This is a genomic window from Microbulbifer sp. A4B17, assembly GCF_003076275.1.
GTDB lineage: Bacteria > Pseudomonadota > Gammaproteobacteria > Pseudomonadales > Cellvibrionaceae > Microbulbifer.
Genome location: NZ_CP029064.1, coordinates 2190414 through 2305756 on the forward strand (window position 1 = coordinate 2190414; position 115343 = coordinate 2305756).

103 protein-coding genes and 1 riboswitch (2 of these 104 cut by a window edge) are annotated in these 115343 nt (G+C 47.8%); of the genes, 63 read left to right on the top strand and 40 right to left on the bottom strand.

The window, feature by feature from the left end; translation table 11 throughout:
- The 3 genes from BTJ40_RS09885 to BTJ40_RS09895 form a co-directional block, all read left to right on the top strand.
- A protein-coding gene (locus tag BTJ40_RS09885) for an efflux RND transporter periplasmic adaptor subunit (RefSeq protein WP_157953988.1) crosses the window boundary here: on the top strand, window positions 1-1114 show its 3' portion. Its footprint begins 254 nt before the window's first position; only the last 1114 of its 1368 coding nucleotides appear in the window; its start codon lies beyond the left edge, outside the window; its stop codon occupies window positions 1112-1114.
- Window positions 1111-4236 carry an efflux RND transporter permease subunit gene (locus BTJ40_RS09890; RefSeq protein WP_108732934.1) on the top strand — a complete coding sequence of 1042 codons (3126 nt, stop codon included), beginning with the start codon at window positions 1111-1113 and terminating at the stop codon, window positions 4234-4236. The genes BTJ40_RS09885 and BTJ40_RS09890 overlap by 4 nt, the downstream gene beginning before the upstream one ends.
- 293 nt (window positions 4237-4529) lie before the next feature.
- Window positions 4530-4976 (top strand): GNAT family N-acetyltransferase, encoded by a 447-nt coding sequence (locus BTJ40_RS09895; protein ID WP_108732935.1) that lies wholly within the window; start codon window positions 4530-4532, stop codon window positions 4974-4976.
- A 28-nt stretch (window positions 4977-5004) separates the two neighbouring features.
- Here the strand turns inward: BTJ40_RS09895 and BTJ40_RS09900 are convergent, their stop codons facing one another.
- Window positions 5005-5901, bottom strand: coding sequence for a LysR family transcriptional regulator (locus BTJ40_RS09900; RefSeq protein ID WP_192879399.1), 897 nt, complete (start codon window positions 5899-5901; stop codon window positions 5005-5007).
- Between the two features lie 117 nt (window positions 5902-6018).
- Here BTJ40_RS09900 and BTJ40_RS09905 point away from each other — a divergent pair, with 117 nt between their 5' ends.
- Window positions 6019-6960: a peptidyl-alpha-hydroxyglycine alpha-amidating lyase family protein gene (locus BTJ40_RS09905; RefSeq protein ID WP_108732937.1), complete on the top strand. Its 942-nt coding sequence runs from the start codon at window positions 6019-6021 to the stop codon at window positions 6958-6960.
- 31 nt (window positions 6961-6991) lie between these two features.
- Complete coding sequence (locus BTJ40_RS09910) at window positions 6992-7348, top strand: 5-carboxymethyl-2-hydroxymuconate Delta-isomerase (protein ID WP_108732938.1); 357 nt, start codon at window positions 6992-6994, stop codon at window positions 7346-7348.
- A 111-nt stretch (window positions 7349-7459) separates the two neighbouring features.
- On the opposite strand, the gene BTJ40_RS09915 is transcribed toward BTJ40_RS09910, so the two are convergent.
- Entirely contained in the window at window positions 7460-8224 is a 765-nt protein-coding gene (locus BTJ40_RS09915) for an SDR family NAD(P)-dependent oxidoreductase (protein WP_108732939.1), read from the bottom strand.
- 139 nt (window positions 8225-8363) lie between these two features.
- Here BTJ40_RS09915 and BTJ40_RS09920 point away from each other — a divergent pair, with 139 nt between their 5' ends.
- Window positions 8364-9284: a LysR family transcriptional regulator gene (locus tag BTJ40_RS09920; RefSeq protein ID WP_108732940.1), complete on the top strand. Its 921-nt coding sequence runs from the start codon at window positions 8364-8366 to the stop codon at window positions 9282-9284.
- A gap of 244 nt (window positions 9285-9528) precedes the next feature.
- Here the strand turns inward: BTJ40_RS09920 and BTJ40_RS09925 are convergent, their stop codons facing one another.
- Window positions 9529-10260 carry a hypothetical protein gene (locus BTJ40_RS09925; protein WP_157953989.1) on the bottom strand — a complete coding sequence of 244 codons (732 nt, stop codon included), beginning with the start codon at window positions 10258-10260 and terminating at the stop codon, window positions 9529-9531.
- 194 nt (window positions 10261-10454) lie between these two features.
- Between BTJ40_RS09925 and BTJ40_RS09930 the strand changes: the two genes are divergently transcribed.
- Window positions 10455-11075 (top strand): ion transporter, encoded by a 621-nt coding sequence (locus BTJ40_RS09930; RefSeq protein WP_369974286.1) that lies wholly within the window; start codon window positions 10455-10457, stop codon window positions 11073-11075.
- A 21-nt stretch (window positions 11076-11096) separates the two neighbouring features.
- Here BTJ40_RS09930 and BTJ40_RS09935 read toward each other — a convergent pair whose 3' ends face one another.
- The 3 genes from BTJ40_RS09935 to BTJ40_RS09945 all read right to left on the bottom strand — a co-directional run bounded on the left by BTJ40_RS09935 (window position 11097) and on the right by BTJ40_RS09945 (window position 13646).
- On the bottom strand, window positions 11097-11705 hold the full coding sequence (locus tag BTJ40_RS09935; RefSeq protein ID WP_108732943.1) for an OsmC family protein: 609 nt from the start codon (window positions 11703-11705) through the stop codon (window positions 11097-11099).
- A gap of 162 nt (window positions 11706-11867) precedes the next feature.
- A complete protein-coding gene (locus tag BTJ40_RS09940; protein WP_108732944.1) occupies window positions 11868-12389 on the bottom strand; it encodes a hypothetical protein in 522 nt (173 codons plus the stop codon).
- A gap of 183 nt (window positions 12390-12572) precedes the next feature.
- On the bottom strand, window positions 12573-13646 hold the full coding sequence (locus tag BTJ40_RS09945) for a 3-deoxy-7-phosphoheptulonate synthase (RefSeq protein ID WP_108732945.1): 1074 nt from the start codon (window positions 13644-13646) through the stop codon (window positions 12573-12575).
- A gap of 738 nt (window positions 13647-14384) precedes the next feature.
- Between BTJ40_RS09945 and BTJ40_RS09950 the strand changes: the two genes are divergently transcribed.
- Window positions 14385-14741 (top strand): VOC family protein, encoded by a 357-nt coding sequence (locus BTJ40_RS09950; protein ID WP_108732946.1) that lies wholly within the window; start codon window positions 14385-14387, stop codon window positions 14739-14741.
- A gap of 424 nt (window positions 14742-15165) precedes the next feature.
- Here the strand turns inward: BTJ40_RS09950 and BTJ40_RS09955 are convergent, their stop codons facing one another.
- The 3 genes from BTJ40_RS09955 to BTJ40_RS09965 form a co-directional block, all read right to left on the bottom strand.
- The gene (locus BTJ40_RS09955; protein ID WP_108732947.1) at window positions 15166-15897 is read right to left on the bottom strand and encodes a YoaK family protein; all 732 of its coding nucleotides are present in this window, start codon (window positions 15895-15897) and stop codon (window positions 15166-15168) included.
- A gap of 1084 nt (window positions 15898-16981) precedes the next feature.
- On the bottom strand, window positions 16982-17878 hold the full coding sequence (locus tag BTJ40_RS09960) for a fatty acid desaturase family protein (protein WP_108732948.1): 897 nt from the start codon (window positions 17876-17878) through the stop codon (window positions 16982-16984).
- 23 nt (window positions 17879-17901) lie between these two features.
- A complete protein-coding gene (locus tag BTJ40_RS09965) occupies window positions 17902-18705 on the bottom strand; it encodes a hypothetical protein (protein WP_108732949.1) in 804 nt (267 codons plus the stop codon).
- A 627-nt stretch (window positions 18706-19332) separates the two neighbouring features.
- Between BTJ40_RS09965 and BTJ40_RS09970 the strand changes: the two genes are divergently transcribed.
- Together BTJ40_RS09970 and BTJ40_RS09975 are read left to right on the top strand one after the other, a co-directional pair.
- Window positions 19333-21228, top strand: a complete 1896-nt coding sequence (locus tag BTJ40_RS09970) for an acyltransferase family protein (RefSeq protein WP_108732950.1) — start codon at window positions 19333-19335, stop codon at window positions 21226-21228.
- Window positions 21229-21283: 55 nt separating this feature from the next.
- The gene (locus tag BTJ40_RS09975) at window positions 21284-21871 is read left to right on the top strand and encodes a GNAT family N-acetyltransferase (RefSeq protein WP_108732951.1); all 588 of its coding nucleotides are present in this window, start codon (window positions 21284-21286) and stop codon (window positions 21869-21871) included.
- Window positions 21872-22459: 588 nt separating this feature from the next.
- Here the strand turns inward: BTJ40_RS09975 and BTJ40_RS09980 are convergent.
- From BTJ40_RS09980 to BTJ40_RS10005, 6 genes are all read right to left on the bottom strand, one after another.
- Complete coding sequence (locus tag BTJ40_RS09980) at window positions 22460-23431, bottom strand: class I SAM-dependent methyltransferase (protein WP_157953990.1); 972 nt, start codon at window positions 23429-23431, stop codon at window positions 22460-22462.
- A 797-nt stretch (window positions 23432-24228) separates the two neighbouring features.
- Complete coding sequence (locus tag BTJ40_RS09985) at window positions 24229-24690, bottom strand: PaaI family thioesterase (protein WP_108732953.1); 462 nt, start codon at window positions 24688-24690, stop codon at window positions 24229-24231.
- 24 nt (window positions 24691-24714) lie between these two features.
- A complete protein-coding gene (locus tag BTJ40_RS09990; protein ID WP_108732954.1) occupies window positions 24715-25644 on the bottom strand; it encodes a DMT family transporter in 930 nt (309 codons plus the stop codon).
- Between the two features lie 83 nt (window positions 25645-25727).
- On the bottom strand, window positions 25728-27830 hold the full coding sequence (locus BTJ40_RS09995) for a 3-hydroxyacyl-CoA dehydrogenase NAD-binding domain-containing protein (protein WP_108732955.1): 2103 nt from the start codon (window positions 27828-27830) through the stop codon (window positions 25728-25730).
- Window positions 27831-27892: 62 nt separating this feature from the next.
- On the bottom strand, window positions 27893-29095 hold the full coding sequence (locus BTJ40_RS10000) for a 3-oxoadipyl-CoA thiolase (RefSeq protein WP_108732956.1): 1203 nt from the start codon (window positions 29093-29095) through the stop codon (window positions 27893-27895).
- A gap of 55 nt (window positions 29096-29150) precedes the next feature.
- Entirely contained in the window at window positions 29151-31028 is a 1878-nt protein-coding gene (locus tag BTJ40_RS10005; RefSeq protein WP_157953991.1) for an acyl-CoA synthetase, read from the bottom strand.
- Window positions 31029-31496: 468 nt separating this feature from the next.
- Between BTJ40_RS10005 and BTJ40_RS10010 the strand changes: the two genes are divergently transcribed.
- From BTJ40_RS10010 to BTJ40_RS10020, 3 genes are all read left to right on the top strand, one after another.
- Window positions 31497-32696: an acyl-CoA dehydrogenase family protein gene (locus tag BTJ40_RS10010; protein ID WP_108732958.1), complete on the top strand. Its 1200-nt coding sequence runs from the start codon at window positions 31497-31499 to the stop codon at window positions 32694-32696.
- Between the two features lie 27 nt (window positions 32697-32723).
- Window positions 32724-33851: an acyl-CoA dehydrogenase family protein gene (locus BTJ40_RS10015; protein WP_108732959.1), complete on the top strand. Its 1128-nt coding sequence runs from the start codon at window positions 32724-32726 to the stop codon at window positions 33849-33851.
- 64 nt (window positions 33852-33915) lie between these two features.
- Complete coding sequence (locus tag BTJ40_RS10020; RefSeq protein ID WP_108732960.1) at window positions 33916-35346, top strand: coniferyl aldehyde dehydrogenase; 1431 nt, start codon at window positions 33916-33918, stop codon at window positions 35344-35346.
- 35 nt (window positions 35347-35381) lie between these two features.
- Here BTJ40_RS10020 and BTJ40_RS10025 read toward each other — a convergent pair whose 3' ends face one another.
- Window positions 35382-36182, bottom strand: coding sequence for an IclR family transcriptional regulator (locus BTJ40_RS10025; RefSeq protein ID WP_108732961.1), 801 nt, complete (start codon window positions 36180-36182; stop codon window positions 35382-35384).
- A gap of 372 nt (window positions 36183-36554) precedes the next feature.
- On the opposite strand from BTJ40_RS10025, the gene BTJ40_RS10030 reads away from it, so the two are divergent.
- Window positions 36555-37205, top strand: a complete 651-nt coding sequence (locus BTJ40_RS10030; protein WP_108732962.1) for a hypothetical protein — start codon at window positions 36555-36557, stop codon at window positions 37203-37205.
- Window positions 37206-37436: 231 nt separating this feature from the next.
- Here the strand turns inward: BTJ40_RS10030 and BTJ40_RS10035 are convergent, their stop codons facing one another.
- A complete protein-coding gene (locus BTJ40_RS10035; RefSeq protein WP_108735234.1) occupies window positions 37437-38393 on the bottom strand; it encodes a ribonuclease Z in 957 nt (318 codons plus the stop codon).
- A gap of 199 nt (window positions 38394-38592) precedes the next feature.
- On the opposite strand from BTJ40_RS10035, the gene BTJ40_RS10040 reads away from it, so the two are divergent.
- The gene (locus tag BTJ40_RS10040; protein WP_157953992.1) at window positions 38593-39438 is read left to right on the top strand and encodes an arylamine N-acetyltransferase; all 846 of its coding nucleotides are present in this window, start codon (window positions 38593-38595) and stop codon (window positions 39436-39438) included.
- Window positions 39435-40022, top strand: coding sequence for a flavodoxin family protein (locus tag BTJ40_RS10045; protein WP_108732964.1), 588 nt, complete (start codon window positions 39435-39437; stop codon window positions 40020-40022). Before BTJ40_RS10040 ends, BTJ40_RS10045 begins: the two co-directional genes overlap by 4 nt.
- Here the strand turns inward: BTJ40_RS10045 and BTJ40_RS10050 are convergent.
- Window positions 39984-41312 carry an MFS transporter gene (locus BTJ40_RS10050; RefSeq protein ID WP_108732965.1) on the bottom strand — a complete coding sequence of 443 codons (1329 nt, stop codon included), beginning with the start codon at window positions 41310-41312 and terminating at the stop codon, window positions 39984-39986. The genes BTJ40_RS10045 and BTJ40_RS10050 overlap by 39 nt on opposite strands.
- 458 nt (window positions 41313-41770) lie before the next feature.
- On the opposite strand from BTJ40_RS10050, the gene BTJ40_RS10055 reads away from it, so the two are divergent.
- Window positions 41771-42376, top strand: a complete 606-nt coding sequence (locus BTJ40_RS10055) for a TMEM175 family protein (RefSeq protein ID WP_108732966.1) — start codon at window positions 41771-41773, stop codon at window positions 42374-42376.
- A 49-nt stretch (window positions 42377-42425) separates the two neighbouring features.
- Here BTJ40_RS10055 and BTJ40_RS10060 read toward each other — a convergent pair whose 3' ends face one another.
- The 6 genes from BTJ40_RS10060 to BTJ40_RS10085 all read right to left on the bottom strand — a co-directional run bounded on the left by BTJ40_RS10060 (window position 42426) and on the right by BTJ40_RS10085 (window position 48013).
- Window positions 42426-42848 carry a GNAT family N-acetyltransferase gene (locus BTJ40_RS10060; RefSeq protein WP_108732967.1) on the bottom strand — a complete coding sequence of 141 codons (423 nt, stop codon included), beginning with the start codon at window positions 42846-42848 and terminating at the stop codon, window positions 42426-42428.
- 1 nt (window position 42849) lies between these two features.
- Complete coding sequence (locus BTJ40_RS10065) at window positions 42850-44004, bottom strand: cupin domain-containing protein (protein ID WP_108732968.1); 1155 nt, start codon at window positions 44002-44004, stop codon at window positions 42850-42852.
- A 129-nt stretch (window positions 44005-44133) separates the two neighbouring features.
- A complete protein-coding gene (purB, locus tag BTJ40_RS10070; protein WP_108732969.1) occupies window positions 44134-45507 on the bottom strand; it encodes an adenylosuccinate lyase in 1374 nt (457 codons plus the stop codon).
- Window positions 45508-45522: 15 nt separating this feature from the next.
- Window positions 45523-46161 carry a high frequency lysogenization protein HflD gene (gene hflD / locus BTJ40_RS10075; RefSeq protein ID WP_192879419.1) on the bottom strand — a complete coding sequence of 213 codons (639 nt, stop codon included), beginning with the start codon at window positions 46159-46161 and terminating at the stop codon, window positions 45523-45525.
- A gap of 6 nt (window positions 46162-46167) precedes the next feature.
- Complete coding sequence (gene mnmA, locus BTJ40_RS10080; RefSeq protein WP_108732971.1) at window positions 46168-47313, bottom strand: tRNA 2-thiouridine(34) synthase MnmA; 1146 nt, start codon at window positions 47311-47313, stop codon at window positions 46168-46170.
- 97 nt (window positions 47314-47410) lie between these two features.
- Window positions 47411-48013, bottom strand: coding sequence for a pseudouridine synthase (locus tag BTJ40_RS10085; protein ID WP_108732972.1), 603 nt, complete (start codon window positions 48011-48013; stop codon window positions 47411-47413).
- A 149-nt stretch (window positions 48014-48162) separates the two neighbouring features.
- Between BTJ40_RS10085 and icd the strand changes: the two genes are divergently transcribed.
- Window positions 48163-49413 (top strand): NADP-dependent isocitrate dehydrogenase, encoded by a 1251-nt coding sequence (gene icd / locus BTJ40_RS10090; protein ID WP_020415259.1) that lies wholly within the window; start codon window positions 48163-48165, stop codon window positions 49411-49413.
- A gap of 104 nt (window positions 49414-49517) precedes the next feature.
- Here icd and cspD read toward each other — a convergent pair whose 3' ends face one another.
- Window positions 49518-49817 (bottom strand): cold shock domain-containing protein CspD, encoded by a 300-nt coding sequence (gene cspD / locus BTJ40_RS10095; protein ID WP_108732973.1) that lies wholly within the window; start codon window positions 49815-49817, stop codon window positions 49518-49520.
- A gap of 265 nt (window positions 49818-50082) precedes the next feature.
- Between cspD and clpS the strand changes: the two genes are divergently transcribed.
- Both clpS and clpA read left to right on the top strand, forming a co-directional pair.
- Entirely contained in the window at window positions 50083-50463 is a 381-nt protein-coding gene (clpS, locus tag BTJ40_RS10100) for an ATP-dependent Clp protease adapter ClpS (protein ID WP_108732974.1), read from the top strand.
- 134 nt (window positions 50464-50597) lie between these two features.
- Window positions 50598-52877, top strand: coding sequence for an ATP-dependent Clp protease ATP-binding subunit ClpA (gene clpA, locus BTJ40_RS10105; protein ID WP_108732975.1), 2280 nt, complete (start codon window positions 50598-50600; stop codon window positions 52875-52877).
- 96 nt (window positions 52878-52973) lie between these two features.
- On the opposite strand, the gene infA is transcribed toward clpA, so the two are convergent.
- The 4 genes from infA to trxB form a co-directional block, all read right to left on the bottom strand.
- Window positions 52974-53192 carry a translation initiation factor IF-1 gene (infA, locus tag BTJ40_RS10110; protein WP_010130378.1) on the bottom strand — a complete coding sequence of 73 codons (219 nt, stop codon included), beginning with the start codon at window positions 53190-53192 and terminating at the stop codon, window positions 52974-52976.
- Window positions 53193-53317: 125 nt separating this feature from the next.
- Window positions 53318-54037: an arginyltransferase gene (locus BTJ40_RS10115; protein ID WP_108732976.1), complete on the bottom strand. Its 720-nt coding sequence runs from the start codon at window positions 54035-54037 to the stop codon at window positions 53318-53320.
- Window positions 54030-54722 carry a leucyl/phenylalanyl-tRNA--protein transferase gene (gene aat / locus BTJ40_RS10120; protein ID WP_108735235.1) on the bottom strand — a complete coding sequence of 231 codons (693 nt, stop codon included), beginning with the start codon at window positions 54720-54722 and terminating at the stop codon, window positions 54030-54032. Before aat ends, BTJ40_RS10115 begins: the two co-directional genes overlap by 8 nt.
- Window positions 54723-54811: 89 nt before the next feature.
- Window positions 54812-55759: a thioredoxin-disulfide reductase gene (gene trxB, locus BTJ40_RS10125; protein WP_108732977.1), complete on the bottom strand. Its 948-nt coding sequence runs from the start codon at window positions 55757-55759 to the stop codon at window positions 54812-54814.
- Between the two features lie 405 nt (window positions 55760-56164).
- On the opposite strand from trxB, the gene BTJ40_RS10130 reads away from it, so the two are divergent.
- The 8 genes from BTJ40_RS10130 to BTJ40_RS10165 all read left to right on the top strand — a co-directional run bounded on the left by BTJ40_RS10130 (window position 56165) and on the right by BTJ40_RS10165 (window position 65380).
- Window positions 56165-57220 carry a methyltransferase domain-containing protein gene (locus BTJ40_RS10130; protein WP_108732978.1) on the top strand — a complete coding sequence of 352 codons (1056 nt, stop codon included), beginning with the start codon at window positions 56165-56167 and terminating at the stop codon, window positions 57218-57220.
- 236 nt (window positions 57221-57456) lie between these two features.
- Window positions 57457-59799: a DNA translocase FtsK gene (locus BTJ40_RS10135; protein ID WP_108732979.1), complete on the top strand. Its 2343-nt coding sequence runs from the start codon at window positions 57457-57459 to the stop codon at window positions 59797-59799.
- Between the two features lie 93 nt (window positions 59800-59892).
- Window positions 59893-60504, top strand: a complete 612-nt coding sequence (gene lolA / locus BTJ40_RS10140; RefSeq protein WP_108732980.1) for an outer membrane lipoprotein chaperone LolA — start codon at window positions 59893-59895, stop codon at window positions 60502-60504.
- Window positions 60497-61840 (top strand): replication-associated recombination protein A, encoded by a 1344-nt coding sequence (locus BTJ40_RS10145; protein ID WP_108732981.1) that lies wholly within the window; start codon window positions 60497-60499, stop codon window positions 61838-61840. Before lolA ends, BTJ40_RS10145 begins: the two co-directional genes overlap by 8 nt.
- Before the next feature lie 19 nt (window positions 61841-61859).
- Window positions 61860-62234 (top strand): fluoride efflux transporter CrcB, encoded by a 375-nt coding sequence (gene crcB / locus BTJ40_RS10150; RefSeq protein ID WP_108732982.1) that lies wholly within the window; start codon window positions 61860-61862, stop codon window positions 62232-62234.
- Between the two features lie 47 nt (window positions 62235-62281).
- The gene (gene serS / locus BTJ40_RS10155; RefSeq protein ID WP_108732983.1) at window positions 62282-63565 is read left to right on the top strand and encodes a serine--tRNA ligase; all 1284 of its coding nucleotides are present in this window, start codon (window positions 62282-62284) and stop codon (window positions 63563-63565) included.
- A 92-nt stretch (window positions 63566-63657) separates the two neighbouring features.
- Window positions 63658-65043, top strand: a complete 1386-nt coding sequence (gene cysG / locus BTJ40_RS10160; protein ID WP_108732984.1) for a siroheme synthase CysG — start codon at window positions 63658-63660, stop codon at window positions 65041-65043.
- 73 nt (window positions 65044-65116) lie between these two features.
- On the top strand, window positions 65117-65380 hold the full coding sequence (locus BTJ40_RS10165; protein ID WP_108732985.1) for a hypothetical protein: 264 nt from the start codon (window positions 65117-65119) through the stop codon (window positions 65378-65380).
- Between the two features lie 22 nt (window positions 65381-65402).
- On the opposite strand, the gene BTJ40_RS10170 is transcribed toward BTJ40_RS10165, so the two are convergent.
- Window positions 65403-67760, bottom strand: a complete 2358-nt coding sequence (locus tag BTJ40_RS10170) for a penicillin acylase family protein (protein WP_108732986.1) — start codon at window positions 67758-67760, stop codon at window positions 65403-65405.
- Window positions 67761-68056: 296 nt separating this feature from the next.
- Here BTJ40_RS10170 and BTJ40_RS10175 point away from each other — a divergent pair, with 296 nt between their 5' ends.
- The 4 genes from BTJ40_RS10175 to BTJ40_RS10190 all read left to right on the top strand — a co-directional run bounded on the left by BTJ40_RS10175 (window position 68057) and on the right by BTJ40_RS10190 (window position 73656).
- Window positions 68057-70606, top strand: a complete 2550-nt coding sequence (locus BTJ40_RS10175) for a TonB-dependent receptor (RefSeq protein ID WP_108732987.1) — start codon at window positions 68057-68059, stop codon at window positions 70604-70606.
- 296 nt (window positions 70607-70902) lie between these two features.
- Window positions 70903-72207, top strand: coding sequence for an ergothioneine biosynthesis protein EgtB (gene egtB / locus BTJ40_RS10180; RefSeq protein ID WP_238152186.1), 1305 nt, complete (start codon window positions 70903-70905; stop codon window positions 72205-72207).
- Window positions 72208-72209: 2 nt separating this feature from the next.
- On the top strand, window positions 72210-73178 hold the full coding sequence (gene egtD / locus BTJ40_RS10185; protein WP_108732988.1) for an L-histidine N(alpha)-methyltransferase: 969 nt from the start codon (window positions 72210-72212) through the stop codon (window positions 73176-73178).
- A 46-nt stretch (window positions 73179-73224) separates the two neighbouring features.
- The gene (locus BTJ40_RS10190; RefSeq protein WP_238152187.1) at window positions 73225-73656 is read left to right on the top strand and encodes a DUF411 domain-containing protein; all 432 of its coding nucleotides are present in this window, start codon (window positions 73225-73227) and stop codon (window positions 73654-73656) included.
- Between the two features lie 12 nt (window positions 73657-73668).
- On the opposite strand, the gene BTJ40_RS10195 is transcribed toward BTJ40_RS10190, so the two are convergent.
- On the bottom strand, window positions 73669-74916 hold the full coding sequence (locus BTJ40_RS10195) for an SLC13 family permease (RefSeq protein ID WP_108732990.1): 1248 nt from the start codon (window positions 74914-74916) through the stop codon (window positions 73669-73671).
- A 77-nt stretch (window positions 74917-74993) separates the two neighbouring features.
- Between BTJ40_RS10195 and BTJ40_RS10200 the strand changes: the two genes are divergently transcribed.
- Together BTJ40_RS10200 and BTJ40_RS10205 are read left to right on the top strand one after the other, a co-directional pair.
- Window positions 74994-76247, top strand: coding sequence for an MFS transporter (locus tag BTJ40_RS10200; protein ID WP_108732991.1), 1254 nt, complete (start codon window positions 74994-74996; stop codon window positions 76245-76247).
- 32 nt (window positions 76248-76279) lie between these two features.
- The gene (locus BTJ40_RS10205; protein ID WP_108732992.1) at window positions 76280-77302 is read left to right on the top strand and encodes a hydrolase; all 1023 of its coding nucleotides are present in this window, start codon (window positions 76280-76282) and stop codon (window positions 77300-77302) included.
- On the opposite strand, the gene BTJ40_RS10210 is transcribed toward BTJ40_RS10205, so the two are convergent.
- A complete protein-coding gene (locus BTJ40_RS10210; RefSeq protein WP_108732993.1) occupies window positions 77299-78342 on the bottom strand; it encodes a methyltransferase domain-containing protein in 1044 nt (347 codons plus the stop codon). The genes BTJ40_RS10205 and BTJ40_RS10210 overlap by 4 nt on opposite strands.
- 293 nt (window positions 78343-78635) lie before the next feature.
- Here BTJ40_RS10210 and BTJ40_RS10215 point away from each other — a divergent pair, with 293 nt between their 5' ends.
- Together BTJ40_RS10215 and BTJ40_RS10220 are read left to right on the top strand one after the other, a co-directional pair.
- Window positions 78636-79256: an RNA polymerase factor sigma-70 gene (locus BTJ40_RS10215; RefSeq protein WP_108732994.1), complete on the top strand. Its 621-nt coding sequence runs from the start codon at window positions 78636-78638 to the stop codon at window positions 79254-79256.
- A gap of 2 nt (window positions 79257-79258) precedes the next feature.
- A complete protein-coding gene (locus tag BTJ40_RS10220) occupies window positions 79259-79456 on the top strand; it encodes a zf-HC2 domain-containing protein (RefSeq protein ID WP_238152188.1) in 198 nt (65 codons plus the stop codon).
- A gap of 43 nt (window positions 79457-79499) precedes the next feature.
- Here the strand turns inward: BTJ40_RS10220 and BTJ40_RS10225 are convergent, their stop codons facing one another.
- Window positions 79500-79988, bottom strand: a complete 489-nt coding sequence (locus BTJ40_RS10225) for a hypothetical protein (RefSeq protein WP_108732995.1) — start codon at window positions 79986-79988, stop codon at window positions 79500-79502.
- A complete protein-coding gene (locus BTJ40_RS10230; RefSeq protein WP_108732996.1) occupies window positions 79985-80917 on the bottom strand; it encodes a DUF2092 domain-containing protein in 933 nt (310 codons plus the stop codon). Before BTJ40_RS10230 ends, BTJ40_RS10225 begins: the two co-directional genes overlap by 4 nt.
- Before the next feature lie 287 nt (window positions 80918-81204).
- Here BTJ40_RS10230 and BTJ40_RS10235 point away from each other — a divergent pair, with 287 nt between their 5' ends.
- From BTJ40_RS10235 to BTJ40_RS10255, 5 genes are all read left to right on the top strand, one after another.
- Window positions 81205-81609 carry a hypothetical protein gene (locus BTJ40_RS10235; protein WP_108732997.1) on the top strand — a complete coding sequence of 135 codons (405 nt, stop codon included), beginning with the start codon at window positions 81205-81207 and terminating at the stop codon, window positions 81607-81609.
- A gap of 85 nt (window positions 81610-81694) precedes the next feature.
- A complete protein-coding gene (locus BTJ40_RS10240; RefSeq protein WP_108732998.1) occupies window positions 81695-83026 on the top strand; it encodes a TolC family protein in 1332 nt (443 codons plus the stop codon).
- Window positions 83027-83040: 14 nt separating this feature from the next.
- A complete protein-coding gene (locus tag BTJ40_RS10245) occupies window positions 83041-84294 on the top strand; it encodes an efflux RND transporter periplasmic adaptor subunit (protein ID WP_108732999.1) in 1254 nt (417 codons plus the stop codon).
- Between the two features lie 13 nt (window positions 84295-84307).
- The gene (locus BTJ40_RS10250; RefSeq protein WP_108733000.1) at window positions 84308-87454 is read left to right on the top strand and encodes an efflux RND transporter permease subunit; all 3147 of its coding nucleotides are present in this window, start codon (window positions 84308-84310) and stop codon (window positions 87452-87454) included.
- Window positions 87455-87859: 405 nt separating this feature from the next.
- Window positions 87860-88360, top strand: a complete 501-nt coding sequence (locus BTJ40_RS10255) for a hypothetical protein (RefSeq protein WP_108733001.1) — start codon at window positions 87860-87862, stop codon at window positions 88358-88360.
- A 318-nt stretch (window positions 88361-88678) separates the two neighbouring features.
- On the opposite strand, the gene BTJ40_RS10265 is transcribed toward BTJ40_RS10255, so the two are convergent.
- Window positions 88679-89221: a hypothetical protein gene (locus BTJ40_RS10265; RefSeq protein ID WP_108733003.1), complete on the bottom strand. Its 543-nt coding sequence runs from the start codon at window positions 89219-89221 to the stop codon at window positions 88679-88681.
- A 13-nt stretch (window positions 89222-89234) separates the two neighbouring features.
- Window positions 89235-91517, bottom strand: coding sequence for a S8 family serine peptidase (locus BTJ40_RS10270; RefSeq protein ID WP_108733004.1), 2283 nt, complete (start codon window positions 91515-91517; stop codon window positions 89235-89237).
- Between the two features lie 715 nt (window positions 91518-92232).
- Here BTJ40_RS10270 and BTJ40_RS22920 point away from each other — a divergent pair.
- The 4 genes from BTJ40_RS22920 to BTJ40_RS10285 all read left to right on the top strand — a co-directional run bounded on the left by BTJ40_RS22920 (window position 92233) and on the right by BTJ40_RS10285 (window position 94214).
- The gene (locus BTJ40_RS22920) at window positions 92233-92358 is read left to right on the top strand and encodes a DUF1428 family protein (RefSeq protein WP_255422895.1); all 126 of its coding nucleotides are present in this window, start codon (window positions 92233-92235) and stop codon (window positions 92356-92358) included.
- 40 nt (window positions 92359-92398) lie between these two features.
- Window positions 92399-92482 (top strand): DUF1428 family protein, encoded by an 84-nt coding sequence (locus BTJ40_RS22925; protein WP_255422909.1) that lies wholly within the window; start codon window positions 92399-92401, stop codon window positions 92480-92482.
- Between the two features lie 366 nt (window positions 92483-92848).
- On the top strand, window positions 92849-93535 hold the full coding sequence (locus tag BTJ40_RS10280) for an RDD family protein (RefSeq protein ID WP_108733005.1): 687 nt from the start codon (window positions 92849-92851) through the stop codon (window positions 93533-93535).
- Between the two features lie 52 nt (window positions 93536-93587).
- Window positions 93588-94214 (top strand): LysE family translocator, encoded by a 627-nt coding sequence (locus BTJ40_RS10285; RefSeq protein ID WP_108733006.1) that lies wholly within the window; start codon window positions 93588-93590, stop codon window positions 94212-94214.
- A 299-nt stretch (window positions 94215-94513) separates the two neighbouring features.
- Here the strand turns inward: BTJ40_RS10285 and BTJ40_RS23155 are convergent, their stop codons facing one another.
- Together BTJ40_RS23155 and BTJ40_RS23160 are read right to left on the bottom strand one after the other, a co-directional pair.
- Window positions 94514-94714, bottom strand: a complete 201-nt coding sequence (locus tag BTJ40_RS23155) for a BlaI/MecI/CopY family transcriptional regulator (RefSeq protein ID WP_108733007.1) — start codon at window positions 94712-94714, stop codon at window positions 94514-94516.
- Window positions 94692-94871 (bottom strand): BlaI/MecI/CopY family transcriptional regulator, encoded by a 180-nt coding sequence (locus BTJ40_RS23160; protein ID WP_108733008.1) that lies wholly within the window; start codon window positions 94869-94871, stop codon window positions 94692-94694. Before BTJ40_RS23160 ends, BTJ40_RS23155 begins: the two co-directional genes overlap by 23 nt.
- Before the next feature lie 514 nt (window positions 94872-95385).
- Window positions 95386-95534: riboswitch (cobalamin riboswitch) on the top strand.
- Between the two features lie 102 nt (window positions 95535-95636).
- Here BTJ40_RS23160 and BTJ40_RS10300 point away from each other — a divergent pair.
- The 10 genes from BTJ40_RS10300 to BTJ40_RS10345 all read left to right on the top strand — a co-directional run bounded on the left by BTJ40_RS10300 (window position 95637) and on the right by BTJ40_RS10345 (window position 105678).
- Complete coding sequence (locus tag BTJ40_RS10300; protein WP_108733009.1) at window positions 95637-97493, top strand: TonB-dependent siderophore receptor; 1857 nt, start codon at window positions 95637-95639, stop codon at window positions 97491-97493.
- Window positions 97494-97530: 37 nt separating this feature from the next.
- Window positions 97531-98145 (top strand): cob(I)yrinic acid a,c-diamide adenosyltransferase, encoded by a 615-nt coding sequence (gene cobO, locus BTJ40_RS10305; RefSeq protein WP_108733010.1) that lies wholly within the window; start codon window positions 97531-97533, stop codon window positions 98143-98145.
- 12 nt (window positions 98146-98157) lie between these two features.
- Window positions 98158-99666 (top strand): cobyric acid synthase, encoded by a 1509-nt coding sequence (locus BTJ40_RS10310; protein WP_108733011.1) that lies wholly within the window; start codon window positions 98158-98160, stop codon window positions 99664-99666.
- Window positions 99663-100685, top strand: a complete 1023-nt coding sequence (locus tag BTJ40_RS10315; RefSeq protein WP_108733012.1) for an iron ABC transporter permease — start codon at window positions 99663-99665, stop codon at window positions 100683-100685. Before BTJ40_RS10310 ends, BTJ40_RS10315 begins: the two co-directional genes overlap by 4 nt.
- On the top strand, window positions 100685-101467 hold the full coding sequence (locus BTJ40_RS10320) for a heme ABC transporter ATP-binding protein (protein WP_108733013.1): 783 nt from the start codon (window positions 100685-100687) through the stop codon (window positions 101465-101467). Before BTJ40_RS10315 ends, BTJ40_RS10320 begins: the two co-directional genes overlap by 1 nt.
- On the top strand, window positions 101460-102008 hold the full coding sequence (gene cobU / locus BTJ40_RS10325; RefSeq protein WP_108733014.1) for a bifunctional adenosylcobinamide kinase/adenosylcobinamide-phosphate guanylyltransferase: 549 nt from the start codon (window positions 101460-101462) through the stop codon (window positions 102006-102008). Before BTJ40_RS10320 ends, cobU begins: the two co-directional genes overlap by 8 nt.
- A 287-nt stretch (window positions 102009-102295) precedes the next feature.
- Window positions 102296-103342 carry a nicotinate-nucleotide--dimethylbenzimidazole phosphoribosyltransferase gene (gene cobT / locus BTJ40_RS10330; RefSeq protein WP_238152189.1) on the top strand — a complete coding sequence of 349 codons (1047 nt, stop codon included), beginning with the start codon at window positions 102296-102298 and terminating at the stop codon, window positions 103340-103342.
- Window positions 103332-103937, top strand: a complete 606-nt coding sequence (locus BTJ40_RS10335; protein WP_157953995.1) for a histidine phosphatase family protein — start codon at window positions 103332-103334, stop codon at window positions 103935-103937. The genes cobT and BTJ40_RS10335 overlap by 11 nt, the downstream gene beginning before the upstream one ends.
- Window positions 103921-104754 carry an adenosylcobinamide-GDP ribazoletransferase gene (cobS, locus tag BTJ40_RS10340; protein ID WP_108733016.1) on the top strand — a complete coding sequence of 278 codons (834 nt, stop codon included), beginning with the start codon at window positions 103921-103923 and terminating at the stop codon, window positions 104752-104754. The genes BTJ40_RS10335 and cobS overlap by 17 nt, the downstream gene beginning before the upstream one ends.
- Before the next feature lie 30 nt (window positions 104755-104784).
- Window positions 104785-105678: a cobalamin-binding protein gene (locus BTJ40_RS10345; protein ID WP_108733017.1), complete on the top strand. Its 894-nt coding sequence runs from the start codon at window positions 104785-104787 to the stop codon at window positions 105676-105678.
- A 95-nt stretch (window positions 105679-105773) separates the two neighbouring features.
- Here BTJ40_RS10345 and BTJ40_RS10350 read toward each other — a convergent pair whose 3' ends face one another.
- Window positions 105774-106019 carry a bacteriophage holin gene (locus tag BTJ40_RS10350; protein ID WP_108733018.1) on the bottom strand — a complete coding sequence of 82 codons (246 nt, stop codon included), beginning with the start codon at window positions 106017-106019 and terminating at the stop codon, window positions 105774-105776.
- A 553-nt stretch (window positions 106020-106572) separates the two neighbouring features.
- Window positions 106573-107457 (bottom strand): ketopantoate reductase family protein, encoded by an 885-nt coding sequence (locus BTJ40_RS10355; protein WP_108733019.1) that lies wholly within the window; start codon window positions 107455-107457, stop codon window positions 106573-106575.
- A 1277-nt stretch (window positions 107458-108734) separates the two neighbouring features.
- On the opposite strand from BTJ40_RS10355, the gene BTJ40_RS23165 reads away from it, so the two are divergent.
- From BTJ40_RS23165 to BTJ40_RS10390, 8 genes are all read left to right on the top strand, one after another.
- A complete protein-coding gene (locus BTJ40_RS23165; protein WP_202862878.1) occupies window positions 108735-108848 on the top strand; it encodes a MerR family DNA-binding transcriptional regulator in 114 nt (37 codons plus the stop codon).
- 42 nt (window positions 108849-108890) lie between these two features.
- Window positions 108891-109082, top strand: a complete 192-nt coding sequence (locus BTJ40_RS22570; protein ID WP_202862879.1) for a hypothetical protein — start codon at window positions 108891-108893, stop codon at window positions 109080-109082.
- A 53-nt stretch (window positions 109083-109135) separates the two neighbouring features.
- Window positions 109136-110002, top strand: a complete 867-nt coding sequence (locus tag BTJ40_RS10365) for a PhzF family phenazine biosynthesis protein (protein WP_108733020.1) — start codon at window positions 109136-109138, stop codon at window positions 110000-110002.
- 175 nt (window positions 110003-110177) lie between these two features.
- Window positions 110178-110564, top strand: coding sequence for a BlaI/MecI/CopY family transcriptional regulator (locus tag BTJ40_RS10370; protein ID WP_108733021.1), 387 nt, complete (start codon window positions 110178-110180; stop codon window positions 110562-110564).
- Window positions 110561-111514 carry a M56 family metallopeptidase gene (locus BTJ40_RS10375; RefSeq protein ID WP_108733022.1) on the top strand — a complete coding sequence of 318 codons (954 nt, stop codon included), beginning with the start codon at window positions 110561-110563 and terminating at the stop codon, window positions 111512-111514. Before BTJ40_RS10370 ends, BTJ40_RS10375 begins: the two co-directional genes overlap by 4 nt.
- A 79-nt stretch (window positions 111515-111593) precedes the next feature.
- Window positions 111594-112838: a TolC family protein gene (locus BTJ40_RS10380; protein WP_192879400.1), complete on the top strand. Its 1245-nt coding sequence runs from the start codon at window positions 111594-111596 to the stop codon at window positions 112836-112838.
- Window positions 112835-114064, top strand: a complete 1230-nt coding sequence (locus BTJ40_RS10385) for an efflux RND transporter periplasmic adaptor subunit (protein WP_108733024.1) — start codon at window positions 112835-112837, stop codon at window positions 114062-114064. The genes BTJ40_RS10380 and BTJ40_RS10385 overlap by 4 nt, the downstream gene beginning before the upstream one ends.
- Before the next feature lie 9 nt (window positions 114065-114073).
- Window positions 114074-115343: the beginning of an efflux RND transporter permease subunit gene (locus tag BTJ40_RS10390; RefSeq protein ID WP_108733025.1), read on the top strand. The gene runs 1886 nt beyond the window's last position; the window shows 1270 of its 3156 coding nt (coding positions 1-1270); the start codon lies at window positions 114074-114076; the stop codon falls past the right edge of the window.

Below are 115343 nucleotides of genomic sequence, written 5' to 3' on the forward strand. Positions count from 1 at the left end.
GGCTTCAGTATCAGCTGATTTAAAGCCAGGTGCAATAATATCCGCCGGAACTCCAATTTTAAATATTGACGCCACCAGCTATCGCTTGTCTGTAGCCCAAGCAGAGAGTGATCTGGCAGTTTGCAAGGCTAAATTGCAAGAGCTGGATGTTGAAGAGGCCAATAACAATCGCTCTCTGGAGATAGTACTGCGGACACTGGAGCTTGGAGAGCAGGAATTACAGCGAAAGCGGCAATTGGCCATTAAAGGCATTGTTTCCCGCTCGGCAGTGGATGCCGAAGAGCAAAGTGTACTGAAGTTGCGACAGGAGGTTGAGTTACAAAAGAGCCAGCTCTCCCTGTTTCCCACTCGCAGACAGGTAATTGAGGCGCAGATACGCCGCGCTGAAGCAAGGCTTGGTGAAAGTCAGTATCAATTGTCGCGAACTCAAATAAGCCTACCCTTCGATGCTCGAATCGGGGATGTATATATAGAGAAAGGCCAATCTGTCGCCCATGGGACCCGGCTCTTTAACGCCCATGGTATGGATCAGGTTGAGGTGTCTGCTGAACTGGCGATGTCCCAGATAGCCCCTCTTTTTCGAAGTCTGGAATCTCTTGAAGAGCAAGCGCTTTCGATTGAAGAATTTTCAGATGCGTTATTGGGATTGGAGGCCAGGGTGAGCTTGGTGGGTGGAGTTGAACACCGGGAGTGGCGAGGTAGGGTAGTGAGAGTCGCGGGTACCATGGATACCACAAGTAGAACCCTGTCAGTAGTCGTCGAGGTCGATAATCCCTATCAAAATATCGTAGCCGAGGGACGGTCGCCACTATTTAGAGGTATGTATGCCAGGGTGAAACTGATAGCACCACCTTCACTAGCTCTGGCCATCCCTCGTAGAGCTTTGCATGAGGGCCGGGTATACCTGGTTGAAAATGGACAGCTGAAAATTCAAGCCATAAAAGTGGACTATTACCAAGGGGATTCAGTTGTGGTGCGCTCTGGCCTAGTGCCTGGAGATCAAGTGATCATTACTGATGTAATACCGGCTCTGAATGGAACAACCGTATCTATTGTTGGTCGTGGGGTTGTGGATTCAAGCCTGTCTATTGTCGCAGATGGAGCCGTAAAGTGATTTGCTTTTTCGCGAATCATCCAACTGCAGCGAATTTGTTGATGGTAGGGCTAATGTTGGCTGGTTTTTTCGTTCTGCCAACGATGAAGCGGGAGACGATGCCGGAAATCGATAAGTTTGAAGTGCAAGTCTCTGTACTTTATTCCGGTGCGGCTACCGCTGAAGTTGAAGACAGCATCTGCCTTCCGCTCGAAGAGGCAACGGATGGCATCCCATTTATCCTTGAGCGCCGGTGTGAAGCGAAAGACAACTTCGGAGTTATGACCCTGAAAATGCAGGAAGCGGGCAACATGGGCCAGTTTCTTGCTGATGTTGAATCTGCCGTAGATGCGATAGATTCTCTACCTGCTGAAATTGAAAGGCCTGTTATCGAAGAGCTGGGGCGCACTCAGCCGGTGGTAAGTGTTGCTTTAAGTGCGGATTTGCCCCTCACTCAGCTCAACCAGCTGGCCGAACACTACCGCCGGGAGTTACTTAGGCACCCACTGATTCCCATTGTCAAAATTTCAGGGTTTTCAGACCATCAACTGCAAGTGGAAATTTCCGATCATAACTTACGACAGTATGGACTCAGCGTTGCTGATCTCGCAGCAATTATTGATAAGCAGGCCATAGATATGCCTGCCGGTAAAGTAACAGCCCCTGATCGGGAGTATCAGGTACGTTTTAGCGAAAAACGGCACACGGCGGCTGAACTTGAGGAATTGGTAGTCGTAAAAGGAAGGGGTGGTGCGGAAGTGCGTCTGGGAGATATCGCTACTATCCACGATAGCTTTGAAAAAGAAGAAGAGAAAATTACTTTTGATGGGCAGCGTGCGGCATTGTTAGTTGTCCGGAAAAATAGTGTGGATGACAGCTTGCGGGTACTGGAAGCAGTCAGGGAGTTCGTAAAATCGGAAAATGCCAAGTTGCCCGATGAGATGCGCTTGGTACTTACCCAGGATAGCGCCTCAATTGTTGCCGATCGTTTGCGTATGATTATTACCAATGCCTGGCAAGGGCTTATCCTGGTCGCGCTGACTCTCTATTTATTTTTTAGTGGTCGATATGTTTTTTGGGTGGTGATGGGCTTACCCGTTTCGTTTCTCGGAGCCTTTGCTGTGATCACTGCTCTGGGTGTCTCCATCAATATGATTAGTTTGGTGGGGTTGCTGATAGCAATCGGTATCTTAATGGATGATGCCATTGTACTTTCAGAGAGCATAGCTACTGAGTACCGGGATGGGCGTACACCTTTGCAGGCGGTGGTTGTTGGCACCAAGCGTGTAGCAAGGGGAGTGCTTTCTTCTTTTATCACCACGGTAGTGGTCTTTTCCGGTTTAGCTTTTATCAAAGGGGATATGGGACAGGTCCTCAAGGTTTTACCCATAGTTTTAATCTCTGTACTGGTGGTTAGCCTGATCGAGGCCTTTCTAATTCTCCCTGCTCATTTGCGCCATGCACTTTCCCATAAGGAGGTTATACCTGCTTGGAAAGTTTCTTTTGCCCAGCGATTTGAATGGTTGCGAGAGTGTGTTGGGCGCATTGCTGATAAGGCGGTGGAGTATCGGTATGTATTTGTTGGCGGGGTAGTGGGGTTGTTTTTTATCACTGTGAGTTTATTACCTGCGGGTATAGTCAAATTCCAGGGGTTTCCCACCTTAGAGGGAGATTTGCTGCAGGCCCGAATCCTGATGCCTCAGGGAACCTCCCTGGAAGAGATGGAAAAATTATTGGATTATCAAAAGAGGGCATTGTACCGGGCTGTCGATCAGTTATCAGAAAGGGAAGTTGCTCCGCTCATTGAACATATTAGTGTGACTTACGGTGTGAATGGAGATGCCTTTGAGAGCGGGGCCCACGTAGCCACGATTAATGCCGATCTATTGGCCGCAGAAATTCGTCACACAAGTATCAATGAATTACGCCAGGCCTGGGATAATACTGCCGGTGATGTTCCTGGGGCGATTGCGATTCTATATAAGGAGCCATCACCGGGGCCAGCAGGTCGAGCTATATATCTTCGCCTGGCTGGCTTGGATATAGACCAGCTGAAAGGAATATCTATTCGCTTGCAGAACTGGCTACAGAGATATGAAGGTGTGGTGAATGTGCTGGACGACCTGCGTCCTGGAAAACCACAGCTCACGGTGAGGATGCGGGAGGGCGTTTACGCCTCGGGCATTGATGCAAGTGTAGTTGCGCACCAATTGCGAGCTGCCTACCAGGGCACTGAGATTGATGAAGTACAGTACCAGGGAGAGACTTACGAAATTCGTGTTCGTTTGGATGAGCAATCCCGCAGTGCGCTATCCCGTTTTGATGAGCTTGTAATTATTCACCCTGAGACAAGGCAGCGCGTACCCCTATTGGCAATTGCCGATATCGAAATGCACCGGGACTACGCGCGGCTTCAGAGAGTTAATGGCGAGCGTGTGGTTACTGTGTTCGCAGATGTATTTACGGAACGAGCTAATACCAGCGAGATTTTACTGGATACCCAGCAGAACTTTTTTGCCCCGCTTGAGAAGGAATTTCCCAGCCTGAGAGTAACCATGAAGGGAGAGATTGAAAATAGCCTGGTAACTGGTCTTTCTATGGGCAAGGCGCTATTGATCGGAGCTATCGGGATCTACTTATTGCTGTCGCTACAGTTCCGCAGCTATACCGAGCCTGTAATCGTGATGATGGCGATTCCCCTGGCTTTAATAGGTGTAGTCTGGGGACATATTATTATGGGGCAAAATATGACGATGCCCAGTATGATGGGATTTGTCTCTCTCACTGGAATTGTGGTGAATGATTCAATTCTGTTGGTAGAGTTTGTGAAGCTCCGCGTTCGAAAGGGAATGGATGTTCACACGGCGGCGAGTCAAGCCAGCCGCGACCGGTTCAGGGCTATTTTCCTTACCTCACTGACAACAGTAGCCGGCTTGCTTCCGCTGATGTTCGAAACCAGCCTTCAAGCCCAGATACTGATTCCACTGGTGACCAGTATTGTATTTGGGATAAGTAGTTCAACCGTTTTGATTCTGTTAGTCCTGCCAGCCCTTTATGGCATTCTCAAGGACTTTGGCTTAACTGAGAGAATTCAGGAGCCGTTAGACGGATTACCTGAAGATATCGCCGCTTCTACGACTTAAGTTAGCACCCGGATAATCTTGAATGTAGTAGCTGGAATAAGCGGTAGAAGAAGGAAGATAAAAGAGAAGGCAGTGGTAATGCTTTGGGCTCCGGGAAGAATTATTCATCAATTCTTAATTAGCGCACTTGTACGAGTATCCAATTTAGGGTTTCGGGGTTGTTTTAAGTAGTCGAATGTTTTATGTGCGTCACGGAATAAGTAGCGAATAGTCCTTGTTGTCCTCTTTACTTCAATTGATAATCAGGAAGATAAATTTGAACTTGTCTTCTTTTGTACAGATTCACTCTCAAAATGATTAGAAAATACAATAAAAATGACTATCCACGTGTGCTGGATATATATGCCCGTTCAAAACTCGATGAGTTACGGTTTGAAAGCCGGAGTTTCAATTTGCTGCCGCTGGATAAAGATCAAAAACGTTTGGCTCAGCTGATGGAGTCGGACATTTATGTGTATGAAAAAGGTGATGTTCTTGGCTATGGTGCGCGATATAAAGATGAGATTCGTGCACTGTTTGTTCACCCATCGTTTAGAGGTCAGGGGATAGGGCGGGAGTTGCTGGAGTACCTGTTAGGGGAAATCAGTGGCGCTGTATACCTGCAGGTTGCCAAGACCAACGACCCGGTGAAAAACCTTTATCGCAAATATGGTTTTGTGGTGACCGGGGAGCTGCAAACTACCTACAGCGGGGTCCCTGTACTTGCCAATGAGATGGTTCGCCCACCCAGCGCCAGCTAAATACAGAAACGCTTATGCTACAGGATTATCAGCAGGTGTTGTTCTCAAAACATTCCTCCAGAAACCTCCAAAAGGCATCCAGCTTGGCGGAGGCGGCTCTTCTCTGCTGATACACCGCAAAAAGTGGCCTGCTTGATTGCTGCCAATCCGGCAGAACCTGAACCAAGTTACCTGCCGTAATATCCCGCTCTACCAAATAATCGTAAAGGCAGGCTATACCGGCGCCAGATAGGGCTGCTTGGTAGAGGGAATAGTAGTTATTACTTGAAAAGTAGGGCTTGGGGGCAATCGTGATCGATTCCTGCCCCTTTTGAAAGGTCCAGGAGAGTGGATCGCGGCTGTACTTGTAACACAGTAGTTGGAATTTATTGAATTGGTCCGGGGAGGAAAAAGACTTAATCCTTGCCAGGTACTCAGGAGATGCTACCAGGAGCCGATCGTGCCGGCCGATTTGATGAGAGTACAGCGTTGATTGGGGCTGCGCAGGCTGGGAGCGCAATGCCAGGTCAAACCCTTCACCGGTAAGATCCCGAAGCTGATCATCCAGAATCAGGTCCAAACGGATATCCGGGTGCTCAGTTGTAAACTTCGGTAGCCTAGGTGCCAGCCAGAACTGCCCCAGAGCCGTTGGGGCGGTAATCCGCAACAATCCAGAGGGCTGCCCCTTGGAGCTGGTTAGTCGCTCTTCCACTTCCCGTAGATCATTAAGGACACGCTCTGTGGTTTCCAGGTAGTCCCGCCCCGCATCCGTAAGGCTTTGGGATCGGGTAGTACGGTGAATCAGCCGAGTACCCAGTCGCTGCTCAAGCTGTTGGAGGGCCTTGCTCACAGCAGACACCGTGGACCCCAATTCCCGGGCGGCACGGGTAAATGACCCCAATCGCGCCACCGTAGTGAACACCTGAATTAAGTGGAACCGGTCCAAAGGAACCTCCAATAATTTCCTGTTGGGAAAAAGTGAATATCAAATTTATGCTATTAACGCATTTATAGGAAAAAGTCACAATATCTCGGCAGATCGACAAGTTAAGAAGGGTTTCTGATGAGAGTGATTGTATTGCTATGCCTGATTTTGGTTCCCAGCGCTTTTACGCTGGCCGAGGCGCCCCTAAACAGCCAGCCATTTCACGTCAAGGGTGGTGATTTTAAGTTGCCAGTGGGGTGGCACTTTGGGGAGGTTGCGGGGGTGGTCCGCAGGGAGAATGGCCACTTTGTTGTGTTTCACCGAGGGTCTCATTCGCTGTTGGAGTTCGATGGACAGCGGCGTTTTGTTCGCGAAATCGGCGCGGGACTGTTTGAAAATCCGCATGGTCTTCGTATAGACCATAAAGGCAATATTTGGACTACCGATACTACCACGCACCTGGTATTGAAATTTGCACCTGATGGCGAAGTAGCCATGGTATTGGGGAAGCGAGGTACAGCCAGTGAAGGCTGGTTTGATCGCGACTACAACTTGGTGCTGTTCGATCAGCCCCAAGATGTTGCGGTGGATAGAAATGGATTTATTTATGTGGTGGATAAAGGCAACAGCCGCATCGTAAAGCTGGATAAGAATGGCCTTTTGGTAACCACCTGGGGTGGTCAGGGGGAGGCCCCTGGAGAGTTTAATTTCCCTCACTCCATTGTGATTGATTCCGAGGGGCAGTTATATATTGCCGATCGTGAAAATCGCCGGGTACAGATCTTTGATTCAAAGGGTAAATATTTAACTCAATGGAGTGGAATAGGTTACCCCTATGTCCTGTTTCTCAAAGGTGATGCTTTGTGGATGACAGATGCGCGGGCCGAGGAAGTGCGACAGTACGACCTGTCTGGTGATCTCAAGATGCGCTATCAAGGCCAGCCTGGGCGGGGACAGAAGCAGTTTGGCTTTGTGCATGGGATCTATGTGGATGGCGACGGACTTTGGGTGTCCCATATCTTGAATTGGACCATCAATCGCTTATTGCCAGCGGATACACTACCCGCTCCGATCATGTAGCTTTTCTTTCAAAATTCACCTGGGAGTATTTATGCCTCACTGTGTTATCCAGTGTCCTTCTAACCTACTTGAGTCGGTAGATGTTGATAGCTTACTGACTTCTATCCATGCCGCTGCAGATCAGTCTGCACTCTTTGAGTCGGGGGATATTAAAGTTCGTTTGTTACCTGTCGAGCATTATTTGGTTGGACCTGAACCAGCACCGTTTGTACACCTGGAATGTAGTCTGCTTTCTGGTAGAAGTATTGAGCAGCGACAAAACTTGGCTCATTTACTAGCCAAGGCACTGTGTGCAGCCGTACCCGATGTGGAGATGGTTTCTGTAGAGGTCCGCGAGATTGTGCGAGCTACATATTGTAATCGCGCTGCATTGGGACTCGCTGCGTAGCTTATTTCCTGTGTTTAAGTGTGCCGGGGTGAACTACGAGAAAGCTTCGGCAAAAGGTACTCATTCGCACAAGTGGAGGGCTTGGCCCCCACTTGTGCACTTTCAAGCCGGTTAGAGGCAGTAGCCCCCATCAACCTTCAGGTGTGCATTTCGCATACCGACTGAGTGATCTGTGGCCAGGTAGTGGATTGCTGGCACTATGTCATCTACCTCAAGTGCACGGCCCAGTGGCGTTACCATCATACTCTCTGCGAGACTTTGAATGTCTGATTGGCTCATGCCGGCTTTTTCCTGGATTTCGGTCAGGGTGATTCCGGGGCGTACGCTATTTATACGAATTCCCCTCACCGCTAACTCCGCATTCAGGACCTGGGCATAACCTTCAATGGCAGACTTACTCGCGCTATAAGCGGAAGTTCCCGAAAAGGTTTTCTCTACGGCAATACTTGAAAGCAAAACCACGCTGGAGGGGTTATTCATCATCGGTAGTAATTTTTGCAGCGTGAAAAAAGGTCCCTTCACATTGATATCAAAAGTGTGATCGAAGAGGGCTTCATCGGTTTCCTCAAATATCCCAGGCTTGAAAATACCGGCATTCAAGATAAGGGCATCCAGTTTAACCTCATCGTTTTGTAATTTTTTTCCCAGTTGCTCAATTTGGTCGAGTTTTCCACTATCACATAGGTGGCAGGTCAGCTGGCCGCTACTCCCAAAGAGACCCGCGATATCCTCGGCTGTTTGTTCCAGTTTTTCAGCATTTCGGCCCGTGATGATGACTTGCCAGCCCTCGGATAAAAATTGTTTAGCTGTTGCGAGTCCAATACCGGCAGTGCCACCAGTGATTGTGATGGTTTTTGTTCTCTGCTGGTGTCCCATAGATCCTCTCTTGCGATTGTAATGGTGCAATGAATGGCAGTTGCCAAGATTAGGCTTAGGAGGATATGTTGTTAGACTGGTATCAATAAGACACCGTTAGGGCAACACTTTGGTTCTAATTTGGAAGCAATGAGGCAGAATGCAGCATCTACATCAATACTTGGGACATTTGTACGTTTTCCGGTTGGTCATTGAGCAAGGCAGTTTTCAGGGAGCAGCTAATCAGCTGGGCTTACCTCGCTCATCAGTCAGCAAAAAGTTGGCACAGCTGGAGGGGTTTGTTGATCAGCGTCTATTGCACAGAAGTACGCGGCAATTGCGCCTTACGGATGCCGGTGCTGCTTTGTTGCAAGCAACTGAGACTATGGCTCAGCTAATGAGCAATACCGAACACCTGATCCTCTCCCACCAGGATGAAGCTGTTGGTAGAGTTAAAATAAGTTGCTCTACCTTAATGGGGCAGCGGTACTTATTGCCATCCATACCATTACTAAAGCAACGTTACCCAAAAATTACTTTTCAAGTGAACTTAAGCGATAAGGTTGTGAACTTACTGGATGAAGGAGTTGATATTGCGATTCGCACGGGGCATTTGCCGGACTCTTCATTGGTAGCGCGCCGAATAGGTGAAAAGCGTTGGGGGTGGTTTGCCAGCCCGGATTATTTGGAGAATCGGGGTGAGCCTAATTCTCCAGATGATTTAAGCCAGCATCAATGCTTAGTGTTTAGTAACCAAACAACAACCATTGATCACTGGCACTTTTCTAACGATGATAACGAAATAAAGACTATTGCCATCGACCCGGCGATGGTGGTCGATGATGGTCGTACATTGGTTGAATTAGCTACAATGGGTCAAGGTATAGTTATGATTGATCCCCTTCTGGTGCGTAGCGAATTAGTAGAAGGTAAATTGATGTCTATCTTTCAGCAATGGAGAAGCCCTGAGTTGCAGCCGATCCATCTAGTGTGCTTGGGAAGGTCTATAAGAAGTAAAGCGGTAGAAGTAGTTTGGCAGGCATTGGTTGAGGGCTTGCAGAGGGATTTAATCCAGCCTTAAAAGCAAATATGGCAGGGTTTTACGTATTATCTCTTTTTTTCTTTTGAATTTCCTGAAGCTTCTTTCTTTTTAATTCTCTTTTCTTTTGGTAGTAGCGCTTGTCGACATATCTAAGCAGTAGCCATAAGACAAGCGCAGCAACAATGCCAATCAGGTATCCTTTCCCGTACATGTTATGTGCGACCTGCTGCTGGCCAGATTGATACTCTGTTCAACCAATCTGGCCTTTTTAAAAACCTGATTATTAGTAGGCAAAATAGGGCAGGTAAGAACTCCAGTCGGTCCATACGAGCTGCTGGACAGTTCTATTCACACCATTGGTTTGCATGTAAAAGTTCCACTGGCCAGTTTCCTTAACACCTATTACGTTTTTATTTTGCAGATTAATGGCCGCAAAGTTTGATTGAATCAAAATGTAACGATTAGGGTCCAGGCCGCCAACTTTAGAGGCATCGATTAGCTGAGTGACGTCTGTTCGCAAGTAGCTTCTCTGCGTGCTGGCAAATACACTGAGAGGTGTATTATTAATAATAGTTTGATTTACCTGGTTGTAACTATTAAATGGATGGGGTTGCAAGTGTCCCATAGAGAGCTGGCCACCACCCCAGTCAAGAATGATTAAACTACAACCAGTTTGACGCTCGGTTACCCAGAAATCCGCATTTGCTGTATTGGGCCGTAATAGCGCAGTATATCGATTCACAGAATTGTGTCCCCGCGTTGGGGTTGTGAGTGCCTGAATATAGATTCTACTGTCGTTATTTGGTGCACCCGGGCCAATATTGATATTTCCCATATTGAGTGAGAAAGGAACTCGGGCCAGTTGCGTTTGATGCCCAGGCTGGAGGCCGATTTGCAAGCGATAATTTTGTAGTGCAGTTTGTGGGTCAGCTTTCAGTGCTCTAAGTGCGTTACGCGAGTTTAATTGATCTTGTAGCGGCATGGCTATGGACTCCATTTCATCGATACCTGGCATGATACCGCATATTTTTGGCAGGTTTGTAGAGCCTGAGGATATAAAGTAATTACACTTCATTGCGAAGCGGTAGCTTTTATATTAAATGATTTTTTTTGATTTATGGTCGTCAAGGTGTTTGGGGAAGTATAAGCTAAGTAATTTAGAAAAATTGCTTTTTATGTAGGTGAGTTTTTGTCATATGTCTGCCAGCCCTGTCTTCTTTTTCTATAAATACCTTTCCTGGCCTAACTCAAGAGCAGAAAAGAATTTTAAACTTTTTTGAGGTATTCTCAGTAGTAATATTCACTTTTGAGTATATATGCCGCGTTTATGCAGCTCAAAATAGGTTAAATTTTATCTTCAGCTTTTATGGTTTGATTGATCTTATGGCGTTCTTGCCATTTTATATGGCTTCAGGGATGGACTTAAGGGCGCTTAGAATTGTTCGCTTATTTCAAGTTTTTAGAGTTTTAAAATTGTTACGCTACAGTAAGGCTGTTGCTCGATTTAGCCGTGCATTTCGTATGGTTAAGGAGGAATTGGTATTGTTTGGTGTAACAGCTCTGATCTTACTTTATTTGTCTGCTGTAGGTATCTATTACTTTGAGAGCGCTGCTCAGCCGGAACAATTTAAATCTATCTTTCACAGTTTGTGGTGGGCAGTTACAACCTTGACCACTGTGGGTTATGGTGACATGTATCCAGTTACTCTCGGTGGGAGAATATTTACTTTCTTTGTGCTTTTGATTGGTTTGGGAGTGGTTGCAATTCCGACAGGGCTTGTCGCTTCTGCTTTATCTAAAGCCCGGCTTGAAGATGTAGAAAGCGATTAGTAATAAGCGCTAATAGGGTATTTAATTGAATTCAATCGCTTTACTATTGATAAACAGCTGGGTATCAACGGGTGTAGCATTAGAAACGGTTTGAAGTGACATACAGGCTTGCCGGCAACAATGCATAAATTTGACAAGTTTTTCTTCTGGCTCATCGCTTTCAACAATCAAATGCATTTCCACTCTGTCACCCTTGCCGAAGACTTCTTCCGGTTTGATACCCCCAAAATTCAAAGTGGTTGAGAACTCAGTCTTTTGCTCTAGCCTTACGCTTTTTAATTTGATCTCGCCAAGTTTAGCCAGCATTTCGATGTGAGACATCAGGCAAAGGGCTAGTCCTGCAGAGAAGTACATAATTGGAGATGGAGCGCTGCCTCTACCGCCGACTGCTGTGCCTTCATCACAGATAAGCTCCCAGGTTCCGCCATTAGGAACGTTGGAGAATATGGTGGCTTTTTTTAGATGATGCCCCTCGTGCATTTGCTCGACATTAATATGGGCGTGAAACTTCAGTAGCTGGCCCTGTTTCACCTTATCGAGGTGTGGTGGTGCAAAGGTTACTTGGTGTGCATCTTCATCCAATTTGCGAACAATAGTAGAGCTAGACATTTCCCATTGAATTGGGTCCATCTTAAGGCTCCTCAGCTTCCTGAAATTGGGCTATCGGGTCGAAGAGAGATGTATCTGCGAGTCCCGATAGGTTTGATGAACAATAGTAAGATCAATCGAGGATAGGGTGGGAATGCTTATATTCCCACTCGTTGAGCAGGGGAAGCTCGCACTGTGAGACCTTTAGTCCAGTAAGGGAAGGGCAGTAAAGAGTGCGAGTTCATTTGCATAAGCTACAGCATCCTCTTTGGAGGAGAAGGTCTGTGCTTGGATTCCTTCGCTAACGCTACTATGGCGGAAAATTAACATAACCTGCCAGTTTGGTTGGTTACTTTTACGGTCAGAAGAGTGAGGTGAGTAAGAGATAATCTTCACTCCCTTGAAAATTGCCAGAGATTGCGTCTCTGTCCAGCTATGCCACAGGGCTTGTCGTTTGGAGGTATAGCTTTTAGCGTCACCATCGATGTAATGTGTTGTTTTAAAAGAAAATGTGATTGCCGCAAGTAGGGCGCAGAGAATGGTAGCACCCCAGGAGATTGCGGAGCCTCCATCGAGAGCAAAGCTCAGGCTGACAAGGAGCCAGGTCAGAATGAACCCGCCAAAAATATAGATTGGTATTTTATTGGACTGCAGTTCCATGTTTGCTGCTTTCCTGGTTTCCCCTAGGTGCAAGATTAGACGCCAGATTTCGGCCTCGATTTCCAAGCCGCATATTCTTATTTTTTTGATTGAAGAATATATATGACGGCTGTGCCTTACAGCACGGCAAAAGTACTCTTTTTATAGGGGCGTTATCAAGTGGGTAGCTTAATTTGTAGGGTACTGAAATTGAGTCTGGTATCTGGTTGGAGGGAAAGAGGCCCCTCATGGGCCTCTCAAAGGAGCAGGTTAAGAGGCGCGTGACTTTAGAGGCTCGCGTAATTGTTCGGCCATACCCAGCAGCAGAGACTCGGTAGTTTCCCAATCGATACATTTATCCGTAACGGAAACTCCGTACTCCATATCGCTGCGGTTCGGCAAGATTTTCTGGTTGCCGGCCTTAAGGTTACTTTCCACCATAATGCCAATAATGGAATGGTTGCCGTCGAGAATTTGGTGGGTCACGTTGTCGACTACCAGGGGCTGTAACTCGTGATTCTTGTTGGAGTTGGCATGGCTGCAGTCAACCATTATGTTTGGCACGATATTGGATTTGCGCAGCTCCTGCTCGCACATAGCGACGCTCACCGAGTCGTAATTGGGCTTGTCATTTCCCCCGCGAAGTACAACGTGACCGTATGGATTGCCGGCGGTGTGGATAATTGCGACCTGGCCGCGCTTGTTAATACCCAGGAACCGGTGGGGATTGGCAACGGACTGCAGGGCATTAATCGCCACTTCCAGGCCGCCGTCGGTACCGTTTTTAAAGCCCACGGCAGAGGAGAGCCCGCTGGCCATTTCCCGGTGAGTTTGTGACTCTGTAGTCCGTGCACCAATGGCAGACCATGAGATCAGGTCTTGCAGGTACTGGGGAGAGATCGGGTCCAGCGCTTCTGTCGCAGTGGGTAGCCCCAGCTCGGCGACATCCAGCAGTAGCTTGCGGCCGATATGCAGTCCTTCCTCTATCTTGAATGAGTCGTTCAAGTGAGGATCGTTGATCAGCCCCTTCCAGCCAACTGTGGTGCGGGGCTTCTCAAAATAGACACGCATTACAATCAGCAGGGTATCGGATACCTTGTCTGCTATTGCCCTTAAGCGCTTGGCATAATCCATTGCAGCGTCCACATCGTGAACGGAGCAAGGACCAATAACCACCATCAGGCGGTGGTCTTTGCGATCTAGGATGTCGCGCACGGCGGCGCGTCCTTTGGCGACTGTCGTCTCAGCGGCATCGCTAATGGGGAGTTCTGCTTTCAGCATCTCCGGGCTGATCAGTACTTCCTGGGAGACAACATTTAAGTCGTCGAACTGCTGTGTGGTCATGGCGTCTACTGGTTACTCTATTCCTTACTGCCGCACTGCACCTGCAGGCGGAGGACTTATCCTACTGTGCTGTTAAGAATAGGGCTAGGGTTTCATTTGCAACCAAATATTTGGCCTACTTTTGGGATGTTCATTTGCATTCACCCCATGACAGTTTGGCACTTCAATAGCAGTTGAGGTAGCCCCGTTTGGGTAAGATTAGTGACGCGGGGTGCTACTTGCTCATCCGAATAGCCAGGGTGGCGAGAATTGTAGGGTGGGTGTTCTGCAATTAAGTGGGGCTCCTTAGTAAATAGACCTTATCGCATGTGTAGAAGCTTTGTGTTATTACAAAAACACACAGACCAGAGAATTTTCTAAACAGGGGGGCTCTCCAACCTCTATTGGAACAACATGGGGTATTGTGCTCAAAGTACCGCAACAGAAATTGTTGGAACAAGGTCCCACCTGAGCAGTTACCAGCGGTAGTGGTGAATGGAGAATCCCTATTCAATGAGGAGATATGCGATAATCGGTGTCGGATCTTTATTGTTTATTAAAACTTACGCAGAATATACCTAATACTGGTGAGCATCACTTCCATCAAGTGTAATATGTGCCGAGGGAGGTATTAGTCTAGACCACAGTGCTTGATGAAGATTTTCTTTATGCGCATATTTCATTATGAGGCGATTATCTACTTAGAGCAAATGAAGTTATGGATGGCTACTTAGTTTTTTTAGATAAGAGATTAATCCAATGAAAATGAACTATTTTGTTGTCGGCACCAATAATAGGAAAGCGTCAGTAAAATTTTATGATTCACTTTTTGATGGAACAGGATTTACTCAATTGTTTGCCGATGAAAGAATGACTTTTTGGCGGTGTGAGGAGTTTACTTTTTCCGTGGCTGAACCGTTTGATGGAGAAAAAGCAAGCAATGGAAATGGTACGATGGTCGGGTTTAAAGTTGAATCTATTGGTGAGGTGGAAAGACTTTATAAAAAAGCTATTGAACTTGGTGGTACCGGCGAAGGTGAGCCAAATAAAAGGGGGTCATATTTTTCTGCATATGTTAGGGACTTGGATAGCAATAAACTCTGTTTTTTTGAGTAGCAAAGTAGATGGCTTTCGTGGTGTTTCTGTTCAATTGATTGTCTCTGATAAAGGATTGTACTGAAGGATTAGCGTTTAAAACGGACTTTCCGAGTTGTCACAACAGAATGATATGCGGTGATTGAATTTGTGTTTGGACCGACCCTATGTCTTTTTAGTTCAGCTGTTATTTGATAAATTTTCTGCTTTTCAATGAAATTCATTCCAGGATTTCTGAAGTGTTTATTCAAGTCAAAATAAACATGCCCTCTGAGGGGTATACTTCCAGTCAAGGCTAAAATACAATCGTTAGCAGTCGTTTGCGTAACCGTGGCCATACTGGCTAAGAGATAAATTCTAACCCTTTGTTTGATATCACCAAGTAAGCTTGATTTTCAGGTCCATAATTTCTTGTGTTAGTGAATATTAGGGTAAATCAGCAACATTAAGAGTTAGCTGTGGGAGGGGCGCCATGCTGTTGAGTTGACAGGGCTGTGAATAATGTCATTACTACCGGTAGTGCAAGAGAAGGGAAACCCCAAATCTTATATCCAATAGTGCCAAGAACAACACCAATTATAAATCCAAAAATTACCCCAAAATAATATTTGGCTTTAGCAGAAGCCTGAGGGTAGGGTAGATCACTGATGTTCTTATCTGCACGGAAATTATCTAGCATTTCAAAAGCAGCAGCGAAAAGATTGGTAGAATTTCCTGTCATAAAGTGTGTAGGAGCCCTTTTGTTAAGCACCCTGAAGAATATTGTACTGTGAAGTGACATAGTAGCAATTGCGAAAAAAGAAATGATAAAGGTATTTGCGGCATAAGGAGATGAAAGTTTTCCTATGTAACTGCCGATAAGAAAGAATAGAAGCATGAGTCCAGTCTCTATAAAGAGCATGATGGTTGCGGTATTTGTTTTTTGTAAATGCAGTTTTCTAATGAGATAAATCCAGAAAACTTGAAGAAGGATAAAGGAGAAAAGAATAAAAGATTTTGTGATGTAGTTTGGGTTGTTGCTCGCAAAATCAGTAATGGCGAGGACAATTGTGCCTGTGATAAAGGTTGTAAAACTCCCGAATAAACCCAAAATGCAGACAGCTTCTGCAAAGCCTGCAACAAATGCCAGGAGATACTCTATGTTTATTTGTGTGCTAGAAATTGCTTCATGGCGCATATTTTTCTCTGCATTGTGAGAGGTATAAATGGAGTGCGTGTCTTTGGATGTTTCTGCTCAATAGTTTACTTTACATATTAAGGTTTACGGAGCGACAATATATTAATATAGTGAATAGGTGCTCATTGTGGATTGTGTGACTCAAATTTTTACAGGATGTAGATGGTATTTGATATCAGGCCATTAAGTATGGGTGTAATGCGCTGGATTGTTGAAGTTAAGTTTAATGGCGCTTGGGGGTGGTGCTATGTTACGTTAAATGTGCTGAGTGGTTTTTTATGTAAGGTTCGTACTAGCTGGATTTAAATGTAGGCTTTCTGAGAAATATAGGAGTGTACGTTGTTGAGTGGAGAAATATGTAGCTGAGGTTGAATTATAATGTGCAAAATCTCATGGTCGTGAGCAGCTTGGAATTTTGGTTGCCAAATGACTGATAGAAAGTCAGGTTTACCCAGAAAAGATAAGGGGTATGAGGTTTTCCTTGTAGTGCTCTACGAGTAAAAATATAAATAAAACAAACCAATTAATTATGGATGGGTTGGTTTGTGGTGTCTTTACGCTTTAATCAGTAGCATACTTTAAAAAATAATTGTTCCGATACTGTCATTCTTGGGTATACAAAAATACTGTTAATAGCTAAAATATTTCTGTGCCCATATTAAATTTTAATCGATTGTTGGTGGGAGCTGCAAGAAGAGGGGCAATAGAAGTATCGGTTATTTATAACGAAATTAAGATGGAGTAAAATTATTTGTGCTTTAAGTAATAATATTAGTTCTGGAGATCTATAGAAAAGTATTTGTCTGCTGAGAGAAAAGGCGACTCGAGCAGTGAGTTTTTGATTATGATCCAGATTTAGCTTTTTATGATTATCGATTTACTTTGCATCATGAAAGATGATTATGATTAAAGTGTAATAGTAATTGACAATCTGCTTTGCTCTTCACTGCCCTCTGAGTAGAGTGTCTATTGTGTTGTTGATAACATAATAAAAAATGGAGACTCGGTAAAGGATGTCAATCATTTCAGACATGATGCATACCCTGAAGAGTGTTGAAGTCAAATAAGATTTAATGCCTACATGCTACCGTAACACCTGCTTCAAGACGCCTAGGTAGTTATCAGCCATTTCCACATCATCATAGTAGCCGCGAGTTTTCAGAAATTTGTGTAATGATCGCAGGTTGTAAGTTGGGACTGCCATAAATGCATGATGCTCACAGTGATAACTCAGGCCCTCCGTAGGGCTGACGAATAACAAACCTAAAATGCCTCGTGGAACTGAGCGTGTATTATATTTTGGTTCCAAATGGTAGAGGTCTTTGACACCGGCATGCTCGGCGATTTGCCGCATTCTTAAAATGGCCATATATACTGTGAGATAGGCTATTACCCATAAAATATATAGCTCAGGAAATCCGGTGGCCCACAATACAGCCAGCATAATAGCGTTGACAAAAATGCCACGTGCTAGCTGATAATTAACTCTTTTTTGTCGGCTTAATAAATCCCGACCGCTCAAGAATAGATACAGATTTGCTTTTAAACCTGTAATCCCCAAAAAATCCCTAGTGAATTTCCTTGCCAGGCTCTTCTTAGTTATAGGGTAATCTTTATAGTTCTTTAGGTCTGGGTCTTCATCTGTCCCGGCCTTCCGGTGGTGCTTTAAGTGACACTTAATATATGTGTCACCATCCATTAACAAAAATGGTGAAGATAGCCACTTGGAAGCAAAATTATTATAAGCTCGGGTAGCAAAAAGTGTTTTGTGGCCAGCTTCGTGCATAATTGCAGCTAAAGCTTGTTGTCGACCTGCAAGCAAGAATATTGCAACAATATATGTTGACCAATGTGGTAGTAGTGCTGAAAGAACAAAAATACCCACTATACCGAGCCATGCGCTCACTACTATCCACCAGGCTTTGGCATCGCTTCGTTGTAGGAACGGCTTGAGCTCTTCTTTACTAATGGGAATATTCATTGAGAGGCACCCTGTCGTGATTATTAGTCAATACCTAACTTCTTCAATTGTTCCAGCCAAATGTTACGACCCGCGCGATCGTACTTCCGTACGATATTCTTTAGTAATTGATACTTCTCTTTTGGCCTTATCACCTTTGGTAATAGAGGATCTATTGCTAAGCGGTGAATAGCCTCCCCGCCGAGGCGACAAGTTTCACACAGAGTTGCGTTAATTGGTTTCGAGGCAAGAGATCTGAGGCTGTCTTCAAGAGACTGTATAAGTGCATCATATTCGCTATCAAGCCGATCAATATCCCATAACTGGCCATTCCATTGGCTCACCAGTGAGGCTGGAGCTTCTTGTATTACAAAGCAGTGTGCATTTTCTTCTAGGCCAAGTGCCGCCAGTGCTGTGATTATTTCAGTTTGACTATGTTTTAAATTGTTAGGGCGTACCCATAGGTGGTCGAGGCCTGGAGCAAATCCGTACCATTCAAGAACTAACAATGATTTTTTTCGAATAGTACGTGTCACCCCTTTCGGAAGGTGGCAGGTGAGCCAACTATGATTCCAATTATTATAATGGAAGCTATTTTGTTGCCAGCGGTCGATAAAAGCACGTTTTGCAAGGGCCTTTTTCGTTAAGTGGTACAAGCCTCGACCATCGTGAGTAATCAGTTTGGCGCAGGCCAATCTATTCAATGTTACCCGAAGATTATTGATAGAAATATTAAATGCATCAGATATGAAACCCAGCTGGCTGGTTGAAAGCTCATGTCGTTTATTTACACCCATAAGGTCCAGTAGGACATTCTTGGGCGTTGGTTCGTAAGTAAATTGATACATAATGAATATTGCGAAAATAATCCTGCTATGTATTTATTTGATATTACAAGGATTTACCTATCTTGCAACAGGTTGTAATCTTTTCTTTGCATGATTGTCATTTTAATCAACAACAATTTTTCCTTTTTGCCCTTTTGTTGAGGCTGGCTGGCCGACAAAGGCTTTTGCTTTGGGTGGCACTCTGAAATGCCTGATACCAGGGGGGAGCATCAAACAAATTAGTGGTTGGATGTGCTTTAGCTCCTAGATCGATTCAGGGTATCTTACTGGAGTGGAAAAATTATTAACGATGATTAATAGGGTTGTTGCCTTAAGTAAATCCCAAGGATCAGCCTGAGTGCCAGGTTTTTAGTTTGCATATGGGGGTTGGTTGCGAGATAGTATTAAATGAGTCACCTTTGAAATATTGATGATGCTGTTATGGTATCTGGAGCCAGTTGTTTATTGGCTGACGCTAGGTATACTTTATTGAGTAAATCTTGTATTTTTTTTGGTGCTAATCGTTGTCTGTTTGGTATGTAAAAATTAGTTGGTTGTCGATGTGTTTTTATTTCATCTACCTTTGATAGGGTTAACTAGCTTATTATTTTTATATGCTTACTTATTCTAGGTAAGAATGCTCTGCTAATGTTTGGATATAGAAAAGAAATTGACGGATTAAGATTCTTTGCTGTTGCTCCCGTAGTTTTATTTCACTATTACCCAGATTTATTGCCTTTGGGTTATTTAGGGGTGGATCTTTTCTTTGTGATCTCAGGGTATTTGATTACTCAGCTGATAATAAGAGATGTTGATGAAGGGAGTTTTAATTTAGTCCGATTTTACATTCGTCGGATTAGGAGAATTCTGCCAGCTGTATTGGTAGTATTCTCTTTTGTGCTTATTTCTGGCCTTATTTTTTTTATATCTTCAGATCTAATAAATTTGTCTGCTAGTTTATTAACAAGCTTGCTTTTTGTTTCTAATATTTACTTCTGGCGCTCAGGTGGTTATTTTGGAGCTAGTGATGAACTGAAACCTTTGTTACATTCTTGGTCCCTGAGCGTCGAGGAGCAATTTTATCTAGTTTTTCCTTGCTTACTATTGCTGCTAACCAGGTTGTCCAAAAATAAGCTTTTTTATATAGTTTTAGCTTGCTTAGTGATATTGGTTTCTGTTGGTCTAAATATATTCATTGTTTCTATCGGAGGTGAAAATCCTGCTTTTTTTCTGACTCCTACGCGCATCTGGGAGTTGGCAGTAGGGGTTTTAGCTGCTCTTTTAGCTTCTCGAAGAGCCCAGCCAGATAAAAACACACATATGCTGTTTTCTTACCTGGGTTTTGGGATGATCATGATCGGGTATTTATATCTCGGAAGCTCAATTATTCCAGCTGTTTTGGTAACGGCAGGAGCAGGATTAATATTATATCAGTCCATTAGTTCGGGAAGCCTGCTATATTGGATTTTAACCTGGCCATTGGTTCGATTTATAGGCCTTATTTCATTTTCCTTGTACTTGTGGCATTGGCCAGTTGTCTCTTTCATCAAATACGTTTCTGTGGATCCACCTAGTAATTATGTTTTGATGTCTGGGTTTCTATTTACATGCCTTGCCTCATTTTTGACTTGGAGGTTTGTTGAAATCCCATTTCGCAAAAAATATTCTGATAAATTTTCTATGCAATTTATTGGCCTGTTGTATATTTTGATCTTCGTGTCGATTGCACTAATTTATAGTTTTAATGGATTTCCAAAGCGCCATCCTCCACTGGCAAACAATTTTTCAGAGTCGATAAGTTCCAATTTTCGTTGCGGGGTTAGAGAATACTTCCCGTTTGGTGCCTCTAGAGCTTGTTTGGTTGCAGGTGATAATAAGCGGCCCTATTCAACAGTACTGTTGGGTAATTCTCATGCGCAAATGTATGGCCCGGCGTATGTTAATGCATTAAATAGTGTCGGTGAGAAAGGTCTTATTATCCCTTTAAATAACTGTTTGCCAACACTTAAAGTCAATCTCAGTCAAGATTGTTTGAGAAAAGCAAAAAAGAACTTTGAAGCTATTGTTTCTACTGAAGGAATACAGAGGGTAGTTATCGCACAAAGTTGGCACTTCAAAAGATATATTAGCTCTGAAGGTATCGTCATCAGCAGAAAGGTCAGGCAAACTTTGGCTGAGGCTACGATTAGCCTGGCCAGCCGATTGGAGAAGGCCGGCAAGATAGTCTATGTATTAGGGCCGATTCAAATACCTGGCTATAATTTTCCATCTATTCAGAGCCGAAAGTTAGCTATGGGGGTCTATAATCCAGAGCACTTCTTTGTGGGAATTGATCAATTTAATAAAGATTATCTCGATATTGTTAACTATCTAGATAGTAGATTGGGTGATCAGCTGATGTTACCTCACCTGATTCTATGCCCAGAAGATACCTGCCAATTTTCTGATGGCGAGGTTTCATACTTTAGCGATAGTCACCACTTGAGTCCGTCAGGGGCGTTACTTATGACCCCGTTGTTTGATGTGATAGTCAAAGGAACTTAGGTTAATTGTGAGGTTGAGTTGAGTAGGGTAACTAGTCTTATTCAGGATATGAATAATGAGTATAAAATATAGACAGGGTACTAAAGCTGATTGTCATCGTATAGCAGAACTTGATTACATAGCTTCCGATGGTGCTGTTGAGTATCTTTTCCATGATTTAATCCCCGGTCAATCGCCTTTAAAGCTGCTTTGTGATGGATTGGAGAAGGATGTTTATCCGTATACTTTTCGTAGTTCTATTGTTGCCGAGCTCGGTCAAAATGTTATCGGGGTGGCACTGTCATATCCTGCACATTTCCACTGTATAACTGATGATTTAAGAAGCTTTTTACCTGCGGATCGTTTAGAAAGATTCCATGATTTTTACTCTAGCAGAGTTGCAGAAAGCTACTTCCTTGATGCTATATGCGTTGATGAATCGCACAGAGGATTTGGGATTGGAAGTTCGTTGCTGAAGCATACAAAAGAAAAAGCAAGTAGTGAAGGTTATAGTAAACTTAGTCTTATTGTATTTGCTGATAATACTCGAGCCGTCAATTTTTACGAAAAACAAGGTTTTAATGTGGTTAAAAATATTAAATTGGAGTGCCACAAATTACTTTCATATGATGGCGGCTGTTTACTAATGAGTGTTGAAATATAAGCTGAAATAGCCTTTATTTAGATTGATCAATTTTCATGAGGCAATAGTGCTTGCTTATTTATATGAGTGTAAATCTGAAATTTAAGATCCATTCAGCTAAAATGCTGGTCGCATGGCAAGTATCGTGAATGATTAGGTGTTATCATTCTACAGTATTTGCGTTCTGTAGATGTTGCTGATCTTGACTGATCGAGATGCAGTTAGCTCTGCTAAATTGGAGTGGAATTATAGGGGCTTCCTCAGGGTGCGCTAGCTAAAGCATATAAGAGAGATAGGTGTTGGTAGATAAATAGCACTTAAAAAAGTGTCTTTAAGGTTATTTTGTAAAGGTTATAGCGGTGCTAATTTCTATTTGAGATTTACGAGGTAATAGTGAGATTTAGAAAAATCTGGACCGTAGGCTTACCTCTTATAGCAGAGATTGCACCTGTTAAAGTAACATATTACGAGTAAAAGCTAATGATAAGCAAAATCTGAGACTGCAAAAAGTATCTGGGAGGTGATCTTGTTAATTAAAGTTGGTCTGGAAGAGCAATTTCTAAAAATTAGTCACTGCCCTCTGGCCAGATTTGAAAGAGTATTTTTGATTTATGGCTTTTGAATCTCTATGCGCCAACCTGTGCATAGTTCTTCCTCATAAAACTCTTCGAGCGTTATAGTTTTCATACCTAAATCTGAAAATTTTGAAAGTAGCTTCTCAATATCTTCTTTGCTTAAGGCTGCGTTCAGTTGGTCCTTTGATCGCCTGCCTGCATGTTTTAGTTCCGTTTCGAGAAAGTCTACAAACTGACTTTTTGTTTCCTTGCCGGATAATAATTTTCTTTGCAAAAAAGCTTCGGTAGAATTCCGTATAAATGCTGTAATGGCGGCACGAGGATGAGTGGCGATTAGTGATTCAATGGAACTGATTAATACACCTAGTTTTCTTTGTGTTTCTACCCGTTTTAGGTTTAATTCTAACTGGTGAGAGGTTTGCGTATTTTCAAATTCTGATAGAAGCGATTTTATTTTATGTGGAATGTCTAATTTATTTTTACTCAATTCATAAGCCGCTACTTCATCAGTGCAATCTGAATATGGCTTAGAGTTGGTTTTATGGCAGATTGCTTTAAATATTCCTCCTGAATCCAAGGTGAGGTATATATTTTCAGCAGTTTTTCCTGTGTTGCTGTATTCGAACCCAAATTGAGATGTTATTAAGTTAAAATTTTTCCCGATAGAACTTATGTTCTCTGATGGTGTTTTTGAATGGAACCTTAATTTTTTAAGTGCTTTAAGCTGCTTGGGATTTTTATTTGTTGATAGAGGTTGAATTTGAGCGGCATCTGCTGCATGAATCTCTAATTCTTTCCCATTTTTTAAAGCTTCATCAGCTATCAATAGTGCAACTGCGCCATTCCCGCACGCAATATCCAACACTTTGTCGCCAGGGTTTAGTGAAGAGACTGCTGATCTCCAGTAATTCCCAGTTGCGCCGATATAACTATCAGGAAGTACCTGTGCAAAGGAGGTGGGGAAGCCTTGTAACCAAAAGTTAGTCCATTGTTCAAGATTTTCCATAGCCATCTGCTGCACCTCTTTTTTGTGGATTATCGTGCCTTTAATTAATAGGGAAATCAATATGCATATGTAACATCACGCCTAATTTAATACGCAAGTTATGACAGGTATATATAATTGAAAATTAATTAAAAAAAGTTATAACCTGAAACCCATAATTATTGTTTATTATCTGCCAATACTGACTTTTTGTGTTTTTAGGATGGTTATTCTAATTTCTCGGATTTTCAATTATTTTATAACTAACTTTGCAAGTTAGAAGTATATTTGTATTAAGTAGTGGATTTTCGAAAGTCTTAGCTTACGGTATGGGAAGTCTATACCAATATACAAAAAAGTTATTAATTGTGGCTCCCCTATAATTAAAAGCTATATTTAGCATGCTAATAAGGCTCTCTTAATTACACAATTGCCTTGTATTTGTACACTTAAATTAAGTGCAGCCAGTCACTTGGGCCTTTATCATCTGGATTGCAACCACCATCCAAAATTTATTTTTTGGTGACAAGGCTGACTGTCTGCATATGAATTCAGATTATTGGATTCAAGGTTGGTTATGCCAGCTCTGATCTAATTTCTCACAGATGGAAATTTCAAGCACACTGAAAGTATGTTCATACAATACCTATAAATGAACTTTGATAATAGTAGGGGAGTGGCTTGAGGATTAATCCCAGGCTGGGTATTGATCTTGTTATATGATAAATCTGTTAATTACAGGAGTAAGAGTCAAAGTAATGGTAATTTACTATCGTTATACTTACTCTTTATTGCTGAGAATTATCTGTAGCTCTCTGCTAAATTTTATTTCCTTCAACTGCTTCTTTAAGGTCATCCGAAATACACTCTCCTTCTAAAGTTTCACTGCCACTACGATAGCGCATAGTCATTTGGCCGGTAGCAATTAAAGTCCCTTCACTGTCGTATACCTCTGTATATGAATAGAATATCTTTCGTCCAGTACTCGTTAGCTTACCTATCGCAGTGAGTTGATTAGTCTTTGCCTGACCGGTGAAATTTGCTGTTAAAGACAGTGTAAGGGCTCTACGACGGCGGTTGGGGTGGGGGCAGTAGAGGCCGCAGTAAGAGCCAGCGATATCGATTAATGTTGTAATAAAACCACCGTGGGGCACACCGAGGGTATTCAGGTGTTCCGGTTGTATTTCCACGCTGATTGCAACATGGCCTTCCTGCCAATTATCTATGGTTACACCTAGATGGTCATTGAACGGGGGTTGTTTCTTGTTCTGCCAATTCATCCAATTTCACCTTAGAAAGTAAGTTTATGATGGGCCGTTACAATCTGTTTTCTGAGTTGATAGGTAGACTGTGAGCAATCCTGCACTGATAACAATCAGCGTCCCCACAAGTGCAATAGTGTTAGGTAAGTGCTGCCAAATGAGCCAACCTAGAAGTCCGGCAATAACCACACCAAAGTAACTGATTGGCGACACCACACTGGGTTTTGCATAGCTATATGCTTTGGTGTAGAGCCAGATAGCCAAGAGTACTGAGACGCCGTTAAAAATAAGATAGGGGAGTGTCCATAAAGGTATTGGTTCCCAATAATAGATACCCAGGGGCAGGCTGCACGCGAACGAGATTAATACGTAGTAAAACAATATAAGGCTGGGCCGGTCGGTACGGGACAAAATTCGTGTTCCGACCATAGAGGCAGCCAGGGTAAGCCCAGAAATCAGGCCGAAGGCATGGCCGCTACTAATACCGTCTACGTTGGGTTGAAGAATCAAGGTGATCCCCATTAAGCCCAGTAAGATTGGTAGCCAGTGAGTTATGGGGATCTGTGCTCGAGCCCAAAGCCAGGCAATAAGGGGAACAAAAATGGGAGCTGCATTACGCAATAACCCCGCTTCCATTAGTGAAATTTTGCTTAGGGCAGAAAAATATGTGAAAAAGCATAACCACCCTGCAAAACCGCGTATCAGGTGGGTTCTCCAGTGTTGGGTGGTAAGGTGTCGAGGTGTTTGTCGCACTAGCCATGGGGTTAGCAGTATCAGGCAGATACTGTATTGGCTGAGCGTAATTAATGGCACGGGGACAGCGATAGACACCCATTTGCTGGCTGCGGCCGCTGTACTTGCTACCAGCGCGGTAGCCAATGCAAAACCAATGCCCTTCCAGTTTTGGATATCCGTGCGGAGTGGCTGACTTGGTGGGGTTTGTACTTCGACTAAGGCATCAGGCCTACTCATGGTGACACAACTTCTTTATTTGGTTACAAGCGGGTAAAGTGGGAAGCCAGTAGTCATACTGGCTTCCCCTATAGTTCACAAGCTTAGATTTTGCCATCAGCCCATTGCGCAAATGTTTTTCCCTCTTGGGCTAGCCGTTCCAGTAAAGGGGCTGGTGTCCAGTAGGTATCTCCATGCTGCTGGCGGAAAGTACATATTTTTTCATAGATTTCCTTCAAGCCGATACTGTCGGCATAGTGCATAGGTCCTCCACGATGGGGCGGAAAGCCATAACCGTAAACATATACAACGTCTATATCGCTCGGACGTTGGGCTATGCCTTCCTCCAGGATTTTGGCTCCTTCATTAATCAGCGCGAAAGTTAGGCGGTTTAGAATCTCCTCGTCGGAGATTTCCCTCCGTACAACCCCTTGGCGTTTAGCTTGGGCCTCAATGACTTCCAGCACTTCCGGGTCGCTGCTGCGAGCGCGAGTTTCGGGATCGTAGCGATAGTAGCCGGCTCCACTTTTCTGGCCCAAACGGCCCATTTCAACCAGGGCATCTGCAATACAGTAGGTTTTTGGATCTCCTCTTCCTGATTCGCTCAGGCCCTGGCGCGCCTTGTAGCCGATATCCAGTCCTGCTAGATCTCCAACAGCCATAGGGCCCATAGCCATCCCCCAAGACTGCATAACCGAATCAATCTGCTCCGGGGTTGAGCCCTCGATTAAACACAGCTGCGACTCTCTGCCATAGGGGTGCAACATACGGTTGCCAATAAAGCCGTAACAGTTTATCGCTAGTACGGGTACTTTCTTGATCGTTTTAGCGAGTTGCATGGCAGTGGCAATTACATCGTCAGCACTTTGCGAGCCGCGAACCACCTCGAGTAGTTTCATTACATTGGCAGGGCTGAAAAAATGCATCCCTATAACGTCTTGAGGCCTGTTAGTTGCAGCTGCGATTTGATCAATATCCTGGTAGGAAGTGTTGGTTGCAAGGATGGTATCGGGTTTGCAAGAGTGATCCAATTTGGCAAAAATTTCCTGTTTGAGCTCCATATTTTCAAATACGGCCTCAATGACCAGGTCTACGTCAGCTAGGTCTGCGTAGTCAGTTGTGCCGGAAATCAACGAGAGACAATGAGTTTTTTGACCTTCTGTGAGTTTCCCTTTCTGCATGCTGATGGTGTAATTCTTGTCGATCACTGCTAGCCCTCGATTTATCGCAGTTTGATCGATTTCTACCAGCTTGACTGGAATACCGACATTGGCAAAGTTCATGGCGATGCCTCCGCCCATAGTGCCTCCACCGATAATGCCCACGCTCTTTATCTCCCTGGTGGGTAGGTCTTTTGGTAAACCTGTGACTTTGGTTGCAGTGCGCTCGGCAAAAAACAAATGCCTGAGTGCGGCCGATTGACTGGAGAGCAGGCATTCGATAAACAGGTCGAGCTCTTTAGCAAGTCCTTGATCAAAAGGCTGGTGAACTGCGGCCTCTATACAGGTAACAATATGTTGCGGTGCAAGCTGACCTCGTGATCTCTTTTCAAGGCGCTTGCGGAAATCATCAAATAACCCTTCAGGAATGCTGTCAGGATCTATTACGATGTCTCTGACTCGGCGCAGAGGAGCTTCATTTGTTATCAATTCACGGGTAAAGGCGAGGGCTCCCTCTAACAAGTCATCATCGATAGCCCGGTCTATTAACTTCATACTTTTGGCTTTAGAGGCCGGTATTGGACTGCCTTTTGTGATTAATTCCAGTGCAGCGGCAACACCAGCCAAGCGTGGGGTGCGCTGGGTGCCACCGGCCCCTGGCAGTAATCCCAGTTTGACTTCTGGAAGCCCCACTTTGGCCGATGCTATTGCACAGCGGTAATGGCAGGCTAGCGCGACTTCGAATCCACCACCGAGTGCCGTGCCGTGAATGGCGGCGATTACTGGTTTACAGGAGTTTTCTATTTCCGCAATCACTTCTGATAGGGCGGGTGCCTGTGGTGGCTTGCCAAATTCCGTAATGTCCGCACCAGCGATAAAAGTTCGGCCTTCGCACACTAGCACTAGGGCTTTTGATGCATCGCCTTGAGCGTTCTTAATCGCTCCCCAAATGCCCTCACGCAAGCCCTGAGAAAGGGCGTTCACAGGGGGATTGTTCAATCGAATTACACCGATATCGCCAATGAGTTCATAACTTACACTAGACATTGCTATCTCCAGATCTTAAGTGACAACTGTTCGGTCTCGGTTTTATTTACATCTAATCAGGTTTAAATGCGTTCTATGATTACAGCGATGCCCTGGCCAATCCCGATACACATGGTGGCTAGTGCATAGCGCCCACCCGTACTTTCCAGCTGGCGCAATGCTGTCAGCAAAATACGGGCACCACTGGCCCCCAGGGGGTGACCAACGGCGATGGCACCACCGTTGGGATTTACCCGTGGGTCCGCATAATCAATTTCGAGCATTTTGAGGCAGCCCATAGCCTGTACCGCAAAAGCTTCGTTGAACTCCATTACATCCATATCCCCAAGCTCCAAGCCCGCCCGGGCAAGGGCTTTACGGGTAGCCGGTACCGGGCCCAACCCCATTACCCGCGGCTCTACTCCTGCAATGGCGCTGGCGAGAATACGTGCCCTAGGCTTTAGATCTGCTGCTTGGCCAGCTTCGGCGCTACCAATAATGAGTGCCGCCGCACCATCGTTGATGCCGGAAGCGTTGCCGGCAGTAACCACTCCATCTTCGAAAAGTGCGGGTAGGGCTTGAAGTCGCTCCAATGTTGTATTGGGGCGAGGATGTTCATCTGTATCGATGAGAAGCGCTGGCTTCTTGCGGCCTTGGGGTACTTCGATGGGAATAATTTCATCGACAAAGAAGCCATCGGTACGCGCCGACTCGTATTTGGCTTGTGATGCCAATGCAAATGTATCGCACTCTTCCCGGCAAATATTCAGGTCTGATGCAATATTGTCTGCGGTCTGAGGCATGCTATGGCTTCCATACTCGGCAACAATGTCTGGGTTGGTGAAGCGGGGGCCAAGGGTCGTATCTGCCAATACCTGATTGCGATCAAAAGCACTGTTGGCTTTGGAGAGAACCAGGGGGGCGCGACTCATTGATTCGACACCTCCCGCGATAAATAGCTCTCCTTCTGAGGCGCGAATGCAGCGAGCGGCATCTGCTATGGCGGACAAGCCGGAACCACAAAGGCGATTTACCGTTATGCCGCCAGTGGATATGGGCAATCCTGCTAGCAGGCCTGAAAATCGGGCAATGTTGCGACTGTCTTCTCCCGCCTGATTGGTATTGCCCGCAATAACGTCCTCAAAATGTTGAGGGTTAAAATTATTTCTTTCAGTCAGGGTCCTGATGACATGGGCAAGCAGGTTGTCGGGCCGGATACTGGAAAGGCTGCCCCCGTGGCGGCCAAAAACACTGCGGCCGCCGTCATAAATATAGGCATGTGACATAGTGAAATTTCCGATATTGGAGTTCTAAGTGCATTGAGTCATGCGGTAATTTCTTTTATTCAAACTCCAAAGCCACGGGTAAATTTTCCAGGGCTTCCTCTACATCGGCTTTGCTGGAGGCTTGTTCAAGTTGAACTTTTGCTACCTGGCCAAGGGATGCATCGAAGTGGGCGGAAAACTTAGCGGTAATACTTTTTTCCTCTAATGCCTGGCCTACGACATATTCGGTAGCGCGATTGCGCAGAGCTGGTTTGAATACTTTGGCTACAGCAGTGAGTGGAATCTCATCAATAATTTCCACGCGTTTAGGAATGGCTGCGCGTTCAGAAATTTGGCTGCGGCAATAGTCAATGAGTTGTTCTTCTGTGGGCGGGTTAGTGGATGGAAACAGGGTAACGTAAGCTACTGGAACTTCTCCGGCATAAGCATCTGGTTGACCCACTGCAACGGCAATAGCAACCGCAGGGTGACGGGATAATGGTTCTTCGATCAGAGCCGGATCTATATTGTGGCCGCCGCGAATAATTAAATCCTTGGCCCGCCCGGTTAAGAACAGGTTACCATCTCCATCGAGATATCCCATATCGCCGGTATTAAACCAGGACTTATCGACCCAGGCTTTAGCATTATCCTCTTCTGATAAGTAGCCAGAAAAAATATGTGGCCCGCGCGCGAGTACTATGCCCACCTCTCCTGTATTGCAGGTTCTAACCAGTCGGGTACCGTCTACTTCGGCAATTTTCATTTCCATATAAGGCAATCGCCGGCCGACGCTGCCTTCAGGGGCTTGCATATCGGTAGGTGGGCGAGCTAAAAGGCAGCTGGACTCCGTCATGCCATAGCCATTACTGACAAGGACGTTGAACTTCTCCTCAAAGGCATTCTTCAACCCCGTTGGCAGGGTGGAGGCTCCACAGCCAATGTCTGTCAGACAGCTGATGTCATTGTCACCCACTGGAATTTGCATCAATACACCGAGGATGGTGGGGACGGCGGCAAAGCCCTTCACCTGAAAACGCGCAACATGATGCCACCAATTTGGTAGGACATTGGGTGAGCGAAAACCAGAGGGTGTCATGATAACAATTGTGCGTCCGGCCAATAGGGTGCCAATACCCGCAACAACCGTACCGAAAATATGAAACAGCGGAAGTCCGCTCAGGGTAGCGAAGCGCCCTTTACTGGATGACGTATCAGCACTTAATTGAGCGACGAAGGCAATATTACTGTGAGTTAAGCGGGCTATTTTAGGTCTTCCAGTAGTGCCCCCGGTGTGGAAATAACTAGCGGTTTCATTCCCCTGGATATAACGTTCACTCTTTAGATGATCGTCCGGCTGTTGGGATATAGCCGAGACAAAATTATTTGCGTGAATACCCGCTGGAACTGGAGTATTGCTAATTGGCTTTTTACTGATTAGTAACAGAGTTTTTAATGTGGGAACTTGCTCGAGAATTTGCGTTACTTTATCCCATATTTCCTCGCTAAGATCTTGGCCAAGAGTGACCAGGACTTTAGCCCTGGTGGTATTCATAATTTCGATTATATGTTCGGGTTCCAGCAACGGATTAATAGGACTGGTAATACCTGCTGCCTGTCCTCCCCAAAGTGCAAAATGGGTTTCTGGCAAATTGGGTAGTAATAAAGTCACTGTATCGGTTGGCTCAACACCGATGGAGTGAAGAAGATTGGCAGTCTGGTGCACTCGCTGGGATAACTCGGAGAAACTTACTTTAACCGTGTCTTCGTCAGGTGCGGCCGTTGGCAGGAATTCGATGGCCGAGTCATGTTGGTAGAGGCGGGCAGATTGCCGGATTAAATCAAAAGTGCTTTCCCAGGGGTATCGCTGCGAAAGGGGGACTTTTTCATACTCCTGAATTTCAGCAAGTGACTGCAACATTGTATCGGAGGATTGAATGGGCGTGATCGACATGGGGGCTTCTCTCACTTTGGTTATTATGGTGACGACCATAGCAAAAGTGAATACAGCATTCCACTCTGCGGAATAAGGTGTTAGTGTTTTACATATTAAGAAGTGCCTAGTGCATTTTTTAATGGAAAATGGCGCAAAAAAACTTATAAAAAACAAAGAAGCGCCATGTTATTGAGGTTTTTCCTGTTTTATTTTTCGAGCTGTTGATTTATGTGCCTATCTAAAATTGATTGGCGCTAGAAAAGCTCGGATTTTTATTTCCGATAAATGCATTTTGCGCCAATAATTTAAATCGTGGTATCGATTCAAAGGCAAGTAAGTAACTTGTCGAGGTGAAGCTGTTAAACACTAGTTCCGCCTGTACCGGGGATCTTTCAAAAGATTGCGTATTTTTGCTGCGCAAGATTGTGATAGAAGCAGTTTGTAGGAGCTGCTGTTCAATGCGCCGACTAATAAAGGAGCAGGCGAATGAATATAGATTTTTCTCCCGAAGAGTTAGCTTTTCAGCAGGAGGTACAGCAGTTTCTCCAAGAGAAACTTCCTGAAGATATTAGAGAGAAAACCCTGAAGGAAATCCCCCTGGAGAAAGAGGATTTTGTTCGCTGGCAAAAAATACTCTATGAGCAAGGGTGGGCAGCTACGAATTGGCCGGTTGAATATGGAGGTACCGGTTGGACACCTACTCAGAAACACATTTGGGCAGATGAATGTGCTAACTATGGTGTACCAGAGTTGATTCCTTTCGGCTTAAAAATGGTTGCTCCAGTGATCTTTACCTACGGTAGTGAAGAACAAAAGCAACGATTTCTGCCTGACATCCTGGCAAGTAATGTCTGGTGGTGTCAGGGCTATTCGGAACCAAATGCTGGCTCAGATTTAGCTTCCTTAAAAACAACAGCTGTCCGTGATGGCGATGAGTATATTGTCAACGGCACCAAGACCTGGAATACCTTGGGCCACTTTGCAGACTGGATATTTTGTTTGGTTCGTACTGGTGGGCCTCAAGTAAAGAACCAGGCTGCTATCAGCTTCTTGTTAATCGATATGAATCACCCCGGTATTACGGTATCGCCAATTATGACCTTGGGTGGTCACCATGAAGTAAATGAAGTCCATTTCGATAATGTGAGGGTGCCGGTAGAAAACCGTATTGGCGAGGAGGGGCAAGGGTGGACTTACGCCAAGGTTTTGTTAACCCATGAACGCACCGGTATTGCGCGGGTGGCAAAATCCAAGAAACGCTTACAAACGTTAAAGGATTTAGCCAAAGAGACCTGCGATGGAGAAAATAGTCTGCTTGAGAACCCGGCCTTTGCCCAAAAACTGGCCGAAGTTGAAATTGATCTCTTGGCCCTGGAGTTTACTGAACTACGTACGCTTGCGGCGGTGAGTACAGGTGGTGCCCCAGGAGCGGAATCTTCCATCCTAAAAATCAAAGGAACTGAAGTCGCTCAACTTATCGATGAACTGTATATGGAGACGGCGGGTTACTACGGAATGCCGTTTGTGAGAGAGCAGTTTAGGAGCGGATTTGACGGAGAATGGGTGGGCCCCGGTGTTATTGCCAGCAGTGTGCCTCGTTACTTAAATAACCGTAAATCTTCAATTTATGGCGGAAGTAATGAGATTCAGAAAAATATTATCAGCAAATGGGTACTTGGCCTGTAAGTGCAGCATCTAAAGAGGACTTGAGCGATGGATTTTTCCTACAGCGAAGAGCAGCGGATGCTGCAAAGCAGTGTGAGTAAGTTTATCCAGCAGGATTATGACTTTGACCGTCGTTGTAAAATAGTGAGTAACGATATTGGCTTCAGTAAGGAAAATTGGAAGCTATTTGCGGAACTCGGCTGGTTAATGGTGCCATTTGGAAAGGATGATGGAGGCCTAGGAGGCTCCGCCGTAGACTTGATGGTGGTTATGGAGGAGTTCGGCCGAGGTTTAGTGGTTGAGCCTTTCCTGGCCAGTGTTGTTCTCAGTGGTGGTCTTATCGCTGACTGCGCTAGTGAGGTGCAAAAGCGAGAACTCCTGGGAATGTTAATGGAAGGCCAATTGCAATTGGCATTCGCTTTTACTGAGTCACATAGTCGCTATAACCTTACTGATATAGCCATGACTGCGGCAAAGGATGGAGACAATTACCTCCTGAATGGACATAAAGCTGTTGTTCTAAATGGTGACGTAGCAGATAAATTCTTAGTTGCTGTGCGGACGAGCGGAGCACAGCGAGATCGTGAGGGGATCACCTTACTACTTGTCGATCCTAATACAGAAGGGCTTCAGCGGCATGGATATGCCACTGTGGATGCACACCGTGCCGCCGAAATTAAATTCAATAACGTGAAAGTACCCATAGCTAATCTGATAGGGGAAGAGGGGGCGGCTTTAGGAGCTATAGAAAAGGCTGTTGATAGAGCGACGTTGGCATTGTGTGCAGAAGCTGTTGGAGCTATGGAAAGGATCTATAAGAAGACAGTTGAGTATACTAAGACACGCGAGCAGTTTGGTGTTCCTATTGGCAAGTTCCAGGCACTACAGCACCGCATGGTGGATATGTTTACTGAGTATGAGCAAGCGCGCTCAATATTGTTGATGGCTGCGCTACAGCTTGATAGCAATAACGGAGTTGCGCCTAAGGCGATATCCGCTGCAAAAAGCCGTATTGGTAAAGCTGCGCGGTTTATCGGCCAAGAGGCGATACAGTTACATGGTGGTATAGGGGTTACTGAGGAGTTGGATGTAAGTCACTACTTTAAGCGCCTAACAACAACTCAGTACCTATTTGGCAGTACTGATTACCACACTTTACGATTTGCCAGGCTGTAAATTATAACGTACTGATTATACGGCCAAACTCACTCTCTACTTGCCACTTTGCGAGGGCGCGCACATGGAGAAAGTTGTCGAGCACACCAGATCTGTGAGCATAGGTAAAGTAGAGAGTGTTTTTAAACTTCAAAAGGATGCATTTAATAGGAACCCCTACCCGAGTCTTCAGGAACGCCTGGAAAGTTTAAAAAAATTAGAACAATTGATCCTGGGAAACCAGAAATACATAGCAAAGGCAATAAGCGAGGATTTTGGTAATCGTGCCATCCAGGAAACTAAAATTGCAGAGATCTATGGGTGTATCGACGAGATTCGTTACACTCGTAAGCGCTTAAAAAAGTGGATGAAAATGCAGAAGCGACATGTGCCTTTACTACTTCGAGGAGTAAAAAATCGCGTATTACCTCAACCAAAAGGGGTGGTTGCTATTGTTACCCCCTGGAATTATCCACTACTTCTATCTGTTGGGCCCTTGGTGAGTGCGATATCCGCAGGGAATCGCTGTATGATCAAGATGGCTGCTAACTCGCGCGCTCTTTCTGCATTATTACATCAGCTATTTAATAGGTTCTTTCCAGAGGATCTGGTAGCTATTCTTCCGGAAGTAAGCGCCACGGAGTTTACAGCTCAGGCATATGATCACATGATCTTTACTGGATCTGGCAAGGTAGGAAAAATGGTAATGCGGAGGGCTGCGGATCACCTAACTCCTGTGACACTAGAGCTGGGGGGCAAGTCGCCAGCCATAATATGTGGCGACTTTGATGAAAATATTGCTGCGGAACGTATTTTGAGCTCAAAATTCTTCAATGCGGGCCAAACTTGTGTAGCTCCAGATTATTTATTGATTCCTGAAGAGAAACTTTCAGGATTCTTGGAATCGTCCAAGAGACTTGTACCCAAATGGTATCCATCTTTAAATTCAGAAGATTATACTTCGATTGTTGATGAAAAGGCGTTTAATAGGCTGAATACTTTTCTAAAGGATGCTCTGGAGAAAGGGGCTACAGTTCTGCCGTTATTAGATGTTGAAAACAATAAAGGTTTGCAAAAAATTGCTCCTACCTTAGTGTTAAACCCGACAGAAGACATGAGCCTGCTACGTGAGGAGATATTTGGCCCTATTTTACCTATTCTTACGTATAGGAATCTGTCTGATACGATAGATTACATAAATAGTAAAGATAGGCCTTTAGCATTATATATTTTCAGTTCTAGCGGGGAGATTCAGGAAAAGATTATCAAAAGCACAATGTCTGGAGGTGTTTGTATCAATGACTGCGCGATGCATGTCTCCCAGGCAGACTTGCCCTTTGGTGGTATTGGGGCGAGTGGCATGGGGCAATATCACGCTTATGAGGGTTTTTTGGAATTCTCAAAATTACGACCGATCTTTACACAAGCCAAAAAGTCAGCGGCGGTGCCTTTACGACCACCTTATGGCCAAAGATTTGATAAAATTTTCAACTTTCTACTGCGTTTCAAGCTGTAGCTGTACTGATTGAGAAGATCTGGAGTTTGAGTCGACTAATATCGGATTAACATAGCTTCGATATTACCTACCAAGTTTTTCAACAGAGGAGCTACTTCATTTTCTAAGTATTCCGGGTTAAGCCTAAAAGCGGGCCCGCCAGCATTAAAAGTATAAATATGACCTTGGCTTAAAGAGAGAGGTACTGCGATACCGTTGACATCGCGATTCCACTCGCCAAAAGAGCAGCAGAAGCCGCGCTGCTGGTAGCTGGTGACCGCTTCTTCAATACCGGCTTTGATTGCTGGCCATTGATCACCAGCTTTTTTCTCCAGGTAGCCATAAAAATATTCCCGTTCTTCTTGAGGGAGTGCTGCCAAAAAGGCTCGCCCGGAGCCGCTGGAAGCTATGGGTACGCGATTTCCAATTTCATGGCGAAAAGTTGTGACATTTGCTGGAGCACAGAACTCGACAAAAATCATATCCAGCCGGTCCCGATCAGAGAGACCAACAGCGGTACCGGTAGAATTGGCCAGATCCTGCATTAAAGGCTTGGCTACCTGCCTGACTGTGAGATTTGAGACAAAAGCATAACCAAGAGCCAGGACGCCACTACCCAGCTGATATTTTTCTATTCGATCAGAGTAGGTCAGATAGCCTAACTTGGTCAGGGTATAAGTCAGCCTGGAAACACTGGAACGGGGCAGGCCAGTGCGCTGGGCGATCTCCAAATTACCCAGGAAGCCATCACCAGGTTGAAAAGCTCGGAGCACATCCAGACCACGAGCTAAAGCCTCAATAAATTTTCGATCTGGTTCTGTATCTTTCTGTCTGGGAAGGTCACTTAAGGAAACCATTGGCTTAGTCCTACTTATTAATTAATAAGTATACATATGTTCCCTCTCAAGCTGAAGGGAGATATACGAATCCTGTATGGGAAATCTGTTTTACTGGAGTATGCTGGGGTAGGTGATGATAGAAGTGGATGACTAAATATTGCCTGGTTAAAGAGTTTGTGGGGTATAGTCTTATATTCATTATGTGCCAAGCTTTATAGTGAAGGGTATATAAATATAATTGATGCGAGGTAATGACAGTTTCTTACCAGGTGGTGCCTAGTGTATTATTAATTACTATACTAATTTGCTGAATTTTGGAGGAGTTATAATTTCAAGCTAGTTTCAGTGGAGTAGGGTAACTTCCCTTCTAATAAACCCTGGGAAATTGCTATGAAAACGCATTATGCTATAGGGAATGATAAGCTAGCAAAAGGCTTTCTGCGTACGGTTAAAAGCGGCAGTTCAAAAATCAAACAGTATTTACTCAATCGTGTAGGGTTGGCATCTCATGAAATAAGAGTAGGTATTAACTCTGATTCTCCTTTCGCATTTGAAAAATTAGTTTGGAATAAAGATCATAGAGATTATCAGTATTACGATAGGTCCTTTGGATCTTCGTTTATATATATGTTAAATACATCGAAGACGGTTCCGGCAATCACTTCGTTTGGTGTTATTGTTGTTCTTCCTAAGGATTCTCCTCTCAGGTTTCGAGATCCCCGCATTGCGGATGATAGTGATGACCTTTCAATGTTTTGGCAGCATGACTTCATTGATACTGAAGATGAAAAGGAAATTGCTTTACGTGAAATACCAACTTTGCCTCAGGGACGTTACCTCAATTTTCCAAAACATAAATTTCTCACTGATGTCTGGTGGCCCGGCATTATCGAAACTTATGGTTACCATGAGTGGATAGATAAGCAAGATATACCTAAAAGTCTTGGTGAGGAGATGGAGACAAATATTAAACGCACTATTAAAAATATGGAAGTGTGGCTTTATGTTGTTTTAGATAGTGATGAGCTTCTGCCATTTTAAATGGAGTTATCAAGATAAGACCTTTATGCCAGGATTTTGGACGGTTGGCACTGTGGTAAAATAATTGTTCTGGCGATATGGTTAAAGGTGTTAATCAAGTGAACCCTGTTATCTCCACCAGTGTTTAGTAGTCTATTCGGCTGATCTGAGTATAGATACTATGTCAAAAAAATGAAATATGCTCTCAAAGAATCCGTTTATGACTGCTATCTGTTCTTTGGGTATAGTTGCCTACTGTTTTTGGACGAGTTGCCCAGATTTTTCTAGAAAAAGATGCATAAAATCCTCAGCTAAATATAGTTGTCCCTTATAAATCAACTGCGCTTCCTTTCTGATAGTATCAATTGAGCAGCTCGCCTTGCTATCTTTTTGGTAGCGTGTGCTGAAATGTGTGAGAACCAGGTTGGGAATTGAAAGGCCCTCGGCAAAAGAGGCTATTTGAGTGGAATAGCTGTGCCCTACATGACCCGCTTTCTCAGCCAAATCTTTTGCATAAGTTGATTCATGCACCAAGACATTGCTGTTGGTGCAGGTATCTTTTAAAAGCTCAGGGTTATCATTATCTCCGCAGATTATAATCTTACGTGGAGGTCTCGGCTTTAGAATAAAGTCTGTTGCAGTGCATATTTTACCGTGATGAACGACATCGATACCGTTCTTTATCTTCCCCCATTGCGGTCCTTTAGGGATACCGGTGGCAAGTAAACTTTGTGTATCTAATGTAACCTCAACATATCTTTCCGTAAAACTGTACGCATAAGAGGGGACCCTGTGGGAAAGTTGTATAGTGGTTATGGTGAATTGCCCCATTTCTATTTTGGGTAAATCTTCAACAGGAATGAAGTTGAGTTCAAATGGAAGATAGAGTTCTGTGATTGTTTGAGTTGATAGAAGCCAGTCATAAACGGCTCTAGGGGCAACAAGTGTCAGTGGTGTTGCCCTTTGTTGCTTTCCTGAGCTACTAAGTAGACCAGGGAGTCCGTAGCAGTGATCACCATGCTTATGGGTGATAAAGATTGCACTTAGTCTATTTAGTGATAAGTTTGTATGTAGAACCTGCTGTTGGGTGCCTTCCCCACAGTCGATTAAATACCAGTTCTTTCCCAGGCTTTCTAATAGTCCAATACCAGAAACATTCCTCTGCTTGGTCGGAGTGCCTGATGATGTCCCCAAAAACAGTATCTCCACTAAGTCGTTACCTGATTGTTTTAGCAATATTGAAGATTACGCTGGCTGGGCGCGTTTCCTAGACTTTGGCTGAGATTACCCTCTGATTGATAAGCAGTGTAGGTGTAGAAGATGAAAAAAGCTATTGACCTCAAGTTAGGTTTAGGTATTAAGCTCCTGTCTATTGTTTATGAGCCCGGATTTTGAGGAGGTAATTGAAATGGGTACCCCTGGTATTAACTTGCAGCAATATTTAGACCGTATTAATTTTGATGGAATCCCGAGTGCTAACTTGCAGTGTCTACAGCAGTTGTTGACCCAGCACGTCCGTACGATTCCATTCGAGAATGCCACTTCATTTTTGGGAAGCCCTGTGGATATTGAGTTGGAATCTATTGAGGCCAAGTTGGTACAACAAAAACGTGGAGGTTATTGCTACGAGCAAAATGCCTTATTAGGGGCAGCGTTAGGGCCAATCGGCTTTAAAGTTACGAACCTCGCTGCACGAATACTGTGGCAAATGCCGATAGGGCATCAACCCGCTCAGTCGCATATGATTCTGATGGTGGAGCTTGAGGGTACACGCTTTCTGATAGATGCGGGATTTGGCAGTAACACTTTGACTGCACCACTAAATGTAGACTCCAGTGATCGTCAGAGCACACCGCACGGTGTTTACCGCTTTACTTTAATAGATGATGAGTACCTGTTAGAGGTCACAACCGATAGTGGTTGGCAACCTATGTACAGCTTTGACTTGAAACCTAAAACTCATGGCGATTACAAAATTGGTAGTTGGTATTGTTCAACGCACCCTGAATCCAGGTTTGTAGAGCACTTGATTGTTGCTCGGTCCTTCCCAGAGGGGCGGCATACACTTTTCAATAGACAGTTAAGCTATCAGCCACTTTTAGGCTCCAAGAGTGTTGTTATGTTGGCAGATGTCGATGAGCTTCGTGCTACTTTACTGGATATCTTTGGAATAGAACTACCAGCTGGCAGAGAAATTGATCAAAAGTTAGGCCGGATATTTGAGTCAGACCGCATAGCGGAGCGAGTCATATGAAGAGGGTAGGTGTTGTTTACCATTCTGTGTCTGGCTGCAGTAAAGTTCTTGCGGAGTCCGTGGTTGAAGGGGTTAACACGGTAGAGAATTGTATTGGTGTTGCCCTTGAGATTCAGGGGGAGAGCATTCGTCACGGACGTTATGAAGACCAGTCATTATTAACTCAGTTGGATCAATGTGAAGCCATAGTAATGGGGTCGCCGACCTTTATGGGTACTGTCTCCGCTCAATTCAAAGCATTTATGGATGCAGCAAGTGAGCGCTATGGAGATCGATGCTGGCTGGATAAATTAGCTGCAGGATTTACTGTTGGCAGTAATTTTAGTGGTGATCAGCTAGGTACCATCAGAACTCTACAAGTCTTTGCTGCACAAATGGGTATGTTATGGGTTCCCCTGGATATTCTACCGAGTCAAGATTCCCTGGGTAGAAATCGGGGTGGTTGTCAGTCGGGCTTGGTAGCTGTCGCTGAGGGGGCTGGCGAAATTCATGAGTTGGATCGACTTACAGCCGTACATTTAGGCCGTCGAATGGCAGGCTTAGCACTACGAACTTCCGATTTTAGGACTACGCCTCTTGACTAGCTTTTTGCTACTCAAAAGTAGGCTGCTGATGCAGCCTACGATGACGACAATGCCGATTAGCTGAAATCCTGCCTGGTAATTGTAGAATTTCTGTGTTGGTTGTGGAGCAAAGTCAAAAAGTCTGGCTAGTAGATCGCTGAAGGAGCGGATATAAGCGAACTCTATATCTTGATCGAGTGAGAGTCCTATGAGGGTTTGAATTACCCCTCCTAAAGCAAAGCCTCCAGTTACAATAAGGGCAGAGGCAATAGCATGGGTCCTTTCAGGAAGTTCGGATTGCACTATCGAGAGAGATAAAATGGAGCTGCTGAGGCCAAATCCTAAGAGAAAATTTGCCGCCAAGGTCCAGGAGTCTGACAAGTTAATACTCAGCAAAGCTGTGACAGCAATAATTGAGAGGAAACTAAAAGTTCTCGCCGGAAGTACATAATCTCCCCGATATTGAGACCAGGCACCGACGATAAAACTACCGATAATGATGCCCATTGAAATCATCGTATTGAGTAGGGCACTTTCTTTGGATGTTTCACGAAAAAAATCAACTTGGAACTGTATATTCCATAAATCAGAGTAGGCGATAATTACGCCGAAAAGGCAGGAGTAGAATGTGAGGGCCAACCAAAAAGCGCTTGACTTAAAGCATAAATTTAGTTTTTCAAATTGAATGGCTTTTTTTACAGAGAGTTCACGGGAAGATTTTTGACTGTTGCCAATTAAAATAAATAGTAGCACAGCAAGGCAAATAAGAAATAGTGCTGCGATGAAGTAGGGCTCCCGAAATGAGACTTCGGTATCGAACAAACCGATAAATAACGAGAGTGAGGCTGCTGCGAAATTAGCTAATCCTTGGCTAACAGCCGCCATCAATGAAAACTTTTTAGGTAAATCCCGTCCGATAACATAGATAACTCCCAAGAAGCTACTGGATAATCCAAGTGCGACTAGTAGCTGCCCTGCAAGGGCTGTTCCGAAAGAATGACTGCTGGCAAAAATTACACAGCCGCTAGAGGCAAGGACTGCTGAGATCCCCAGCAAATACCGTGGACTTATAGGGCCCAATAGTGAGCCAAGTGTCAGTTGGCCAATTGAATAGGCGACAAAGTAATACCCTACCAGCATCCCTAAGCTTTGATGGCTGAGATTGAGCTCCTGAGTGAAGCTAGGTGATAGTAGGGCAAACAGGATTGAGTTGGTTACGCTGGCGCTGAAAAATATGACTGCAATTGTCCAAGACGCGTAGCGGAAGTGTTTCCGCCCCATAAGCTTTTCTTTACCGGTGTCTATTGCCACGTCTTGGGCTTCACTCCTCAGCTCCTGCTTATGGCTGCAGCGACCAACAGGGAGAAAGTGCTAGGGCTTCAATGAATATGAAGCAAGTCGCATTAGATAGATCTTAGAGCAATTAGGAGCCGTAGCCCGAACACAAGGAGTTGGTAGTAAGCAGGATTGAAATCGATCGGGCAGCGAGAGTTTGATCAAAGCATCGCCAGCGACTGTAGAAGTTGAACGCCACTTACTAGGCGGTGCTGTATCGAAGTGCTTCCATAGACTCTTCACTTAAAAGAATACACTTACAAAGTCGTTATCAAGTTGTTTGATCTTCGCAATAGAAACATTTCGTGGCTCGTTATCAGGTGGAAGGTATGTGAGTGGTGAGGGTGCTGTTGCCATCTTGATATTGGACAGCCAGATCGTGCTTCGGGACTGGGCTTTAATGAGTATGCAATCATGGTAATCGATGGTGGCCCATGCGTCGAAAGTCTTTCTTGGCTAGCCGTATTAATGCTGTCAGTGATGGCGTGTTTGCCATTGCTATGACGCTGTTGGTTTTTAATATTCAGATTCCCGATCTGGAAGATATAAAACCGGGCGAGGATTTCCATAGCAATATTCTTCAGCAGTTGCCCCACTTTTTTTCCTGGCTCCTGAGCTTTGCGATTCTCTGCCGGCTGTGGCTTACCCACAACTATCTGATGTCGGACCATCAATTTAAATCGGTAGCCTTTACCAGTTTTAACTTTTTGTTATTGGGGGCGGTGGCGTTTATTCCCTTTCCAGCAAGTTTGATGGGGGAATATCCAGATCAGGCTTGGTCAGTGATATTATTGTCAGCCAGCTATGCGGTGGCCGCTATAGCAATTGCGGGTATGTGGTGTGTCGCTGCGAATCGAACGAACGTATCCGCGCACCGTGTGCTAGTGGTCAGTTTGGTGATGTTGTGTACCAGTATCCTGGCGTGCTTGTTGACCCTTTTCAATCCCTATTGGGGGCTTGGGCTCTGGATAGTGTATGTGTTGGGGATAGCGCCTTTGGCTTACTTTGTCGAGAAGCGCTATGCCCCAGCAGAGAGTTGAGATGGGACAGGGCCTGCCACATGGTTATTGATGGCAGGCTTCAAAATGGTCAGATCAGGCTGCGCACCATTTTGATATGGGGAATTCCCGCTTCGTTAAACACATTGCCTTCCACCTCAAATCCAGCCTGCAAGTAGAACCCCTGAGCATGTTGCTGTGCATGTAAATGGACTCGCTGAAAATTCTGTTTCTGGGCCTGCTCACAGATGGCTTGCAATAGCTGGGCCCCGATGCCGAGACCACGTGAGGATTTTTGCACAGCCATACGACCAATTTTTCCGCCTTGGGTGAGGCGTCCGGTGGCAACCGGGATTGTTTTGCGGTAGACGAGGAAGTGCTGGGATGTCTCCTCTTGATCATCCCATTCCAGATCCGCAGGTACCTGTTGTTCCTGCACAAAAACTGCTTGGCGTATTGAACGAATTGCGTCCCGGTCAGTGTTCCAATCGGCTAGGCGTATAGCTACTGGCATCTCAGAAATCCTCAGGAGGGTAGATCAAGGTGCCCTGTGCAACCAGTTGATCGAGAAGGCCGCTGTCTTCGGCTATTTCCGGGAAGGCTTCGATATCATCCCAGGATATTTCATGGGATTCAGCAAACTGCTCGGCAAATGCCAGGGGGCAAGGGAAGGCTTCACCATCAACAAACAAAGTGGCTGGCTCGCGGCAAAAGGCGGTGCGGGAAGCGGGATTTAAAACCAGTTGTGCTCCCTGTGGCATTTGTTCGCGCCAGTCTGCAGCATCGTCAGCATCCAGGGCGACTGTATCCGGGTATTTTGCTTCGGTCATAATCGCGCCAAACCACTGGGCGATTTTCTCCGGCTGCTGCAGCCATTCGCCGAGCTGTTGTTGCAGGCGGGCAACAGAGGCGGGATCAATCTCCGCTGGATTTTTCGCCACTTCAGCACCGGCATCGGTGTAGCGCTGGCTGTCCGGCAAATCCATAGCGATTTCAGCGGCGAGATCTTCGAGGATCGCCGCGGCAGATGGGGCGCGGAAACCAATAGAGATTGTGGTGCATCCACCTTCGGCTATCCCCCAATGGCTGTATTGGGGCGGCAAGTAAAGCATATCGCCGGGCTCTAGTACCCAGCTGTTTTCTGCTTCGAATTCTTTCAGGATATTAAGGGGCGTTCCTTCAAGGCGAGGATTGCTTTCATCCACCTTGGGGCCTTGTTGCCACAAACGCTTGCCTTCGGCCTGGAGAAGAAACACATCGTAGTGATCGTAGTGGGGACCAACGCTGCCCTTATCGGCGGCGTAACTGATCATCACATCATCCAGGCGCCAGTCGGGGATAAAGCGGAAGAAATCTTTTAGTTCAGCAATTTCTGACATCCACTGATCGACAGCTTGTACCAGCAGGGTCCAGTGGGTTTTAGGGAGGGAGAGAAAATCCTCTTCAGTGAATGGACCTGTGCGCAGCTCCCAGGGACCGCTTTCACCATTTTCCAGTACCAAACGAGACTCGACCGCTTCCTCCAGGGCCATACCTGCGAGTTCTTCACCCGAGATGGGTGATTCAAAGTTGGCGAAAGCATTGCGTATCAGCAGGGGTTTCTGCTGCCAGTAGTCACGCATAAAAACTTCGATGGGCATGTCGCCAAGATGGGTAAGGGGGCTGGCCACGGTAACTCTCACTGTCAGAAGGCTGGGGTTTGCATCTGGATATTCTGAGGTTCGGAAACTATCCAGCGTACTTTTGTATTTTTTAAAAGATGACCAGCCGCACTGGGTGCGGCTGGTAGCTGGGCTCGGTTAAATTTTGCGAGCTTGTTCCACGGCGTTACCGATATAGGATGCCGGAGTCATTTCCAGCAGATCGCTCTTGGCCTCTGCGGGAATCTCCAGGTTCTCGATAAATACTTTCAGGGTTTCACGGGTGATGCCCTGGCCACGGGTGAGGGCCTTCAGTTTTTCGTAAGGCTCTTCAATGTTGTAGCGACGCATAACCGTTTGGATCGGCTCTGCCAATACTTCCCATGAATTATCCAGGTCTTCCGCTAGGCGCTCGCGGTTGATTTCCAGTTTGCCCAGGCCTTTCATGGTGGCGGCATAAGCAATGGCGGAATAGCCTGCACCCACCCCCATATTGCGCAGCACGGTGGAGTCTGTCAGATCGCGCTGCCAGCGGGATACTGGAAGTTTGGCGGCCAAGTGCTGGAATACGGCGTTGGCGATACCCAGATTGCCTTCGGAGTTTTCGAAGTCAATGGGGTTAACTTTGTGCGGCATGGTGGAGGAGCCAACTTCACCGGCAACGACTTTTTGCTTGAAGTAACCCAGGGAGATATAGCCCCATACATCGCGGTCAAAATCGATCAGGATGGTGTTAAAGCGGGCAACAGCGTCGAACAGCTCAGCAATGTAGTCGTGGGGCTCGATCTGGGTGGTGTAGGGGTTCCAGCTAAGGCCCAGAGAAGAAATGAATTCTTCAGCATTTTGCTCCCAATCAATATTGGGATAGGCGGACAGGTGAGCGTTGTAATTACCTACCGCACCGTTAATTTTACCCAGCAGCGGTACCGCTTTAATCTGGGCTACCTGGCGGCGTAGGCGCGCGGCCACGTTGGCAAGTTCTTTACCAACAGTAGACGGGCTGGCTGTCTGGCCGTGAGTACGGGACAGCATGGGTACGTCGGCAAAGTCCTGGGCCAGGCCTACGATAGCGTCAATCAGGGCTTCCATCGCAGGCAACATGACGTTGTCGCGGCCGGCGCGAAGCATCAGGGCGTGGGACAGGTTATTGATGTCCTCAGAGGTGCAGGCAAAGTGTACGAATTCACTCACTTTTGCCAGCTGGGCATTGCTGCTGATTTTATCCTTGAGGAAGTATTCAACCGCTTTTACATCGTGGTTCGTGGTGCGCTCGATTTCCTTGATGCGCTCAGCATCTTCCAGGGAGAAGTCGGCCACAATGCTGTCGAGCAGCTTGTTAGCAGCTTCGTCGAACTGATCAACTTCGGCGATCTCTTTATGTGCGGAAAGTTTTTGCAGCCAGCGTACTTCCACTTCAACGCGGGCGCGGATCAGGCCGTATTCACTGAAAATTTCACGCAGGGGGGCAGTCTTGCTCTCGTAGCGACCATCAATAGGGGATACCGCTGTGAGTGCGGAAAGCTCAACTGTCATAGTAAATCTCCGGGATTAGTGTTCTATAGATTCGATATGTGCGATCAATTCGTTGGTCGCATTCAAAAGCTTTTTGCGCTGGAACAGAAGGTGCAGGCGGCGTCCACCCATCTGTCGCCATAGGGTTGCCGAGCGGATGCCGGCAAATAGCATGGAGCGAATTTGATTGGCGACACGCTGCTGTTGCAGGTAATTGAAGTCGCCCAGTACCTGAATCCGGAAGCGGAAGGTACCTAGCGTATCGCTGTAGATGCTGGCGAGGTTGGAAAATACATTCTCGTGAGTCAGCTCGAAGTGCTCTGCTTGAGTCTTGGCCTTATCCAATCGACTGCCAATGATTGATAGCAGGTCATTATTCTTGCTGAGTTGTTGCTGCAGGTAGATCACCGAGAGGGCGTAGCGCAGACCATCGGTATATTCCGGGTGTTGCCGCGTCTTTAGTATTTGCTGCGATACTTTTAAGCCGGGCAGCAGCTTGTCTGCACCGGCGAATATATCTTCAGTGCGATCAGGGTTTAGCTGGAAGAGGCTATATACCCCGGTTTCCAGCTGTTCCTGCGGTGCAGAGCCTGTTTTGGCCAGGCGCTCCACCAGTGTTGCGGATTGGAATATTCCTGCCAGTGCCAGTGCCTGATCCCGCCAGTTATTCAAAATTACTCCTTAATCTTTCTTGTATTTTTCCGGTACTGCGGCGCCAACTCCCGTGGCTTTCTCGATCACCGCACCACCGAGACAGGTTTCTCCATCGTACAGTACCAGAGATTGTCCCGGTGTGATTGCGCGTTGTGGCTCGTCGAACTCTACAACCAAGCCGCCATTGTCTTGCAGGTGCACGGTGCAATCCTGATCTGGTTGGCGATAGCGGGTCTTGGCCTGGCAGCGGAAAGTTTTGCTTGGTGCCGCGCCGTTGATCCAATGGGTCTGGGTTGCTTCCAGTCCCGTTGTATAAAGCAGGGGATGATGCGCTCCCTGGGCCACAATCAGTACATTGCGCTCCAGGTTTTTTCCGACAACATACCAGGGCTGTTCGCCTGCACCTTTGACACCACCAATACCGAGCCCCTGGCGCTGACCAATGGTGTGGTACATCAAGCCCGCGTGGCGCCCCATGACTTCACCCTCTGGGGTTTCCATATCGCCGGGCTGGGCGGGCAGGTACTGCTCGAGGAAATCCTTGAAGCGGCGCTCGCCGATAAAGCAGATGCCGGTGCTGTCTTTCTTGTTGTGAGTGATAAAGCCGTTCTCTTCAGCGATACGGCGAACTTCGGGCTTCTCCAGCTCCCCCAGAGGAAAGAGTGAACGGGCAAATTCGGCTTCTCCCACCGCATGCAGGAAATAGCTCTGGTCTTTGTTGCCGTCGAGTCCTTTCAATAGGTAGGTGCGGCCATCGATATCGCGGCGGCGAGTATAGTGCCCGGTGGCTATTGCATCCGCGCCCAGCACTTCGGCGTACTCAAGGAAGACCTTAAATTTGATTTCCCGGTTACACAGGATGTCCGGGTTGGGAGTACGTCCAGCTTTATACTCAGCCAGGAAGTACTCGAATACGTGATCCCAGTACTCGGCAGCAAAGTTGGCAGTGTGCAACTTGATGCCCAGTTTCTCACAAACGGCCTGGGCATCCGCCAGGTCCGCCTTAGCGGTACAGTATTCTGTGCCGTCGTCTTCATCCCAATTTTTCATAAACAGGCCTTCCACCTGGTAGCCCTGCTGGATCAGTAGGTGTGCGGCTACAGAGGAATCCACACCGCCGGACATACCGACGATGACGCGCTTTGGCTGTTTGTTGTGGGTGGAATCAGGCATAAGAAGGACAGTCACTACTTCACTGGTATGAAAGGGGGCCGAATTTTACCTGCGAACGCCCCATTTGACCAAGACCGCTTTGATCTTCCGTTATAGATTATCGTTTTCGGCGCGGTCGACTGCGGTTGTGTGCTGGTTTTGTCCGGGGCTTGGGTGCGCCAAAAACCTCCTCTATTCGATACTCGCCAGGCTGTAATGAGTCGAGCTTCCAACTGCCTATAGCCACCCGAATCAGTCGCAGGGTAGGGAAGCCTACCGCCGCAGTCATCCGCCTTACCTGGCGATTCCGCCCCTCGGAGATAGTCAGCTCCAGCCAGCTGGTTGGGATCGATTTGCGCTTGCGAATTGGCGGTGTGCGGGGCCAAGGCTCCATATCCGGCAGGCGCTTGGCCTTGGCAGGTGCGGTTCGGCCGTCCTTCAGGTCGACCCCTTGCCTGAGCATATAAAGAGCATCATCAGTAAGTTCACCTTCCACCTGGGCCCAATAGGTCTTGGGCATCTTCCGCTTGGGGTGGCTGATTTGATGTTGTAGCGCTCCATCATCAGTCAACAGTAGTAAACCTTCAGAATCGTAGTCCAGGCGCCCCGCCGCATAGAATCCCTTGTGTTGGATAAAGTTAGCCAGAGTGGCGCGATTCTGGTCATCTGTAAATTGGCTTAATACGCCAAAAGGCTTGTTGAGGAGAATAATCTTTGCCATAAGAAAAATTGAGTATTGTAATCCAACTACAAAAAATAGCCGAGGCTGCTATAATCCCGCCGTTTTTCATCCCCGCCCTAAGGTCCCGGGGGAGCGGTGCAAGCAACGCTGGACCTAAAAAGTCATAGAATTTTGGGAGTTTACGCAATATGGGTCATATCCAAGTGCCGGCAGACGGCGAAAAAGTTACAGTCAATTCCGACGGTTCGCTGAATGTTCCGAATCGCCCGGTTATTCCTTTCATCGAGGGTGACGGCATCGGTGTGGATATCACCCCGGTAATGCGCAAGGTGATCGACGCGTCTGTAGAAAAAGCTTTCGGCGGCGAAAAGAAAATCGAGTGGATGGAAATCTACTGCGGTGAGAAGGCGGCAGAGACTTACGCTGGCGACTGGTTCCCGGCTGAAACTCTGGAAGCGATCAAAGACTACGTTGTTAGCATTAAAGGCCCTCTGACCACTCCAGTAGGCGGCGGCTTCCGTTCCCTGAACGTTGCCCTGCGTCAGGAGCTGGATCTGTACGTATGTCAGCGCCCTGTGCGCTGGTTTAGCGGTGTACCTTCCCCGGTTAAAGAGCCGAACAAGGTAGACATGGTTATCTTCCGTGAAAACTCCGAAGATATCTACGCTGGTATCGAGTGGAAAGCTGATACTGACGAAGCTAAGAAAGTAATCAAGTTCCTGCAGGACGAGATGGGTGTTAAGAAGATCCGTTTCCCTGAGAACTGCGGTATCGGTGTTAAGCCGGTTTCTGCTGAAGGTACCAAGCGTCTCGTGCGCAAGGCTATCCAGTACGCTGTGGACCAGGATCGCGATTCTGTAACCCTGGTACACAAAGGCAACATCATGAAGTTCACCGAGGGTGCCTTCGCTGATTGGGGTTACGAGCTGGCTCGCGACGAGTTTGGCGCTCAGCCGCTGGACGGTGGTCCCTGGCACAGCTTCAAGAACCCGAAGACTGGCAAAGAAATCGTTGTTAAGGATGTAATTGCTGACGCTATGTTGCAGCAGATCCTGCTGCGTCCGGCTGAGTACGATGTAATTGCCACCCTGAACCTGAACGGCGACTACCTGTCCGACGCACTGGCTGCACAGGTTGGTGGTATCGGTATTGCTCCTGGCGCAAACCTGTCCGACGACGTTGCCCTGTTCGAAGCGACCCACGGTACTGCGCCTAAGTACGCTGGCCAGGACAAGGTTAACCCGGGCTCCCTGATTCTTTCCGCTGAGATGATGCTGCGTCACCTGGGTTGGAATGAAGCTGCTGACCTGGTGATCAAGGGTATGGAAGGTGCTATCGAAGCCAAAACCGTAACCTACGATTTCGAGCGCCTGATGGACGGTGCTGAGCTGAAGTCCTGTTCTGCGTTTGGTGACGAAGTTATCAAGCACATGGCTTAAGCTGCATTCGTGAGGCTGGGCTGGCTTTGAGTTGGCCCGAGTCCCATGAAAAAAGCCCTTCACCTTGGTGAAGGGCTTTTTTATTGTCTGTTTGCTGGGCTCGCTTAGCCGACAGCTTCCGCTTCCTTCTCCCTCGATTTTTCTGTGTGTACTACATCAGATTCGCTGTTGTTCGAAGTGTTGGGTGAAGTGGTTTCTGAGGTCAGTGCGGAGATATTTGCAGCGTGGTAGCCCTTGTCTCCTCGAATAATATCGAAGGTGACTTGTTGGCCGGCCTTCAGGGTTCGGTAGCCTTCCATCTGAATTGCGGAATAGTGCGCGAACAGATCCTCCCCTCCCTCATCTGCAAGAATAAACCCATATCCCTTAGCGTTGTTGAACCACTTTACAGTACCGGTAGGCATAACGATTCCCTCTAATTGCCTGAGTGGCCCCTGGCCACCTTACAGAGTTTTTATATTTATTTGACCTGCTGGTTAGTCGGCTGCGATCCTATCTGCGACTAACGTTTGATGTAACGGTCACTACCTCTTGTAGTCAACAGCCGGGGTAATGTCAAGGCTCCCCGGTGACCGCTGTGTCAAAGGTCAAATAAGGTTACAATGTCACGTCATTGAAGGTTGCATTGGCTGCAATTTTCAGGCTCGATAGAATTCATTGATAATTGTTATGAGTACTTCGCGAATCATTAAACTAAGCTCCAGTGACTCCGATGGAGACAATCCTCACCTCGATGATTTCGATGGTGAGTTGGCCCTTGAGGAGGCGCCGCCGCAACTGAAGCGGCCGCCGATGTATAAAGTTGTCATGCTCAACGATGACTACACCCCCATGGATTTTGTTGTTGAGACTCTGGAGTTGTTTTTTTCAGTAAACCGGGAGCGCGCCACACAGTTGATGTTGCAGGTTCACACACGGGGAAAAGCAGTGTGCGGTGTCTATACTCGGGATATAGCGGAGACAAAGGCCGCACAGGTCAATCAGTTCGCTCAAGAGAATGAGCATCCCCTGTTGTGTGAGATTGAAGCGGACGAAAGCAAAGAGGATTGATTCTGACAGAAAATGCTTTGAACAAAGGGTCCCGTCACCTGAAGGGAATCAGCCAGGATATAAACGCCGGCGAAGGGTGCGCGCCTACCAGCGGAGTCGGCGGGAAATATTGGCGATTAGGGTTTGAGGTTTAGATGCTCAGCAAGGACTTAGAGGTAACGCTTAATCTAGCGTTCAAAGGTGCTCGAGCGAAACGGCATGAGTTTATGACCGTTGAGCACCTATTGCTGGCGCTCTTGGATAACGAGTCCGCAGCAGATGTACTACATGCTTGTGGAGCGGATTTAAGTGCATTGCGCCGTGAACTCCTGGAGTTTGTAGACTCCACAACACCGTTGATCCCGGAGGCAGATACAGACCGCGAAACTCAGCCGACTCTGGGCTTCCAGAGGGTCCTGCAGAGGGCCGTATTCCATGTCCAGTCATCCGGTAAAAAGGAAGTTACGGGAGCTAATGTCCTGGTTGCTATTTTCTGTGAGCAGGAGAGCCAGGCTGTTTACTACTTGAAGCAGCAGAGTGTTGCCCGGATAGACGTAGTCAACTACATCACCCACGGAATTTCCCGCGTTGGCTCCAGTGGTAATAATCACCATCACGGTTCTGATACTGCACCTGAGCAGGTAGATGAGGAAATTAGTGGGGGTGCTGAGCCTGGTGGTTCCGACCCCCTGGAAAGTTATGCCACCAACCTCAACCAGGAGGCAATTCTTGGTCGCATTGATCCACTGGTTGGTCGTGCCCCTGAAGTGGAGCGCGTCACTCAGGTTCTGGCTCGTCGCCGCAAAAACAATCCATTGCTGGTTGGTGAGTCCGGTGTAGGTAAGACCGCAATTGCCGAAGGATTGGCGCGGCGTATTGTCGATGAGGATATCCCTGAGCCTTTGAAAGAGAGCACTATTTACTCTCTGGATCTCGGCTCCCTGTTGGCGGGAACCAAGTATCGCGGTGATTTTGAGAAGCGCTTTAAGGCCCTGTTGGCTGAGCTCAAGAAGCGTGAGCACGCCGTACTGTTTATTGATGAGATCCACACCATCATCGGGGCCGGCGCCGCTTCAGGAGGCGTCATGGATGCCTCCAACCTGCTTAAGCCGCTACTTTCCAGCGGTCAATTGCGCTGTATAGGTTCCACAACTTTTACTGAATATCGCGGTATCTTTGAAAAAGATCGCGCTCTATCTCGCCGTTTTCAAAAGATTGATGTCAGTGAGCCTTCGGTTGAGGAGACTGTGCAGATTCTTCAAGGGCTCAGAAGCTGCTTTGAGGATCATCACAAGGTCCGCTTTACCGATGGGGCTCTGGATGCTGCAGCCCAGCTCTCCAGTCGCCATATCACCGAGCGGTTCCTGCCGGATAAGGCCATTGATGTGATCGATGAGGCCGGAGCTTACCAATCCCTGTTGCCTGAAGAGGACCGCAAAGAGGTTATCGGGGTCTGTGAGATTGAGATGGTTATCGCCAAGATGGCGAGAATACCCGCCAAGAGTGTGTCTGCTTCTGACAAGGAGCAGCTGTCACGGCTCGATGACAATCTCAAAATGGTGGTGTTTGGGCAGGATAGCGCCATTGATGCCCTGGGTACGGCAATTAAGTTGAGTCGCGCGGGGCTGGGTTCTGAAGAGAAGCCTATAGGCTCCTTCCTGTTTTCGGGACCCACCGGTGTTGGCAAGACGGAGCTCTGTCGTCAGTTGGCAAAGGTAATGGGTATCGAGCTGATTCGCTTTGACATGTCCGAGTACATGGAGCGTCATACGGTTTCCCGCTTGATAGGTGCGCCTCCTGGGTATGTTGGTTTTGACCAGGGCGGTTTACTGACCGATTCGGTGACCAAACATCCCCACAGTGTTGTGCTGCTCGACGAGATTGAGAAGGCGCATCCCGAAGTATTCAATCTGCTGCTGCAGGTGATGGATCACGGCACTCTGACTGATAACAATGGCCGCAAAGCGGACTTCCGGAATGTCATCCTGATTATGACTACCAATGCGGGCGCTGAGGTGATGAGCCGCCGTTCGATCGGTTTCTCCCATCAAGATCACTCCACCGATGGGATGGAGGAGATCAAAAAGATGTTTACTCCGGAATTCCGCAATCGCCTCGATAATATTATCCAGTTCCGCTCCCTGCCTCTGGAGGTGGTGAAGACGGTAGTGGACAAGTTTATCGTTGAGCTGCAGGCGCAGTTGGATGACTCCAAAGTGACTTTGGTTGTCGATGATGAGGCCCGTGAGTGGCTGGCAGTGCGGGGTTATGACGAGAAAATGGGAGCGAGGCCTATGTCTCGCCTGATTCGCGACAAGCTGCGCAAGCCTCTGGCGGAAGCCGTGCTCTTTGGTGAGCTGGCGGAAGAGGGGGGGCGTGTTTGTGTCACAATTGAAGATGATGAGCTGGCGATTAAAACGGCGGTGCCTGCCTAAAATAAATTAGTTCCAGCCAAGCAATAAAAAAGCCACCGGAAGGTGGCTTTTTTAATTCGGGCCAAATTGCCTTGCGGAATTTGGCCTCTGAGCGAATTAGCGCGCGCGGTACGTAATGCGGCCCTTGCTCAGGTCGTATGGAGTCAGCTCCACTTTCACCTTGTCGCCGGTGAGAATGCGAATGTAGTTTTTGCGCATCTTTCCGGAGATGTGCGCAATTACCACGTGTCCGTTTTCCAGCTTTACGCGGAAAGTGGTGTTCGGCAGGGTGTCGATCACCTCGCCTTCCATTTCAATATAATCGTCTTTTGCCATGCGGCAGCAACCTTACAATAACTTGATCAGACCTTTACCCCGGAGGCTCTTTGGCCTAGCCGCGGCTTGACGGGCGAGCATTTTGCACGAAAAGGCAAGATAGAGCAAAGGGAGTGTGAATTGAACTAGAGCGATTTAAGGCTCCAGCGGTTTTCTTTTAGCATTTCAATCGGGCGGAACTGGCTTTTGTAGGCCATTTTATGGCATTGCTCGATCCAGTAACCCAGGTAAAGATTGGGTAACCCCAGACGTCTCGCCCATTCAATCTGGTAGAGAATGCAATAGCTGCCCAGGCTCCGCTTGTCCTCATCGGGATCGAAGAAAGTATAGATGGCCGACAGTCCTGCAGTCAGGATATCGGTCACAGCCACGGCAACCAGTTTGCCCCTGGCTCTCAGCTCAATGTATCGAGTGGAGCCCCAGGCCTGGCTGAGGAAGCTGCGATATTGCTCCCGACTCGGCGGATACATCTCCCCATCTGCATGGCGCTGCTCGATGTAGCGTGCGTAGAGTTCGTAGTGTTCATCCGTATCGATGGATTCGATATGGAATATGTCCAGGTCCTTATTGCGTTTCCAGCAGCGGCGCTGGTTGCGATCGGGGACAAACAGGCTCACTGGCACGCGAGCCGGCACGCAGGCACGACAGGTCGCGCACTGGGGGCGATACAGGTAGGCACCACTGCGACGGAATCCCAGCTCTGAGAGGCGGTTATAAAGCCTCTGGTCCACCTCGGTTTGGGGGTCGACAAACACCGTGGTGGCCTCCCGGTCCGGCAGGTAGCCGCACGGGTGGGGCAGGGTGGCCAGTAGGCGCACTGAATCCAGCTGAGAGTATTTACCCATAAGTCCACGAAAGCTTCCAGGGCTGCGGGAAGTGCGGCTGTTTAACACCGTCTGCCAGCAGCTGTTCGAAATCCTTACGACACATCTCCACTGCTCCAAGACTGCTGAGATGAGGGTTACTCACCTGGCAGTCGATCAATGGACAGCCCCACAATTCTAATTGCCGAACGAGGTGGACAAAAGCGACTTTTGAGGCGTCTGTCTCCCGGTGAAACATGGACTCACCAAAAAATACCCGTCCCAGGGCAATACCATAGAGTCCCCCAACCAGCTGACCACCGCGCCAAACCTCCACTGAGTGGGCGAATCCCTGATGGTGCATATCGATATAGGCCTCGCACATCTCATCGGTGATCCATGTGCCGGCTTCATCCGCCCGGGGCTCGCGGCAGGCCTCGATCACTTCGGGGAAGGCTTGGTCGAAGGTGACCGAGAAGGTTCCTCGGCGCAACACTTTGCGCAAAGTGCGGCCAATACGAAAGTTTCGTGGGATAACCACGCAGCGAGGAGAGGGGCTCCACCACAAGATAGGTTGGTCATCTGAATACCAGGGGAAGACACCCCTTTGATAGGCCTCAACAAGCCACTCGGGGGTCAGGCCTCCACCGGCGGCTAGCAGGCCGTTTGGGTCATCCAGTGCAAATTCAGTAGGGGGGAAATCGACAACGGTGTGGTCGAGCCACATCAGGCGGCTTTGGGTGTTCCCTGCCACGATCTGACTCCTGTCGGTATAAGGGTGGGCCGGGCAGAGATACTTCTGCCCGGGGGTTCAGGTTACTTCTCGGCGTCGAGGAAGCGCTCGGCGTCCAGGGCGGCCATACAGCCGGTACCCGCAGAAGTCACAGCTTGGCGGTAAATATGGTCGGATACGTCACCTGCGGCAAATACACCGGGAACAGAGGTCTGGGTGGCATTGCCATTCAGGCCGCTCTCCACAATGAGGTAACCACCATTCATTTCAAGCTGGCCTTCAAAGATACCTGTGTTTGGCTTGTGACCGATAGCAATAAATACGCCAGAGACGTCCAGTTCCTGGGTGGAGTCATCCTTGGTGCTGCGCAGGCGCACTCCGGTTACACCATTATCATCCCCGAGAACCTCGTCCAGGGTATTGTGCCAGCAAACGTTGATATTGCCGTTTTCCACTTTATCCATCAGGCGGTCCTGAAGGATTTTCTCTGCACGCAGCTCGTCGCGACGGTGAATCAAGGTCACTTCACTGGCGATATTGGAGAGATACAAAGCTTCCTCAACAGCGGTGTTACCACCGCCCACAACAGCAACTTTCTGGTCGCGATAGAAAAAGCCGTCACAGGTTGCACAGGCGCTGACGCCGCGACCCTGGAAAGCCTCTTCGGAAGGGAGGCCCAGGTACTGAGCAGAGGCGCCGGTGGCAATAATCAGAGAGTCGCAAGTGTAGGTTTCGTTACCTTTCAGGGTGAACGGGCGCTCTTTGAGGTCAACCGATTCGATGTGATCGAAGATGATTTCTGTTTCAAATCGCTCTGCGTGTTGTTGCATTTGCACCATCAGATCCGGACCTTGAAGTTCCGGAATACCGCCTGGCCAGTTTTCCACTTCAGTGGTAGTGGTCAGCTGGCCACCCTGCTGCATACCAGTGATAACAACTGGATTCAGGTTTGCGCGGGCAGCGTAAATCGCTGCCGTATAGCCGGCGGGGCCTGAGCCGAGGATGATCAGTCGATGATGCTTATTGCTCATGAAGTACTCTTTAAAACTCTCAATTTGCGAAATTTACCCAATAGACTGGGAGTCCATATGCCCGTCCATTTTTTGATCAGGCGAGACTATTAAATTGGGCGATATAATAGGCGATATTTACCATTCGGCGAAATAGTTTGCCTTAATTTCTTCGATTGATAGTGTCTATTCAACCTGATCAAGCCCGCAGCTGAAGCTGCTTTTGTCTCTAAACATTGATCGTAAGATCTTGAAATATAATAAAAAGTTCCACTTTTTATGAGCGGACTGCTGGGTCTTTTTGGGAGGAATATGGTGTTACGAATTAAAATTACTGATTGTGGGAGTGGCAGGAATTGTGACAGCTGCCCAGGGACATTTTCCCTTCAAGCAGATCCTTAGACCCCTTAAAAATTGAGGATCGATATGCGCTACAAGAGAAAGTTCATACCCATAAATTTGAAACAGGAACAGTTGGGGCATCCTAAAACCTTCTTGACCTTAAGTGAGGAAGCCCAGGCTTTCGTGTCTGAAATTATTGACGATAGTTACTCGCTGCGCTTTTCCGTTGACCTGGAGCCGAATGGGGATCACCGGGCCAGTTTACACGGCCCTCCGCACCTGCTCGATCTGTTCACCTCGCTCAATCTGCAAGTTCGATGCGAGATTGTTTCTGATGGATACGGTGGTAAAGCAGATGGGGCTGTCACCTGTGAGGGGAAGCCTGAAGAGTTTGAAAAATTTGCCATGGCGCTGGGGCTCGGTGACGGCTGCCGAGTCCTCGATCTGATGTGTGGGAGAGGGGCCCTGAGCAGTTATCTGCTTAAGTTTGCCCGGGCACAGGGCATTGTTATTCAATGTAGCCTGTGTGATTCCCACCTTTCTCAGCTTGAAAAGCTTGATCCAGATGTTCAGTTACTCGCTGCGGATATCACTATTGGAGATGGGCGGGACCTGCCATATCCCAGTGAATTATTTGATGCTGTTGCCATCAAAATGGGCTTGCACGAAGTGCCCTATAGAGATCAACCTCTGGTGCTTCAGGAGGGGTATCGGGTTCTCAAACCGGGAGGACCCCTGTTAATTTGGGACTTAATGCCAACTTCTGCCGGGGTCCAGGACTTATTGTGTGCCCAAAAGAGAAAGTTGTCATACCTGACACATAGGGAATCGCTACTCTTTGACCGATTCTTCTTGCGGGAAGATCAGGTGCTGCAATTGCTTATCGATGCAGGCTTTAAACAAATAGAGCTGGTATCCAGAACCTATTACCGGGATAGCACCCACGACAAGCTGAAGGCTGAGCTGGGCGGAGATCAGTATAAATTGGAAGTTTTGAACAATTACCTTCGTGAGAGGGTTACCCAGGCGATCATTGATGAAGTTTGCTGGGAGGATTCCGGGCAGGATATCTCAATGATGATTCCAAATTGCATCTATCGCACGTACAAACCGATAAATTTAGAAGAGAATAGTGGTTAGGAAAAGCTCCAGGTTCTCCAGGTTTTCCGATACTGCCATCAAACAACAAAAATACAGTGTGTGTTAGGGCTCGTAAGGCGCAATCTGAAAGCGTAAATTGTAAAATGTTTAGGTGGAGTTGCTTTCTTCTATAAGCAAGACAGAATTTTGTCTCAGGGTTTGGAGATTTGAGTCCCCAATAATCCCTGGCGAATACAAGTGGACATAAAAAAGTACAGAATTATCGAGGTAAGCCATTGAAGGCCGAAAGCGCAACTGAAAAAAGCCCTGCAGAGAGTAATGCATTGCCAGACTCACTGATCGCCCGACTCGTTCGCGAAGGTGCCCTGATCAGTTTGTTGGCTGGTGCGCTGTTACTCGCCATCAGCCTGTTAAGCTTCAGTGCAGAAGATCCGGGCTGGTCGCAAACTGGCAGCTCCCAGCAGGTGCACAATGCCATTGGTCCGGCCGGTGCCTGGTTGGCAGATGTGTGTTTGTCTCTGTTGGGGTGGATGGCTTACCTGTTCCCCCTGCTGATTGGCCTGCGCGCCTATCACATCCTTCGCGACCGCAATGCTCGTTTTCATTTGCCTCTATTTGCTTTGAGGGTTTTTGGCCTGATGCTGCTGCTTGTCAGCGGGGCGGCAATTGCAACTCTGTGTTTTGATCCCGCAGAAAACCCTTTGCCGTTCACCAATGGAGGTATCATTGGCAGTGCTGTGGCGTCTGCACTGGGCTCAAGCCTCGGCTATGTAGGGGCAACCATTCTGCTGCTGGCAATATTTGCTATCGGTGTAACTGTATTTACCGGTTTGTCGTGGCTCAAATTGGCCGAGGCGATTGGCAAGAATGTATTGGGCCTGTTTGCTTTGTTGGGTAGCCTCTATCAGCGCTGGCGCCAAAAACGCAATGAGCAGAGAGCTGCCCGGGAAGCGATAGTGGTGCGCAAGGCCGCCGTGGAAGAAGAGAAGCAGCGAGTTGCTAAGCGAATTCCCCCGAAGATCGAACCAGTTGCGCCCAAGCCCAAGCAGAGCCCCAGGGCGGCAAAGGAAAAACAGCGGGAGCTTTTCAAAAGTGGCCCAGTTACCGGAACCCTGCCGCCGTTGGGTCTTCTCGATCCCGCGGACCAAAATAAGAAGGCCGGCTTCTCCAGGGAGTCCCTGGAAGCACTGTCGCGCCTGCTGGAACTCAAGCTGAAAGATTTCGGTGTTGTTGCCGAAGTGGTATCTGTACTGCCGGGACCGGTAGTTACCCGCTTTGAAATTCAGCCGGCTCCCGGCGTGAAGGTGAGTAAGATTTCCAACTTGGCAAAAGACCTGGCCCGCTCGCTCGCGGTGATCAGTGTGCGTGTAGTCGAGGTGATTCCGGGCAAGTCAGTTGTGGGTATTGAGATACCCAACGAAAACCGACAGATGGTACGCCTCAGCGAGGTGTTGTCAGCAGATATCTACGACAATGCTAAATCGCCCTTAACGCTGGCACTGGGTCACGATATTTCCGGCCAGCCGGTTGTGGCCGATCTGGCCAAGATGCCCCACTTGCTGGTAGCTGGTACCACGGGCTCGGGTAAGTCTGTGGGCATCAACGTAATGCTGTTGAGCTTGCTATATAAATCCACGCCCGATGAAGTCCGCCTTATCCTGGTGGACCCGAAAATGTTGGAGCTATCGGTGTACGAGGGCATTCCGCATTTGTTGACCCCAGTAATCACCGATATGAATGATGCTGCCAACGGTTTGCGTTGGTGTGTTGGTGAGATGGAGCGCCGCTACAAGTTGATGGCGGCAATGGGGGTGCGAAACCTTGCGGGCTTTAACCGCAAAGTGAAAGAGGCGGAAGAGGCCGGTGAGCCCTTAATCGACCCTATCTGGCAGCCAGACCCCGCTTCCAGTGTGCCGGAAGATGAACAAACGGCACCTGCCCTGAAAGCGCTGCCAGCGATCGTTGTTGTGATCGATGAATTTGCCGACATGATGATGATTGTCGGCAAGAAGGTGGAGCAGCTAATTGCGCGAATCGCCCAGAAGGCCCGTGCTGCAGGTATTCATCTGTTACTTGCTACCCAGCGCCCGTCAGTGGATGTTATTACCGGTTTGATTAAAGCAAACGTACCTACCCGAATTGGCTTCCAGGTTTCGTCGAAAGTGGATTCCCGCACAATTCTTGATCAGGGTGGTGCGGAGCAGCTGTTGGGCCACGGTGACATGTTGTACTTACCGCCAGGTAGTGGAGTTCCTGTTCGTGTCCATGGTGCCTTTGTCGACGATCACGAAGTGCATAAGGTTGTCGCCGATTGGGGCCGTCGCGGTGAGCCTGAGTATATCGATGGCATTGTCGACGACAGTAATAACAGTATTCCTGTGCCTGGATTACAGTCTGAAGGCGGTGAAGATGAAGACCCGGAAGCCGATGCGCTCTACGATGAAGCCGTAGCCTTCGTCACAAAATCCCGCAAGGCGTCAATCTCTTCTGTGCAGCGCCAGTTGCGGATTGGTTACAATCGCGCGGCTCGAATTATTGATGCCATGGAGGCGGCTGGGGTTATATCTCCGGCGGGCCACAACGGCAATCGAGAGGTGCTGGCACCACCGCCAGCTTGATGGAAGTTTGGCCCTGGGAGCCGTGGCGGGTTAAGCCACTGTTCACTTTGTAGGGGTTAATCTTTAAGGAAATCATTACGTTGGGATTCCATAATGAAAAGAATTCTGCAGGGTCTGCTGCTTTCAATCAGTATTGCCGCCAGTGCAGCCTGGGCTGATGCCACCGATGAGCTGAGTGATTTACTCAAGCCATTGGAGGCGCTGTCGGGCAATTTTAAGCAGACGCTTATCGATGAGCGCGGCAAGGTCACACAAAAGAGCAATGGCAGTTTCTCTGTGCAACGCCCGGGCAAATTGCGCTGGAAAACTGGCGAGCCTTACGCCCAGTTGCTGGTGACGAACAATAAAACCCTATGGCTTTATGACCCGGACCTGGAGCAGGTAACGGTTCGCCCTGTGGATGCTCGTATTAAAGACACCCCGGCCCTGTTGTTAGGGGGTGAAGTAGAGGATATTCGGGGTTCGTTTAATGTAAGCCAGAAAGAAGGGGTTTATCACCTGACCCCCAAGAACCCATCGGCCCCTTTTAAGGCAATGGAAATTCGATTTGCCAAAAATGGCTTGCCGTCAGCAATGACCGTGCGCGATGGTATGGGGCAAATTACCGAAATCCAGTTCAGCGCCATTAAGGCGAACCCAAAACTTTCCGCTTCTATTTTTGATTTTAAGCCCCCGGCTGGTACTGACATTATTAAAGATGAGTGATCTGTTCGATACTCCCAAAACCCATCAGCCCTTAGCGGCCCGGATGCGGCCGAAATCTCTGGCTTACTATGTGGGCCAGTCGCATTTATTAGGGGAGGGCAAACCTTTGCGGGAGGCGGTAGAGCGCGGCCAGCTGCACTCAATGATTTTGTGGGGCCCTCCTGGTGTGGGTAAAACCACCTTCGCGCGACTTTTGGCTGAAGAGTGCGATGCTCGCTTCGCCACTTTGTCTGCGGTACTCGCCGGAGTTAAAGATATTCGCCAGGCAGTGGCCGAGGCTGAGCAGCACCGAATACAGTCTGGCCGCCATACCATTTTATTTGTTGATGAAGTGCATCGATTTAATAAAGCCCAGCAGGATGCATTCCTTCCCTACGTGGAGGAGGGTACAGTAACCTTTGTCGGCGCGACGACCGAGAACCCTGCTTTTGAGTTAAACAATGCACTGCTCTCCCGTTGTCGGGTTTATCTGTTGCGAAGTATTCCCGAAGAGGAGTTGCTGGGTTTACTGCACTTTGCGCTGCAAGCTGACCAGCAGTTGCGAGAGCGGGACGTTAATATCCCTGAAGAGGTATTGGGCAAAATTGCCCGGGCGGCAGATGGGGATGCACGCAGCGCTTTAAACTTGCTGGAAGTTGCCTGCGACCTGGCCAAAGAGGAAGCTGGGGGGTTGATCGTCGATGAGGATGTACTCTCCGAGGTCCTTAGTGCCGATGTTCGCCGTTTCGATAAAGGCGGCGATTACTTCTACGATCAAATTTCAGCCATGCATAAATCAGTGCGCGGATCGGACCCGGATGCGGCTCTCTACTGGTTTGTGCGGATGTTGGATGGGGGCTGCGACCCGCTGTATATTGCCCGCCGTGTCGTGCGCATGGCCAGTGAAGATGTCGGCAATGCGGACCCAAGGGCCTTGCAGTTGTCACTTAATGCCTGGGATGTGCAGGAGCGCCTCGGAAGTCCCGAGGGTGAGCTGGCAATCGCTCAGGCCATTACTTATCTGGCGGTAGCGGCAAAGAGCAATGCGGTTTACTCCGCTTACAATCGCGCCGTAGCGGATGTTCGACAGGAACCCAGCTACGAAGTGCCAGTGCATTTGCGCAATGCGCCCACCAAACTGGCAAAAAGCTTGTCCCATGGTGCTGAGTATCGCTATGCCCACGATGAACCCGACGCTTTTGCTGCGGGAGAAAATTACTTCCCAGAAGAGATTGCCGATCGCGAGTATTACCAGCCGGTTCCCCGGGGGCTGGAATTAAAGATCTCAGAAAAACTGCAGACACTGCGTCGACTGAATCGCGAGAGTGACAGGCGGCGCTACAGAAACCAAAAATAGATAGAAAGGAAGCAGGTAAATGCAGTTGCTGGCAGTTGCTCTGGGCGGCGCACTTGGGGCAGTTTTTCGTCACCTGGTGAGTATCTGGAGCTACCCGGTTTTCGAAGGACGATTTCCGTTAGGGACCCTGATTGTCAATTTAGCCGGTTCTTTTTTGATCGGCATTGTTTATGTTCTGATCGCCCACCGGGCTATGTTGGGGGAGGAGTGGCGCCTGCTCTTGATGACCGGGATGTTTGGCGCACTGACGACCTTCTCCACTTTCTCCCTAGAAAGCCTGATACTGTGGCACAATGGCCAGCCGCTGGTGGCCCTTGGCTATATTGTCGGCAGTCTTATTGGCTGCCTGTTGGCTACCGCTGCCGCTGTCGCACTGGCGATGCGGTACTTTTAATTTAACTTCTCTGTTGTAGGAGCCTGATAACAGGCGAACTGGAAACGATGCTCGATCCCAAACTGATTCGCACGGATATGGACCAGGTGGCCGCTGCCCTGAAAAAGCGCGGTGTAGAACTGGATACTGCCAAACTTGAAGCCCTTGAAGAGCGCCGCAAAGAATTGCAGGTGCGCACCGAGAGTTTGCAAAACGAGCGTAATAGCAAGTCGAAAAATATCGGCCGTGCCAAGGCAAATGGCGAAGATATTGCTCCGCTCTTGAAAGAAGTGGAGTCCCTCGGTGGCGAACTGCAAGATGCCAAACATGCACTGACTGAATTGCAGGAAGAGCTGGATGCGATTCTGTCTGCTATCCCTAATATACCCGACGCTTCGGTACCGGAAGGCGAGAGTGAAGACGACAATGTAGAGGTTCGTCGTTGGGGCCAACCGCGCACTTTTGACTTTGAAGTTAAAGACCATGTAGATCTGGGTACACATCTCGGTGGCCTCGACTTCGAGATGGCCGTGAAGCTCACCGGCTCCCGCTTTGCGGTAATGAGTGGTGATGTTGCGCGTCTGCATCGCGCTTTGGCACAGTTTATGCTTGACACTCATGTTGAAGAGCATGGTTATCAGGAAACCAATGTCCCGGTTGTTGTAAACGCTGATTCCCTGTACGGAACTTCCCAGCTGCCTAAATTTGAGGAAGACCTGTTTAAGATTGAAGATGATCGTGGTTTCTACCTGATCCCGACTGCGGAAGTACCCCTCACCAATATGTATCGCGATCATATTGTTGAAGACAGTGCGAGCCTGCCGCATAAATTGGTTGCCCACACTACCTGCTTCCGCTCTGAAGCTGGCTCTCACGGTCGCGATACTCGTGGCATGATTCGCCAGCATCAGTTTGAAAAAGTAGAGTTGGTTTGGGTGGCGCGCCCGGATCAGTCTGAAGAGGCATTGGAAACCCTGACGCAAAATGCTGAGACCATTTTGCAGAAGCTGAACCTGCCATATCGCACAGTCATTCTCTGCGGTGGCGATATCGGTTTCTCTGCTCGCAAGACTTACGATATTGAAGTCTGGATTCCCTCCCAGGATAAGTACCGAGAGATATCCTCTTGCTCCCTGGTAGGTGATTTCCAGGCGCGCCGAATGAAGGCACGCTGGCGCAACCCGGAAACCAACAAGCCTGAATTGGTGCATACACTGAACGGCTCCGGACTCGCCGTGGGCCGTACCCTCATCGCAGTTCTGGAAAATTACCAGCGCGAGGATGGCAGTATCGAGGTGCCCGAAGTATTGCGGCCCTATATGCGAGGCCAGGAAGTGATCTCAGCTTCCTGAGCGTAGCACTCCAAAAGGGCGAGCGTAGAGTTCGCCCTTTTTTGTTTGTAGAACTGAGTTTCACTTTGCCCGCTATTTGATGGAATAAGAAGTTGCGTTATTTACCCCTCGCATTTGATGTTAAAGATCATCCCTGTTTGATTGTTGGAGGTGGCTCCATTGCCACACGTAAGGCTCGCCTGTTGTGCAAAGGGGGAGCGCGTTTATTGGTGGTGTCCCCGGATATTACCGATGAGCTCCAGCAAATGGTGGCTGATTCAGGTGGGAAGTGGTTTCAATCCAGCTATTCGAGCAAGTACCTGCAAGAAGTGGGGCTGGTCGTAGCTGCATCTGATGATGAATCCGTTAATGCGGAGGTTTCAAGGGACGCCCAGTCGCAGCGTCTGCCTGTTAATGCAGTAGATGCGCCAGAATTGTGCACCTTTACTTTTCCGGCCATCGTGGAGCGGGGGGACCTGTCAATTGGAATTAGTAGCGGCGGAGCTGCTCCGGTGTTGGCGCGCAGAATCCGAGCCCAGCTTGAAGCGCTGTTATCACCGGAACTGGGGCCATTGGTAAACTTTGCAGCACAGATGCGGAGTAAGGTGAAAACGGCGCTTCCCGAGGCTCTGCGAAAAAATTTCTGGGAGTGGGTATTTGCCGGCCCAGTTGCTAACCGGATGGAGGCGGGGCAGCCGGTAGATGCTGAAAAAGCATTTCTCGATGGGTTGCATGATTGGCAGGGCAATCCCAGTCCGGTCGGCGAAGTTTACCTTGTTGGCGGTGGTCCAGGTGATCCCGATCTGCTGACCTTCCGTGCACTGCGCTTGATGCAGCAAGCGGATGTTGTGCTTTACGATCGACTGGTATCGCCAGAGGTTATGGAGTTGGTGCGCCGGGATGCAGAGCGGATCTATGTGGGTAAGCGGAAAGCGTTCCATGCGGTACCGCAAGATGATATTAACCAGCTGCTGGTAGATTTAGCCAGCCAGGGCAAAAAGGTCTTGCGCCTTAAAGGGGGAGATCCTTTTATATTTGGCCGGGGTGGCGAAGAGATCGATAAGTTATCTGATGCCGGTATTCCATTTCAGGTGGTGCCAGGTATTACCGCAGCGTCTGGATGTGCAAGCTATGCGGGTATCCCGTTAACACATCGAGACCACGCCCAATCCGTACGCTTTATTACTGGGCATTTAAAAGAAGGTAGCCTGGATCTTCCCTGGAGAGAGCTAGCGGGTCCCGGGCAAACTTTGGTTTTCTATATGGGACTTACCGGACTGCCAACTATTTGTGCAGAACTGGTTAAATATGGGCTTGACCCACAGACGCCGGCTGCCTTGGTTGAGAAGGGTACCACCCGCGATCAGCGAGTAGTGGTCGGTGACTTGGCCAGCTTGCCGGGCTTGGCGGAAGCTAGCGAGGTGCGCGCACCGACACTCACTATTATCGGTGGGGTTGTGAGCCTGCATGAAAAGCTCCAATGGTACCAGCCGGATTGAGCCAGTTAGCGGAAGCGCGCATTGGCACTGAGAGTACCTATACTGAATAGGTACTCTCAGTGTGGTGTTCAAAATGCTGTTTGCATTTATTCGTTTTTATTGCACCAATCTTGTGCGCTTCTTTCTACCTCCGGTCCGTGAAATTGCGGTTCCCTCAGAGCCTGATAGCCATACCCGGCGCTATACCTACCACTACCAGCAAAAGAAAAGCTGGGTGAAAAACCTCTGGATTTTCTCGGCAGCGCTGATGCTCTGCTTTCCGGCGTTGCCTTTCGTCCTGACCCTTATCTTCTTCACCACATTTTTGTCTTTCGCCATCCTTGATGAAACCGCTTGATTTCAAGGCTTACTGCCTGGCCTTAATTCAGGGTGAGGCGGTAGCGGGTCTCGCGTTTCGCAAGTGGGGATGCATTCCCCTCCGTCCAGTCCTTATGGCCGTTTCCAAAAAATGGTGACAGGGGATGGGCACTTTGGCCCGTGGCCATATGGAAAATACCATGGGAATCCCGACCAGGGGATACAACCAGGCGTTGGGACGCGCCGTGTGTCGGGGACTGGAAACGGGGCATATGGGTGTCCCCCTCGAGTGGCTCTGCAGGCATGGCCAGGAACCAGTTGAGTGGTGGTATCGCTTTGCCCAGCGGGTGCTGAATCTTTGCCATATTTTCAGCGCCCCAAGACTGTCGCTTTAGGGGCTGGTTGCTACGACTCATTTTCTCCAGTACTTGATCCAGGGCCGCGAGCTTTATCGCGTTCCAGGATTCAAAATCCGGGTTGAGGAGTTGTTGTGGCTCATTCTGGGCCATCTCCCAAAGTGGGTATTCAAACTGGCGCTTGAGTTGACCAAAGGAAAAGTTGGGTTGATGACGGCGCATATAGGTCAAAATTGGCGCTGTCGTTAGCTCCATCAGTTTGAGGCGGTAGTTGCGAACAATACGATAGCCAACAGAGTCGACGCTGGCGCGGCCTCCCCAGTTTTGAATCTGGTCGTTTATCTCGCGATAGTCTTCCTGATCTTCCAGTAGAGAAAGAAGATGTTGTTGCCACCGCTCGAGGAATAGGGCCTGATCGTCAAGCTGGATTTTTAACAGATCGCGCTCATTGAATGTCTCCTGAGCAAAAAGCCGGTCGCGAATCTGTTGTTGACGGGCACCAAGGGCATAGCCGTGGTTGCCCATCAGTTTCAGGTAGTCCCCGTCGACAATACGAGCATTGGCACTCCAAATTCGGGCGGACTCAGGATTGTATAAACGGGGGTACTCCTGTGCACTTATATAGCCATCCCAGTAGGCATTACCATCCGCCCAGCTGACTGATCGGCTGCCATCAAAGCCTACTCGCTTGGGAATAGCACCGGCTACTGACCAACCAATATTGCCCTCACTATCGCCTACCACCAGGTTCTGGTGGGGGATGCCGATTGAGGGGCCAAGGTTTAGTGCCTCTTCCGCTGTGCGGACCGCTTCCATGCTAAGCAGGTTCATATTGCCGCCGGGAATATCATGAGCAACCCAGCGGAAGGCGAGAGGAGCTCCACGGTGATTCGTGCCGATTACCGGCCCCCAGATGGTTGTGCGCACCTCTACGACTTTTGGATCGTCTCCTTTGATTGCGATGGACTCAGTCTTCAGACCAAAGTTTCTCCAACCGTCTGGTGTTTTATATTGATCGCCGTCTTCACTGAGTTCCAAGGGGATCAGATCGCTCCAATCTCCGCCGGTGTTGGTGAATCCCCAAGCGACCAGCTCGTTACTTCCAGCAACCATAATCGGACCGCCTGGCAGGGTGACGCCACGGATAAAGCGGTTGCTGCCAGGTATACTCCAGCCCGCCCGATACCAGATATTGGGAACACTGAGGCCGAGATGCATATCGTTGGCAAGAATGGCACCTCCGTGCGCGGTCAAGCTGCCGCCGATAACCCAATTATTACTGCCGTAGATTTTGTCATCACTCTCCATAGGCTGATAGACGATGGAGTCCTGTTTTTCCAAGAGTGAGGAAATCGGGGTTTCGGGGATGCTGACTTTTTTACGGGGCTCGCCAAATAATGGGGCGTCCCATCGCCCCCCTTTGGGAAAATAAAAAGCGTAAAGGTCCGCTGGGAGTAATTCGGCTAAAGCGGTATCGCGAAATTCATAGCTGCCCCGTTCACTTTGTAACGTCAGGTACATGCTGTATATAGTTAGCAGGCTGTCGGCAGAGCTCCAAGGGCGGGGTTCCTGGCCGAGCAACAAATATTCCCAAGGCTTTGCTGCAAGATTATTCAGACCAAAATTAACGCCTTTGACATATTGGTCTAACAGGGACTTCTGTTCCACTGGCATCGCAGAAATATTGCGTTCCGCTCGTTGGCGAAATTGATGCAAGCGTACCTTTTGATCATGTTTTACTGTGGATGAACCCAGTAATTCTGACAATTCCCCTGCGGAACTTCTCCGTAACAGATCCATTTGGAAAAAACGTTCTTGCGCATGCAGGAAACCCAATGCATAGGCCGAACTACTTCGGTTTTCAGAGTGAATTAATGGAATACCCTGTGTATCTCGCTCTATTACAACAGCTTCTTTTAATTCTCCTGTGGTGATAATTCCGTCGAGAATCGGCAGGCTTTGCCGGAGCCAGAGCCAGGCGGCAATAAAAAATAAAAGAATTATTACCCCAAAACCCAATAACAGCGTAGAGAAATATCTTTTAAAAAAAGGAAAATTTGTCATTGAGATTTCCGCTAATTCTCTGGATTGGTGTCGGTAGCACTTCTCTGTGCAATTTTAAAATCACTACTCAAGTTACCGGGAGATACAAGGGAGTAACTTTTAGTGACAATATAAAAGGCTCCAAAGCCCAGATTTTCCTGACATTCACTTCTATCCAGCTAAGAACTGACTGGTCACAATAAAAAAGTCATCGCAGGGTTTTCAATATGAAAACGCAACCGTAAGATGGCGTGCAATAACAAAAACAATAATAAATCGAAAACATCAGGCTGTATAACAATAAACGCGAGGACGCGATGATGCACGATGTTGGTAGAGCTGTACTAAACCGTAGATTCAATCTTTCCATCCTCTCTGGAACCATTGCTTTCCTCACCGCTGTAGGCAGTCATGTTCAGGCCGCGGAAATTGAGGAGGTTGTCGTTACCGCCCAGAAGCGGGCGGAAAATCTACAGGATGTACCTATCGCGATTTCTGCTTTTACCGGGGACAATATAAAAGAAGCTGGTGTCAAAAATTTGACTGATTTGGGGAAGTATACGCCAGGCGTCGAGATGCACAACGATACCGCCCTGCAGCCGACATACAGTATTCGCGGTGTGCAAACCAATGACTGGACCATAGGCTCCGATCCCGCAGTAGCTGTTTATGTAGATGGCGTATATACCGGCCGCAGTGCCGGTGCAGAGATACCCTTGACTGATATTGAGAGGGTTGAAGTCCTCAAAGGGCCCCAAGGTACGCTATTCGGCCGAAATGCCACCGGTGGTGCGATTCACATTATTACTACCAAACCCCAGGCAGATGACTCTACAGAATTAAATCTGACCGCGGGTAATTATGAGCGCCAGTCATCGGACCTGTTGGTTAATCGTCAAATTGCCGACAACCTTTATGGCCGATTTTCGGCGTCCACAAATCGCCGGGATCCCTATGCGGATAACCTGGCAAATGGATTCTCAGTGGGAGACCAGGATACCCAGACCTATCGCGCTTCTTTGTTGTGGGAACCGGCAACAGATACAGAGGTACTGTGGCGCGCCAACTACGGGGTGATGGATCAAGGCAGCGCTCTTCGCACGACCATAGTACCCAGCCTTAAAGAGGGTACGGATGTTTTTGGCGATTACGCCCTGGATACGCCAACTATTGAAGATCGGGATTCCTTTGGCACTTCACTGACAATTACCAAAGATTTCGATAATTTCACTTTTACCTCGATCACTGCCTATAGCGAATTCGATGCTCATCTGCAACAGGATGAGGATGGGACCGCCAACCCAGATTATATGTTTGGGTCGGCTAATACTGATGATCAAAGCCAGTTCTCCCAGGAATTCCGTCTCAATGGTGCTACGGATACCATCAAATGGACATTGGGCGCCTCTTACTCTGAAGAGGAAGTCGATCATACTACTTACGCCAACTTTACTACTGGTTCGGTGGAGTCCTTTGCCGTGTATGAAGGGGTCAAGGCAGCCTATCCGGATTTGACTCAAACTGAGCAAGAGGATCTGGCTGTTATAACCCGCGCGCAGTTACAGGAGGCGGGACTGGAAGGGGTTGCCAGCGCCTCCTTTGTCTATGACTTAATGCTACAGACCGGTCAGGTAGATGCTTTACTTGCTGAGCTTGGCGCTTCAGGTATTACTGGCGACATGCTCTACGCGGATGATGTCGTCGCGCAAATGGTGCCGGGCTTCAACCCCTGGATCGCCTCAGATGCACACTGGGGTGAGAGTGTTCGCAACACTGGTGATTACCGCTCCAGTGCTATTTACGGCGATATGACCTGGAGCATCACCGATAAGATGGATCTTACTGTCGGTGCTCGTTATACCTACGACCAAAAAGATTTCACCATCCAGACGGCCTATGGCAACAGTATTCCGTTGTCTCTGTCTGGTGGAGCGGTGCGTCTGGTTGATGAGGACGGTAATGTTATTGGCAGTCTGACCCTGCCAGAAGTTGACCTGGGGTCGCAGTTGTTCGGAATTGCGTTCTTCAATAATGGTCAGCCTGTGCTGGACTCTAAGCTGAGCGATAGCTGGAGTGATCTTTCCGGGCGTATTGTGTTGGATTATCGCTGGAACGAAGATGTGATGACTTATGTCTCCCTCGCTGACGGGTTTAAAGCAGGCGGGTTCAATAGTCTTAACTTTGGCCCCGGGGTGGAGGCATCATTTGACCAGGAGGATGTTGTTAACTTCGAAGTTGGTCTCAAGAGCAGCTTGTTTGATAACCAAGTACGCCTGAATACCTCTGTTTATACCTATGAATACAATAATCTTCAGGAGTTGGATTTAGTGGGTACTCCCATACCCAGCTATAACCTGAGAAACTCCGACGCCGAAGGTACAGGCGCTGAGATTGAAGTGCAGTGGGCAGTGACCGACAGCTTGTTTGTTGCCGGTAATTACTCCTACCTGGATACCGAATTTACGGACTACCAGATCATTGAAGCGATTGGTGAGACAGAAGAAGACTCGAAAGTAGGCCAGTCCCGCGTATCGACTCCGGAGAACAAACTCAACCTAATGGCTGAGTACACGGTAGCCCTGGTCTCCGGTGGGGAGTTTGTATTCCGTGGCGATTATAACTGGACTGATGAGCGTATAGGTTCGATTACTGACCGCACACGCATTGTCGAAGACTATCAGTTGTTCAACCTGCGAGCTGCCTGGAATAGTCCCTCAGAGAGTTATTCCCTGGCGCTTTGGGTACAAAATCTGACGGATGAAGAAATTGCCGGTGGCTATGGTGGTACCGGTGCCGCCATTGGTGCCAGCCCTGCTTGGCGTTTTATGCCGAGAATGTACGGCGCCGATTTAACGGTACGATTTTAATTAACATGGAAAGATAGGCGCTATTGTCGAGCTTGGGTCGGCGTTGGCCGATAAACTATGTTTAGATCGGGAAAATTGCGTCTAAATTTTGAAATAAATAATACATAAGGCAGTTTTTGCTCTATTTTATTAAGTTATTCCTGTCAGCATGACGAGAGAGTGGGCCGGTTCATCCGGCCCTTTTTTTTATTTTCCTGCAAGAGAAAAATAAACTGGCGCATATCCCCCTCTGTTGAATAGCAAGCCCCTAGGTTTACGCCTAAAACTGCGTATGATGATTTCAATAGAGAAGAAATGTGTCGCAGTTGATTACTAATATGGCAATACATGTCGGTGAGGTAACTTTAGAGGAAGTAGAACAACAACTTCTCCATGATTACCAGAAAGTCCGCGCAGAGACTGAGAATCTTTCGTTGCCGCTATCCCCAGAGGATATGCAGTTGCAATCCATGCCCGATGCCAGTCCTACCAAATGGCACCTGGCGCATACGAGCTGGTTCTTTGAAACCTTTATCCTGGCAACCAGGTTGCCTGGATATCAAGCGTTTAATCCACACTTTAACCACCTGTTCAACTCTTACTACAACAGCTTGGGCACACCCTTTGCGCGCCCCAACAGGGGGCTGATATCGCGCCCGGACACTGCCCAAATCTATGAATATCGAAAATTCATTGATGATTCAATGCATAGCCTGCTTAGCCAGTACCCGATTTCTGAAAATCTGACAGCACTGGTTCAGTTGGGATTGAACCATGAGCAGCAGCACCAGGAATTGATATTGACTGATATCAAGCATGCTCTATCCGCTAATCCTATGGCGCCGGCTTATCGGGATTTGTATCCAGAGGATGAGGACGGAGCGTTGGAGCCGCTCCGTTGGCTCAGGATACCCAGGGACTTCTATGGGATTGGAAGTAATGGCGACACTTTTTGTTTTGACAATGAAGGGCCGGAACACCAGCATTTTGTCGATGAATTTTTTATCGCCTCCCGCCTGGTAACTAACGGTGAATATCTTGAGTTTATTGAAGATGGTGGCTATGAGCAGCATCGGTTGTGGCTGTCAGATGGCTGGTCACTCGTAGAAAAGCATCGTCAAAAGCATCCGTTTTACTGGCGGCTGACTGACAGTGGTTGGCAGCAGTACACACTCCACGGTTTGCTACCCTTAAACCCTGTTGAGCCTGTCTGCCACCTTTCTTTTTATGAGGCAGATGCTTTTGCTACCTGGGCAGGGAAGCGCCTGCCTACAGAATTTGAATGGGAAGCTGCCGCTTGTCATTTGCGCCAGCCGAATCAGATGGCAGCAGCCAACTTTCTGGAAAAACGCCACTTCAGGCCTTTACAGGCACAGCAGGGGCAGATGCAGTTTTTAGGAGATCTGTGGGAGTGGACCTCCAGTGCTTATCTACCTTATCGCGGATTCAAGGCCAGGGAGGATGCCGTGGGTGAGTACAATGGAAAATTTATGTGTAACCAAAAGGTCCTGCGCGGTGGATCTTTTGCAACCCCTGCTGACCATATCAGGATCAGTTACCGCAATTTCTTTTACCCACATCAATCGTGGCAATTTACCGGTATCCGTTTGGCAGGAGACTAAATGTGAAAGCGGCCTTATCATCGATTCAGGAAAGTTCACACCAGGAGCATGAATTTCTAAAGGATGTTTTAAAGGGTTTGGCAGGCGATCAGAAGACTTTACCGTGTAAATATTTGTATGATGAACTGGGTTCTCAGTTGTTTGAGAAAATATGCAATGTTGACGATTATTATTTAACCCGCACAGAAGCTGAGATATTTAATCGATATTTACAGGATATTGCTGAGGAGATTGGGCCAGGGGCGCTTTTGGTTGAGCCCGGTGCAGGCAACTGTGAGAAAGTTGAAGCCCTGTTGCAGTTACTGGAAAGCCCCAGCGGCTATTATCCTATCGACATTTCTCCGGAAATTCTCTTTCTGGCTAGCCAGCGCATCAAAAAGGGGACGCCACACATTTCTGTTTGGCCTGAAGTCGGTGACTTTACCCAGCCTGCAGTCTGGGACAACCTGCCGAATATTGAATCGAGGAAGCGAGTGGTTTTTTTTCCGGGGTCGACTATCGGGAACTTTGAGCCGGATAGGGCGGAAGCGTTACTGGAGACATTTGCCGCTAACTTGAGGTCTGGGGATGGACTATTGATAGGTACCGATCTGGTTAAAGATTCGGTGATTCTTGAAAGGGCCTATCACGATAGTGAACACATTACCGAAAAATTTAACAAGAACCTCCTGCAACGAATCAATAGTGAATTGGGAGGCAACTTTGATTTGTCATCATTCTCCCATCGTGCCTTCTACCAACCGTTGCGGCAACGAGTGGAAATGCATTTAGTTAGCCTCAAGGAGCAGAGTGTTTCCATTGCTGGAGAAAAGGTTTTCTTTTTGGAAGGTGAGACTATTCATACGGAGAATAGCCATAAGTACAGGATCAGTAGTTTTAATACTCTGTTAATGAAGGGGGGATTTAGGCCTGTTCGATACTGGGCTGATCCTACCGAATCCTATGCTATACACTATGCTCAAGCGATATAGCGAATTTGTAAGTTTACTACTCGCACTGACAATTTTGAATTTGCCAGTGAGTTCAACTGGCTCCGAGAAAAAAATCCAGTGGGATGCTGAAAATTTTATTGTTTATAAACATCCACTTTGCTTTTGCTGTAATAAGTGGGTGGATTATTTGCGGGAAAACGATATTGCAGTATCCAGTAGCTCTGAGCTGAACATGACAAAAGTTCGGCAGCAATGGGGAATTCCTCGGGGAATGGAGGGGTGCCATACAGCGGTATGGCACAACAAATATGTTTTTGAGGGGCATGTACCTGTCAGTTATATCCTGCGATTTCTCTCTTCACCGCCTGAAGGTGGAATTGGCCTGGTGGTTCCAGGTATGCCGATTGGTAGCCCTGGAATGGAAGTGGACGGTAAGTTTGAACCTTACAATATCTATCTGCTACTCAAGGGGGGGGATTACCGCCCCTTTGCCCGTATCGAGAAACCCGAGGTTTAGCTTATCTCCGGGTCACTGCTGCAACGAGCCATACCAAATAATATATAAATAGCTGGTCACCACACTGATAATACTTACCGGTAACATGAGTAAGAAGAACTGCCAGAAGTTAAAGGGTTGAATACCAAATTTCTCTGCTTGCTGAAGTACTATGACGTTACTTGCAGCACTAATGATAAAGAGATTTCCAGCTACAGTAGATATGGCCGACAACATCATAAGTGTTTGAGTGTCATGTCCCTCCAGCAAATTCAGATAAATTTCCACTACGGGAACATTGGAGAACAGTTGGCTGGCAAAAAAGCTGACAAAAGTCACGGTTTCCGGTTCGGCTAAATCAATTCCGCTTTGACGAAGGAAAAACTGTAACGAACCGGATTTAAGTAGTGAACCGGTTACTATAAACATGGAAATAAAAAAGAAGAGAGTTGGCCAGTCTACCTCGCGCAATATTCTTCTTCTCTCATGGCTTGCCAGATAGATTGGTGAACACGCGACCAAGCCAATTTGGCCCAGTGTAGGGTGGTAAATACCTTCTACGTTGTGTAAAACACTGGCCAGGGCTATCAGAATTATCAGGAGAATCGCCGATAGCAGCGGTGGCCATTTTTGCGCTATATCATTGTCCTTGCGGGGTTTAATGGCCACATTGTGGTTGGACTCGTTAAATTTCAGGAACCGCTTTAACCAAAAAATAGAGAGTATCAAGGTGATTGCTGCGGGGATAAATATCCATTCGGCAAACACCAGAAACATATTGTCAAACTGTCCTTCATTGGCGATCAGGATATTTTGTGGATTTCCAACGGGGGATACCATACTGCCAATCGTCACGGTTGCGCAGAGTAAAATAAGTAGAGGCACAACGCCCCATTTCATTTCCTTTGCCATGAGTAGAGCGATAGGTACACCAATAACCGCCGCTGCATCATTGGTGAGTAGGGCTGCACACACAGCCATGATCAGGACATAGCTGGCCAGTATTGTATTGGGACCTTTTCTGGAGAGTATTCTCTTGCTGATTTGCGCAGAAATACCTGTGTCATAGAGAGCTGATGCAATCGAAAACACCGAGAAAAGGTAGAGGATCAGGTCCCAATCAACAGCAAAGAAAGCGTCGACCAGTGTAATTTGCCTTAATGCCAATAGTACCACTGCGCCGAGGGTCATAATATGCCAGATACGAAAGGCAGGAGGCAGCCATTGGCGTGCGGCTATCAGGATAAAGATGATCGCTGAGACAATTAAGCTGATAGACATCTATCGTTATCCGAAGGTCACTAGTCCCAACTGCTACTCTGGATTTCAGAATTGCTATTTATCTGAGGCCCATTCCAGTGCAGCGGAGTACCGACAAGGCCGTTCATAAGAGTTTAAACAAACCTCTCCTCTTTACGAATTTCTTTGCTGGAGATGTGGTCGCAGGCTTGGGGCCCTATCTGGCAATCTACCTACTTTCCGCAATGCACTGGAAGCCAGGAGATATTGGGGTTGTTCTGGCAATCGGCGGTATAACTACGGTTCTGTTGCAGACTCCCGCAGGCGCATTCATTGATAGTACGCGTTTTAAAAGGGGGCTTATTGCCACTTGCGGGATTATTATTGGAATCGTTTCCATCACTATTGTGGAATTTACCAGTCACAAGCCTTTGATTTACCTATCCCAGGTGTTGATGGGAGGCGCAATTGCCTTTATTGCCCCCTCAATTGCAGCGATCACACTGGGGGTTACCAACGATGATACTTTCACTTACCAAACGAGTGCCAATCAGGCTTCCAATCATGCTGGTAACGTCTTTGCCGCAGGGCTCGCTGCAATTCTTGCTTTGACTATTTCCGGACAGGGGGTGTTTTGGCTGATGGCAGTCATGGGCGCCCTGATGGCCATGTCCGTGGCCTTTATTCCGGGTAAGTCCATCGATCATATCCGTGCCAGGGGCGGGGAGCGCAAGGACGAGGAAGGCAGGGAGCAGCCGTCAGGGTTTAAATCACTATTGTCTGATAGACGCTTGGTAGCACTGGCTGTCAGCGTTTTTTTATTTCACTTTGGCAATGCAGCAATGTTGCCGCTGGTGAGCCAAAAGCTATCGATTGACTCAAATGCCGATATTGCTATCGCTTTCACTTCAGCCTGTATTATCGCCGCACAATTTATGATGATGCTTATGTCCTTTATGTGCGCTGCCAAGGCAGATGTATGGGGGCGTAAGCTGATTTTCCTGATTGGTTTTTTTATCAATCCGATACGGGCTCTACTGTTTATGTCAACAGACAACCCGTATTTCCTGGTGGCGATTCAGTCATTAGATGGAGTGGCTAATGGTATATTTGGCGTCATCATTATTTTGATGTGTGCTGACCTGACACGGGGTACGGGCCGTTTCAATGTTACCCAGGGGGCCATGGCAGCGTTGGTGGGGATTGGCTCGGCGTGCAGTAACTTTTCTGCGGAGTATATCGTTCAATACTTCGGCTATAACGTTGCATTTCTTACCCTGGGTGCCATTGCTCTGGTTGCAGGCATATTTTTTCTGATTTTTGTCCCGGAAACTAAGGGAATCAAAATTCGCAAACTATCAGTGGAAAGCTGACAGTTCGGCGGATCAACAACCAATAGAAACCTATGATCAATTCTTTCTCTCCGGCAACAGGACTTGGCAACCGACATATTCAGACTGTGTTTAGCCGCTTTCACCGTGCCAGGCCTTGGATTGCGACAGGATGTCGCTGGTACGATACGCCAGACGGTGACCGACTCTCTCTACATTTTCCCCGGTTGCTGCGCAACGATGCTGAGCAGCCCTTGGTGTTGATATTACACGGACTGGGTGGTTCGGTTGAGTCGCCCTATGTGCAGGGCCTGATGGAAACTCTCATCGCTGATCATTTTCAGGTTGCGGTGATGCATTTTCGAGGTTGTGGCGGAGTCCCCAACAGGTTGCCCAGGGCCTATCACAGTGGCGATAGTGACGATCCCCGCTGGTTGGTAAACGAACTTAAGAAAGAATTTCCATTAACCCGGATTGCCGTGGTTGGCTTTTCACTGGGAGGGAATGTTGTGCTCAAGATGTTGGCTGAGGACGGGAACTATGGGCAAGTGGCCGCAGGGGTTGCGGTTTCGGCGCCTATGGACCTCCATGCTTGTAGTCGCTATATCAACACTGGTCTATCTCATTTTTATGAGCGCCATTTGATCAGCGGGCTGCGCTTGAGTTTGCTCAATAAGGCGAAAGACCCGCATTTGGCAGCGGCACTGCCGGATCTCAATTGCAGTGGGGATTTTGTCGATTTCAGGCATTTCGATAACGCTTTCACCGCGCCATTGCACGGTTTCCGCGATGTGGACGACTATTACACCCAGGCATCCAGCAAGCCGTTACTCAAAGACATTCGTACACCAACTTTAATCATCCATGCTGTGGATGACCCTTTTGTCTGTCCATCGGCGATTCCCGCGCCTTGCGAGGTCAGTTCCGCCGTTGACTTGGCGGTGAGTAATCAGGGAGGGCATGTGGGATTTATCGATGGGACGGTATGGAGTCCCAGCTATTGGCTGGAGAAAAAGATACCGCACTTTTTGGGATCGGTAGTTGGATATCCAAAGGGAGCCCAGCAAGGGGGCTCCCATTCACAGGCACTAAGTTAACAGCACTGGGCTTCGGATTGCTCAGTTGCAGAGATTGTGACAAATGGTATTTCCTTGCCGCAGCCTGGAAACAGGCCAAAGTGTTGAGAAAAATCACCGATAAATTCAAAGTGGGGCGCAAGGCGGGTCTCTGCGAGCATTCTCCAGGTATTGCCGCACACAGGGAAAACTCGCCCGGTCTCAATAGTGTGATGGCCATCCAGGACAAACTGATCGGCGGAGCCAGGGATTGTGCCTTTGTAAATTACCGCTTGGCCGTAGTCCTCACAGTCTTTCTCCAGCTGTGACAGCTTAAACAAGCGATAGGTCGCTGAAAAAAATCGGACTGAGCCGCAGCGTTGGGCCAGAGTTGGGTTGGTGACCAGTAATGGGCGGCTCTCTACCAGGCGCGGATCACGGAAGCCACTGCTCTGGGAAATATCCAGGAAATCATTCCAATAGAGTGCGCCCCCTAAACACTCGCCGAACAGTTCGGGGTCAGAACTGATCGCAGGGGGAATACGACGGTCGGCATAGACATCGGAGAAGTAAAACTCTCCCCCTTCTTTCAATAGCCGGAACAAGCCCTTGAGTACAGCATCTTTGTCTGTGGAGAGGTTAACCACGCAATTGGAAATTATCACATCAAAGCTCTCAGGCTCTAATTCCAGTTCCCCCAGCTTCTCGATATAGCCATGCAGGAAGCGAACATTGTCGTAGCCGAACTTGTCGGCGTGATGGGTCTGATGCTGTCTGGCTACGGCCAGTTGTTCCTCTGTCATATCGACGCCCACCACTTCACCCTTGGGGCCGACTAATTGCGACAGCAAATAAATATCCCGGCCCGAACCGCAACCGAGGTCCAGCACTCGACATCCCTCCAGGAGGGGTGGGCAGACAAGGCCGCAACCGTAGTAACGGGATAGAACATCCGGGTGAATATTTGACAGCAAAGGTTTCAGCCACTCTGGCATATCGGTGGGGTCACAACAGGCATCGGTCTTCAGGTCGGAAGAATTTTTCAGTTGGCGTCCGTAGTAGTCCTGTACTAAATCGTGCATTGGCTTTTTACCTATTGCGAGTGTTATCCAAAAGGTGCAGTTGCGCTTTATTTAGCGCTCTTTGTAATTTTGCTGAGGAAGTGTAACAAGTCTGTGGTTCCTGCGACTAAAAACCAGAGGTATCACGGCAAAGCAGAAAAGTCTTAATTGGCACAAAAATACCAGCACGATGTGCTGGATATTTCAGAATCAGCAAAATTGCTTTTTGGTGTCAGTGGGAATTGGTAGGTAGAGAATCGCGTTATTATCGTTAATATCGGTTATCTCCGCTTCGATATTATGAGGGAACGTAATTGAGCGATCATCTAGCTCCCAGTACTTCCACAGAGTCCAGCGCCGAGGGTTCTCTGCAGAACTCGCAGTTCCTGGTCGATTTGCGTCAACAAATGCTGCGTTTTGCCAGCTTACAGTTGCAGGATACGCAACTGGCAGAAGATGCCGTTCAGGAAGCATTGATGGGAGCCTTAAAGAACTCCCGCAGTTTTTCTGGGCGCTCTGCCTTAAAGACCTGGGTCTTTGCCATTCTCAAGAACAAAATCGCCGATATATTGCGCCAGAGGCAGCGTTTTGTCGATGCGGATCAATTGGTGCGCGGGGATAGGGAGGAACATGATCACGACGAGCTATTCGATCAGACAGGACACTGGCATAAGGATGAAAAGCCCAAACGCTGGGCCGACCCCGAAGCCGCAATCCATGACAAACATTTCTGGCGGATTTTCGAGGCCTGCCTCAGTCATCTCCCTTCGCGCCAAGCGCAGATTTTTATGATGAGGGAGTTTATTGAGCTGGAGAGCCATGAGATATGTGCTGCCATGGAAATTACAGTTAGCAACTTAAATGTCACATTGCACAGGGCGCGCCTTCGCCTGCGTGAGTGCCTGGAAGATAACTGGTTCGGTGTGGAGAAATGACAATGATGAAAACCTGTCGTGAAGCCACGCGATTGATGTCTGAATCCCAGGAGCGGGACCTGCATATCTCCGAGCAGGCGAGCCTTAAATTACACTTGGCGATGTGTGCTCCCTGCCGTAACTTTGGCAAGCAGCTGAAGACTTTGAGGCATATCACCAAGTCTTATGCCGAGGGTGGCCCCGAGAAAGCAGAAAAATAGTTTTGCCTACTCCCCTGGGGCCGAATGTCTCTCTCAGATACTCCTAGCGGGGAGGTGGGACAGGGCGATAAGCGATATGTCCGCCGACAAAGTGCGGCTGATACCAATAGGTCCCACAGTGCTCATAGGTAACATTGCCAACGGTTACCGCCACGCAGCTACGAGGTAGCGTATACAGCCATCCACCAATACCTACTGCTGCCGCAGTGCCCCAAAATGCCGGTCCAGGATAGGGCCAGTAATGGGGGCGCCAGGGAGGTGGGGGGTAGGGCGGACGATGCGGACGAAATGGGGGGTGATTTGGGAAACGCCTCGCAAACTCTCCCGGCGCATAGCCACCGTGAAAGCCCCCTCCCATAGGGCGCATACCATTAAAATGACCTCCAATGTTGAAGTGGGCTCCTCCACCGCCAAACCGGCCAAAGGCCTCAGCTGCGGGACTGACCAGTGCAGCCAGTAACGCCCCCGCCATCAGGGTGGGCACAACCAGTTGCGCAATGAACCCTGACTTTTGACAGTTGCGATGCATCATGGCGTGGCCTCCTTGTTGGGTTCTGCCTTCTTAAACGGGATCTGTTTGAGCTTGTCAGTGGACGGGCTAAATTGCCCGGCCGCACCGGGTTTGGCCTCCATCCACTTCAAGGTGGCGATGAAGCGGGGTTTAGCGGGATCTCGGGTATTGACCGTCGAAATGCGAAGGGGTAGCGGAGTATCGCCGGCCTTGATCCAGATTTCCCAATCCAGGTTTTCAGAGCGGAATGCCCAGTGCTCGGTTTTATGGCCGTCCACCATGGGGCGGTTTACAAGGAAACCCTCTTTTATGCCGGACCAAACATTTTCCTTTCTTCCCCATTCGAGAAGGTCGGCAAAGGGAATTTCAATACCGTAATCCTTGGCGGCTTTGGTCAGTACCTGCGCTGTGGGCTGGGAAGCTTCCATCTCTGCGAAGTAACCATCGCGGGGAGCAATGATGGTGAATTTGTCGCCATTGTGAATAAACTGGCGGGTAATAGAATCCGTCTTCAAGTCTACGCGTAATTGTTTGGGGGGCATCGCCATGTATTTAACGGTACCGCCAATTAAGAGCTTCTCCTGATTTTCCAGCACAACCTCGGTAAATATATCGGCGTTGAACATCAGCATTTTGAGGCTGGCGAGGTAGTCACCCATTCGCTTCAGTGTGGCCATCGCCCTGGGGTCAAGGGGCTCATCTGACTGTATAGTCCCCACTTGACCCTGCGGAGGTTGGCCCTGTTGCATTTGTCCTGAAGGTGGTGGGGTATCGCTACTGGCTGGCGGTGGAGGTTGCTGTCCTGGTGGCGGGGTTTGTCCCTGGGCATCTGTATTATCAGGTTGTGGGGGTGGGGCAGGGGTTTGAGCGACAATCGCGGGTGATATCACCATCGCCGCTGCAAGTATCAGCGCTCTAGCAAGGCCGCCGAAAGGGTGAAGAGCAAGCATTTACCGGTACCTCCCAATGCTTAGCCGTAGTTGTGGCATCTGAATCAGTGTAGAGGAGAACCTTTGCGCCTGCTGTTTGCTGATATCCAACTACCCTTCGATACTCCTGTGGAAACTGGAGTGATTACCGGGACTTTAAAAACTTGAAAACTGCCGGGTCTCTGAAGCCGGGCTTCCTTGGATCTCGGGTCAAGTTCACAGCGCTTAGCAAAAGTTGGCAGCATTTAATTGAGCGTACCGGACTTGTTTGCTAGAGTCGGCTCACGATTCAAAATTTCGCTGTTCCTATGAATGTGGCCCGACTGTCATTTTTGCTGATCGCTCTGCTGGTCTTCCAGACCGCAGGCGCGTTCTATGATAGTCACGACGAACTGGAAGATATCACTTATCACTTTTCTTCCACTCACACAGCACCTTCACAAGGAGCTGCACCTGATTCTGCTGATGAACCAGCTGATGTTTCTCTTGTCTCTTCCACCCCGCTTTCCTCCGCAGGCGATGATCAATCGGCACCAGTGCTGGATTTTTGCAATCATTGCTGCCATTGCCACGGAATTAACGGTACGGGGCTTTTGGGACACTCCTATCAACCCCTTTTATGGGGTTCTTTGACCTACGGTGAAGTTGCTGGCGCAGCTGTGCCTTCAGGTTATTTTTCTCCTCTACTGCGCCCACCCATAGCCCAAGTCTGATTAGTCAGTTGCTGCGTGTACCGCTATAGAAATTATTAGCTATAGCCCGTGTGCCGCCGATCGAGATGTGACTTGGGAGAATTCCATGGATTTTTATCGCACGCTCTGTGAGAGCGTGGCTGGTCGCGCAACCGCCAAATTCCTGGTGGTGGGTGTTTTGTGTTTGTTTGCGCAGGCTACATTTGCGCAAAAGGGGGACTTGCTGACACTTCCGGATGCAGTCGGGCTCACGCTCGCACAGAATCCGGAACTCGCAGTATTTCCACTGCAAAAAAGAGGGCTGGACGGTGCTGGGCAGACTGCCGCACTGAAACCGGCGATGGAGTTGGGGGTTGAGACTGAGTACAAACACTTCAGTGAGGATAACTCGGCTAATTCCCCAGACCCTGAGGATGACGCAGACAATGAGTTTGAACTGACAGTAACTCTGTCTTCTGTTGTGGAGCTGGGCAACAAGCGCCAGGCACGCATTGACGTTGTCAATGCACAACGAGATCTATTGATTGCCGATGAGCAGGCCAAGGCCCTGGATCTTTTGGCAGAGGTTATCCGCCGCTATGCACAAGTACTTGCCGCTCAGGAGTTGGTGGTTTTGGCAGAAGAGAAAGTTTCTCTCGCTCGCGAAACCTTAGGTGCAGTCAGTACGCGAGTTACCGCTGCTGCCAGCCCGGTGTCAGAGCGCCTGCGTGCGGAATCTGCCCTTGCCAAGGCTATCCTCGCTGAGAAGAACGACCAGAGCATGCTGGAGTACTACAAGCATGCTCTGTCGGCCTTGTGGGGGCAGCCCAGCCAAAGCTACCAGGTGGATTCCGCTGAATTATACCGCTTTGAACCTGGCGTGAGTTTTGAGGTGCTTTATGACAGGGCCCAGGAAAATCCTGCTATTGCGCGCTTTGCCTCTGAAGAGCGTTTACAGGCCTCGCGACTGCGCCTGACCCAGGCAAATTCGAGACCGGATGTTGGGTGGTATGCAGGCCTTCGCTCGAATCCTGCGGTTGATGAAACTGCGGTTCTCGCCGGTTTCAATATTCCCCTATTTGCAGCAAAGCGCAATCGCGGTGCTGAGCTAACGGCCTTGACGGAACTTGATGAAGTTATGCTGCGTCGCGAAGCGGCGTTGTTGCAACTTTACCCCCAGCTTTATCTGGCTGTGACGAGCCGCGAGCAGGCGCTCAATACTGTCTCTACTTTACAGGACTCTGTAATTCCCAAACTTCGTCAGGCTTTGGCTGAAGTAGATCGCGCTTACCGCCGCGGCAGAGATTCCTATGTTGACCTGATTTCCGCAAGAGAGGAATTGCTTAATGCTGAACGGGCGCGCATCGAAGCAGCGCGTTCAGTTCTTCTTTTTGGCGCGGAGATTGAACAGCTGACCGCCAGGCCCCTGGGCCCTTTGGGCGTTGATAGCAGTAAATAATTCTGGACTGAGATATGAGTAAATTAACCAGTGCGATTCGGCTGGCGATACTGTCCCTTTTGATGCTTCTTTCAGGACTTTGGCTGGCATCGCAAAGCTATGCCAGTGGTGGTCATGGTGATAGCCATGGAGGACACGATGAGCACGAAGAAGAAAAAGGCCCTAATGGTGGTCGATTGTTGGAAGAGGGCAAGCTCACCGTCGAGCTACTTGTTTTTGAAAGCGGTGTTCAGCCGGAACTCCGTGCCTGGATTACCCGTGACGGTAAAGCCCTGAAAAATGCCAGCCTCTTCGTGGCGCTGGGAAGGCTCGGTGGGAAAGTGGATCAAATCGCTTTTTCCTGGGACCAAAAAGCGGGGTACTACCGCGGAGAAGGTGTGATAAGAGAGCCACACTCCTTCGATGTTTCGGTTTCTGTTGTATTAAACGGTGAGCGTTCCGAGTGGAAATATGAATCCCATGAAGGTCGAGTAAATATCTCTGAGCAAATGGCAGAGAAGGCTGGTATTAAAACGGCTGTGGCTGGCCCCGGCACTATTAAAGAAAGTGTAACTCTTTACGGCAAAACAGCGATTGATCATCGCAGCCTGAGCCATGTGCGGGCGCGCTATCCGGGCACCGTAACCTCTATAGAGAAAGCGCTGGGTGACCAGGTAGAAAAAGGGGAAAAACTCGCAACTATCGAATCCAATGACAGCCTGCAGACCTATCCGTTAGTTGCCCCCATTAGTGGTCAGATTATCGATAAACAGGCCAGTCGTGGCGAGTTCAGTGGGGAGCGGGTGTTATTTACCATTGCCAACTATAACCAGTTGTGGGCGGAGTTACAGGTATTTCCCACTCGTCGCGGCCAGATCAACCGTGGCCAGAAAGTATCGATTACCGCCGGGAAGCGCAGCTTTGACTCAACTATTGCCAGTTTGGCCCCCGGTGGCAACGGCCAGCCTTTTGCGATTGCCAGAGCCGTAATTGATAACCCCAACGACCTTTGGACAACCGATTTAATGGTTCAGGGCCAAGTGGTAACCAGTGAAAGTCCAGTGCCACTCGTAGTGGAGAACCGTGCATTACAGCCATTTCGCAACTGGACGGTAGTATTTATCAAAGTGGGACAAGCCTACGAAATTCGCCCTGTGGAGTTGGGCCGCAGTGATGGTTTTGTCACCGAAGTACTGGGTGGCTTGGAGGTGGGAGATCGCTATGTCACCGAGAACAGCTACTTAATCAAAGCGGATATCGAGAAATCCGGTGCTGCACACAATCACTAATTGAGGCCAGAAGATGATTGAAAACATCCTGCGCTTCTCAATTGAGCGGCGCTACTTCGTATTGTCCCTGATTTTTGTTTTGGTGGGGCTGGGGGTTTGGAGTTATCAGAAACTCCCTATTGATGCAGTCCCCGATATCACTAATGTCCAGGTACAGATTAACACCGAGGCCCCCGGCTATTCGCCATTGGAGGCAGAGCAGCGGATAACCTATCCGGTGGAAGCCGCTCTCGCCGGTCTTCCCAACCTGGAATATACCCGTTCGATTTCCCGTTATGGGCTTTCCCAGGTCACTGTGGTTTTTAAGGAGGGCGCAGATCTCTATTTTGCCCGTAATTTAATCAATAGCCGCCTCGGTGCGATTAAAAACAACCTGCCCCCGGAGCTGGAACCTGAAATGGGCCCCATTGCTACGGGCCTGGGTGAGATTTTTATGTACACTGTGGAGGCATTGCCGGGTGCCACCCAGCCCAATGGCCAGCCCTACGATGCCACGGCGCTGCGAGAAATCCAGGATTGGATTATAAAACCGCAGTTGTCCCTGGTGCCCGGCGTTACGGAATTAAATACCATAGGTGGTTATAACAAACAGTATCACGTAACTCCCGATCCCCGGCAGATGCTAAATTTTGGCGTATCCATGGAAGCTATTGCCGAAGGTTTGCGCCGCAACAACGAAAGCCGTGGTGCGGGCTATCTGGAAAATAACGGTCGCCAATTACTGGTACGTTCACCGGGCCAGCTGCAAAACATCGCTGAAATCGAAGATGTGGTAATTACCAGTCGTGCAGGGGTTCCGGTAAAAATTTCCGATGTAGCCGAAGTAGCTATTGGCAAAGAGTTACGTACCGGAGCTGCCACCCGGGATGGCGAAGAAACTGTATTAGGTACTGCAATGATGCTGGTGGGAGAAAACTCCCGCGAAGTAGCTCGCAATGTAGCGGAAGCTCTGGAGCGAGTAAAATCCACCGTACCTGAGGGAATCAAGGTGGAAGCGGTTTACGATCGTACCACCCTGGTAGACAAAGCCATCGCTACAGTGCAGAAAAACCTTATTGAAGGCGCGCTACTGGTAATCGTAGTGTTGTTTCTGTTACTTGGTAATATTCGAGCCGCCTTTATCACCGCGGCGGTGATACCGCTGTCCATGCTCGCCACTATTTTCGGCATGGTACAAACCGGTGTTTCCGCCAACCTTATGAGTCTCGGTGCACTCGATTTTGGCCTGATTGTCGATGGTGCCGTTATTATCGTGGAAAATGCGATTCGAAGGCTCGCTGAGGCTCAACAGCGCAAGGGCGGCAAGCTGCCTCTGCAAGAGAGGCTGGAGCTGGTATTCCAGGCCACCAATGAAGTGATTCGTCCCAGCCTGTTTGGAGTGCTGATCATTACAGTAGTGTATATCCCTCTCTTCTCACTGACCGGTGTGGAGGGAAAGATGTTCCATCCCATGGCTGCCACAGTCGTTATGGCTCTGCTGGCGGCACTGGTACTTTCCCTTACTGTAGTGCCAGCTGCGGTCGCTGTTTTCCTTACTGGTAAAATCAGTGAAAAAGAAAACAAGGTGATCGTTGCCACCAAATCCCTGTACAAGCCTCTCTTGATTGCAGCAATGAAAGTGCGCTGGTGGGTGCTTTCCGGTGCCCTGGCTTTAGTCCTGTTCTGTAGCTGGCTTGCCACCACACTGGGCTCTGAATTTATTCCCCAGCTCAACGAGGGCGATATCGCACTGCACGCCTTGCGTATTCCCGGAACTGGCTTGGAGCAGTCGGTTGAAATGCAGCGCCTGCTGGAGCAGCGTATTAAGCAGTTTCCCCAGGTGGACAAGGTATTTGCAAAGATTGGCACCCCGGAGGTGGCTACAGACCCAATGCCTCCCAATGTGGCTGATAACTTTGTGATCCTTAAGCCCAGAGATCAATGGCCTGACCCCAAAATGCCCCAGGAGCAATTGGTGGCAGAGATTGAAGAGGCTGTTCGACAGTTGCCAGGTAACAACTACGAATTTACCCAGCCAATTCAGATGCGTTTTAATGAACTGATTTCTGGAGTGCGTGCGGACCTGGGTATCAAGGTATTTGGTGATGACCTGGATCAGCTGGTCGCTTCTTCCAATGAAATCCTGGGCGTGTTGAATGGAATTGAAGGTGTGGCCGATGCCCGGGTAGAGCAGGTGGAAGGCTTGCCAGTTCTCTCTGTAGTACCCAAACGTATCGCGCTTGCCCGCTACGGAATTGACCTGAAAACCCTGCAAGATTTGGTATCGACCGCAATTGGGGGAGAAGATGCCGGGCTGATTTATGAGGGCGACCGCCGCTTCCAGTTGGTAGTACGATTGCCGGAGGGACTGCGCCGGGATTATGAAAATCTTGGTGACTTACCCGTACCCTTGTCCGCAGGCAGTCCATTGGGTAGCTATGTGCCATTATCCGAAGTAGCCAACCTGAAAATGACCCCAGCCCCCAACCAGATCAGCCGTGAAAATGGCAAGCGCCGTGTAGTGGTTACCGCTAATGTACGCGATCGCGATTTGGGATCTTTTGTGGAAGAGGCAAGGGCCCGTATTGAGCAGCAGGTCTCTCTACCTGCGGGCTATTGGTTGAAATATGGTGGTACCTTTGAACAGTTGGAATCCGCCAGCACCCGCCTATCCATTGTTGTTCCATTGACCTTATTAGTAATCCTAGGCCTTTTAGTAATGGCCTTTGGCTCATTGAAGGATGCCCTGATTATTTTTACTGGCGTTCCCCTGGCGCTGACTGGCGGGGTCCTGGCTCTCTGGCTGCGCGGAATGCCTTTGTCAATTTCTGCGGGAGTGGGATTTATCGCTCTTTCCGGCGTAGCGGTGCTAAACGGATTGGTGATGCTGTCATTTATTCGCCAGCTGCGTCAGCAGGGCGGTGAACTACTGACTTCCATAATCGACGGTGCCATGATCCGATTGCGCCCGGTACTCATGACTGCATTGGTTGCCAGTCTTGGCTTTGTGCCTATGGCGTTGAATGTAGGTACTGGAGCTGAGGTGCAAAGACCTCTGGCTACGGTAGTGATTGGGGGGATTATTTCCTCTACTCTACTGACCTTATTTGTACTGCCGTTGCTTTATCGGATTGTGCATGGGAGGGAAAGCGTTGTGAAAGAAAGCCTAAGCCTGGCTTGATTGTTCCTGTTTTTGCCTGCCTCAACTCAATACTCTGTTGAGGTAGGCGACGCTTTTACTGGCTTGGAGTTCATTGGGCATTATCAAAGGTAGTGTGGATAGATTGATAAATAACTAGGTTGATCTTATTGTTGATCAAAATATGGAGTGTGTTTGCGTTTTTGGAGCAAAGAGCTTCTGTAAGGACTAAGCAGGGATTGCAGAATGGTCCTTATATAGCAGTTGCGGCAGGCTGAAATCAACTTGCTATTGGGCGTCTAAACCCTCAAGTGATTAATAATACGAACTAATCAAAGATGGTGAAGGAAGAGCTTTTAAAGAGCAGCAATAAATATGTGATAGATTATAGGTTAAAGAGCTGAGTACTATTGCACCATTTTCTCAATTTAAAATCCAGGTCAGGCAATGACGACACCAATCATAATTCTCTCGCTGCTGTGCAGCCCATTACTTGTTGCCTTTTTGTTCTCTAAAGTAACCAAGGCACCTTTACATGTTGGGAGTTGCGCTTTTTGGGGGCTTGGTCTGGCATTTATATTTTTTTCCATAGGCCATTTTGTCAAAACGGAAGGGATGATCCAGATGCTACCCTCTTGGGCCCCATACCGAGGGGGTATAATTTATCTCACCGGCATGTTGGAGTTGCTTGTGGGAATATTACTTTTCTTGCCAAAGTGGCAAAAAAATGCAGCTAAAGTTGCTATTGTAATTCTCATTGCTTTCTTCCCTGCAAATATTTACTCAGCTTTAAATAGTGTTGGTTTGGGCGGGCACCAGTGGGGTGCTATTTATTTACTTATTCGTGCGCCACTGCAAATTATCTTGGTTGTGTGGGCATATTTTTTATGCGTTAAGAGCCATGACAAAGTCTTGAATCCAATAGGGCATAAGGTTGAGCCGATCTGAGTGTTTAAAGGTTGAGAGCTTGGTTTAACTGGTGGTCTGCGAAGTTACGCTTGGTCTTAAACGAGTGATGATAAGGATGATTGGTAGTCTTGATAGGCCATCGGTGCTCTTTATGAAAGGATGATAATTTGAAGGCGCTCTTGTTCTTTTGGACTATTTCTGGTTCTGTGTGGAGTGTTTCGTTTAACAGAAATATCTGGTTATCAAAGTCTCTAGAGTTTAACCTGGAAATCGTAATACACTTTAGTAAAAAGGCACCACCTGAAAGGTGATGCCTTTTCATCACAGTTAAAACTTTCTATTTATAGTCAGTTTTAATTATTGTGCTTCATGTATAGTCTCTGTAACTTCTACTCGACTTTCAATAGCCAAGCCAGACTGCTTAATTGCATTGAAGGCCTCCAGCAAGTCATTGCCTTCTTTAATCTTAAGGATGGCAATGTCAGTACCAGGAAATACTGACAATACTTCCATTCCGGCAACTGAAGCTACATCTGATGCATTAACATTTTTATTTAATAAAATTGTTATATTACCAGTTAATGTTGTCAGTTCGTCGGTCATTGTATTTCGAACCACTGTGCCTTTACCAACAACATCTGTTGCTGAATCGTCAGCGATATTCACTATGGCCATTTCACCCTTTGTTGAAACAACACGTTCTGGAGCAGCTATCGATGAGGGGACGCTTGACAGTGATCTTTCGATTTTAAAGATACCAAAGTCAGCAGTGCTAGCTCTTAGCTTTGTGACTTTTAATTCTTTATTTTCTGTGCTTAACTCTTTATCAATAGTGCTGGCTTGTACTACGCCAGACAGACATACTGCAACAGTTAAGATCATTGATTTATTAAGTTTCATTATATTGTCCTTCTTATTGAGCAGCACGTCCGAACGTCCTCAGTGAAACACCTTCAAGAACACTCTCTACTGGGTTATTCATAAGGCCTGTAGCCTCCCAGTAGTTATCTGTGTTTGAGAAATCGATATTTGTTTCACCGGTATCTAGTGCTCTGATAGTCCAGGTTCCTTTAGCGTTTTCCCCATAAAAGGCATTAGAAAGAAGTACAGCACCATCTAAGATATAGCCATAGCTATATCCAGTTTCAAAGCTGTAAGAGGCATCTAGTAACGCCTGTTTAGAAGAAAGTAAAACACTTCTAGTGCCTGAAGGAGAAACTACTTCAAGAGCCAAATCGTTACCAGCTGAGGTCAATAGGCTATCATTTAAAATAGCGCCCATATGGTCATTGCGAACAACAAATTCAAATTGCATAGCTTCGATAATAACATCTTCGGTTACTTCGATTTGCTGGCTAATACCCGTTGCACTATTGTCTGGAATAGTCGCCTCTAATGCTGAGTCACCAATGGTCGAGCCTGCGCCTTGCCAATCAGTGACAATTTGCTCGCCAAGGTTCTCTGAGTAACTTAAAGCCATAGCAACAGCTGCACCTGCATCAACGCGACCAAAGCCATACAGATTATTGAAGTAGTAACCAGCTGCGTTTTCAACCCAGCCATCATGAGCAACAAAAGTCCCATCGCCAATTGTAAGTTCAACTTTTTCGTCTTCTGCATCAATTACAGTGCTTGTTGAAGCTAGGATGTGTCGGACATCACGCCAAGTCAGCTCTGGGTTTGCAGATAAGATCAGAGACACAACACCTGATGCGTTAGGCGCAGCAGAAGATGTTCCATTGAAGGTTGAGGTGTAGTTGCAGCTTGTATTCTCTGGGTGACCCGGGTAGTTGAATGGGAATTGGCTGGCTGCAAAGTCCTCACCATAGTACTCACTCCAAGCACTTATTGTCCCGCCATTAAACCCAGAATAACCATTAATACATGTCATTTGATCCGTGGTGACCATGGCAGGAGCGTAGCGACCATACTCTCCTGCAGGAGCTGACACCATCATGCTTGCCCCGGCTGTTGAGTAACTCGTATGCTTCCCGTTAGCGTTTACTGCTGCAATATTTAGGTAATAGGGGTGGCCGTGACTAGGCTGGAATGCAGAGTTGTAACAAGTTAGGCCCAGCTCATTGGCCCCGTTATCAGCACATAATGAGCCCTCACCACGGCCGTCTTCGAAAGAGTTACCACTTGACTTCATGTTCAAAGCGCCTTTGCCGCTTCGAAGAGTAAGATTGGGGTAAGACTCAATGGCTTCATCTAAAGCAGAGTAAGCAATTGAAGCTGGGTAGGTAATACCGTAGCTGCGATTAAATGCTGAAATTTCCTCATCTGTAGAAATGCCACTACCAGGAAACCCGTGTACTAGTAGATCAGTTTGCTCTATTTTATCACTGCCTAAGTAGTTCATGCCGATAAGCCCTGTATCTGGGGCCACACCACGGCTACCTATATTGTTCCAGCCTTTAGCTGCGATGAGACCGGCAACACTAGTACCATGATCTCCACTATTGGATAGGCTTGTCGGGTCTGTTCTGTCAGCTGCTGATTCATCTAAGTTGAGTGAGCGATTTGCAAGTACATTATCTATCAGATCTTCATGGCGAATTTCTAAGCCTGTATCCACAACAACAGCTGTTACGCCCGCACCAGTCACACCTTGAGAATATGCTGTTAAAACATTCATATCTTCGCCGGCAACTAGCTCTTCTGCTTCAGCTTCTTCAAATCTGTCATCAGCTTCTGCAGCTGTATAAATCTCTAAATCTATAAGGCCTTGCTTCATTTCATCGCTGAGGGCGTAAGCTTTTTGGCCAGTATTTCGCAAGTGCCACTGTTGGTAAGCTAAAGGGTCGTTTGCGACATTTGTTATCTCAATTGTCGCAGAGGCAGAAGCACCATTTGCAGTTACTGTATAATCAATTGAAGCATCTTCCCCTGAGAATGAAGTATATTCAAATTGATTGCCATCTAATGTCATTTGACCATGACTGAATGTATAGACGCCCTCAATTGACTCGATAGACTCATCATTCTCATAAAAACTATAGTCTAAAGAATCCCCATCTTGATCGTATCCTTGCAGATTTCCAGATGCGGAAATCCACTGTTTTGCCCCTTTAATAGTTACATCTTTAGCGGTTGGCGGAACATCCTCAGACGATTTGTTATCGTTCACACAGCCTGACAATGTTAGTAAAAAAGCCGCTTGAATTGCAGAAAGTTTAAACATCTTTTTGTTCATTAAAAAATACCCTTTATCCCCATTATTTGTAATTTTCGGGTGTGGAAATTATAAACCATTTAAAAGTTGTTTAGCCAACAAAAGTTGATCTCTTGTTTTTTTAGGTTCAGGGTTAGCCCGCCTAAACCCTGGTACCACTTGAGTGGCTTTCAGGTGTAAGCCCATAAAGTAGTGCTTTTAAAGGGGCTGTTTAATTAAATGGTGCTAGAATTATAGTGTTTTTTTATGGGGTTTTAGTGTTTCAAAGCTTAACTTAGCCCTATCATTTGGGTGGATTCGAAACTGAGCTGTTTGTGAAAAATTAAACTTATTTATTAATTTGTCAGTTTTAAACTGGCTCCCCAAAAAATAATTCGAAAATTGACTGTCCTTTTGAGTCTAATTTTGTGTCAAAAGCAATCATTGTGAATGTATGAAATTTGAGCGGGTTACTTTTGGCGAGAATATATTTTTTTAAACCCAAACCAATGTAGAGCCTTGAAGTGACTTTCTTGACTTAACTTAGTGGGCGGCAAGTAAAATTTGGAAAATGGCGGAAAGAAAGAATATATCTTTTTATTTTTCATGCTATATGTAGTTTGTGCAGAATTAAATAATGGAATGTTGGCATTCCAGGCCAAAATATAGGGCCTTGATTTTATCAATTGAAGACTGGCGCTAACTAAACTTAAGGCTAAGTACTTTATCTAAAGCTGGTTATCAGGAGACATTTGTAATGTCTTATGCAGCTGGATTTGTAGCGGCAGTGCCTACAGCAAATAAAGAAGAATATATTGAGCATGCAAAAATTGCTGCTGAAGCGTTCAAAGAGCAAGGTGCGTTAAAAATTGTAGAAACCTGAGGGGATAATGTACCGGATGGTGAAATAACCATCATTTCCGATGGCTGTAAAATGTGCGGAGAATGAAACTGTAGTGTTCTCCTGGATTGTCTGGCCATCCAAGCAACTCCGAGACACTGGGTAGCGGGCGATTATGGATGACCCAAGGGTGAATTCAGAGCTAAACCCTATGCCATTTGATGGTAAAAGATTGATCTATGGTGGCTTTAATATAATTTTGGATGAGTGAAATATAATCCGGGGCTTTGGTAACTAGTTCGCACTGATAGTTGCGGATAGAGAAACTTGCTTAACGTTTGTAGTAACCGAAGGTATGAGGGTAGATCCAGCAAATAACTATGGCTCCGTAACTTGAGCAGAACTGAATAGTACAGTGCAGTAGTATTAACTGGCATAAAAGTAAATGTAGGATACTTCTTTACCAGATTGCCTTTCGAAAGAATAAGAAAGGTGGTATACAGGGATGCTTTGAATAGAAACCTCTTTAAATATGTATCCTAAGCTTTCTAGAAGATTTAGAGCGTTGATGATCGATTCTTTAGTGCTAGTTGCTGTTGTTGCCTTCTCGATAGCTATTGGTACTAGTGTTGACTTTACGAATGGCGTATATCAATCGGTTTTAGTTCTGGTGCCAATTTTTCTCTTTGAGCCTGTATTAGTCTCTGTGACTGGTGGGAATATTGGACATCATCTTATGGGTATTCGTATCCGTAAAAGTGGAAGCGATAACAAAATTAATATCGTTCAGGCAGTAATTAGAACATTTCTTAAGCTGTTGCTAGGCGTTCCTTCATTAATAGCTATCCTGACATCAAAGAAGCATCAAGCCGTACATGATCTCCTTTCCATGTCGCTAGTAGTTGTAAAGGACCCGGCTTCATTGCCGAGTTATGAAGTGCTTGATGAGCGCACTGAATTGCAAGGTTATCAATACCCTGGAAAGATACGGAGATTGATGGTAACGGTTACGTATCTAATTCTATCCCTTCTTGCCATATCGATGATTACTATCTTTTTGGTGTCAGATTTATGTGCCTATAGACAGGTTTGCAGTAATACCGAAGATACTATCCAGATTTTTTTGGGGCTTGCTTTTTGGGTTTTGGTTTTTGTGCTTCCTTGGGTCGGGTGGTCTGGTCGTTTATATGGGGCGCGAAAAGTAAGATTGGAAGGTTGAGGATTCTCCGATTAACTTCCTGCAGCAGAAATAGTTAAAAGAGGTGTATCTAATGTCATTTGAAAGCTGGTTGGCTTTTTGCTCTATTGCCCTATTGGCAACTGTTACTCCTGGACCAGCAGTACTATTGGTCTCTATCAATACACTGTCTGCGGGTGTTAGAGGGGGTGTGTTCACGGCATTGGGAAATATATGTGGGTTGTTTGTAATGTCCGGACTCTCAGTTATTGGGTTGAGTGCACTTGTGCTTAATTCGTCAGTAGCATTTACAGTGGTAAAGGTTATCGGGGCCGCCTACCTGGTTTATACGGGGTTTAAACTTTGGAGAAATGGAATAGGGAAGATGAATTCTACCGAAGTATCTTGTAATGCCAGTCGGGGGATGATGAGCTTGTATGTACAGGGAGTCTCAATTGCTTTAACTAACCCTAAAGCTATCATTTTTACAACCGCACTTTTCCCTCAGTTTATTTCATTGTCAAGTCCACTGTTGCCTCAATTTTCATTGCTGGTTTTTAGTTTTATGGTGATATCTTTTAGCTGTTTATTCTGTTATGCGTTGCTAGCGCAGGGTACTAAAGCAAAGTCAAAGGGTTTAGCTTCGAGCCGTGTTACTAGCCGGATACTTGGGTCAACCTTTGTCGGTGCTGGCTGTATTTTGGCTGGCACATCAAAATAGGAAAAGATGTGTGAAGGCGGGTTGGATACCAGGCGCCGTAACATTTGGATTGGGGAATATCTTTTTTGAAATTTTATCAACTGAACAGGCTTGTTACTCTATTAGTGCAATGTCGACTTCAGATTTTTGCTACATAAAGCACCTAGTCAGAGGAATCATCGGGAGTAGGAATACTATTTGTGCCCCCAATCACGCCGGACCAATCCTTTATCAGTAGAACCAAACCGATGGGTAAAGTGATTTCAACTGATGTTCGATATAACTACTCAATCATTTTTCTTATTCAGCTTGTTTGAAATTTATTCAATCTCTTTTAGCCCTTGAGCTGATGTCTTCTTATAATGGGCGAAGTGTGTAAGCAGAGGAGCCATTTTGTCATTGAAAAAACGTAACAAGAGTCCCTTAGTTTCCTCCTCAACAACATCATCTCTCGAAATAGCGTGTGAGTAAAAATAGCGTTTGCCGTTTTTGCATCTCTTAAGCGTCCTCTTGGTTACCAGCCATGCTCAGCATGGTTTTTATAGTATTTGGATGCCAGTCAGAAGTTTCTTGTACTCGTTCAATAATCTGCTCCACTGCAAGAGGGCGATCTTTCCACAGCACCTCGAGGATTATTTGCTCTGAAGCTGAAATAACTATGTTGATGGTCGTAGGGATTAGTAGTGTAGCTTTAGGTAGTCAAGTAAAAACTTGGTTTAGGGTGACACCTGTACTTTGTGCTTTTAGGGTAGGGGATAAATTAATCTTTATTAAATTTGATATGTTCTGTTCCACCTGGGGTAGGTTGGCGTGATTTTTAATTATCGGTAATGATTTTTGCAGGGGGGCTTACAGGTGCGAGTTTGGCTACTGAAAAATGGCTATTTAATAATCATACTTGAAAGTATTTGCTTAGTTTACAGATAAGACTTGTGATCACGATGCCTAATTATCTTGCCTGGCAAGGTAAAGCTTGTTTTTTGCCGGTATCCTTCTTCTCCAAGGAAAAATAGTTATTGAATGCTGCCTCAAAAAACTCGCTGATGGTTACTTAACCCGAATTAGTTATTGTATCTAAAATAGAAGGAACTTCTCTCCGAGAATGGCTTCAGAGCCAGGTGTCTAATGACTTATGACGCGATATAGGAGTCTTTTTTGGCTTCTGTTGACTTTCCGGTACCTTTCCACTAGTTTCGCGACCACGATTAGAGGTGCCTTCTGCCCTGAATTGGCTGAGAAGGTTAAACGGGAAGTCCGGAAATCCGGCGCTGCCCCCGCAACGGTGATCCACCTGTATTCTGAGTGGTAAGCCCGATACCGGCCTCTTTTCTAAACACGATGGAGCGGAGGGCTACCATCTTGCAATACGATCTTTCGCGCTTCGGCGTGCCGCATTGCTATTCCTCCCTCGATCCCATGTGCTTTTGTCTTAGGGGTTGAAACTTGAAAAAATCTATATTGAGCCTGGCTGTTTTGTCAGCCGTGAGCGCGCCGTCTTTTGGTGAATCCACTGTTAGCGAATCTTCAATTCCAGACCTGGAAACTGTGGTTGTTGTGAGCTCCCGTCAGGGTGAGCCGCTGCGCCAGGTAGCTACTTCAGTAACTGTATTGGATGAAGAGCAGCTAAAAGAGCGGGGATTGGTGTCCCTTGCTGATGTTTTGCGCAGTGTGCCTTCCGTGTCTGTTACCAATACAGGGGGTATGGGCAAGACAACCTCCTTAAGGGTACGTGGAGAGTCCGGTTTCAGAACCTTGGTCCAAATAGACGGTATCGACATTTCTGACCCAACCGGTACCCAGGCGGGGGCTCATATTGAACATATTATGAGCAGCAACTTGCAGCGCGTGGAATTATTACGCGGTCCACAAGGTATGCTCTACGGAGCCGATGCCGGTGGTGTACTGGATATCTCGACTCGTCGCGAGGGTGAAGGGCAGCGCTTTGAGGTGTCAGCTGAGGGCGGTAGCTTCGATACTGAACGCTACAATGCCAGCGCTAGCGGAGCCAATGAAACACTGGATTATTTTGTTTCTGCAGCGGCGGCAGAAACCGATGGTTTTAATACCAGTAGTTATGACACCGAATTGAGAGATGACGACGGTTACGATAATGAAACCTTGCATGGCCGTGTAGGTTGGAATATTTCTGAGCAGTGGCGACTTGAGGCTGTGGCGCGGGATACCGATGCTTCAGGTGAGTATGATCGCTGCGGCTGGCCCTCTCAGGATGATTGTAACTTTGAATTCAGCCAGGAAAGTGCTCGTGTCAGCTTGGCTCATAAAGGCGAAGATGGCCAGCAGGAGTTGGCCTATACACGTTCTGATTTGAAGCGCACCTATATAAGTGAGGGTGTGACTTCCTATGAAGCGGAAGGTGATATCGAAAAGTTGAACTTCACCGGTTCTTACGGGTTTAGTCGTGAACATGCGATGGTCTACGGGGTAGAGCATCGTGAAGATACTGCGGGAGACCTGGACCGGGATCAGTGGGCAGTTTATTCCGAATATCAGGGAAGCTATGCCGATCAGGCTTATATCACCCTTGGCCTTCGTCATGACAATAACTCCGATTTTGGCAGCTACAACAGCTTCCGAGCTAGCTCAGCCTATCTGTTTGAGGGTGTTGCCAACGGTACGGTAAAGATAAAAAGTAGTTATGGTACCGGCTTCCGCGCCCCAAGCCTGTATGAAATCAATTACAATGCTACGGCATTTGATTGGTTAACTTTTACTCCATTAGAGTTGCCGTCTCTTAAGCCGGAAGAGAGCCGGGGCCTGGATCTTGGTGTTGAATACTTTGGTGAAAACTCTCTCTACCTGGAGTTCGTACTGTTTAAACAGATCATTGAGAATGAAATCGGATTCGATATGATCGGCTACACAGGTTACCTGCAGAGCAGTGGAGAAAGTGAGTCCCAAGGCGCAGAGTTTGTTGTCGAAGCACAATTGACTGACAGTCTATTGCTTTCTGCCAACTACACCTACACCGATGCTGAAGAAGCCGATGATTCTCCCCGAGCCCGCAGTCCCAAGCACTTGGCCAATCTCGGCTTCACTTATAAGCCTACCAGTGACTTGAGCCTTGTTATGAACCTGCGTTCCAGTGCGGATGTGGTAGATAGCGATGGCTCTTCGCTGGATGATTATCAAGTGCTGGATGCCAGTGTCCGTTATCAGCTGAACAACGCCACGACGGTATTTGTTCGCGGTGAAAACCTTACCGACGAAGATTATGTTGAAGTCACTGGCTATAACACCGCGGGCCTCGCCGGTTATGCTGGTGTGGAATTCAGCTTCTAAAACACTTTTTTTTATAGGTTCTTGAACTGAGGTGGCCATGTCGGGAGACGAGCAAAAACGAAATGCCAAGCACAAGCAGGCAATGCAAAAACACAAGGAGAAGGTTGATGCCAACATTGCAGCAGCCGATATCCAGCGTGGAGTCGCTGTCCTGCTCACCGGAAATGGCAAAGGGAAGTCGAGCTCAGCTTTCGGCATGGTGATACGCGCACTGGGTTACGGGCAGAAAGTGGGCGTAGTGCAATTTATTAAAGGCGCACAGCAATCTGGGGAAGAGCTTTTCCTTAAAAACCATTGCCCGGAAGTTACTCTCTATCAAATGGGTACCGGCTTTACCTGGAATACTCAGGATCGCACCAGCGATATTGCTGCTGCAGAGAGAACCTGGACAGTGGCAGAAAAAATGCTCACCGATACCACCTATGATTTAGTGGTTTTGGATGAGCTCACTTATATGCTCGCTTACAAATACCTGGATGAGTCCAAAGTATTGGAGACTCTAGCCCAGCGGCCACAGGAACAGAGTTTGGTGGTGACTGGTCGAGGTGGTGGTAGTGCGTTACAGGAGCTAGTGGATACTGTATCTGAAGTGAAAGATGTTAAACATGCTTTTAAAGCGGGCATCAAAGCCCGTAAAGGCGTAGATTACTAGGTTGTTTTCACTATGTCCGTGTTGATGGTTCAGGGCACGACTTCCGATGCCGGCAAGAGTACTCTGGTGGCCGGGCTCGCTCGTTACTTTTCCCTGCGCGGAGTCAGTGTCGCACCTTTTAAACCGCAAAACATGGCACTCAATAGTGCCGTAACGGTGGATGGTGGTGAGATAGGGCGGGCACAAGCGCTGCAAGCCCTGGCCTGTGGGGTCGACCCCCACAGCGATATGAACCCGGTGTTACTTAAGCCCGCTTCAGATACCGGAGCTCAGGTTATTATCCAGGGTAAAGTGCTGGGGAATATGCAGGCGCTGGATTACCACCACTACAAAGCTACCGCGCAAAATGCAGTGCTGGACTCCTTCGCGCGGCTCGATGATCAATATGAGCTGGTGTTAGTTGAAGGGGCTGGCAGCCCGGCAGAAATTAACCTGCGGGAAAACGATATTGCCAATATGGGCTTTGCCGAGGCCGTTGATTGCCCGGTTATACTGATTGCCGATATCGACCGCGGAGGTGTGTTCGCCCACTTGGTAGGCACCCTCGAATTGCTGTCTTCCTCAGAACGAGAGCGTGTCGTCGGTTTTGTGATCAACCGCTTTCGTGGCGATCTGCAATTACTTCAGCCGGGGCTCGATTGGTTAGAGGAATATACCGGCAAACCAGTTCTCGGAGTCTTACCCTATCTCCATGACCTCTACCTTGACGCAGAGGATGCCATTAGTACCCAACAGAGCGGTGCTGATGCTCGATTGAAAGTGGTAGTGCCGTTATTGCCGCGCATAAGCAATCATACAGATTTTGATGCGCTGAGGTTGCATCCGGATATCGATCTGCAGTTTGTCAGTGTTCGTGAACCAGTCCCTCAGTGCGACTGGATTATTCTTCCCGGCAGTAAAAATGTGCGGGCAGACTTGGCTTACTTAAAAGAAAACGATTGGCCTGCACAGTTGGATCGGCATCTGCGCTATGGCGGCAAACTCGTGGGTATTTGCGGTGGTTTGCAAATGCTGGGGAGCGAGGTACAGGACCCCGATGGGGTAGAGGATACCCCGGGTAACGAACCGGGCTTGGGTTATCTGGATTTCACAACTCGCTTGCAACCAGTCAAAGCACTGAAAAATATTACCGGCTTTTTAGCTTTGGAAAATGAAGTAAAAGAAGCTGCTCCTGTTCAGGGCTATGAAATCCACTGTGGTATAACAGAAGGTGTAGCTCTGCAAACTCCAGCGGTATATATCTGTGATAAAGATGGAAATTCCAGGCCTGATGGTGCAATAAGTGCTGATGGACAGGTATTCGCGACCTACGTGCATGGGCTGTTCGATTCACCCGAAGCGCTGAGCGCACTTTTTGCCTGGGGTGGGTTGAAAGACTCTACGCCGCTGGATGTGGGTGAACAGCGGCAGCAACAATTGGACAGGCTGGCTGAGACTATTGCCGAGAATATCCAGGGAAACTGGCTCGAGCAATTTGAGGGAACCAGGGAGACGGCAGCGTTGCAAGAGGATTCCCAGTGACTGTTGCCCGTATAAAAGCATTAAATATTGCCTGGTGGTTACTGCCTGCAGTACTTGCCCTTAGTTTTTCTGCTGCCGTTGCTATAGGTGCAGTGTATCTCTCACCCTCACAACTATTTGCTGCGATCAGTGGCCAGGGCGATGGTGGACTCGCTGGGGATATTGTTCAGGTAATACGATTACCGAGAGCCATGTTGGCGGCTGGAGTGGGTGCTGTGCTCGCCATCTGCGGGGCAATGTTACAAGGCTTATTTCGAAACCCTCTAGCTGACCCATCCCTGATTGGTGTTACCGCAGGGGCTTCTCTCGGTGCTTGTTTGGCCATTCTGCTAGGAGCGGAGGTCGCCGCTGCGTTTGGAAGTTTGCCCGTTGTATCCATAGCTGCTTTTTTTAGCGGCCTTTTAGCGGTGACACTGGTCTACAAAGTGGCGAAAAGTATTAATGGCACTTCCGTGGCCACCATGTTGCTAATGGGGATTGCCGTTACCGCTTTTTCCGCAAGTCTGATCGGGCTAATGGAGTACTTTGCTGATAATGACACCCTGCGCCGTATGAGCCTGTGGCTTATGGGAGGGCTGGATGCAGCGAGCTATCCTCGCGCTTTTCTGGTTTTGGCCGTGCTGGGCGCTTTGCTTGCCAGTATGTCCCGCTTCGGGACCTCACTAAATGTTCTTTTATTGGGAGAATCCCAGGCGCGACATCTCGGTATTGATGTGGAGCGGGTAAAAACCCGTTTGATAGTGCTCGTCGCGGCTGGAGTGGGCACTTCGGTTGCAGTAGCCGGCAGTATTGCTTTTGTGGGGCTGGTAGTGCCCCATATAGTGCGTTTGTGGGTGGGACCTGATCACCGGCAGCTGCTGCCGCTTTCTGCCCTGGCTGGAGCCAGTTTATTGCTAGTTTCGGATACCCTGGCGCGAACCATTATTGCCCCGGTGGAGATCCCGGTAGGGCTGATCACCGCACTAATTGGAGTGCCTTTCTTTGTTTCCTTGTTGCGCAAAAGCAGGGGGGCAATTTAATGGCTCTGCTACAGGTGGAGGGAGTTGCGGTTAGTGTCGATAATCGGCCGCTATTGCAAGATATCAACCTAGAGGTAGATGTCGGCGAGCTGGTTTGTGTGATTGGCTCCAATGGCGCTGGTAAGTCGACTCTGCTGCGTGCCCTTTGCGGTGAAGTCAGGATGGATTCCGGGCAGGTCCACTTTAAAGGCAGCCCTTTTGCAAAGTTGTCCGCCCGCAATCGAGCCAGGCAAGTTGCCGTCCTGCCGCAAAATAACCCACTGACATTTGCCTTTACTGGGCTGGAATTGGTCGCCCTCAGTCGAACTCCGCATTCCACCGGCACCGACCGGGACCGAGAAATCTGCCTGGAAGCCATGGCAGCGCTGGATGTTAGTCATTTGTCTGAGCGCCTGTACCCAACATTATCTGGCGGCGAGCAGCAGCGCTTGCAATTGGCTCGGGTGATGGCCCAGATCTGGCGGGCAGAGGATGGGGGAGAGCGCCTCCTCTTATTAGATGAGCCCGCTGCCAGCCTGGATATTGCACACCAATATGGAATGATGAGAGCGGTAAGAGACTTCGCGCGAAGTGGCGTAGCTGTGGTAATGACGGTCCATGATCTGGCCCATGCCAGCGGCTATAGCGACAGGATTCTCGCCTTAAAGCAGGGGCGCAGTATGGCCTACGGAAATCCGGAGGATGTATTGACTGCGGAGAATATGCAGCAGCTTTACGGCTACAGTGTCACGGTGATGCCACACCCGGTAACCGGTAAATCCCTGGTGATTGCCGATGTCTAGTTCCATTGGTGTGCATCTGGTACTAGGAGGCGCACGCAGTGGAAAAAGCCGGCTCGCGCAACAGCGCGCGGAGCAGTGGCTAAACAGCAGTAGCGATGGTGGACTTACCTACCTGGCAACGGCTACTGCGGGCGATCAAGAAATGTCTACCCGTATTGCTCGACATCGGGAAGACCGGGATCATCGCTGGCAGACCCTGGAAGAGCCTATTGCACTGGCAGAGGCTCTGGTTACAGCTCCTGAGTCCCACTGTGTACTGGTGGACTGCCTCACTTTGTGGTTGAGCAACTGTCTTCATCAGGGCGTTTGGGAGCGTGAGCAAGGGGCGCTTCTGCAATATATCGATCAGAGGCGTACTAGCGCTAACGGTAATACCCCACCTTGGATTTTTGTCAGTAATGAAGTCGGTTCGGGTATTGTGCCCCTTGGGCAGTTATCGCGAGAATTTGTGGATGCGGCAGGCTGGCTTCATCAGGCATTAGCTGAGCGAGCTGATAGCGTCACCTTGGCAATTGCTGGTTTGCCGCTCACTGTAAAGTAAAGGAGCCTCTGAATAACTCCGTAATGCCTCTGCGAGTCTTGAAGGCTGCAGATGTTAGGCGCAGCTCGCCGCGAATGGCCGTAGCCCTTTGCAAGAGCTGCAACGCAGCAGGTGCGGCCTTCAAGACCCGCCCTTCGGGGCTTGCAGAGCGATTCACACTCCGCGTTGCGACTTCTTGAAAGGTCTAGACATTCCTTTGAAGCCGCGCCTTGATTGTGAACCGCTCTGCAAGCCAGAGGTATCACGGAGTTATTCATAGGCTCCTAAAGAATCACCTGAGACTGATAATGATGACAGATGAACTCAGTTGGCTCGATAAGCCTGCACCAACCCCGGACCAGAGTGCTCGCAATGCCGCGATTGCCCGCCAGAAGCAATTGATTAAGCCGCAAGGCGCACTCGGTCGGCTCGAGAGCATTGCCGTAGATTTCGCCGGATTCCAGGGGAGGGAGCAACCCCAACTGAATAATTTGTCGGTGCGCGTATTCGGTGCTGATCACGGTATTGCAGCCCAGGGAACTTCCCGATTTCCTCAGGCAGTCACTTCTGTAATGCTGAAACTATTTTGCGAGGGTGGGGCGGCTATCAATGTATTGAGCCGCGAGCAGAATGCTGACTTTGCCGCGATTAACCTGGGCTGTGTGGTCCCCGCTGAACACCCTGACCTGATTGATGAAGTTATAGCTCCCTCTACTGCGGATTTCTCCCAAGGTAATCCCGCTATGACCCAAGCGCAGCTGGCTCTTGCTCTTGATGCCGGTCGCCGCCAGTCTACCGATGCAGATTGTTTTATTGGCGGAGATATGGGTATTGGCAATACCACTTCCGCCGCTGCAATGTTTGCTGCCCTTTTTGAGCTAGAGGTTGGCAACATTACAGGCCGAGGAACAGGTATCGACGATGCAGTGCTCGCCCGCAAGGTGGAACTGATCGAATTTGCCTTGGAGCAGCATCGGGCAGCGCTGGGCTCGCCACTTGCTATTTTGCAAACTTTTGGTGGCTTTGAGATTGCAGCCTTAACAGGAGCGTTTGTCGCAAGTGCCCAGCGAGGGGTCCCTGTATTGGTCGATGGTTTTATGGCAACTGCTGCGGCAGCTATTGCCGGTGCTATTAATCCTTCAGTGAAGCCCTGGTTGCTCTACGCCCACCTCTCTGATGAGTCTGGTCACAAACTAGCCCTCGAGTGTATGGGGGTGAAGCCATTGCTGAGCTTCAATATGCGCCTGGGCGAAGGCACAGGTGCAGTGTTGGCCATCAGTATTATCAAGCAAGCGCTGAACCTGCATAACAAAATGTTCACTTTCAGTGAGGCAGGAGTGCCAGTTGCGGATTGATCTTTTACGACACGGTGCCTGCGAAGGTGGAAATATTTTTCGCGGCCAGATCGATGTGCCCCTAACCAGTGAGGGTAGGGAGCAGATGTTTCGAGGGCTTGCCGAACTCGATGGCTCCTGGGACCGGATTGTTACTTCACCCTTACAACGCTGCCAACGCTTTGCTGCTCAGCTTGCCCAAGAGAAAAAGCTGCCGATAACTGAAATTCCTGATATTCGGGAAATTGGTTTTGGGGACTGGGAGGGACAGTCAGTCGATAAAATCTGGACTGAGCAACGAGCACTGTGTGAAGCCTGGGGGCGTGACCCGGAAAAGCATGCACCTCCGGGAGGTGAGCCCTTTCCCGTATTTCGATCCAGAGTTCTTCAAGCTATTGATAATCTAGCCCAGCAATATTCGGGAGAGTCCCTGCTACTGGTTACTCACGGTGGCGTTATCAAGTTGTTGCTCGCGTATGCGAATAACTGGCTCCCAGTGAAAATGATTTCATTGCAAGTTAACTACGGGTTTGCCGCATCGCTAAGATACGACTCGGACAATAAGACCTTTACCGTTTCCTACCCAGAGCAGTCAGCTTATGTTTATTGCCCGTAAGTTGTACAACCTATCCCAAGCATTTCTGTATGCGCTGGTATTTCTTACCCGGCTGCCGGTGGCGGGCTTGCTGCGGGAGGTGGACAAGGAAACGGTGAAGCGGTCGATATATTTTTACCCCCTGGTTGGAGTGGTGATTGGTGTACTGTTATCTGGGGCCGCCTACCTTCTGGCTCCTTTAGGTATTCAGTTACAAGCCGCAATACTATTGGGTTTCTGGGTGGTCCTGACAGGTGCACTTCATCTCGATGGCCTTGCTGACTGTACTGATGCCTATTTTGCTGGACATAAGTGTGCCGATCCTGAAGAACAACGTCAGCATATTTTGAGGGTAATGCACGATCCCCACTGCGGCTCTATTGCTGTAGCGGCTGTTGTTGTTTTCCTACTGATAAAGTTCGCTGCAATTGCAGCCCTGCTAGAGCTAATAAACCCGGTAACAAAAGATGCTTGGGTCTATCTGCCGTTGGTGCTCTCACCTATGCTAGCCAGGGCTGCGGCCCTGGCTTTAATGGGAATTTCACAATACGCACGTGTTGAAGGCCATGTACCGCCCTCTGGCTCCGAACGCCGATGGGACCTATTGCCGGTAGTTGCAATCGTAGTTGCTATTGGATGTTTAGCGGCGCCAATACCCATTGCTATAGGCATCGTCTGTAGTTTGATTGCCCTGGTTTTATTCTGGCGTCGCCTGTGGGATAAGGCTATTGGTGGTTATACCGGCGATTGTTTGGGCGGTTTGGTTGAGATAAGTGAGTTGTCGATATTGATATTATGGGTGGCAGTGGTTGCCAATGTGAATTACGGAGTTGTTTAGAAGCTCCTTAGTTATAGTTGAGTTGAAGAGATGTCTCGAAGCAGTATTGTCCGTATTGTTTTAGCCTTGAATTTGTTATTGGTGAGTAATACTTGGGCGGATGATTCCGTGCGGGTAAAAGATGCCCGTGGCCAATGGGTTGAACTGCCTGCACCAGCAGAGCGTATTGTTGCGCTAGCGCCAAATATCGTGGAGAACTTTTACAGTGCTGGGGCGGGGGATAAGCTAATTGCTGCAGTAAGCTACAGTGATTACCCCGAGCAAGCCAAGCAATTACCGGAGATAGGTAACTATAAAGCGGTAAATTATGAAAGTTTACTATTGCTAAATCCCGATTTGATTGTTGCCTGGGGATCGGGAAATGGCGACCAGATGATCAATAAACTGGAGGATCTCGGTTTTACAGTTTTCGTATCTGAATCTCACACTCTCGAAGATATCGCTGCAAATGTACAGCGCTTCGGTAAACTTGCTGGCACAAGTGACTATGCGGATAAATCTGCTGGAGAATGGCGTGAGCGGCTGACTCAACTCCAAGTCAACCATAAGAACCAGGATTCTGTAAGTGTTTTTTATCAGGTTTGGAATGAGCCACTGCAAACACTTAACGGCGATCACCTGATTAGCGATGTTATTGAAACCTGTGGTGGCCGCAATATATTTGCTGATGCGTTGGTATTAGCACCCAAGATTAGTATTGAATCTGTACTTAACAGGGACCCGAAGGTAATTATCGCCAGTGGAATGGGGGAAGAGCGACCAGACTGGTTGGATACCTGGGACGCTTACCCAAGGATTAATGCAGTTAAAGAGGGAAACCTGTTTCATGTACCACCGGATATCATTCAGCGACATACTTTTCGGGTACTGGATGGTATGGAGATGGTTTGTGATAATCTTAAAGAGGTACGTAATAAAGATTAATTTTACTCGATCTATATGAGAGGGTAACCATTTTTGAAACAAACAAATGTCACGAAGTTATCAGGCGTGCGAAATAATTTATTATTTCATTATTTTTACTTCGCCACTTTGTTATAAACCCAGCCAATAATAATTCCTGCAATATAGCCATCTACAAAACCCCATACTGCACCGATGACAGCGCCAATAAAAGTTGGGGCGTAGCCAATGTAAAATGAGGAGAGCACTTCAACCAGTACGGTTCCCCACCCAAACATGGCAGTGATCCCACAAAAAAAGGTGTAAAATGCCCAAAGTACACCTATCGCAACACCTAACGCATTGGGGGCACATCGATTCATTAGACTTTCCTATGAAAACCTAGGTGAGTTGGTTAACTATAGCTGAATTATTGGAAACTAAGTGGTTCTAAACTTACTTCTTCATAATTCTGGGCTTTATCTGTTAGCAATAGTGCGATTTCTGAAATATCTAAATGACGGTGATTATTTTTTTAGTGAGAACTTGATGAAATATACAGCCATTAGGCCGATGTTAATCTGAGCGATAGGTAATGACTCCTCTGTTCTTGTGAGCAAATAAAAAATTCGGTTGAGAGGTTTTGCAGTGGGCGTTTATGTCGGTCAGGAAAAATGACTCGATGGTTCTTGTAGGGTTAGGGTATTTTTATATTTCTTATATCATAAGTTTTATCTTTCGGAGCAGAGCGCATCAATTCGCTATAAGTAAGTCAATCTGAATACCTGCGGCAGTATTTTATGCTCAAGCTAATAGCTTATTCAGGCCTGGTAGCTGCCTTTCTGGAGCTTTTGGGCAAAGACTATAGTTTTTAGTGAGTCGTTAGTTAGGGTTAAACGTGTATTGACGTAGAGGTATGTTTGGGAAATTCTATTACTAATATAGGGCTGGGTATTTTTCCCTGAACTCTTTTATCGCCTCAGAATTATAAGGCGTGGCGATATTCATTTCTTGGCCTAGTCGAACTATATGACCATTTAAAAAAGAAATTTCTGTTATTTTGTTAGCTTTAACGTCCTGATAAGTGGATGGGTAATGATTCATGTCTTTTACTCTTTGATAGATATTATTCCAGAGATATTCTTTGTTTTGATTAAATTCAACTTTCCTGGATAATATGTCGTAAGCTTCAAAGTAAGTGTTTCTTATTCTTTCGGTGATTCTTTTATCCTTAAATAATTCCCTATAACTTTTTAAGTAAATGGCTGAGAATATATTTGATGAGCAGTTGAATATGGCTTTGATTGCCCTTTGTTGTGTGATTTTTTGAGTTTTTGTTTGTTCAATTCCGGCATTTTCAAAAATGGAGCATATTCTTTGTCCGTGCTTACCTTCTTCTATAAAGAAACCTTTCCCTCTAATGTAGGTTAGCCGGTTTCCATTTAAGTTAAAACCGTCATTGACAATTGCGCTGATCATATTTTTTTCGTATGACTTGTTATAGTCAGATATGTCAAAAAAACAATTCTGCAGCAAAACTATAATTTTTACCTTGATATTGCTTTTGGTTAAGAGGTTCAGGTTTTTTTTCAGGTCATAAATCTTTGAGGTTAGCAGTACAACGTCATAATTTGTATTGTTATTTATCTGTCTGGAAGTTGAAGGAAAAAGATATTTTTTATCATTTATGTATAGTTGATTGCCAATTCTCTCCGCTTTTCGACCAATAACATCTACATGATAACCTGTGCTATAAAGTTTTGCAGCTAAATATGATCCAATAGAGCCTGCCCCCAGAATCAAAATTTTTTCTTCTTTCATGATTATTTTTCTCTTTTATCTAATTGGGTTCATAACTTAATAGGTGTCTTATCTGCAGGTGCTTTGGCTATCAAAATGAATACAGTAAGTGTAGCGTGTTCTTTGAATTAATTTTAGAGCAGCTTCTTTTTTTAGGCATGAAATTCATTATGTCCTATCTATATCTAGCTTGTAAATTTTTGCTTGTGAAAGTTAAATTATCTATACCTGCTTGAGTTTAACTATGGAAATGCGTATATATGCCCTGGGCTGAAATAGAGATAATTAAACGGCAGCTTTAAAAATTTGATCTGAGAATTGATTAACTTTCAACAATGCTCTGTAGAATAAATAGTGCAGGCAAGGCCATGCATAGGGTAAAATAGTAATAGATGGTCATTCAAGAGGTTTGACGCAGTGGTCGGTGTTCTGGTGGTATACACTTGCAGTGAGCTACCTTTGCATTGGTAACGACATAGGTTTGTTGATAAACAGGGCCAACACCCTTAAGCAGAACTACATAGAAACTCTCCTTCGAGTCTAAATAGCCGGGATGCGGAGTGTAAATTTCACCGCAAGTCTTATCATCATGTTTTCTGTAGCTCACTTTCACTATTTAATCTCTTGGCGGAGAAGAAATGGCAGATGTTACATTTAGTTGATTGTCATTCTTCCAGATGCTTAAAAATTTAATGCAGTTTGCTGTTGTCAATGGATTTAACGAAGTAAAGGTTGAATATTTGATTTGTGGTACATGTTTTAGTGTGACTTGGGGGCTAATTATTGGTCTTAAGTTAATATTCATCAATTAGGAAGCCTTTCCAGATTAAGAGTTGAGATGAGCAATAAAGCTAACGTATTTATAATAATGCCTTTATTAATGTCAGTCATGTCTGTTGCAGATTAGCCTTGAGGGAGCAAGCTGAGAATATAGACTGAGAATGTAATTGTTTTACACTTACATGGAGTTGTGTCCACTACTATCCAAGAGTCTGAGATTTTTTATTCGAGACAAAGCAATAGGGAAGGTGATTTCTATCTCCGAGGTTGCTCCCTGTCGGTGATCACTTACATCAATGATAATGAATAAACTCCTATTGCTGGCCCTTACGGAAAAACGATATTTATGGTAGCTACCGTAATTACTCTTTCAATTTGATTTAGCCCTAGAAATAGATGGATAATTAAGTTTTTCACACAAACTGATGAAAGAATAGCGTTGCGATTTATTCAAAGTCGTGGAAATCTAACAAGTTCATAGCTAGCTACTTTTGACGAAATCAGTTTAGGATTTGTAAATGAAGATTGGCCAGGTTAGCGAACAGACGGGTCTTAGTGCTCATACAATTCGTTTCTATGAAAAGCAGGGTTTAATATGTCGGGTCAAGAAGGATTCCAGTGGGCACAGGTAATATACGGCAAGGGATGTTGAACTTCTGAACTGGATCTCCTGTATGAAGAACTCGGGAATGGCGCTCAAGAGAATTCATGAGTATGTGGCTGCATTTAATAGTGGAGATATACCCGGTGCTGTAGTACTACTGGAGGAGCACCTGAGTAGGCTTCAAGAGCAGAGATGTGAGTTGGATCACTTTATCGAGGTTACTGGACGTAAGATCCCCAGGCTCAATAAGTCATTGACTTAGAGTATGCTCTAAGTTGCTAGCATGACTTTCATGATCATAAAAGGATGATATTCATGAAAGTTGAAGTTGCTTTAGTACGCGCCTTTGTGGATGGTGAGCAGGGGGGAAATCCCGCCGGAGTGGTTTTGAATGCGGATCATCTTTCCAGTCGTCAGAAATTGGCTATTGCCGATAAGGTAGGCCTTTCGGAGACAGCCTTTGTCTCTAAGTCCGAAGTTGCTGACTTCAAATTGGACTTCTTTACCCCAAAACGACAAATTGCGCATTGTGGCCATGCCACTGTTGCCACTGTTGCCACTTTTGGATATTTGGCCCAGAAAGGGTTTCTCGGTAAATCGCAATCCTCTAAAGAGACGATTGATGGAGCCAGAAATATAATCATAAAGTCAGGTGGCGCTTATATGGAGCAGCTTGGACCAACTTATAAGCCGCTGGAAGTTGATGATATTCACAGGGCCATTGGGATTACCCCAGGAGATACCCTTGCTGCTCCTATGATTGTTAATACAGGGAATGCTTTCTTCATAGTTGGTGTTAAAAACATTGAAGTTTTAAATAGGCTCACTCCAAATTACGGGTTTATAGAAGCCCTTTCTGAGAAGTATGATCTTATAGGCCTTTATGTTTTTACCCGGGAAACCAATCATCCAGGCCGCGATGCCTCTACGAGAATGTTTGCTCCCAGATATGGAATTGCTGAAGAGTCAGCCACGGGGATGGCCGCCGGACCTCTTGCCTGTTACTTACACGATTATTTAGCGGTGAAAAAAAATCACTTTGTGGTAGAGCAGGGCTACTCAATGATAAAGCCGTCTCCTAGCTGCATTAATGTTGAATTAAAGACAAATGGCTCCTTGATTTCATCGCTAAATGCTGGCGGTATTTCCAAGGTATCTGACGTTATCTATGTCGTTGTCTAGTTTGCCGTATTGAGGTTAAGAAAGCGGCCATTTTGTTTTAGATAGACACCCTTAGAGTCCGGAACAAAGTTTATCCAGCCAGGGAACAGACCGAAATATAAAAACCTATTGACGATCGGTTTTTTCCGCTCTACCATCATTCAGAGAATGATTTTAACTATTGGAATAATGGTCTATGCGACTTGGCGATCTTGAGAAACAGGTGCTCCAATATCTCTGGGATAGGAAATCTGCGGATGCCAAACAGGTTCACTCGGACTTGAGCAGGGCCCGTGGAGGCTCTCTCAATACTATCCAGAGCACGCTGGACCGCCTTTACAAGAAAGGTTTACTGTCTCGGGAGAAGCAGGGGCACGCGTTCCAATACAGCCCGGCAGTGGAGCGCTACGAGTTTGTCGGACAGCTGATTCAAGACGTTACTCGTGAGTTCGTTGATGATGAGAACGGGCTGGTAGCCGCATTTACCTCAATCTCATCGGGGCTGAGCGAAAGTCAATTAGAACAGCTGGAGCAGTTGATCGAAAGCCAGAAGGTAAAACGCCAGCAGGGTGATCGCGAATGATTTTGGGGCAGGTTGCACTCTGGCTAAATCTGCTGACTATTGCAGCACTTGGCCTGTTTGTCGGTATTTTACTGGTGTCAGCTGCCTGCCTTTCTGCTTCCCGGCATTCACTTCACTTATCTGCCAGTAGTCGGCGTTTACTGCTATGGAGCGCGGTATTGCTACCGTGGTTCGCGGCTTCCACTGCCGCTGTCATCCTGGCATTCCCCAAGTTCTTGGGAGGCGTTGCATCACTGGCTCACTGGCACCATATCAATGCTTTTAATCTCTACAGTTGGCATGGTGTTTTTACCATCGCATTTCTTTCTCTTGCCGGATTTTTGGTGCTTCAAAGTTTTAAACGGGCCCATCGCCATTTGGCGCAGCTCCGTTTGTTAATGCAACTTTGCGAAAGGGATAAGTCTGATCAGAGTATTATCCAGGCAAAGGGTCCCCAAGCTTTCACCAGCGGTCTGCTCCGTCCACAAGGGTTTTATACCAGCGGTCTGCGTGATCAGTTAACAGCGGAAGAATTTGAAGTGGTGCGTCTGCATGAGGAAGCCCATGCGCAAAAATTTGATCCTCTGAAGAAATTAATATTCGCTTTGTTTGCCAGCTTTTTCCCCACGCGTTTAGGGAATTACCTGAATCGGCAGATGGCGCTATGTATGGAGCAGCGTGCAGATGCTTATGCCCATAGGCAGGGGTGGAGTGAGACCTTTATCGCCCAAACCCTGCTTAAAGTAACCCGTATCTCCAATGGGTTACAGTCTAAAGAGAGAAGCTCAGCAATGGTCTGTTATTTCGCTCTTGACCAGTTGGATGCCCGTATTCGTTACTTGTTATCTGATGATAAGGGGCGCAATTTACCTCCCGTGGTATTAGCTGGATTGTTCGTAGTTCTCACTGGCACTTGCCTTGTTTCGGTGGATGCACTCCACCACACCGTCGAAACCCTGTTTTCCCACTAAGGAAGCCGAAGTGTTTAACTGTTTGCGTTTAGTCATAACTAAAAAACCGACTATAGATCGGTTTTTTGTGGCCGGGGCTGTGTTCTTTTTAGTTGCATTAAGTGGGCCCCTTAGGGCAGAGCAGAGCGAGGAGTTATCGGGCCTCACTTATGAGCAGGCAATTCTTAAAAGCCTGCAAAATCACCCTGAACTGGCGGGTTACCGATATCAGTTTGAGGCTGTGGATGCTTTATCTAAGCACGCCAAGCTCGGACCGCGTCCGGAGCTTAGTGTTGCCGCTGAGGGATTGGGAGAGGATAAGAGCAGTTATGGCAACGGTAGTTCCCAGGTAACAGTAGGCATCAGTTGGCTATTGCAGGGGGATCTCGCAGAAAAACGTGTATCGGCTGCACGCAGCAAGACTTCTGTGATTGAGGCCCAAAAGCAGGTTCTTGAATTAGAAGTTGCCGCTAATACCGCGCGTTACTTTTTCCAGGTCCTGGCGCAACAGGAACGCCTGGAAATTGCTAAAAGAGCAGTCGAGCTGGCTCGCAAGATGACCGCTGAAATTAATCGGCAGGTTAGTGTTGGCAGAACGAATGAAGCCGATGCTTTTCGGGCGGAAGTCGATTTGCAGCGTCGACTTTTAGCTGTGGAAGATGTCGAGCACGAGTTGGATATTGCCAGATATCAATTAGCTGCCCAGTGGGGCTCCAGGGAACCCAGCTTTCTTGGGGTGGCGGGCTCTCTCTCCAGTGTCATTCCAGAAGTTGATTTATCTAGATTGCGAAGTTTGGTTGCGAGTAATCCAAATCTGGAAATATTTATGAGTCGCGAGCGCGTGGCGCAGGCTGAAATTGATTTGGTACGTGCAGAAGCGGGCATTCAGTGGCGGATTGATACAGGAATTCGTCGCAACGAAGCGAGCGGAGATTATGGATTGGTGGCTGGCTTCGCAATCCCTCTGGGTAAGGGAGATCGCAATCGCGGCAAGGTATCTGCTTTGAGGGCGGAACAGAATCGTTTCCGAGCAGAAAGAAATGCGAAAGAGATTGAGTTGGATACACAACTCTTTGTGATGACCCAAAGGCTACAGCATTACCGACACGTGGCTGCCGTCTTGAATGAAAAGATGATTCCCAGTCTGGATAAAGCGCTCACCGCCACGCAAAAAGCCTATCGACGTGGCCGCTATAACTACTCGGAATTGGCTCTAGCCCAACAGGGGCTTAGCGATGCGCAGCTTTCACTGCTCCAGGCACAGTACAACGCACACCTTAGCCTGATTGAAATTGAAAAACTTACCGGCCTGTCATTGGCACAGATAAGCGAGAGCGAGATATGAGATCCGCAGTTTTTTCCAGCCTGATATTCGGTGCTTTACTTTCCTTGTTCCTAAGTGGCAGCGGCAGTGTGTATGCGGCCGGAGCTGTCGTAGAGGCAGAACCGGAAAAAGGGCCCAATCGTGGGCGCATGTTGAGAGAAGGTGATTTTGCCGTTGAGCTAAGTATTTATGAAACTGGTGTTCCCCCGGAGTTTCGGGTTTGGGTGAGTAATGATGGAGAGCTGGTAAATCCTCAACAAGTTGATCTTAAAGTGGTTCTTACAAGGCTTGGAGATGGAGAGGATCACATCGGGTTCAGGCCTGAGGGGGATTACCTGCGTGGCGATATGGTGATCTATGAGCCCCACTCATTTGTTGTGACTCTAACAGCCAGGTACCAGGGGCAAGAATACCGCTGGCAATACGATAATTTTGAGGGGCGAACCCGTATTGAGTCCGGTATTGCAGAATCCATGGAAATTGACACGGAAACCGTTGGCCCTGCCAGGATGAGTGAGACCAGCCGCGCTTACGGCAGGCTTATTGTAGATCCAGAGCAGGTACGTGAAATCAGTGCGCGTTTCGATGGCTATGTAGAAACTGTGCAGGTTGGATTGGGGGAGCGCGTTAAAAAAGGGCAACCCCTGATTGCCATTAACAGCAATCAAAACCTGAACACCTACACTATTAAATCCCCAATTGCCGGTGTAGTAATTCAGCGCAATGTGAACCCTGGTGAACAGACCGCAGGTCGAGTTTTATTAACTATTGCCGATGATACCGCTTTGTTGGCAGAGCTGGATGTTTTTCCCTCAACACGTCCCCAGATTCGCCAGGGCGCGCCCGTTTCCGTAAATATCAAGTCCTTGGAAACTCCTCTCCTCGGGGTAGTGAAACAAATTGATACTTTGATGAAACCCAACCAGGCCACCGCCGTTCGAGTGTCACTGCAAGATATTCCCGCAGGCCTCGCACCAGGTTCTTTTGTAAGTGGCGATATCCAAGTTGCTGAATATGAGGTGCCTCTCGCCGTAAAGCGTTCCGGTTTACAGGCGTTCCGAGATTTTACTGTCGTTTATGCCAAGGTGGGCGACCAGTATGAAGTGCGTATGTTGGAGTTAGGGCGTGAAGCTGGCGATTGGGTTGAAGTGCTGGGGGGGATTCGACCGGGAATCGAATATGTCACCGGTAACAGCTACATCATTAAAGCGGACATTGAAAAGTCCGGTGCATCCCACGATCACTGAGGGTTCGACATGCTTGAGTACTTGATAAGAACCTCAATTCAAAATCGCGGGCTGGTTATTGCCCTTGTGCTATTACTGTGCGGTTTGGGCATTTGGAATTTCACCCGGCTGCCCATTGATGCAGTACCAGATATTACCAATATCCAGGTGGTTATTAATACGGAGGCACCGGGGTATACCCCAAAAGAAGTTGAGCAACGGGTTACATACCCTGTGGAAAATGCAATGGCTGGATTGCCGAGCCTGGCTTATACCCGCTCCGTTTCGCGGTATGGGTTGTCCCAGGTTACGGTGATTTTTGAAGATGGCACCGATATTTATTTTGCCCGCCAGTTAGTGAATGAACGGCTCACTGGTGTACGTGGTGCACTGCCTGCTGGTTTGGAGCCGGAGCTTGGACCCATCGCCACAGGTCTTGGTGAAATCTTTATGTTCACAGTGGACTCCGAACCCGGAGCCACCAATGCTGATGGCAGTGCGGTTACACCTAAGGACTTGCGTTCGGTGCATGACTGGATTGTACGCCCGCAGTTACTGCGTGTACCTGGTGTGGTGGAAGTCAATCCGATCGGCGGATTCAAGAGAGAAATTCTAATTGCTATAGAGCCAGAGAAACTGCTGGCATTCGGCCTGACCCAGGAAGACCTGATTCGCTCGATCGAGGAGAACAATCGTAACCGCGGTGTAGGATTTATTGAACACAGTGGCGCCCAGTGGTTGTTGCGGGTTCCGGGGCAGGCAAGCTCGTTAGAGACACTGAAGGATTTCCTGGTTGCGGAAGTGAATGGCGTTGCTGTTCGCCTTGGCGACTTGGCCAAGATCGAAGAGGGGCGCGAAATGCGCACCGGGGCGGCTACTCAGAACGGCAGGGACGTGGTGATGAGCACCGTTTTCATGCTGGTTGGCGAAAATAGTCGCACCGTTGCAGGTGCAGTTGGTGAAAAGTTAGAGTATATCAAACAGAGTCTACCACCTGGTATCACATTGACTGCGGTTTATGATCGTACCGGTCTGGTTAACCAGACATTGCGCACGGTCCAAACCAATCTTATGGAAGGTGCGCTGCTGGTTATCGCGGTTCTTTTCCTGCTGCTGGGGAATGTTCGCGCAGCAATCCTCACTGCACTGGTCATTCCGGTGGCCATGTTAATGACCATCACCGGCATGGTGCAGGCCCGCGTAAGTGCAAACCTGATGAGTCTGGGGGCGCTGGACTTTGGCTTGTTGGTGGATGGGGCCATCATTATTGTTGAGAACTGTCTGCGACGCCTCAGCGAAT

Excerpts from the sequence above, each read along its gene's own strand:
- BTJ40_RS10030 (WP_108732962.1), top strand. The coding sequence starts at position 36,555 with ATGAAAACGCATTATGCTATAGGGAATGATAAGCTAGCAAAAGGCTTT.
- BTJ40_RS10025 (WP_108732961.1), bottom strand. The coding sequence starts at position 36,182 with ATGGTTTCCTTAAGTGACCTTCCCAGACAGAAAGATACAGAACCAGAT.
- BTJ40_RS10255 (WP_108733001.1), top strand. The coding sequence starts at position 87,860 with ATGACGACACCAATCATAATTCTCTCGCTGCTGTGCAGCCCATTACTT.
- BTJ40_RS22920 (WP_255422895.1), top strand. The coding sequence starts at position 92,233 with ATGTCTTATGCAGCTGGATTTGTAGCGGCAGTGCCTACAGCAAATAAA.
- BTJ40_RS10320 (WP_108733013.1), top strand. The coding sequence starts at position 100,685 with ATGGCTCTGCTACAGGTGGAGGGAGTTGCGGTTAGTGTCGATAATCGG.
- cobT (WP_238152189.1), top strand. The coding sequence starts at position 102,296 with ATGATGACAGATGAACTCAGTTGGCTCGATAAGCCTGCACCAACCCCG.
- BTJ40_RS09990 (WP_108732954.1), bottom strand. The coding sequence starts at position 25,644 with ATGAGTAGGCCTGATGCCTTAGTCGAAGTACAAACCCCACCAAGTCAG.
- BTJ40_RS10280 (WP_108733005.1), top strand. The coding sequence starts at position 92,849 with ATGTATCCTAAGCTTTCTAGAAGATTTAGAGCGTTGATGATCGATTCT.
- BTJ40_RS10055 (WP_108732966.1), top strand. The coding sequence starts at position 41,771 with ATGCGTCGAAAGTCTTTCTTGGCTAGCCGTATTAATGCTGTCAGTGAT.
- infA (WP_010130378.1), bottom strand. The coding sequence starts at position 53,192 with ATGGCAAAAGACGATTATATTGAAATGGAAGGCGAGGTGATCGACACC.
- BTJ40_RS10345 (WP_108733017.1), top strand. The coding sequence starts at position 104,785 with ATGTCTCGAAGCAGTATTGTCCGTATTGTTTTAGCCTTGAATTTGTTA.
- BTJ40_RS10170 (WP_108732986.1), bottom strand. The coding sequence starts at position 67,760 with ATGACAAATTTTCCTTTTTTTAAAAGATATTTCTCTACGCTGTTATTG.
- BTJ40_RS09970 (WP_108732950.1), top strand. The coding sequence starts at position 19,333 with ATGTTTGGATATAGAAAAGAAATTGACGGATTAAGATTCTTTGCTGTT.
- BTJ40_RS10240 (WP_108732998.1), top strand. The coding sequence starts at position 81,695 with ATGGATTTTTATCGCACGCTCTGTGAGAGCGTGGCTGGTCGCGCAACC.
- BTJ40_RS09925 (WP_157953989.1), bottom strand. The coding sequence starts at position 10,260 with ATGCCAGGTATCGATGAAATGGAGTCCATAGCCATGCCGCTACAAGAT.
- serS (WP_108732983.1), top strand. The coding sequence starts at position 62,282 with ATGCTCGATCCCAAACTGATTCGCACGGATATGGACCAGGTGGCCGCT.
- BTJ40_RS09905 (WP_108732937.1), top strand. The coding sequence starts at position 6,019 with ATGAGAGTGATTGTATTGCTATGCCTGATTTTGGTTCCCAGCGCTTTT.
- crcB (WP_108732982.1), top strand. The coding sequence starts at position 61,860 with ATGCAGTTGCTGGCAGTTGCTCTGGGCGGCGCACTTGGGGCAGTTTTT.
- purB (WP_108732969.1), bottom strand. The coding sequence starts at position 45,507 with ATGACAGTTGAGCTTTCCGCACTCACAGCGGTATCCCCTATTGATGGT.
- BTJ40_RS10040 (WP_157953992.1), top strand. The coding sequence starts at position 38,593 with ATGGGTACCCCTGGTATTAACTTGCAGCAATATTTAGACCGTATTAAT.
- BTJ40_RS09955 (WP_108732947.1), bottom strand. The coding sequence starts at position 15,897 with ATGCGCCATGAAGCAATTTCTAGCACACAAATAAACATAGAGTATCTC.
- BTJ40_RS10210 (WP_108732993.1), bottom strand. The coding sequence starts at position 78,342 with ATGCACGATTTAGTACAGGACTACTACGGACGCCAACTGAAAAATTCT.
- BTJ40_RS10265 (WP_108733003.1), bottom strand. The coding sequence starts at position 89,221 with ATGAAACTTAATAAATCAATGATCTTAACTGTTGCAGTATGTCTGTCT.
- BTJ40_RS10235 (WP_108732997.1), top strand. The coding sequence starts at position 81,205 with ATGAATGTGGCCCGACTGTCATTTTTGCTGATCGCTCTGCTGGTCTTC.
- mnmA (WP_108732971.1), bottom strand. The coding sequence starts at position 47,313 with ATGCCTGATTCCACCCACAACAAACAGCCAAAGCGCGTCATCGTCGGT.
- BTJ40_RS09945 (WP_108732945.1), bottom strand. The coding sequence starts at position 13,646 with ATGACCACACAGCAGTTCGACGACTTAAATGTTGTCTCCCAGGAAGTA.
- BTJ40_RS10175 (WP_108732987.1), top strand. The coding sequence starts at position 68,057 with ATGATGCACGATGTTGGTAGAGCTGTACTAAACCGTAGATTCAATCTT.
- BTJ40_RS10010 (WP_108732958.1), top strand. The coding sequence starts at position 31,497 with ATGAATATAGATTTTTCTCCCGAAGAGTTAGCTTTTCAGCAGGAGGTA.
- cobS (WP_108733016.1), top strand. The coding sequence starts at position 103,921 with ATGTTTATTGCCCGTAAGTTGTACAACCTATCCCAAGCATTTCTGTAT.
- BTJ40_RS09975 (WP_108732951.1), top strand. The coding sequence starts at position 21,284 with ATGAGTATAAAATATAGACAGGGTACTAAAGCTGATTGTCATCGTATA.
- BTJ40_RS10205 (WP_108732992.1), top strand. The coding sequence starts at position 76,280 with ATGATCAATTCTTTCTCTCCGGCAACAGGACTTGGCAACCGACATATT.
- trxB (WP_108732977.1), bottom strand. The coding sequence starts at position 55,759 with ATGAGCAATAAGCATCATCGACTGATCATCCTCGGCTCAGGCCCCGCC.
- BTJ40_RS10045 (WP_108732964.1), top strand. The coding sequence starts at position 39,435 with ATGAAGAGGGTAGGTGTTGTTTACCATTCTGTGTCTGGCTGCAGTAAA.
- BTJ40_RS09915 (WP_108732939.1), bottom strand. The coding sequence starts at position 8,224 with ATGGGACACCAGCAGAGAACAAAAACCATCACAATCACTGGTGGCACT.
- cobO (WP_108733010.1), top strand. The coding sequence starts at position 97,531 with ATGTCGGGAGACGAGCAAAAACGAAATGCCAAGCACAAGCAGGCAATG.
- BTJ40_RS10020 (WP_108732960.1), top strand. The coding sequence starts at position 33,916 with ATGGAGAAAGTTGTCGAGCACACCAGATCTGTGAGCATAGGTAAAGTA.
- BTJ40_RS22570 (WP_202862879.1), top strand. The coding sequence starts at position 108,891 with ATGAAGAACTCGGGAATGGCGCTCAAGAGAATTCATGAGTATGTGGCT.
- BTJ40_RS22925 (WP_255422909.1), top strand. The coding sequence starts at position 92,399 with ATGGCTGTAAAATGTGCGGAGAATGAAACTGTAGTGTTCTCCTGGATT.
- lolA (WP_108732980.1), top strand. The coding sequence starts at position 59,893 with ATGAAAAGAATTCTGCAGGGTCTGCTGCTTTCAATCAGTATTGCCGCC.
- BTJ40_RS09980 (WP_157953990.1), bottom strand. The coding sequence starts at position 23,431 with ATGGAAAATCTTGAACAATGGACTAACTTTTGGTTACAAGGCTTCCCC.
- BTJ40_RS09960 (WP_108732948.1), bottom strand. The coding sequence starts at position 17,878 with ATGAATATTCCCATTAGTAAAGAAGAGCTCAAGCCGTTCCTACAACGA.
- BTJ40_RS10375 (WP_108733022.1), top strand. The coding sequence starts at position 110,561 with ATGATTTTGGGGCAGGTTGCACTCTGGCTAAATCTGCTGACTATTGCA.
- BTJ40_RS10060 (WP_108732967.1), bottom strand. The coding sequence starts at position 42,848 with ATGCCAGTAGCTATACGCCTAGCCGATTGGAACACTGACCGGGACGCA.
- BTJ40_RS10365 (WP_108733020.1), top strand. The coding sequence starts at position 109,136 with ATGAAAGTTGAAGTTGCTTTAGTACGCGCCTTTGTGGATGGTGAGCAG.
- cspD (WP_108732973.1), bottom strand. The coding sequence starts at position 49,817 with ATGCCTACCGGTACTGTAAAGTGGTTCAACAACGCTAAGGGATATGGG.
- BTJ40_RS09950 (WP_108732946.1), top strand. The coding sequence starts at position 14,385 with ATGAAAATGAACTATTTTGTTGTCGGCACCAATAATAGGAAAGCGTCA.
- BTJ40_RS10220 (WP_238152188.1), top strand. The coding sequence starts at position 79,259 with ATGATGAAAACCTGTCGTGAAGCCACGCGATTGATGTCTGAATCCCAG.
- BTJ40_RS10250 (WP_108733000.1), top strand. The coding sequence starts at position 84,308 with ATGATTGAAAACATCCTGCGCTTCTCAATTGAGCGGCGCTACTTCGTA.
- BTJ40_RS09985 (WP_108732953.1), bottom strand. The coding sequence starts at position 24,690 with ATGAATTGGCAGAACAAGAAACAACCCCCGTTCAATGACCATCTAGGT.
- BTJ40_RS10005 (WP_157953991.1), bottom strand. The coding sequence starts at position 31,028 with ATGTCGATCACGCCCATTCAATCCTCCGATACAATGTTGCAGTCACTT.
- BTJ40_RS09995 (WP_108732955.1), bottom strand. The coding sequence starts at position 27,830 with ATGTCTAGTGTAAGTTATGAACTCATTGGCGATATCGGTGTAATTCGA.
- BTJ40_RS09910 (WP_108732938.1), top strand. The coding sequence starts at position 6,992 with ATGCCTCACTGTGTTATCCAGTGTCCTTCTAACCTACTTGAGTCGGTA.
- BTJ40_RS10225 (WP_108732995.1), bottom strand. The coding sequence starts at position 79,988 with ATGATGCATCGCAACTGTCAAAAGTCAGGGTTCATTGCGCAACTGGTT.
- BTJ40_RS09920 (WP_108732940.1), top strand. The coding sequence starts at position 8,364 with ATGCAGCATCTACATCAATACTTGGGACATTTGTACGTTTTCCGGTTG.
- BTJ40_RS10270 (WP_108733004.1), bottom strand. The coding sequence starts at position 91,517 with ATGAACAAAAAGATGTTTAAACTTTCTGCAATTCAAGCGGCTTTTTTA.
- BTJ40_RS10370 (WP_108733021.1), top strand. The coding sequence starts at position 110,178 with ATGCGACTTGGCGATCTTGAGAAACAGGTGCTCCAATATCTCTGGGAT.
- BTJ40_RS10195 (WP_108732990.1), bottom strand. The coding sequence starts at position 74,916 with ATGTCTATCAGCTTAATTGTCTCAGCGATCATCTTTATCCTGATAGCC.
- clpS (WP_108732974.1), top strand. The coding sequence starts at position 50,083 with ATGAGTACTTCGCGAATCATTAAACTAAGCTCCAGTGACTCCGATGGA.
- BTJ40_RS10310 (WP_108733011.1), top strand. The coding sequence starts at position 98,158 with ATGTCCGTGTTGATGGTTCAGGGCACGACTTCCGATGCCGGCAAGAGT.
- BTJ40_RS10285 (WP_108733006.1), top strand. The coding sequence starts at position 93,588 with ATGTCATTTGAAAGCTGGTTGGCTTTTTGCTCTATTGCCCTATTGGCA.
- BTJ40_RS10230 (WP_108732996.1), bottom strand. The coding sequence starts at position 80,917 with ATGCTTGCTCTTCACCCTTTCGGCGGCCTTGCTAGAGCGCTGATACTT.
- BTJ40_RS09965 (WP_108732949.1), bottom strand. The coding sequence starts at position 18,705 with ATGTATCAATTTACTTACGAACCAACGCCCAAGAATGTCCTACTGGAC.
- BTJ40_RS23165 (WP_202862878.1), top strand. The coding sequence starts at position 108,735 with ATGAAGATTGGCCAGGTTAGCGAACAGACGGGTCTTAGTGCTCATACA.
- BTJ40_RS10000 (WP_108732956.1), bottom strand. The coding sequence starts at position 29,095 with ATGTCACATGCCTATATTTATGACGGCGGCCGCAGTGTTTTTGGCCGC.
- cobU (WP_108733014.1), top strand. The coding sequence starts at position 101,460 with ATGTCTAGTTCCATTGGTGTGCATCTGGTACTAGGAGGCGCACGCAGT.
- BTJ40_RS10085 (WP_108732972.1), bottom strand. The coding sequence starts at position 48,013 with ATGGCAAAGATTATTCTCCTCAACAAGCCTTTTGGCGTATTAAGCCAA.
- BTJ40_RS10245 (WP_108732999.1), top strand. The coding sequence starts at position 83,041 with ATGAGTAAATTAACCAGTGCGATTCGGCTGGCGATACTGTCCCTTTTG.
- BTJ40_RS10130 (WP_108732978.1), top strand. The coding sequence starts at position 56,165 with ATGCGCTACAAGAGAAAGTTCATACCCATAAATTTGAAACAGGAACAG.
- BTJ40_RS10145 (WP_108732981.1), top strand. The coding sequence starts at position 60,497 with ATGAGTGATCTGTTCGATACTCCCAAAACCCATCAGCCCTTAGCGGCC.
- BTJ40_RS10165 (WP_108732985.1), top strand. The coding sequence starts at position 65,117 with ATGCTGTTTGCATTTATTCGTTTTTATTGCACCAATCTTGTGCGCTTC.
- BTJ40_RS10115 (WP_108732976.1), bottom strand. The coding sequence starts at position 54,037 with ATGGGTAAATACTCTCAGCTGGATTCAGTGCGCCTACTGGCCACCCTG.
- aat (WP_108735235.1), bottom strand. The coding sequence starts at position 54,722 with ATGTGGCTCGACCACACCGTTGTCGATTTCCCCCCTACTGAATTTGCA.
- BTJ40_RS10355 (WP_108733019.1), bottom strand. The coding sequence starts at position 107,457 with ATGAAAGAAGAAAAAATTTTGATTCTGGGGGCAGGCTCTATTGGATCA.
- BTJ40_RS10385 (WP_108733024.1), top strand. The coding sequence starts at position 112,835 with ATGAGATCCGCAGTTTTTTCCAGCCTGATATTCGGTGCTTTACTTTCC.
- BTJ40_RS10015 (WP_108732959.1), top strand. The coding sequence starts at position 32,724 with ATGGATTTTTCCTACAGCGAAGAGCAGCGGATGCTGCAAAGCAGTGTG.
- BTJ40_RS10350 (WP_108733018.1), bottom strand. The coding sequence starts at position 106,019 with ATGAATCGATGTGCCCCCAATGCGTTAGGTGTTGCGATAGGTGTACTT.
- icd (WP_020415259.1), top strand. The coding sequence starts at position 48,163 with ATGGGTCATATCCAAGTGCCGGCAGACGGCGAAAAAGTTACAGTCAAT.
- BTJ40_RS09935 (WP_108732943.1), bottom strand. The coding sequence starts at position 11,705 with ATGGACCCAATTCAATGGGAAATGTCTAGCTCTACTATTGTTCGCAAA.
- BTJ40_RS09895 (WP_108732935.1), top strand. The coding sequence starts at position 4,530 with ATGATTAGAAAATACAATAAAAATGACTATCCACGTGTGCTGGATATA.
- clpA (WP_108732975.1), top strand. The coding sequence starts at position 50,598 with ATGCTCAGCAAGGACTTAGAGGTAACGCTTAATCTAGCGTTCAAAGGT.